At 63.0% G+C, this 113,491-nt stretch carries 105 protein-coding genes and 3 pseudogenes (1 of these 108 cut by a window edge); 69 read left to right on the forward strand and 39 right to left on the reverse strand.

Annotated elements, in window-relative coordinates; all coding sequences use genetic code 11:
* Positions 1-361 precede the first annotated feature (361 nt).
* From AC0L2C_RS20235 to AC0L2C_RS20250, 4 genes and pseudogenes are all read right to left on the reverse strand, one after another.
* Positions 362-1,138 (reverse strand): sulfite exporter TauE/SafE family protein, encoded by a 777-nt coding sequence (locus AC0L2C_RS20235; protein ID WP_065010507.1) that lies wholly within the window; start codon positions 1,136-1,138, stop codon positions 362-364.
* Positions 1,139-1,260: 122 nt separating this feature from the next.
* Positions 1,261-2,925 (reverse strand): chaperonin GroEL, encoded by a 1,665-nt coding sequence (groL, locus tag AC0L2C_RS20240; protein WP_473524248.1) that lies wholly within the window; start codon positions 2,923-2,925, stop codon positions 1,261-1,263.
* 62 nt (positions 2,926-2,987) lie between these two features.
* Positions 2,988-3,284, reverse strand: coding sequence for a co-chaperone GroES (gene groES, locus AC0L2C_RS20245; RefSeq protein ID WP_473524249.1), 297 nt, complete (start codon positions 3,282-3,284; stop codon positions 2,988-2,990).
* A gap of 1,201 nt (positions 3,285-4,485) precedes the next feature.
* A pseudogene (locus tag AC0L2C_RS20250) lies at positions 4,486-4,836 on the reverse strand (recombinase family protein); the annotation flags it as partial.
* On the opposite strand from AC0L2C_RS20250, the pseudogene AC0L2C_RS20255 reads away from it, so the two are divergent.
* The 16 genes and pseudogenes from AC0L2C_RS20255 to nuoG all read left to right on the forward strand — a co-directional run.
* Positions 4,832-4,978, forward strand: a pseudogene (locus AC0L2C_RS20255) (type I restriction enzyme subunit R domain-containing protein); the annotation flags it as partial. The pseudogenes AC0L2C_RS20250 and AC0L2C_RS20255 sit on opposite strands and share 5 nt — an antisense overlap.
* 2,321 nt (positions 4,979-7,299) lie before the next feature.
* On the forward strand, positions 7,300-7,731 hold the full coding sequence (locus tag AC0L2C_RS20260; RefSeq protein ID WP_027152445.1) for a CBS domain-containing protein: 432 nt from the start codon (positions 7,300-7,302) through the stop codon (positions 7,729-7,731).
* A 277-nt stretch (positions 7,732-8,008) separates the two neighbouring features.
* A complete protein-coding gene (locus AC0L2C_RS20265; RefSeq protein WP_023800377.1) occupies positions 8,009-8,509 on the forward strand; it encodes an NADH-quinone oxidoreductase subunit J in 501 nt (166 codons plus the stop codon).
* Positions 8,509-8,811, forward strand: a complete 303-nt coding sequence (nuoK, locus tag AC0L2C_RS20270) for an NADH-quinone oxidoreductase subunit NuoK (RefSeq protein ID WP_023800378.1) — start codon at positions 8,509-8,511, stop codon at positions 8,809-8,811. Before AC0L2C_RS20265 ends, nuoK begins: the two co-directional genes overlap by 1 nt.
* Before the next feature lie 4 nt (positions 8,812-8,815).
* The gene (locus AC0L2C_RS20275) at positions 8,816-10,279 is read left to right on the forward strand and encodes a monovalent cation/H+ antiporter subunit D family protein (protein WP_023800379.1); all 1,464 of its coding nucleotides are present in this window, start codon (positions 8,816-8,818) and stop codon (positions 10,277-10,279) included.
* Positions 10,276-10,530 (forward strand): hypothetical protein, encoded by a 255-nt coding sequence (locus AC0L2C_RS20280; RefSeq protein ID WP_023800380.1) that lies wholly within the window; start codon positions 10,276-10,278, stop codon positions 10,528-10,530. The genes AC0L2C_RS20275 and AC0L2C_RS20280 overlap by 4 nt, the downstream gene beginning before the upstream one ends.
* Entirely contained in the window at positions 10,523-12,283 is a 1,761-nt protein-coding gene (locus AC0L2C_RS20285; protein ID WP_473524250.1) for a Na(+)/H(+) antiporter subunit D, read from the forward strand. The genes AC0L2C_RS20280 and AC0L2C_RS20285 overlap by 8 nt, the downstream gene beginning before the upstream one ends.
* A 7-nt stretch (positions 12,284-12,290) precedes the next feature.
* A complete protein-coding gene (locus AC0L2C_RS20290) occupies positions 12,291-13,766 on the forward strand; it encodes an NADH-quinone oxidoreductase subunit M (RefSeq protein ID WP_027152447.1) in 1,476 nt (491 codons plus the stop codon).
* Positions 13,763-15,202, forward strand: a complete 1,440-nt coding sequence (locus AC0L2C_RS20295; RefSeq protein ID WP_473524251.1) for an NADH-quinone oxidoreductase subunit N — start codon at positions 13,763-13,765, stop codon at positions 15,200-15,202. Before AC0L2C_RS20290 ends, AC0L2C_RS20295 begins: the two co-directional genes overlap by 4 nt.
* Positions 15,203-15,354: 152 nt before the next feature.
* Positions 15,355-15,720, forward strand: coding sequence for an NADH-quinone oxidoreductase subunit A (locus AC0L2C_RS20300; protein ID WP_287226362.1), 366 nt, complete (start codon positions 15,355-15,357; stop codon positions 15,718-15,720).
* Positions 15,708-16,211 carry a NuoB/complex I 20 kDa subunit family protein gene (locus tag AC0L2C_RS20305; protein ID WP_127208038.1) on the forward strand — a complete coding sequence of 168 codons (504 nt, stop codon included), beginning with the start codon at positions 15,708-15,710 and terminating at the stop codon, positions 16,209-16,211. The genes AC0L2C_RS20300 and AC0L2C_RS20305 overlap by 13 nt, the downstream gene beginning before the upstream one ends.
* Positions 16,208-16,744 carry an NADH-quinone oxidoreductase subunit C gene (locus AC0L2C_RS20310; RefSeq protein ID WP_287226360.1) on the forward strand — a complete coding sequence of 179 codons (537 nt, stop codon included), beginning with the start codon at positions 16,208-16,210 and terminating at the stop codon, positions 16,742-16,744. Before AC0L2C_RS20305 ends, AC0L2C_RS20310 begins: the two co-directional genes overlap by 4 nt.
* Positions 16,745-16,772: 28 nt before the next feature.
* Positions 16,773-17,987 carry an NADH dehydrogenase (quinone) subunit D gene (gene nuoD / locus AC0L2C_RS20315; protein ID WP_473524252.1) on the forward strand — a complete coding sequence of 405 codons (1,215 nt, stop codon included), beginning with the start codon at positions 16,773-16,775 and terminating at the stop codon, positions 17,985-17,987.
* 18 nt (positions 17,988-18,005) lie between these two features.
* On the forward strand, positions 18,006-18,518 hold the full coding sequence (locus tag AC0L2C_RS20320; protein ID WP_023800388.1) for an NADH-quinone oxidoreductase subunit NuoE: 513 nt from the start codon (positions 18,006-18,008) through the stop codon (positions 18,516-18,518).
* A 5-nt stretch (positions 18,519-18,523) separates the two neighbouring features.
* Positions 18,524-19,789 (forward strand): NADH-quinone oxidoreductase subunit NuoF, encoded by a 1,266-nt coding sequence (nuoF, locus tag AC0L2C_RS20325; protein ID WP_473524253.1) that lies wholly within the window; start codon positions 18,524-18,526, stop codon positions 19,787-19,789.
* Positions 19,790-19,819: 30 nt separating this feature from the next.
* Positions 19,820-22,426, forward strand: coding sequence for an NADH-quinone oxidoreductase subunit NuoG (gene nuoG, locus AC0L2C_RS20330; RefSeq protein ID WP_473524254.1), 2,607 nt, complete (start codon positions 19,820-19,822; stop codon positions 22,424-22,426).
* 23 nt (positions 22,427-22,449) lie between these two features.
* Here nuoG and AC0L2C_RS20335 read toward each other — a convergent pair whose 3' ends face one another.
* The 5 genes from AC0L2C_RS20335 to AC0L2C_RS20355 form a co-directional block, all read right to left on the reverse strand.
* Positions 22,450-22,890 carry a CBS domain-containing protein gene (locus tag AC0L2C_RS20335; RefSeq protein WP_023800391.1) on the reverse strand — a complete coding sequence of 147 codons (441 nt, stop codon included), beginning with the start codon at positions 22,888-22,890 and terminating at the stop codon, positions 22,450-22,452.
* Positions 22,891-22,929: 39 nt separating this feature from the next.
* Positions 22,930-23,496, reverse strand: coding sequence for an NADH-quinone oxidoreductase subunit I (locus AC0L2C_RS20340; RefSeq protein WP_023800392.1), 567 nt, complete (start codon positions 23,494-23,496; stop codon positions 22,930-22,932).
* A 23-nt stretch (positions 23,497-23,519) separates the two neighbouring features.
* Positions 23,520-24,506 (reverse strand): NADH-quinone oxidoreductase subunit NuoH, encoded by a 987-nt coding sequence (gene nuoH, locus AC0L2C_RS20345; RefSeq protein WP_473524255.1) that lies wholly within the window; start codon positions 24,504-24,506, stop codon positions 23,520-23,522.
* Positions 24,507-25,590: 1,084 nt separating this feature from the next.
* Entirely contained in the window at positions 25,591-26,190 is a 600-nt protein-coding gene (locus AC0L2C_RS20350) for an NADPH-dependent F420 reductase (RefSeq protein WP_128245417.1), read from the reverse strand.
* 202 nt (positions 26,191-26,392) lie between these two features.
* Positions 26,393-27,127: an SDR family NAD(P)-dependent oxidoreductase gene (locus tag AC0L2C_RS20355; RefSeq protein ID WP_473524256.1), complete on the reverse strand. Its 735-nt coding sequence runs from the start codon at positions 27,125-27,127 to the stop codon at positions 26,393-26,395.
* 293 nt (positions 27,128-27,420) lie between these two features.
* On the opposite strand from AC0L2C_RS20355, the gene AC0L2C_RS20360 reads away from it, so the two are divergent.
* On the forward strand, positions 27,421-28,317 hold the full coding sequence (locus tag AC0L2C_RS20360; protein ID WP_128167592.1) for a LysR family transcriptional regulator: 897 nt from the start codon (positions 27,421-27,423) through the stop codon (positions 28,315-28,317).
* A gap of 147 nt (positions 28,318-28,464) precedes the next feature.
* Here the strand turns inward: AC0L2C_RS20360 and AC0L2C_RS20365 are convergent, their stop codons facing one another.
* A complete protein-coding gene (locus tag AC0L2C_RS20365; RefSeq protein ID WP_473524257.1) occupies positions 28,465-29,661 on the reverse strand; it encodes an ROK family transcriptional regulator in 1,197 nt (398 codons plus the stop codon).
* Between the two features lie 139 nt (positions 29,662-29,800).
* On the opposite strand from AC0L2C_RS20365, the gene AC0L2C_RS20370 reads away from it, so the two are divergent.
* The 12 genes from AC0L2C_RS20370 (at position 29,801) to AC0L2C_RS20425 (ending at position 42,743) form a co-directional block, all read left to right on the forward strand.
* Positions 29,801-31,066 (forward strand): ABC transporter substrate-binding protein, encoded by a 1,266-nt coding sequence (locus AC0L2C_RS20370; protein WP_128245420.1) that lies wholly within the window; start codon positions 29,801-29,803, stop codon positions 31,064-31,066.
* A gap of 60 nt (positions 31,067-31,126) precedes the next feature.
* Positions 31,127-32,062 (forward strand): carbohydrate ABC transporter permease, encoded by a 936-nt coding sequence (locus AC0L2C_RS20375; protein ID WP_473524258.1) that lies wholly within the window; start codon positions 31,127-31,129, stop codon positions 32,060-32,062.
* Positions 32,055-32,957: a carbohydrate ABC transporter permease gene (locus AC0L2C_RS20380; RefSeq protein ID WP_027152467.1), complete on the forward strand. Its 903-nt coding sequence runs from the start codon at positions 32,055-32,057 to the stop codon at positions 32,955-32,957. Before AC0L2C_RS20375 ends, AC0L2C_RS20380 begins: the two co-directional genes overlap by 8 nt.
* Positions 32,958-32,967: 10 nt before the next feature.
* Complete coding sequence (locus tag AC0L2C_RS20385; protein WP_236387779.1) at positions 32,968-34,065, forward strand: ABC transporter ATP-binding protein; 1,098 nt, start codon at positions 32,968-32,970, stop codon at positions 34,063-34,065.
* A 4-nt stretch (positions 34,066-34,069) separates the two neighbouring features.
* Complete coding sequence (locus AC0L2C_RS20390; RefSeq protein ID WP_473524259.1) at positions 34,070-34,843, forward strand: SDR family NAD(P)-dependent oxidoreductase; 774 nt, start codon at positions 34,070-34,072, stop codon at positions 34,841-34,843.
* Between the two features lie 40 nt (positions 34,844-34,883).
* Positions 34,884-35,885 (forward strand): sugar phosphate isomerase/epimerase family protein, encoded by a 1,002-nt coding sequence (locus tag AC0L2C_RS20395; protein WP_473524260.1) that lies wholly within the window; start codon positions 34,884-34,886, stop codon positions 35,883-35,885.
* Positions 35,882-36,694, forward strand: a complete 813-nt coding sequence (locus AC0L2C_RS20400) for an SDR family NAD(P)-dependent oxidoreductase (protein WP_473524261.1) — start codon at positions 35,882-35,884, stop codon at positions 36,692-36,694. Before AC0L2C_RS20395 ends, AC0L2C_RS20400 begins: the two co-directional genes overlap by 4 nt.
* Before the next feature lie 345 nt (positions 36,695-37,039).
* Entirely contained in the window at positions 37,040-38,227 is a 1,188-nt protein-coding gene (locus tag AC0L2C_RS20405) for a magnesium transporter (RefSeq protein ID WP_473524262.1), read from the forward strand.
* A 15-nt stretch (positions 38,228-38,242) separates the two neighbouring features.
* Positions 38,243-38,410, forward strand: coding sequence for a hypothetical protein (locus tag AC0L2C_RS20410; protein ID WP_288141952.1), 168 nt, complete (start codon positions 38,243-38,245; stop codon positions 38,408-38,410).
* Between the two features lie 329 nt (positions 38,411-38,739).
* Complete coding sequence (locus AC0L2C_RS20415) at positions 38,740-39,996, forward strand: tetratricopeptide repeat protein (RefSeq protein WP_473524263.1); 1,257 nt, start codon at positions 38,740-38,742, stop codon at positions 39,994-39,996.
* Positions 39,997-40,091: 95 nt separating this feature from the next.
* On the forward strand, positions 40,092-40,808 hold the full coding sequence (locus AC0L2C_RS20420; protein ID WP_288141953.1) for a FecR domain-containing protein: 717 nt from the start codon (positions 40,092-40,094) through the stop codon (positions 40,806-40,808).
* A 15-nt stretch (positions 40,809-40,823) separates the two neighbouring features.
* The gene (locus AC0L2C_RS20425) at positions 40,824-42,743 is read left to right on the forward strand and encodes a CHASE2 domain-containing protein (RefSeq protein WP_128245425.1); all 1,920 of its coding nucleotides are present in this window, start codon (positions 40,824-40,826) and stop codon (positions 42,741-42,743) included.
* A gap of 14 nt (positions 42,744-42,757) precedes the next feature.
* Here AC0L2C_RS20425 and AC0L2C_RS20430 read toward each other — a convergent pair whose 3' ends face one another.
* Positions 42,758-43,552, reverse strand: a complete 795-nt coding sequence (locus AC0L2C_RS20430; protein WP_473524264.1) for an IclR family transcriptional regulator — start codon at positions 43,550-43,552, stop codon at positions 42,758-42,760.
* 232 nt (positions 43,553-43,784) lie between these two features.
* Between AC0L2C_RS20430 and AC0L2C_RS20435 the strand changes: the two genes are divergently transcribed.
* The 16 genes from AC0L2C_RS20435 (at position 43,785) to AC0L2C_RS20510 (ending at position 63,634) form a co-directional block, all read left to right on the forward strand.
* A complete protein-coding gene (locus AC0L2C_RS20435) occupies positions 43,785-45,386 on the forward strand; it encodes an ABC transporter substrate-binding protein (RefSeq protein WP_473524265.1) in 1,602 nt (533 codons plus the stop codon).
* Between the two features lie 12 nt (positions 45,387-45,398).
* Positions 45,399-46,259, forward strand: coding sequence for an alpha/beta hydrolase (locus tag AC0L2C_RS20440; RefSeq protein ID WP_128167580.1), 861 nt, complete (start codon positions 45,399-45,401; stop codon positions 46,257-46,259).
* A complete protein-coding gene (gene ggt / locus AC0L2C_RS20445; protein WP_128167579.1) occupies positions 46,256-47,866 on the forward strand; it encodes a gamma-glutamyltransferase in 1,611 nt (536 codons plus the stop codon). Before AC0L2C_RS20440 ends, ggt begins: the two co-directional genes overlap by 4 nt.
* A 58-nt stretch (positions 47,867-47,924) precedes the next feature.
* On the forward strand, positions 47,925-48,902 hold the full coding sequence (locus tag AC0L2C_RS20450) for an ABC transporter permease (RefSeq protein WP_287226327.1): 978 nt from the start codon (positions 47,925-47,927) through the stop codon (positions 48,900-48,902).
* A 28-nt stretch (positions 48,903-48,930) separates the two neighbouring features.
* Positions 48,931-49,827: an ABC transporter permease gene (locus AC0L2C_RS20455; RefSeq protein ID WP_128245655.1), complete on the forward strand. Its 897-nt coding sequence runs from the start codon at positions 48,931-48,933 to the stop codon at positions 49,825-49,827.
* Positions 49,824-50,786, forward strand: coding sequence for an ABC transporter ATP-binding protein (locus AC0L2C_RS20460; RefSeq protein WP_091597382.1), 963 nt, complete (start codon positions 49,824-49,826; stop codon positions 50,784-50,786). The genes AC0L2C_RS20455 and AC0L2C_RS20460 overlap by 4 nt, the downstream gene beginning before the upstream one ends.
* Positions 50,787-50,842: 56 nt before the next feature.
* Positions 50,843-51,838 (forward strand): ABC transporter ATP-binding protein, encoded by a 996-nt coding sequence (locus AC0L2C_RS20465; RefSeq protein WP_128171838.1) that lies wholly within the window; start codon positions 50,843-50,845, stop codon positions 51,836-51,838.
* A gap of 20 nt (positions 51,839-51,858) precedes the next feature.
* Complete coding sequence (locus tag AC0L2C_RS20470; protein WP_473524266.1) at positions 51,859-53,769, forward strand: CocE/NonD family hydrolase; 1,911 nt, start codon at positions 51,859-51,861, stop codon at positions 53,767-53,769.
* A gap of 365 nt (positions 53,770-54,134) precedes the next feature.
* On the forward strand, positions 54,135-55,445 hold the full coding sequence (locus AC0L2C_RS20475; RefSeq protein WP_023800423.1) for an ABC transporter substrate-binding protein: 1,311 nt from the start codon (positions 54,135-54,137) through the stop codon (positions 55,443-55,445).
* A gap of 72 nt (positions 55,446-55,517) precedes the next feature.
* Positions 55,518-56,393: an ABC transporter permease gene (locus AC0L2C_RS20480; protein ID WP_473524267.1), complete on the forward strand. Its 876-nt coding sequence runs from the start codon at positions 55,518-55,520 to the stop codon at positions 56,391-56,393.
* Positions 56,394-56,395: 2 nt separating this feature from the next.
* Entirely contained in the window at positions 56,396-57,295 is a 900-nt protein-coding gene (locus tag AC0L2C_RS20485) for an ABC transporter permease (RefSeq protein ID WP_473524315.1), read from the forward strand.
* Positions 57,292-58,398, forward strand: a complete 1,107-nt coding sequence (locus AC0L2C_RS20490) for an ABC transporter ATP-binding protein (protein ID WP_473524268.1) — start codon at positions 57,292-57,294, stop codon at positions 58,396-58,398. Before AC0L2C_RS20485 ends, AC0L2C_RS20490 begins: the two co-directional genes overlap by 4 nt.
* A 13-nt stretch (positions 58,399-58,411) precedes the next feature.
* Positions 58,412-58,900 carry a (2Fe-2S)-binding protein gene (locus tag AC0L2C_RS20495; RefSeq protein ID WP_023800427.1) on the forward strand — a complete coding sequence of 163 codons (489 nt, stop codon included), beginning with the start codon at positions 58,412-58,414 and terminating at the stop codon, positions 58,898-58,900.
* Between the two features lie 2 nt (positions 58,901-58,902).
* Positions 58,903-61,290: a xanthine dehydrogenase family protein molybdopterin-binding subunit gene (locus AC0L2C_RS20500; protein WP_128167606.1), complete on the forward strand. Its 2,388-nt coding sequence runs from the start codon at positions 58,903-58,905 to the stop codon at positions 61,288-61,290.
* A gap of 10 nt (positions 61,291-61,300) precedes the next feature.
* Entirely contained in the window at positions 61,301-62,122 is an 822-nt protein-coding gene (locus tag AC0L2C_RS20505; protein ID WP_128171840.1) for an FAD binding domain-containing protein, read from the forward strand.
* Between the two features lie 48 nt (positions 62,123-62,170).
* A complete protein-coding gene (locus AC0L2C_RS20510) occupies positions 62,171-63,634 on the forward strand; it encodes an amidase (protein WP_023800430.1) in 1,464 nt (487 codons plus the stop codon).
* On the opposite strand, the gene AC0L2C_RS20515 is transcribed toward AC0L2C_RS20510, so the two are convergent.
* The 3 genes from AC0L2C_RS20515 to AC0L2C_RS20525 form a co-directional block, all read right to left on the reverse strand.
* The gene (locus tag AC0L2C_RS20515; RefSeq protein WP_023800431.1) at positions 63,621-64,550 is read right to left on the reverse strand and encodes a LysR substrate-binding domain-containing protein; all 930 of its coding nucleotides are present in this window, start codon (positions 64,548-64,550) and stop codon (positions 63,621-63,623) included. The two genes, AC0L2C_RS20510 and AC0L2C_RS20515, sit on opposite strands and share 14 nt — an antisense overlap.
* A 150-nt stretch (positions 64,551-64,700) precedes the next feature.
* Complete coding sequence (locus AC0L2C_RS20520) at positions 64,701-65,600, reverse strand: proline iminopeptidase-family hydrolase (protein ID WP_473524269.1); 900 nt, start codon at positions 65,598-65,600, stop codon at positions 64,701-64,703.
* Between the two features lie 153 nt (positions 65,601-65,753).
* Complete coding sequence (locus tag AC0L2C_RS20525; protein WP_473524270.1) at positions 65,754-66,479, reverse strand: LuxR family transcriptional regulator; 726 nt, start codon at positions 66,477-66,479, stop codon at positions 65,754-65,756.
* A gap of 299 nt (positions 66,480-66,778) precedes the next feature.
* Here AC0L2C_RS20525 and AC0L2C_RS20530 point away from each other — a divergent pair, with 299 nt between their 5' ends.
* From AC0L2C_RS20530 to AC0L2C_RS20550, 5 genes are all read left to right on the forward strand, one after another.
* Positions 66,779-68,452 carry an ABC transporter substrate-binding protein gene (locus AC0L2C_RS20530; protein ID WP_473524271.1) on the forward strand — a complete coding sequence of 558 codons (1,674 nt, stop codon included), beginning with the start codon at positions 66,779-66,781 and terminating at the stop codon, positions 68,450-68,452.
* Positions 68,453-68,573: 121 nt separating this feature from the next.
* Positions 68,574-69,602 (forward strand): ABC transporter permease, encoded by a 1,029-nt coding sequence (locus AC0L2C_RS20535; protein ID WP_287226308.1) that lies wholly within the window; start codon positions 68,574-68,576, stop codon positions 69,600-69,602.
* An 11-nt stretch (positions 69,603-69,613) separates the two neighbouring features.
* A complete protein-coding gene (locus AC0L2C_RS20540; protein ID WP_287171680.1) occupies positions 69,614-70,576 on the forward strand; it encodes an ABC transporter permease in 963 nt (320 codons plus the stop codon).
* Positions 70,566-71,588: an ABC transporter ATP-binding protein gene (locus AC0L2C_RS20545; RefSeq protein ID WP_128171846.1), complete on the forward strand. Its 1,023-nt coding sequence runs from the start codon at positions 70,566-70,568 to the stop codon at positions 71,586-71,588. The genes AC0L2C_RS20540 and AC0L2C_RS20545 overlap by 11 nt, the downstream gene beginning before the upstream one ends.
* Positions 71,585-72,577 (forward strand): ABC transporter ATP-binding protein, encoded by a 993-nt coding sequence (locus AC0L2C_RS20550; protein ID WP_473524272.1) that lies wholly within the window; start codon positions 71,585-71,587, stop codon positions 72,575-72,577. Before AC0L2C_RS20545 ends, AC0L2C_RS20550 begins: the two co-directional genes overlap by 4 nt.
* A gap of 59 nt (positions 72,578-72,636) precedes the next feature.
* Here the strand turns inward: AC0L2C_RS20550 and AC0L2C_RS20555 are convergent, their stop codons facing one another.
* The 3 genes from AC0L2C_RS20555 to AC0L2C_RS20565 form a co-directional block, all read right to left on the reverse strand.
* Positions 72,637-73,533 carry an arginase family protein gene (locus AC0L2C_RS20555; RefSeq protein WP_128171847.1) on the reverse strand — a complete coding sequence of 299 codons (897 nt, stop codon included), beginning with the start codon at positions 73,531-73,533 and terminating at the stop codon, positions 72,637-72,639.
* Positions 73,534-73,812: 279 nt separating this feature from the next.
* A complete protein-coding gene (locus AC0L2C_RS20560; RefSeq protein WP_287171682.1) occupies positions 73,813-74,088 on the reverse strand; it encodes a LysR substrate-binding domain-containing protein in 276 nt (91 codons plus the stop codon).
* 34 nt (positions 74,089-74,122) lie between these two features.
* Positions 74,123-74,752 (reverse strand): LysR family transcriptional regulator, encoded by a 630-nt coding sequence (locus AC0L2C_RS20565; protein ID WP_473524273.1) that lies wholly within the window; start codon positions 74,750-74,752, stop codon positions 74,123-74,125.
* Positions 74,753-74,832: 80 nt separating this feature from the next.
* On the opposite strand from AC0L2C_RS20565, the gene AC0L2C_RS20570 reads away from it, so the two are divergent.
* Positions 74,833-75,321, forward strand: coding sequence for a cupin domain-containing protein (locus AC0L2C_RS20570; RefSeq protein WP_473524274.1), 489 nt, complete (start codon positions 74,833-74,835; stop codon positions 75,319-75,321).
* A 17-nt stretch (positions 75,322-75,338) separates the two neighbouring features.
* Here AC0L2C_RS20570 and AC0L2C_RS20575 read toward each other — a convergent pair whose 3' ends face one another.
* The 8 genes from AC0L2C_RS20575 to AC0L2C_RS20610 form a co-directional block, all read right to left on the reverse strand.
* Positions 75,339-76,415 carry an ABC transporter ATP-binding protein gene (locus AC0L2C_RS20575; protein WP_023800441.1) on the reverse strand — a complete coding sequence of 359 codons (1,077 nt, stop codon included), beginning with the start codon at positions 76,413-76,415 and terminating at the stop codon, positions 75,339-75,341.
* Complete coding sequence (locus AC0L2C_RS20580) at positions 76,412-77,212, reverse strand: ABC transporter permease (RefSeq protein WP_091597346.1); 801 nt, start codon at positions 77,210-77,212, stop codon at positions 76,412-76,414. The genes AC0L2C_RS20575 and AC0L2C_RS20580 overlap by 4 nt, the downstream gene beginning before the upstream one ends.
* A 1-nt stretch (position 77,213) precedes the next feature.
* Positions 77,214-78,074, reverse strand: coding sequence for an ABC transporter permease (locus tag AC0L2C_RS20585; protein ID WP_473524275.1), 861 nt, complete (start codon positions 78,072-78,074; stop codon positions 77,214-77,216).
* A gap of 69 nt (positions 78,075-78,143) precedes the next feature.
* The gene (locus tag AC0L2C_RS20590) at positions 78,144-79,148 is read right to left on the reverse strand and encodes an ABC transporter substrate-binding protein (RefSeq protein WP_128245435.1); all 1,005 of its coding nucleotides are present in this window, start codon (positions 79,146-79,148) and stop codon (positions 78,144-78,146) included.
* A gap of 55 nt (positions 79,149-79,203) precedes the next feature.
* Positions 79,204-80,679, reverse strand: coding sequence for an aldehyde dehydrogenase (locus AC0L2C_RS20595; protein ID WP_473524276.1), 1,476 nt, complete (start codon positions 80,677-80,679; stop codon positions 79,204-79,206).
* The gene (locus tag AC0L2C_RS20600) at positions 80,676-81,728 is read right to left on the reverse strand and encodes an LLM class flavin-dependent oxidoreductase (protein WP_473524277.1); all 1,053 of its coding nucleotides are present in this window, start codon (positions 81,726-81,728) and stop codon (positions 80,676-80,678) included. The genes AC0L2C_RS20595 and AC0L2C_RS20600 overlap by 4 nt, the downstream gene beginning before the upstream one ends.
* Positions 81,725-83,533 carry an alpha/beta fold hydrolase gene (locus AC0L2C_RS20605; RefSeq protein ID WP_473524278.1) on the reverse strand — a complete coding sequence of 603 codons (1,809 nt, stop codon included), beginning with the start codon at positions 83,531-83,533 and terminating at the stop codon, positions 81,725-81,727. Before AC0L2C_RS20605 ends, AC0L2C_RS20600 begins: the two co-directional genes overlap by 4 nt.
* Positions 83,526-84,113, reverse strand: a complete 588-nt coding sequence (locus AC0L2C_RS20610; protein WP_023800447.1) for an amino acid synthesis family protein — start codon at positions 84,111-84,113, stop codon at positions 83,526-83,528. The genes AC0L2C_RS20605 and AC0L2C_RS20610 overlap by 8 nt, the downstream gene beginning before the upstream one ends.
* Before the next feature lie 146 nt (positions 84,114-84,259).
* On the opposite strand from AC0L2C_RS20610, the gene AC0L2C_RS20615 reads away from it, so the two are divergent.
* From AC0L2C_RS20615 to kce, 4 genes are all read left to right on the forward strand, one after another.
* The gene (locus AC0L2C_RS20615) at positions 84,260-84,931 is read left to right on the forward strand and encodes a GntR family transcriptional regulator (RefSeq protein WP_091597522.1); all 672 of its coding nucleotides are present in this window, start codon (positions 84,260-84,262) and stop codon (positions 84,929-84,931) included.
* A gap of 149 nt (positions 84,932-85,080) precedes the next feature.
* Positions 85,081-85,887 (forward strand): SDR family oxidoreductase, encoded by an 807-nt coding sequence (locus AC0L2C_RS20620; protein ID WP_473524279.1) that lies wholly within the window; start codon positions 85,081-85,083, stop codon positions 85,885-85,887.
* A gap of 11 nt (positions 85,888-85,898) precedes the next feature.
* Positions 85,899-86,846, forward strand: a complete 948-nt coding sequence (locus tag AC0L2C_RS20625) for a 3-hydroxyacyl-CoA dehydrogenase (protein WP_473524280.1) — start codon at positions 85,899-85,901, stop codon at positions 86,844-86,846.
* Positions 86,843-87,805, forward strand: coding sequence for a 3,5-dioxohexanoate:acetyl-CoA acetone transferase (gene kce / locus AC0L2C_RS20630; RefSeq protein WP_473524281.1), 963 nt, complete (start codon positions 86,843-86,845; stop codon positions 87,803-87,805). Before AC0L2C_RS20625 ends, kce begins: the two co-directional genes overlap by 4 nt.
* A 69-nt stretch (positions 87,806-87,874) precedes the next feature.
* On the opposite strand, the gene AC0L2C_RS20635 is transcribed toward kce, so the two are convergent.
* Positions 87,875-88,072, reverse strand: coding sequence for a hypothetical protein (locus AC0L2C_RS20635; protein ID WP_419696070.1), 198 nt, complete (start codon positions 88,070-88,072; stop codon positions 87,875-87,877).
* Here AC0L2C_RS20635 and AC0L2C_RS20640 point away from each other — a divergent pair.
* Together AC0L2C_RS20640 and AC0L2C_RS20645 are read left to right on the forward strand one after the other, a co-directional pair.
* A complete protein-coding gene (locus tag AC0L2C_RS20640; protein ID WP_287245514.1) occupies positions 88,071-89,282 on the forward strand; it encodes an acyl-CoA dehydrogenase family protein in 1,212 nt (403 codons plus the stop codon). The two genes, AC0L2C_RS20635 and AC0L2C_RS20640, sit on opposite strands and share 2 nt — an antisense overlap.
* Positions 89,283-89,313: 31 nt before the next feature.
* On the forward strand, positions 89,314-90,345 hold the full coding sequence (locus AC0L2C_RS20645; RefSeq protein WP_473524282.1) for a phosphotransferase family protein: 1,032 nt from the start codon (positions 89,314-89,316) through the stop codon (positions 90,343-90,345).
* Here AC0L2C_RS20645 and AC0L2C_RS20650 read toward each other — a convergent pair.
* The 6 genes from AC0L2C_RS20650 to AC0L2C_RS20675 form a co-directional block, all read right to left on the reverse strand.
* Positions 90,311-90,865, reverse strand: a complete 555-nt coding sequence (locus AC0L2C_RS20650; protein ID WP_473524283.1) for a sarcosine oxidase subunit gamma — start codon at positions 90,863-90,865, stop codon at positions 90,311-90,313. The two genes, AC0L2C_RS20645 and AC0L2C_RS20650, sit on opposite strands and share 35 nt — an antisense overlap.
* Complete coding sequence (locus AC0L2C_RS20655) at positions 90,858-93,812, reverse strand: sarcosine oxidase subunit alpha family protein (protein WP_473524284.1); 2,955 nt, start codon at positions 93,810-93,812, stop codon at positions 90,858-90,860. Before AC0L2C_RS20655 ends, AC0L2C_RS20650 begins: the two co-directional genes overlap by 8 nt.
* A complete protein-coding gene (locus AC0L2C_RS20660) occupies positions 93,809-94,105 on the reverse strand; it encodes a sarcosine oxidase subunit delta (protein ID WP_473524285.1) in 297 nt (98 codons plus the stop codon). The genes AC0L2C_RS20655 and AC0L2C_RS20660 overlap by 4 nt, the downstream gene beginning before the upstream one ends.
* Positions 94,106-94,118: 13 nt before the next feature.
* Positions 94,119-95,375, reverse strand: coding sequence for a sarcosine oxidase subunit beta family protein (locus AC0L2C_RS20665; RefSeq protein ID WP_473524286.1), 1,257 nt, complete (start codon positions 95,373-95,375; stop codon positions 94,119-94,121).
* Between the two features lie 10 nt (positions 95,376-95,385).
* On the reverse strand, positions 95,386-96,534 hold the full coding sequence (locus tag AC0L2C_RS20670) for a M24 family metallopeptidase (RefSeq protein WP_473524287.1): 1,149 nt from the start codon (positions 96,532-96,534) through the stop codon (positions 95,386-95,388).
* Positions 96,535-96,610: 76 nt separating this feature from the next.
* Positions 96,611-97,801 (reverse strand): M24 family metallopeptidase, encoded by a 1,191-nt coding sequence (locus tag AC0L2C_RS20675; protein WP_473524288.1) that lies wholly within the window; start codon positions 97,799-97,801, stop codon positions 96,611-96,613.
* Positions 97,802-98,017: 216 nt separating this feature from the next.
* Between AC0L2C_RS20675 and ehuB the strand changes: the two genes are divergently transcribed.
* Genes ehuB through AC0L2C_RS20700 form a run of 5 tightly spaced genes read left to right on the forward strand, consistent with a single transcriptional unit; the run spans position 98,018 to position 101,831 of the window.
* Entirely contained in the window at positions 98,018-98,887 is an 870-nt protein-coding gene (gene ehuB, locus AC0L2C_RS20680; RefSeq protein WP_023800462.1) for an ectoine/hydroxyectoine ABC transporter substrate-binding protein EhuB, read from the forward strand.
* 55 nt (positions 98,888-98,942) lie between these two features.
* The gene (gene ehuC, locus AC0L2C_RS20685) at positions 98,943-99,671 is read left to right on the forward strand and encodes an ectoine/hydroxyectoine ABC transporter permease subunit EhuC (RefSeq protein WP_128167546.1); all 729 of its coding nucleotides are present in this window, start codon (positions 98,943-98,945) and stop codon (positions 99,669-99,671) included.
* Positions 99,668-100,327, forward strand: coding sequence for an ectoine/hydroxyectoine ABC transporter permease subunit EhuD (ehuD, locus tag AC0L2C_RS20690; protein WP_023800464.1), 660 nt, complete (start codon positions 99,668-99,670; stop codon positions 100,325-100,327). Before ehuC ends, ehuD begins: the two co-directional genes overlap by 4 nt.
* Positions 100,324-101,103, forward strand: coding sequence for an ectoine/hydroxyectoine ABC transporter ATP-binding protein EhuA (gene ehuA, locus AC0L2C_RS20695; protein WP_128167545.1), 780 nt, complete (start codon positions 100,324-100,326; stop codon positions 101,101-101,103). Before ehuD ends, ehuA begins: the two co-directional genes overlap by 4 nt.
* Positions 101,100-101,831 (forward strand): GntR family transcriptional regulator, encoded by a 732-nt coding sequence (locus AC0L2C_RS20700; RefSeq protein WP_287258641.1) that lies wholly within the window; start codon positions 101,100-101,102, stop codon positions 101,829-101,831. The genes ehuA and AC0L2C_RS20700 overlap by 4 nt, the downstream gene beginning before the upstream one ends.
* A 28-nt stretch (positions 101,832-101,859) precedes the next feature.
* Here AC0L2C_RS20700 and AC0L2C_RS20705 read toward each other — a convergent pair whose 3' ends face one another.
* Positions 101,860-102,156 (reverse strand): hypothetical protein, encoded by a 297-nt coding sequence (locus tag AC0L2C_RS20705; protein WP_473524289.1) that lies wholly within the window; start codon positions 102,154-102,156, stop codon positions 101,860-101,862.
* Positions 102,157-102,258: 102 nt separating this feature from the next.
* Here AC0L2C_RS20705 and AC0L2C_RS20710 point away from each other — a divergent pair, with 102 nt between their 5' ends.
* On the forward strand, positions 102,259-103,479 hold the full coding sequence (locus tag AC0L2C_RS20710) for a helix-turn-helix domain-containing protein (RefSeq protein ID WP_287232370.1): 1,221 nt from the start codon (positions 102,259-102,261) through the stop codon (positions 103,477-103,479).
* 41 nt (positions 103,480-103,520) lie between these two features.
* Positions 103,521-104,189: a Vgb family protein gene (locus AC0L2C_RS20715; RefSeq protein WP_473524290.1), complete on the forward strand. Its 669-nt coding sequence runs from the start codon at positions 103,521-103,523 to the stop codon at positions 104,187-104,189.
* A 90-nt stretch (positions 104,190-104,279) separates the two neighbouring features.
* On the opposite strand, the gene AC0L2C_RS20720 is transcribed toward AC0L2C_RS20715, so the two are convergent.
* Genes AC0L2C_RS20720 through AC0L2C_RS20730 form a run of 3 tightly spaced genes read right to left on the reverse strand, consistent with a single transcriptional unit; the run spans position 104,280 to position 106,138 of the window.
* Positions 104,280-104,738, reverse strand: a complete 459-nt coding sequence (locus tag AC0L2C_RS20720; RefSeq protein ID WP_023800111.1) for a MaoC/PaaZ C-terminal domain-containing protein — start codon at positions 104,736-104,738, stop codon at positions 104,280-104,282.
* Between the two features lies 1 nt (position 104,739).
* Complete coding sequence (locus AC0L2C_RS20725) at positions 104,740-105,816, reverse strand: Gfo/Idh/MocA family protein (RefSeq protein ID WP_473524291.1); 1,077 nt, start codon at positions 105,814-105,816, stop codon at positions 104,740-104,742.
* Positions 105,809-106,138 carry an L-rhamnose mutarotase gene (locus AC0L2C_RS20730; protein WP_473524292.1) on the reverse strand — a complete coding sequence of 110 codons (330 nt, stop codon included), beginning with the start codon at positions 106,136-106,138 and terminating at the stop codon, positions 105,809-105,811. The genes AC0L2C_RS20725 and AC0L2C_RS20730 overlap by 8 nt, the downstream gene beginning before the upstream one ends.
* A gap of 149 nt (positions 106,139-106,287) precedes the next feature.
* Between AC0L2C_RS20730 and AC0L2C_RS20735 the strand changes: the two genes are divergently transcribed.
* Together AC0L2C_RS20735 and AC0L2C_RS20740 are read left to right on the forward strand one after the other, a co-directional pair.
* On the forward strand, positions 106,288-107,088 hold the full coding sequence (locus AC0L2C_RS20735; protein ID WP_473524293.1) for an IclR family transcriptional regulator: 801 nt from the start codon (positions 106,288-106,290) through the stop codon (positions 107,086-107,088).
* Between the two features lie 49 nt (positions 107,089-107,137).
* Positions 107,138-107,974, forward strand: coding sequence for an amidohydrolase family protein (locus AC0L2C_RS20740; protein WP_473524294.1), 837 nt, complete (start codon positions 107,138-107,140; stop codon positions 107,972-107,974).
* A 19-nt stretch (positions 107,975-107,993) separates the two neighbouring features.
* Here AC0L2C_RS20740 and AC0L2C_RS20745 read toward each other — a convergent pair whose 3' ends face one another.
* The 3 genes and pseudogenes from AC0L2C_RS20745 to AC0L2C_RS20755 all read right to left on the reverse strand — a co-directional run.
* The gene (locus AC0L2C_RS20745; RefSeq protein ID WP_473524295.1) at positions 107,994-109,142 is read right to left on the reverse strand and encodes an extracellular solute-binding protein; all 1,149 of its coding nucleotides are present in this window, start codon (positions 109,140-109,142) and stop codon (positions 107,994-107,996) included.
* Complete coding sequence (locus AC0L2C_RS20750) at positions 109,139-110,299, reverse strand: CaiB/BaiF CoA transferase family protein (RefSeq protein WP_473524296.1); 1,161 nt, start codon at positions 110,297-110,299, stop codon at positions 109,139-109,141. The genes AC0L2C_RS20745 and AC0L2C_RS20750 overlap by 4 nt, the downstream gene beginning before the upstream one ends.
* A 3-nt stretch (positions 110,300-110,302) precedes the next feature.
* A pseudogene (locus tag AC0L2C_RS20755) lies at positions 110,303-110,440 on the reverse strand (amine oxidase); the annotation flags it as partial.
* A 156-nt stretch (positions 110,441-110,596) separates the two neighbouring features.
* Here AC0L2C_RS20755 and AC0L2C_RS20760 point away from each other — a divergent pair.
* The 3 genes from AC0L2C_RS20760 to AC0L2C_RS20770 all read left to right on the forward strand — a co-directional run.
* On the forward strand, positions 110,597-111,694 hold the full coding sequence (locus tag AC0L2C_RS20760) for a lactonase family protein (protein WP_473524297.1): 1,098 nt from the start codon (positions 110,597-110,599) through the stop codon (positions 111,692-111,694).
* A gap of 99 nt (positions 111,695-111,793) precedes the next feature.
* Entirely contained in the window at positions 111,794-113,311 is a 1,518-nt protein-coding gene (locus AC0L2C_RS20765) for a S10 family peptidase (protein ID WP_473524298.1), read from the forward strand.
* 77 nt (positions 113,312-113,388) lie between these two features.
* On the forward strand, positions 113,389-113,491 hold the 5' end (the start) of the coding sequence (locus AC0L2C_RS20770) for a DUF1349 domain-containing protein (protein WP_473524299.1). Its footprint extends 479 nt past the window's final position; only the first 103 of its 582 coding nucleotides appear in the window; its start codon is at positions 113,389-113,391; its stop codon lies beyond the right edge, outside the window.

Below are 113,491 nucleotides of genomic sequence, written 5' to 3' on the forward strand. Positions count from 1 at the left end.
ATTCTGTACAAGCTCGGCTGCAGAACTGCTCAGGGCTTCCTATTCTCCAAGGCGGTGCCGCTAAGCCAGGCGCTTGAATTGGCACTAAAAGAGCACGCGAAGCAATGTTGATCGCCGCCGTCATCAGTCACTGCATCGAGCAGAGCAGTCACTGCATCGAGCAGAGCGTAAAAGGACCGATGGGCCGGGCGAGGCGGAAATGGGAAACGCGTTGATCACTGGCGTGCCATACGCTGTTTGTGGCGCAGGTTAGGTTTTCCAGGGTGGCAAGTCGCCTCCAGTCCGCGATTCACTTCGGTTACGCCGATCATGATGTCCGGAAGTAAAGCGAAGGCTTAGAAGGGTAGTCTGCTTGCTCAGGTCAGACGAATCCCAGTTGTTGGGCGGTCTGGAACAAAGCGAGCAGCATGATCAGGCAGCCGACGAGCCGCAAAAGCGTCCGCTCGGCAATCGCCTTGAGCACCCATCCGGCAAGCGGAGCGGCGACTATGCCGCCCACGATCAGCCCCAGCACCGAGCTTGCATGTGTCGACAGCGCCCCCGCTTCCTGCCAGTGCCCACTGACGAGCGCGACGATGAAGGTGACGGACACCGCTAGCGTGATCAGGAACTCGGCCGCATTGACAGTGCCGATCACGTAGCGTGGCGGCGCGCCGGCGCCGAGCAATCCGGTCACGACCATCGGGCCCCATCCGCCGCCACCTGCAGCGTCGAGGAAGCCGCCGACAGTGCCCAGCGGCGCCACAAGACGGGTAGGAACCGGATTGCTGGGGATCTTGCGGAACGAGCGGAGGAACAGCCAGAGCCCGATCACAGCGAGATAGGTCGTGACGTAGGGCTTCACCATGTCGCCGTCGAACGAGGTCAGCACGAAGGCGCCGAGGCAGCCGCCGAGAATGCCGAAAGGAGCAAGCCGCCAGAACAGCTTCCAGTCGATATTGCGGTGGTAGTGGTGCGCCGTGCCGGAAGCGGCCGTGGTGAACACTTCCGCCGCGTGTACCGCGGCCGAAGCCTGCGCCGGCGGAACACCGAAGGAGAGCAGCACGGTGGAGGAGATCGCGCCATAGGCCATGCCTAACGCGCCGTCAACCGCCTGGGCGAGGAAGCCGACTATGGCGAACAGAATGAAGTCAGTCATTGGTGTCCGCCGTGAACGTGCCACCGTATGTAGCCCTGTGGATGTGGCATCCGGCTTGGCTCCGCGTCAGAGAAAAGGGCGGCATCGCTGCCGCCCATGGAGATTGTTGAGGTGCGTGGACCTTAGAAATCCATACCGCCCATACCGCCCATGCCACCCATGCCGCCGCCGGGCATGCCGGCCGGCATGCCGCCGCCAGCCGACTCCTTCTTCGGAGCCTCAGCGATCATGGCTTCGGTGGTGACCAGCAGGCCGGCGACCGAGGCCGCGTCCTGGAGAGCCGTGCGCACGACCTTGACCGGATCGACGATACCCATGGCGATCATGTCGCCATATTCGCCGGTCTGGGCGTTGAAGCCGAAGGTCGGGCCCGTGTTCTCGAGGATCTTGCCGGCAACGATCGATGCTTCCGCACCGGCGTTGGCCGCGATCTGGCGAGCCGGAGCCTGCAGCGCGCGGCGCACGATGGCGATGCCGGCGGTCTGGTCGGAGTTGGCGCCGCTGACGGTGATGGCCATCGAAGCGCGCAGGAGTGCGACGCCGCCGCCGGGAACGATGCCTTCTTCGACGGCCGCGCGGGTCGCGTTGAGGGCGTCATCGACGCGGTCCTTCTTTTCCTTGACTTCGATCTCGGTCGCACCGCCGACGCGGATGACGGCAACGCCGCCCGCCAGCTTGGCGAGACGTTCCTGCAGCTTCTCCTTGTCGTAGTCCGAGGTGGTCTCCTCGATCTGCTGCTTGATCTGGGCGACGCGGCCCTGGATCTCGGCCTTCTTGCCGGCGCCGTCGACGATGGTAGTGTTCTCCTTGGAGATCGACACCTTCTTGGCGCGGCCGAGCATGTTGAGGCTGACATTCTCGAGCTTGATGCCGAGGTCTTCGGAAATGACCTGGCCGCCGGTGAGGATGGCGATGTCTTCCAGCATGGCCTTGCGGCGATCACCGAAGCCTGGCGCCTTGACGGCGGCGATCTTCAGGCCGCCGCGCAGCTTGTTGACGACCAGCGTGGCCAGAGCCTCGCCTTCGACGTCTTCCGAGATGATGACCAGCGGCTTCGAGGTCTGCACAACAGCCTCGAGGATCGGCAGCATGGCCTGCAGGTTGGAGAGCTTCTTCTCGTGGAGAAGGATGTAGGCGTCTTCCAGATCCGCAACCATCTTGTCGGCGTTGGTGACGAAGTAGGGCGAGAGATAGCCGCGGTCGAACTGCATGCCTTCGACGACTTCGAGTTCGGTCTCGGCGGTCTTGGCTTCCTCGACCGTGATGACGCCCTCGTTGCCGACCTTCTGCATCGCTTCGGCGATCATCGAGCCGACCGAAACATCGCCATTGCCGGCGATGGTGCCGACCTGGGCAACCTCTTCCGAGGTCTTGATCTTCTTGGCGTTCTTGATCAGCGTCGAGACGACGTCGCCAACCGCGAGGTCGATGCCGCGCTTCAGGTCCATCGGGTTCATGCCGGCGGCAACCGCCTTGTGGCCTTCCTGGACGATCGACTGCGCCAGAACGGTCGCGGTCGTGGTGCCGTCGCCGGCGATGTCGTTGGTCTTCGAAGCAACTTCGCGGACCATCTGCGCGCCCATGTTCTCGAACTTGTCGGAAAGTTCGATTTCCTTGGCGACGGTGACGCCGTCCTTGGTGATGCGCGGTGCGCCGAATGACTTGTCGAGGACGACGTTGCGGCCCTTGGGGCCGAGCGTCACCTTCACTGCGTCGGCGAGGATGTTGACGCCGCGCAGCATGCGCTCACGGGCATCGCGGGAAAATTTTACGTCTTTGGCAGCCATTTTTAGCTCCTGGCAGGGGCTTGAATTGAGCCCTGGGGTTTAAGTGGTGGTGAGGCCGATATTCAGCCGATGATGCCCATGATGTCGGATTCCTTCATGATCAGAAGGTCTTCGCCATTGAGCTTGACTTCGGTGCCCGACCACTTGCCGAACAGGATGCGATCGCCGGCCTTGACGTCCAGCGGGACGAGCTTGCCGGCCTCGTCGCGGGCGCCGGAACCAACGGCGATGATGCCGCCTTCCTGCGGCTTTTCCTTAGCCGTATCGGGGATGATGATGCCGCCTGAGGTCTTGGATTCGGATTCGACCCGACGAACGACCACGCGGTCATGCAGCGGCCGGAAATTCGACTTTGCCATTTTGGATATCCCTGGTGCGGAGGTTGAAAGGTTCTCCGTTGCCGGAGCGTGGTTAGCACTCGCCAGTGGAGAGTGCTAACGTGGCGCTGAAATAGGCTGTGGGCTCGTACTAGTCAAGACGGACGAGGGGACGGCCGAAGAGCAAAGGATTTGGAATCGGCGCGGAAGCCTCGCCCCCGTTACGGTGCATCCAACTGCCTAAGCTAGCGTTTCGGCCGTAAGCTCTGGGCCACTTTCGTCTCTGTTTGGAATGTGAAATTATGTGAAATTAATGGCCGAGGTAGGTTCCGAACAGCAGGTCGAGAGGAATGCTCGTTTTGAGGACGATGTTTGGGATTTTGTGATCGAGGTGGATTGTTTCCGTGGTGAGGTTTGCGTCGGCGATTAGATAGACAAGATGGCGCGCCCGTCCAGTGCGCCTGCCGCGCGAATCTCTCCCTTCACGAATTCCGCCGTGAACGCAGCGCGTTGAGCCGCAACGGCACCGGAAAGCCTTGACGATCATGCCGGGTACTGGCGTGTGCTGCGATGTTGTAGGTGGTCACGCGGGCCTTGACGTCATTGCGACGGTAGTCGGTAAATGAGCAGCGGGGACCGGGTGGGGGGCTTGGGGTTAGTCCCCGCTGCTTTGAGCTGCCTTCGCAGGGTGCAGTGGCAGCACAACTAAAATAGTGACTGAGCGATGACAGGACCAGACAGCGGAGCCTTGGGCACCCTGTCAGTCTTACACCGGCTAGTGCCGCCCCCAAGGCCACCCGGGCGGGTGTCTCAAGAGTGCGGCCGGGGACGGGCCTTCAAAGATTGCGACTTCCGTACCCCAGCCTACACTCCGGCCTGACGCGCGTGCCCACCCAATCTACCCCAGCGTCAAGCGACAGGTCATTAGTAGCCGATAAAGATCGCCCCCAAATCGGCCGCTTGGGCTAGCTCGGATAGACAATTCGGGTGAGCGGGTTCAACGGGGTCAAAAGGAGGGATCGGAATATCCGGGCCAAATTTTCTTACGACCCATCGGATAACAGGCTCATGCGTGGCATCCCCCGTGCCCCTTCGGTTTCACGACACAGGCCCGAGCGAGACGACCGCCAGACGCCGAGAGGCTGCCCGGTGGCGGTACCTCAGACCGACATGAGCACGCGCTGGCGGGGCTATCCTTGTCCAGCGGTTGGAGTGCGTAGGGCAGACGGTACGGACCACCTGTTTACGTATGACGTGGCGAGGGGAGCGCTAAATGGCTCCGCTTCGCCAGCCTAGGCAAGGTGCTCCTGGAGGCCCCGGTTGCGGCCACGATGTTGTTCCAGGACTGGCCCGCCTTGAGCATCTTCACTATGGCCGCATTGCGCTTCTGGTCCTCAGGCCGCTCCCGGTAGCGCCCTTCCTGCTTGGCCTTCTGGATACCCTGGGCCTGCCGCCGCCGCCTGTCGTCATAGTCCTTGCGGGCAATCGCGGCGATCATGTCCAGCATCATCCCGTTGATGGCCTCCTGCATCCGGGCGGTGAACTCGTCGGTTCCGCTTGAAGCCATGCTCCAGGAGGTGGGGAGGTCGAGACTGGTCTTCGTCTGCGCCATGTGGATCACCGGCTTCGACGTGCCAACCTGCTCGACGATCTATCTCGACAAGCCAATGAAGAACCACACTCTGATGCAGACGATCGCGCGCGCGAACCGAGTTGTGCCCCGCAAGCAAGCGGGTCAGCGCGGGATCGATCCGCTGCGCGACCAAACGCAGTCGTTGCGCGTGTGCAAGGTCGAGGAGGCGATCTTCAAGTTTACGGATCCCAACATTGCGGGGAAATCCAAGCTCACGCGGCGACTCGCGCCCGGTCGGCCGGATTTCGCAATAACCATCCGCAGGAAACATCGCGGAGCGAACCGACGCCGGCAGACGATCAATGACAAGCGTCTGAATTGTGACGACCTGCTCGCGCCGATAGGCCCCTTCGGCGACATCCCGCCAACGAACGCGTCCGCGCTGGCGAACCCAACGGACCTCGGCGACGGTGATATGCAATATAGTCGCCGGCAATGGCCAGGCCACGATCAGATCCATCGCAGCTTCGTTGCGCACCGGGACGACCGCGGCGACGGAGCACAGTAGCCTTCGGCCTGTTGGCCTTCGCGATACGTTGGTTTTCGCGCGCAAGCGTCCACACCGCGTCTGCCGCTCCCTTCGCGCTGCTGTATTCCTCTATGAGCCTTTTCGCGATCGCCTCCCGCATGGCGTCGTCCATTGACGCTGCATGCTCTCTGCGTAGCCGAAAGGCCACGAGGAATCGCTGGTGCAAGGAAGAGACTGCCATCCGGAACTCGTTCACAATGTCGTTGATCACTGCTTGTGCGACAGAGGGGTTGGCGGGCCTTCGTTCTGAATGGTCTTGAGTGAAACGGAGCCGGGTCGGCTGCTTACGTCGACCGCTTAGGAAGAGGCGACCGTCGCGCGTTGGGCCGAGCAGCACGGAAATGGCTGCAGAGAGATAGCACGCGGGTATAGATATTGGGACATGCGAACAGCGTGTCGGAGGAGCACCGTGTCGATGTCATCATCGGCATCGACGTAAATGCCGCGCATCAGCTTCACCAGTTTGCCCGTCTCTGCGTGTCTTCTCGATCGTTTCCCCGACCAGATGGAGAGGCATTCTAATTTTTCCGTACTTCAGTACGCGAAAGTACTGCCGAGAAAGCCTTTCTTGGGTCGTCTTCCGAAGCGGAAACGTTGAAGGACAGAGGAACATTGGGCCTATGTGTCCACGCTAGCACGGTGATCCATCCAAAAAAATGCACGACAAGCTCCATCGAACAGGAGATTTGTCGTCAACCTGCCAGCGTATTACATGATGTTGCTAGCACCGAAGAATTTCAAGCATCAAAGACTTGCCAATGAACGACCTCAAAAAGGTGTGCCCACACAATGTCACAGCAGATGAGAATGCGAAGCTTTGGTCGATCGAGGATCGACAGGATTCGACACGACACCCATCTCCTGCCAGCCCATTCCCGTCTACTCGACCTAGGGCTGTCGAGCATGAGCAAGACCGTCCTTGCCTTATGGTCTGTGAACTCCGGCTTTGACCTCGCCGAATGGCAGTCGTAAATAATGCAGTCAAAAGTGTGCATACCGCGACGGCGACCACATTGTTTGAGTCTTTTCAACAGCCTAGGAATCTGACGGTATTCTTGACGGCATTCCTTGGAAAGATGATAAGATTTTATCAATCAAAACAAGAAGTTATAGACCTAATTGATCATTGAGTGGGAGTAGGGGAAAGACCTAATAAATTCGGCGAAGCGGCTGTTTTGGAGTAGATTAGCGTAGGATCTTCGGCGGTCCGGGAGTTCATCTGCCGCACATGATCAATGAGGATCCTGATCGTCTTGTCACAGTAACGCCCGCCATAGTGATTCCACCGTTCACTCGATCGACCCGGATGTTTTACCACGAAGGATTCGCGTCCGACGCTGTGATGTCGCCCGGCATATTCTTCTGTTTCGAGGACCAGGCCTGGAGCAGGCGCTTGAACAAACGCAGGCGCGCCGGGTGTCATCTTCCAGTGCTCAACCGGCAGAAGCGAATGACGGGGCCTCATCTCGCTGAGTGATATCGCTCTGAAGGGCGAAAGTTCGATCCTCGCGCCGCTTGCCAAAATCGCTGCCGGACGCTGAACGGCACCTGCACGCCGCCTGAGGTTTCAGGGGCGCTTGCGAAAATAGACGAAAGCGGCATGCATCTAGAGGAACCAGGCATGCCGCCCATGAGCCCGACGGAATCGGCTTCCCTTGGAAATCCGTGGCGGCGCTCTCGGCTGATCGATGAGCATCGGCGCCGGCAAGGGCGACCCCTGTAGCAGGCGGCGATTTGTGTAAGCCAATCATGAAGGCCTACCGCCAGAAAGCACTGTGGCCTGAGATTTCAAGTCGGACTTGAAATATCAAGGCGCGCGGCGCACGATGGCGCAGAAATGCACCGAGAGGGAGACGGGGCGGAGGGCTGGAGCGTAGCAGCGCTTGGAGGAAGCCATGAACGTCAAAGCGATTCTCGAGGACAAGGGTCGAGCCGTCGAGACGATTGGCCCGAACGAGACGCTCGCCGTGGCGATCAACAGGCTCGCCGAACACAGGATCGGCGCACTGGTCGTTACCAATGGTGATCGCAAGGTGATCGGCATCGTGTCCGAGCGCGACATCGTCTGCGCCATGAACAAGTATGGGGCTGCGGCCCTGGAGCAGAGTGTCCGTCACGCAATGACCGCCAAGGTCAACCTCTGCACCGAGAACCACACGATCAACCAGGTCATGGAGATCATGACCACAGGCCGCTTCCGCCACCTGCCCGTGGTAAAGAACGGCCAACTCGACGGCATCGTCTCGATCGGCGACGTGGTGAAGAAGCGCATCGAGGAGGTCGAGCGCGAGGCCGAAGAGATTATTCACTACATCTGGGCGGGGTAAGCTCGCCAAAGGCCCGCCGTCTGGCCGCGACGTCCTTTTTTCAGGGTTTCTGATCTCGTGCCGAACCTCCTTAGGCAGCCTGAGTAACGGATAGGCAGCTGCGGGATCGCACACCGTATCAGATGCTGAGACTTGGGCATAACGTAGCGCCAAACCATGTAATCTTGAGAAAAATTCGATACTAGGGCACAATTTGTAGACGCATCTGAAGTGCGCAGCTATCTCAAACCCGGCCGCCTTGCGCCGAGTGACAGATCGCGGCGGAGGGTTGGCGTCGATGGATCAGGCGTTCTTTCTTCTGTTCGCTGCGGCGTCCGTGATCACGGCACTGACCGTGGTCCTGGCGCGGAATCCGGTTCACAGCGCATTGGCGCTGATGGCGTGTTTCCTGCAGATCTCGGCAATCTTCGTCTTGCTCGAGGCACCGTTGCTCGCTGTCATCCAGATCTTCGTCTATGTCGGCGCAATCATGGTCCTGTTCCTGTTCGTGATCATGATGATCGATGTGCGCGAAGCGGTATTGCAGCGGTTCTTGCCGGGCGGCAACCTGCCGGCTCTGGTGCTGCTCGTCCTGCTTGGGGTCGAGATGCTTGTACTGGTGCTCTGGAGCGACCGCTTTTCGGTCACGGAGCCCGTCGCGATGCGCGGCGGCGATCAGATCAGGCAGCTCAGCATGACACTTTTCGCCGACTATCTCCTACCGTTTGAAGCCGCCTCCGTGATCCTGCTGGCGGCCCTGGTCGGCGCCATCGTGCTGGCGCGGAAGGAGCAGGGGTGATGGTTCCGCTCTGGTGGTATATTTTGCTCGGAGTGGTCCTGTTCGTGATCGGAGCGGCGGGCGTGCTGCTCAGGCGCAATATCCTGGTCGTGCTGATGTCGCTGGAGTTGCTGCTCAACTCGGTCAACATCAATTTCATCGCTTTCGGGCGTTACTACGACGATTTCCGCGGGCAGATCTTCGCGATCTTCGTCATCGCAATCACCGCGGCGGAGGTTGCGGTCGCCCTCGGGATTCTGGTCGCCCTCGTGAGGAACAAGTCCACCCTCAAGGTCGACGACGTGACCATGATGAAAGGATAGCGGCTTGGACCCGGTGATATCGATCCGGCCGCTGCTTGCCGTCGCCGTCGCAGGCCTGGCGGCCCTTGCAGTTCTCGTTCTGAACAACCGCGAGAAACTCCGCGATCTCGTCTCGCCCTTGGCCGCGATCGCCATGTTCGCAATTGTCGCCTCGATGGCACCCACGGTGCTGGCCGGCGGGACGGTCGATTTGCGCCTGTTCGAGATTCTGCCGGGGATCGACTTCGCTTTCCGGGTCGATGCGCTCGGCATGGTGTTTGCCACCGTCTCGTCGCTCTTGTGGATCGTGGCGGCGATCTATTCCATCGGCTACATGCGCCACTTGAACGAGCACGCGCAGACCCGGTTCTTCGCCTGCTTCGCCGCCAGTCTCGCGGCGGCCGTCGGGGGCGCCTTCGCCGCCAATCTGTTCACGCTGGTGATCTTCTACGAGGTGCTCAGCCTCGTTACCTATCCGCTCGTCTATCACCACGAGGACGAAGAGGGATGGACGGGTAGCCGCAAGTACCTCGTCTATTTGATGGGGGCGTCGAAAAGCGTGCTTCTCGCCGCGCTGGCGCTGACCTACCATCTGGCGGGGTCGCTCGACTTCGTGCCAGGCGGGCTGCTGGCCGGGGTCGATGCCTCGCCGGCGCTGCTGACCGTGGTCTATTTCTGCTATCTGTTCGGCTTCGCCAAGGCCGCGGTGATGCCGATGCACGCCTGGCTGCCTGCCGCGATGGTCGCGCCGACACCGGTCAGCGCACTCTTGCATGCGGTGGCCGTGGTCAAGATGGGCGTGTTCTGCGTGCTGCGGGTGGTGTTCCATGTCTTCGGCACGGGGCTGGTGGACGGGCTGGGGCTCGGCATCGCAACGGCCTATCTGGTCTCGTTCACCATCCTGATGGCGTCCATCTACGCCCTGACGCGGGACGACCTGAAGGCGCGGCTCGCCTATTCGACGGTCAGCCAACTCTCCTACATCGTGCTGGGCGCGGTCCTGCTGTCGCCGGTCGCGATGGTTGGCGGGATCATCCACATTGCGGCGCATGCGTTCTCCAAGATCACGCTCTTTTTCTGCGCCGGGTCGATCTATTGCGCGTCCGGCAAGCGGAACATCAGCGACATGGCCGGCATCGGCCGCAGGCTGCCGTGGACGATGGGCGCGTTCTTCGTGGCCTCGCTCAGCATGATCGGGGTGCCGCCGACCGCGGGCTTCGTCAGCAAGTGGTATCTGGCGCTGGGCTCGGTGGAGGCGGGGGAGATTGCGTTCCTGGTCGTGCTCTTGGTGAGCTCGGTCCTGAACGCCGCCTACTTCCTGCCGGTCAGCTATGTCGCTTTTTTCGGGACGGAGACACAGGAAAGTCCGGCGACGGTCCGTGAAATTCCGTTGGTGACGATCCCACTGGTCGCGACCGCGATCCTGTCGGTGTCGATGGGTATTTTCCCCGGCTATTTTCTCACCCTGGCGGAAGGAGTGGTCAGATGATCAGGCGTGTCGTCGATTTCTTTGGTGAGGCGAGATACGCGGAGCAACGCCGCCGGCTGTTTTATCTGGCGCTCGTTCTGATCGTCATCGCCGATTTTCTGGTCCCCCGCGAACACGCTGAATTCCTGTGGGACCGCTTGCCGGGCTGGTCGGCCGTCTATGGCTTCTTGTCCTGCGTCCTGCTGATCTTCGTCTCCAAGTTCCTCGGCCATCAGGGCGGGTTGATGCGGCGCGAGGACTATTATGATTGACTTCGTCCATCCCGCCCTGCTGTTCATTCTTGGCGCCCTGCCGATCCCTTTCCTGAAAGGATCAATCCGCAAGGCCTATCTGATGTTGATTCCCGCGCTGGCGATCCTCGCCGTGCTCACCGTGCAGCCGGGCAGCTACGGCGCGGCGGAGTTCATCGGGCAGGAAATCCTGATTGCGAAGGTCGACAGGCTGAGCATCGTCTTCGCCACCGTTTTCACCATTATGGCGCTGATCGGCATGGTCTATGCGCTGCACCTGACGGGCGCCGGAGAGCATGTGGCGGCGTTCGTCTATGTTGGCAGCGCGCTCGGCGTGGTGTTTGCAGGCGACTACCTGACCCTGTTCCTGTTCTGGGAAGGTATGGCGTTTGCCTCTGCCTATCTGGTCTTTGCCCAGCGCGGCAAGCAGGCGATCCGTGCGGGGTTCCGGTATCTCATGGTCCATATCACCGGCGGCGTCGCCCTGCTGGGTGGCGTCATTCTCCACGGGCTCGCCACAGGTTCGCTGCTCTTCGGCCCGATCGAGGGGGGGATGGGCGTCGCCGCCTACCTGATCCTTGCCGGGTTCATGCTCAACGCCGCGGTGCCGCCTCTCAACGCCTGGCTGACAGACGCCTACCCGGAGGCGACCGTCACCGGAGCGGTGTTCATGAGCGCCTTCACCACCAAGACCGCCGTCTATGTGCTGGCCCGGGCGTTTCCGGGCACCGAGCTTCTCGTTTGGCTCGGCACGGCAATGGCGCTTTACGGCGTCATCTACGCGGTGCTGGAGAACGACTGCCGTCGGCTCCTGGCCTATCACATCGTCAGCCAGGTGGGCTACATGGTGGCGGGCGTCGGCATCGGTACCGAGATGGCGGTGAACGGGGCCTCCAGCCATGCCTTCGCGCATATCCTCTACAAGGCGCTCCTGTTCATGGGTGCGGGGGCGGTGATCCACGTCACCGGGCGGCGCAAGCTCACCGAGCTCGGTGGGCTCTACAGGACCATGCCGCTGACCGTGGCGCTCTACATGGTCGGCGCCTTCGCGATCTCGGCATTTCCGTTCTTCTCGGGCTTCGTGACCAAATCGATGGTGGTGGCCGCCGCCGGACAGGATCACCGCGCGCTGGTGGTGCTGACGCTGACGATGGCATCATCTGGGACCTTCCTGCACACTGGGCTCAAGCTCCCGTACTACATGTTCTTCGGCATGGACCGGAAGCTGGAGGCGCGGGAGCCGCCCCGCAATATGCTTGTTGCGATGGGAATGGCGGCGGTGCTGTGCATCGCGATCGGGGTGTTCCCCCAACCACTTTACGCGCTGCTGCCCCATCCAGTCGACTTCGAACCCTACACCGGGGTCCATATCACCGAGAGCCTCGGCATACTGATGTTCACCGCATTGGGCTTCGTGCTGTTCCTCAGGGCGCTCGACCCCGAGAACACGATCAGCATCGACACCGACTGGTTCTACCGCAAAGGCGCGCGGCATTTCATGTGGCTCGCCGAAAAACCGCTGGCGCGCTACGAGAGGGCGGTGAGCGACGTGTCCGAGACCGTGGTGCTGCCCTTCCTGCACGGAACCGCACGGGCCGGACTGCGGATCGATCTCAACGGTGTGGACGCCGTTGTGAACGGCGTCGCCCGCTCAATCCTGCGCGGTGGCGGTGCGCTGCGCAAGCTGCAGACCGGCGTCGTGACCCATTACGCGCTGGCGATGATCGTCGGTGTGATCGCAGCCATCGCCGTCTTCGCTGTGGTGTGGCGGTAGGGGTGCGATGGCGTTCCCGCTGCTTAGCCTCATCGTGTTCATGCCCGCCGCCGGGGCAGCGGTTCTGATGCTTCTCCGCAGCGACGATGCGGTGCGGTGGACGGCGCTAGGTGTCACCGTCCTCGACCTCGCTCTCTGCATCGCTATGCTGGCCGGCTTTGACACCACTACCCACGAGATGCAGTTCACCGAGACGCGCCCGTGGGTGCCCGCGCTCGGAATCACTTACGCGCTCGGCATCGACGGAATCAGCGCGCTCTTTGTATTCCTGACTGCGTTATTGGGCTGGATCTGCGTGCTCGCCTCGTGGGTCGCGATCGACCGCAAGGTGAAGGAGTTCATGGTCAGCCTGCTGGCCATGCAGGCGCTGATGCTGGGGGTGTTCTGCGCGCTCGACCTGTTCCTGTTCTACGTCTTCTGGGAGGCGATGCTGATCCCGATGTACGTGATCATCGGCGTCTGGGGTGGCGACGGCCGGGTCTATGCGGCGTTCAAATTCTTCCTCTACACGCTGGCGGGCAGCCTTCTGTTCCTGATCGGTGTCATCGTGCTCTATTTCCACGGCGGCGAGACTTTCGACATCCTCGCCCTGACGGCGCAGGATTTGCCGTTCCGGGTTCAGTCCTGGCTGTTCTTTGCCTTCCTGATCGCCTTCGCAGTCAAGGTGCCGATGGTCCCGGTCCATACCTGGCTGCCGGACGCCCATGTGCAGGCGCCGACGGCGGGTAGCATCATCCTCGCCGGCGTTCTCCTGAAGATGGGCGCCTACGGCTTCCTGCGGTTCTCGCTGCCGATGCTGCCGGAAGCCTCGCTGTATTATTCGACGCTAATGCTTACGCTTTCGGCGCTCGCAATCGTCTATGGCGGGTTACTCGCGCTGGCGCAGGACGACCTCAAGAAGCTGGTGGCCTATTCCAGCATCAGCCACATGGGTTTCGTGACGCTGGGTATTTTCACGTTGAACCTCCGCGGGCTCGAGGGCGGCATCCTGCAAATGTTCAATCATGGCGTAACGACGGGCGCGTTGTTCCTGTTCGTCGGCCTGATCTACGAGCGGACCCATACCCGCAGCATCGCGGATTATGGCGGGCTAATGAAGGCGGCGCCGGTCTATACCGCGTTTCTTGCGCTGTTCACCCTGTCGTCGATGGCGCTGCCGGGAACGAATTCGTTCGTGGGCGAGTTGCTGGTGCTGTCGGGCGCGTTTGCGGCCAATCTGGCCGTCGGCGCGGCCGCCGTTTTGGGGGCACTGCTGGGCGCGGCCTATCTGCTTGGCATGTACAGGAAAGTCGCGCTTGGTCCAGCCAGCATCGGCGTGCGGTTCAAGATTCGCGACGTAAACGCCCGCGAGCTGGTGACGATCCTGCCGCTGGCGGTCTTCGTGCTCTGGGTCGGGCTCTATCCGAGACCTTTTCTCAACATCATCGGGCCATCGGTGAGGCATCTGCTCACGCAGGTGCATTCTAACGGGGGCGGCCAATGACCGCTGCCACGCTTTTCCAGTCGATCCTAGCGAGCCTGCCCGAGATCGTGGTGGTCACTGGGGCCTGCATCTTGCTGATTCTGGGACAGCTTGTGCCAAAGGGACAGGGGTATTTCCTCGTCTGGGCTTCCGCTGCAACCGTGCTGGTTGCGACCCTGGCGACACTGTTACTGGCGGGCGAGGTGCGGCCGGCCTATTCGGGCATGTTTATCGCCGACCGCTTCGCGGTCTTCTTCAAGATGGTGTTCTACCTTTCGACCGTCCTGACGTTCCTCCTGTCGCGAAAATATGCCGAGATCGAGGAGATCGCGTTGAGCGAATACTATGTCCTGCTGCTCTTTGCGCTTTCCGGCATGATGATCATGGCCTCGGCAACCGATCTGCTGTCGATCTATGTCGGCCTCGAGCTGATGGCGCTCTCGACCTATGTGCTCACCGGCTTCCTCAGGAAGGAGCGGCGGTCGAACGAGGCGGCGCTGAAATACGTGGTTCTCGGCGGGGTCTCGACGGGAATCTTCCTCTACGGCGTCTCGCTGATCTACGGGATCACCGGCACGACGCAGCTGGACGGGATGGCTGCGGCGGTGACCGGCGACCCGCTCGATCCCGGATTGCTCCTGGCGGTGGTCTTCATCGTCGCGGGGCTGGTCTTCAAGGTCGGCGCGGTGCCGTTCCACATGTGGGTGCCGGACGTCTATGAAGGCGCGCCGACGACAATCACGGCCTTCATGTCGGTCGCCCCCAAGGCGGCGGGGTTCGCGGTGATCCTGCGCGTGTTCCTCAACCCGCTGGTCGCCGGTTCCGACGCCTGGATCATCGTCGCGGTGATCGCGGTGGTGACGATGGCGCTCGGCAGCTTCGTGGCGCTGGTGCAGGACAATTTCAAGCGCCTGCTCGCCTATTCCAGCATCGCCCATGCGGGCTTCGCGCTCTTCGGCGTGGTGGCGGGTGGCGCCGACGGGATTGCCGGCGTGATGCTCTACCTGCTGATCTACGCCTTCATGAATCTCGGTATCTTCGGCATCGTCATCATGATGCGGAATGGCGATTTCTCCGGCGAGGTCATCGAGGACTACGCCGGCTTCGCCAAGTCGCATCGCGGGTTGGCGCTTCTGATGCTGCTCTACCTGTTCTCGCTCGCCGGCATTCCGCCGACAGCCGGGTTCTTCGCCAAGTTCTACGTGCTGGTGGCGCTCGTCGAGCGGGGTTTCGTCACGCTGGCGGTGATCGCGGTGCTGCTGAGCGCCGTCGCCGCCTACTTCTACATCCGCATCGTCATGGTGATCTACATGCGCGAGCCGGAGCGCGCGTTCGAGCCTGCCCTGACGCCGTCCGTCCGCGCCACGCTCGCCTTGACCGCCGCCGGCACCATCGGCATCGGACTGTTTCCGGCGTGGTGTCTGAGGCTTGCCCAGAGTTCCGTGCTCGGCGGTTGACACGATTGGATTTGCAATGAACCGGCCAACCGAATACTCTTGAAGCTACGAAAGGATGCCCTAGTCGCTGCACGAGGGCCGCACCGCCGGCCAGAAGATTTGGTCGGTCGCAGCTTGAGCAAGCCCTCGGTGGGTAACCGGGGCAGCGCGACATGACTGGAATGGAATTCCTGCCGGTTCTCTTCATGGTCGCCGGAATTGTCCTGGTGGCCGTGGCGACGCTGTACGTCTCCTCGCTCCTGCGCCCGTCCAACCCCTATCCCGCGAAGAACATGCCCTACGAGTGCGGTATGGACCCGGCCGGCGAGGCCGCCGGGGGCCGCTTTAGGGTGCAGTTCTTCATCCTAGCAATCCTGCTGGTGGTGTTCGACGTCGAGGCGATGTTCCTGTTTCCCTGGGCGGTCGTGCTGAAGGAGATCGGGCTCGTCGGCTATGTCGAGATGTTTGTCTTCATGCTGCTGCTCATCGTGGGCTTCGCCTACGCCTGGCTGAAAGGAGCGCTGGAATGGGAGGAGTAGGCGAAACGATTCGGGACAGCGTGCTGTTCACCACCGCCGACAGCGTCATCAGCTGGAGCCGGCGGTCGGCGCTCTGGCCCGAGACCTTCGGGATTGCCTGCTGCGCCATCGAGATGATTTCGGCCGGCTGCGCCCGCTACGACCTCGACCGCTTCGGCGTGGTGTTTCGACCTTCGCCGCGCCAGTCCGACGTGATGATCATCGCCGGCACGGTGACGCGGAAGTTCGCTCCGGTCGTGCGCCGGCTCTTCGACCAGATGCCGGAGCCACGCTGGGTCATCGCCATGGGCACCTGCGCGATCTCGGGCGGGGTCTACAACACTTACGCCGTGGTGCAGGGGGCGGAGACTTTCGTGCCGGTGGACGTGCATGTGCCCGGCTGCCCGCCGCGGCCCGAGGCACTGATGCATGGCATCCTTCTGCTCCAAGAGAAGATCAAGAGGTCCCGCGCGCTGGCCGGGACGCCTCTGGATCGGGTTGTAGCCTCATGAGCATGGAGACGTCCCTCATCCGCACCCTGATCGCGGAACGTTTCGGGGGGGAAATCGAGGAGCTTGGCTTCTCGCATGGGGTTCACGCTTTCGCCTCACCGCCTGACATGATCGTCGAGCTCTGCCAATTCCTGAAGGGCCATCCGACGCTGCGGTTCGATTTCCTGTCCGACATCTGCGGGGTCGACCATTATCCCGAAACGCTGCGCTACGAGGCGGTGTACCACCTCTATTCGCTGCCGAACAAATGGCGCGTTCGGATCAAATGCCGCCTCGGCGATCCGCCGCGGGTCCCGTCGGTGACGGGGGTCTGGCGGACCGCCAACTGGCACGAGCGCGAGGCCTGGGACATGTATGGCATCCGGTTCGAGGGCCATCCCGACCTGCGCCGGATCTACATGTGGGAAGGCTTCGAGGGCTTTCCGCAGCGCAAGGACTTTCCGCTCCGGGGCTACAAGGACACGCTGAACCCGTTTGGCGCGGAAGGCCCGCCGCCGACGCAGCCCGATCTTGCCACCAAGGACATTCCATAAGGGAGGCCGTTCAACGCCGGGAAATGAGATGACCGAAGTCACGGAACTGAGCAGGCCGGCAGGTGAAGCGCTCGACACAAAGGAGGTGCTTCTCAACCTCGGCCCGCAGCATCCCAGCACGCATGGGGTGCTGCGGCTCGTCCTTGAGTTGGACGGCGAGTATGTCGCGCGCGTGGACCCACACATCGGCTATCTCCACCGCGGCACCGAAAAGCTGGCCGAGAGCTTCACTTACACCCAGATTTTTCCGCTAACCGACCGGCTCGACTACCTCTGCCCGCCCTCGAACAACCTCGCTTTCGCGCTAGCGGTGGAGAAGCTCCTGGGCATCGAAGCGCCGATCCGCGCGCAATATATCCGCGTGCTGATGGCCGAACTCGCGCGGATCTCCGGTCACCTCCTGATCACCGGCGCGTTGCCGATGGACCTGGGCGCCATGACCGCGTTGATTTACGCCATGCGCGAGCGTGAAATGATCATGGACCTGTTGGAGATGATCAGCGGGGCGCGGATGCACACCTCCTTCTGCCGGGTCGGCGGTGTGCGCGAGGACCTGCCCGACGGGTTCTTCCCCAAGATCAGGGAGTTCTGCGACATCTTCCCGAACCGGATCCGCGACTATGAACGGCTGGTCGAGAACAACCGGGTGTTCCTGAAGCGCACGCAGGGGATCGGCGTGATCTCAGCCGAGGACGGTATCGACCTTGGCCTGAGTGGCCCGAACCTGCGCGCCTCGGGCGTTGACTGGGACATCCGCCGCGACGAGCCTTACGAGATTTACGACCGGCTGGCTTTCAACGTCATTACCCGCGATGAGGGCGATTGCTACGCGCGCTGGCGATGCCGCGTCGAGGAGATGCGCGAGAGCGTCCGGATCATCGAACAGTGCCTCGACCAGATGCCCGAGGGGCCGTTCCAGATCGATATGCCGACAATCGCTTTCCCAGTGAACAAGGACAAAGTGCACTGCTCGATGGAGGCGCTGATCCAGCATTTCGACCTCTCGGCCTATGGCTTCAAGGTGCCGAAGGGCGAGGTCTATTCGGCGATCGAGGCGCCAAAGGGCGAGCTCGGGTTCTACATCATCAGCGACGGGTCGCAAAAACCGTTCCGGATGAAAGTGCGGGCGCCGTCATTCGTCAACCTTCAGGGACTGTTCGGGGTCAGCAATGCCCGCTACCTGGCGGACATGATCGCCGTGCTGGGCAGCCTCGACCCTGTGATGGCCGAGGTGGACAAGTAGCAGGAGATTTTGGACGCGATGAACATGCGTGAACAGATCGAGGCGGCGGCGGCGCGGTATCCCGACCAGCGCTCGGCGATCATGCCCGCGCTTCTGATCGCGCAAAAGGAACATGGCCATCTACCCGGCCCGGTGTTGGAAGAGGTCTCCGACATCCTCGGTGTCGAGCGGGTCTGGGTCTACGAATTGGCGACCTTCTACACCCTCTTCCATACCGAGCCGGTGGGGCTGTTCCACTTGCAACTCTGCGACAACCTATCCTGTATGCTGCGCCGATCCGAGGACCTGCTGAGGCATCTGGAGACTGTGCTGGGGATCGAAAAGGGCGGCACAACCCCGGACGGGCTGTTCACGCTTTCGACCGTCGAATGCCTCGGCGCTTGCGAGATGGCCCCGGTGATGCAGGTCGGCGACGACTATCACGGCGACCTCGACATTGCGCGGATCGACGCGCTCTTGGACAGGCTGCGCGCGGCGGCGGGGCAAACGACCGGCGCCGAACTCGCCGCCGCAGGACCGCCGGGTGAGTAGCCGCCATGTTCGAACCGGTCCTTCTCAGAAACATGGACGAGCCGGATGGCCATCTGCTTTCGAGCTATGAGGCCGGCGGCGGCTACCAGGCGCTGGCGAAGGCGCTGCGCGAGCACACGCCCGACGAGATCATCGACCTCGTCAAGCAAGCGAACCTGCGCGGTCGCGGCGGCGCCGGATTCCCGACCGGGTTGAAATGGAGCTTCGTGCCGAAACGGGCCGACAAGCCGAAATACCTGTGCTGCAACGCCGATGAGGGCGAGCCCGGCACGTTCAAGGACCGGATCATCATGGAGCGTGATCCGCACCAACTGATCGAGGGCATGGTGATCAGCGCCTACGCGATCGGGGCGGAAACCGCCTATGTCTACATCCGCGGGGAATACGTGCTGGCGATCCACCGGCTGAAGCAGGCGATCGCCGAGGCCCATGCAAAGGGTTATCTGGGAACACGGATTCTGGGCTCGGATTTTAATTTCGTCGTGCACATCCATTGCGGCGCCGGCGCATATATCTGCGGCGAGGAGACGGCGATGCTCGACTCGCTCGAAGGCAAGCGGGCGCAGCCCCGTCTGAAACCGCCATTTCCGGCGGTCGCGGGGCTCTACGCCAGCCCGACCGTGATCAACAATGTCGAGACGCTGGTCTGCGTGCCGCATATCGTGGCGCGGGGGCCGGACTGGTTTCGCAGCATCGGCCCGGACAAGAGCCCCGGTCCGAAGCTTTATTGCCTCAGCGGGCACGTGCGGAACCCGGGCCTTTACGAACTGCCGATGGGCATATCGCTGCGTGAACTGGTCGAGGACCGCGCCGGCGGGCCGCCGCCGGGGCGCAGGATCAAGGCGGTGATCCCCGGCGGGGTCTCGGCGCCGCTGATCCCGGAGCGCGGGCTGGATGTCGGGATGGACTTCGACTCGCTGGCTGCGGTCGGCTCGATGCTTGGCTCGGCCGGGGTGATCGTGATCGACGACTCGACCTGCATGGTCAAGGTCGCCACTCGGATCATCGAGTTCTTCCACCACGAGTCCTGCGGGAAATGCACGCCTTGCCGCGAAGGGCTGAACTGGGTGGTGAAAGTGCTGCGCCGGGTCGAGGCAGGGCAGGGCGCGCCGGACGATCTGGAACAGCTGGAAGCGCTCTGCAAGGGCATTTTCGGCAACACGTTCTGCGCTCTGGGCGACGGCGCGGCTATGGGGCTGCGGGCGGCACTGGCGCATTTCGAGCATGAATTCGTCGCCCATATCGAGGAGGGCAGGTGCTCGTTTCACTAAGGAGCGCGCAGGAGAAGGCCGCAAGAAGTCATGGTTAGCGTCACGATCGATGAACAAACGCTGGAAGTGGAGGCAGGCTCTACGGTGCTGCAGGCTGCCGAGCGTTTGGGCATCGAAATCCCGACCTTCTGCTATCTGAAGCGGCTGCCGGCTCTGGCCTCCTGCCGCATGTGCCTAGTGGAGATCGAAGGGCAGCGGCGGCTGCAGCCTTCCTGCGCCACCGCGGTCACCGACGGCATGGTGGTGCGGACTAACACGCCGCTGATCGACGAAACGCGCTCTTCCATGCTCGACATGCTGCTTGCCAACCACCCGCTCGACTGCCCGATCTGTGACAAGGGCGGCGAGTGCGAGCTTCAGGACATGGTGATGGCATACGGGCCCCGGGAAAGCCGATTCCGCGATGCCAAACGTGTGTTCCACTCCGAGGACATCCGTCTCAGCCCCGTCATCATCATGAACGTCAACCGCTGCATCCAGTGCCAGCGCTGCGTCCGGATGTGTGAGGACGTGGTCGGAGCGGTCGCCTTGGGCACCATCGAAAAAGGCATGGATACCGCCGTCACCGGCTTCGAGGGCAGTCTCGCGAGTTGCGACCAGTGCGGCAATTGCGTCGAGGTCTGCCCGGTCGGCGCACTGATGAGCTTCCCCTATCGCTACAAGGCTCGGCCCTGGGATCTGGTCGAGACCGACACGGTCTGCCCGCATTGCGGCACCGGCTGCCAGCTCACCGTCGGCGCGCGCAAGGGCGAGTTCATGCGGGTCCGCTCGAAGTGGGAGCATGGCGTCAATCGCGAAACGCTCTGCGTGCGGGGGCGCTTCGGCCTCGACTTCGTCGGGAGCCGGGACCGGATCAAGCGGCCGATGATCCGTCGTGACGGCGCACTGGTTCCGGTTTCCTGGGACGAAGCCGGGGACTACTTGCGCCGGCGCCTGTCGGCCGTCGAGAGCAAAGCTGCGGGCGGGCTGGCCTCGCCGCGCCTGCCCAACGAGGTGCTTTATCAATTCCAGAAGCTGATGCGGACGGTATTCCGGACCAACAACATCGACTGCTCGTCGCGCTGGTCCACGCCCTTCGAGACGCTCGGCCCGTTGGTGGCGGGCTTTTACAGCCGCGCGCCGCTGGAGGAGGTGATCGGCAACGACTGCGTGCTTGTCGTCGGTGGCAACGTGACCGACGAGAACCCGGTCACTGAATACCTGCTGCGAGACGCGGCGCGGCGGAGGCAGACCAGGTTGCTCATGCTCTCGGCGAGGCCATCCCGGCTGGACGCCGATGCCCGAGCGGTCGTTCGCGTTGCTCCGGGCGCTGAGGCTGCGGCCCTTGCCGCAGTGGTGGCCGGTCTCGTGGCGGCGGCCGGCCAAGCCTTGCCGAGCGAGGTTCTTGCGGGCGTCGGCGCGGCAACCGGCTGGGCACCACCGACCATCGGCAGCGACGGGCCGGACCGTCTAGCCGCTGCGCTGCTGGACGGCGGGAGCGTCGCTGTGCTTGTCAGCGCCGACCTCCTGAGGCTTTCCGAAGCGCGCGCAACGCTGCAGCTCACCAACCTGCTGCGGGTTCTCCGCGTGCTCGGCAAGGGCCCGGCGATGCAGTTCCTCTTCGACCGAGCCAACCAGCTGGGCGCCTGGGACATGGGGGTTCTGCCGGCGGCCCTGCCGGGACTGCGCCCGGTCGGCGATCACACCGCGCGCACAGCTCTCATACGGGCCTGGGGCGCCGAAATTCCGCCTGAGCCGGGCGCGGATCTCGACGCAATGCTGGCGCTTTGTGACAAGGGGCGGGTAGGCGCGCTTTATATCGTCGGAAGCGACCCTCTGATGACCTATCCCGACCGGGGATTCGTCAAGCGGGCGCTTGATGCCACCGATCTCCTGATCGTGCAGGACACCTTCCTCACCGATACCGTGGGTCTGGCCGATGTCGTCCTGCCTGCGGCGGGTTATGGAGAGGAATCCGGCACCTTCACCAACAACGAGGGCCGGATCCAGGCGGTCCGCAAGTTCCGCGAACCCGCCTTCGAGGCGCGGGCCAATCTGGCGATCTTGGACTTCGTCGCAGCGCTCCGCAACCAGGCAATGCAACCGTCGATGCAAGGCGAAATCTTCCGCGAGATTGCCCGGCTGGTTCCGGCCTACCAAGGGCTGACGGACGGGCTTGGAGCCGACGGAGCATTCACCACGGCGGACCCGACGCCGCCGGCTGGCGAGTTCTTCGCCCCTCCGCCTAACCCGAATGCGGCCGACCAACTCATGTTGGTCACCGGCAACTGCCTGTTCCACAATGGATATCTTTCCGAACGCTCGGAGATCCTGAATACGGTGGCGGATGACCCATATGTTGAGATGAGCGCGTGGGACGCCGCGCAGCTTTGCCTTGCGGATCGCGATCAGGTGGTCGTGCGATCCGCCCAGGGCGAACTGAGGGCGCAGCTCAAGGTCAACAGGCATTTTCCCGCGGGCCTCGTGTTCGTGCCTGAAAACTATAGAGACCTGCGTCTCAACAGCCTTATGCGGCGGGGCGAATACCCTTGTCCGGTGGAGGTTCAAAAGGCGCACGCTGCCTTCGCCACCGGAGTCGGGGCGCGCCCTGAAGATCGCGGCCAAGGCATTGCCGAGCTTCCGGGCAGTTCACCCTAATCGGCTCCCCCGGGTTTGCATCCTCAGTGATAAGGGGTGCCGGCAATGTAATCGCTCAACGCTTGCTCGGTACGGAGCAATTCGTCGAGCCGGTGCTTGACCACGTCGCCGATGCTCACCACGCCGACAGAAGCGTCGCCATCCATGACCAACACATGGCGCGTGCGTCGGTCGGTCATGAGCGACATCACAAAGGGCAGCAAATCCTGTGTCGAACAGGTCACCACACTGCGGTTCATGATGTCGGCGACCCGCATTGTGGGCGCCTCGATTCCGTATTCAGCCACCGCATAGCAGCAGTCCCGCTCCGACAGCGTGCCCAGGCATTCCCCGGGCGAACGGCTGACGACCACGAATCCGATGTTGTTGTCCCGAAACAGCCGCAGGACTTCTACGACCGTCTGATCTGGTGTGACCGAGATGAGCTCGGGAGATTTGGTCTTCAAGATTTGGCGGACAAGCATCTGAGCCTCCTGTGCTCCGGCTTGACGGCTGCCGCGCGTTCACGTTCGGCGGATATTCCGCCACCAGTTGTATCCCTGAGGCTCGCTCGTCTCGACCAGCACGTCCTGTTCGGTGTTCAGGCGCGCGGCGACCACGCCGCCGCCGGTCGTCGCCTTGCCCGGTTTGCCGAGCAGGTCGTCGCGCCCGACCACCAGGTCACGCGAGGAAAAACTCGAGAATTCGTACTGTTGGCCAAGCGCGATCGCGTCGGCCGGGCAGGCGTCCTCGCACAGCCCGCAGAACAGGCAGCGGGCCATGTCGATCTCGAATTTAGCTGGATGCCGGTTGCCCTTCTCGTCCTCGTAGGGAATGACTTCGATACAGTCGCAGGGACAAATCCGCGCGCAGAGTTCGCAGGCCACGCACTTGATCTCGCCCTCTTCGTCGCGCGTCAGGAAGTGATGCCCGCGGTAACGCGAATAGGGCAACCATTTTTCCTTGTCAGGATACTGCATGGTCACGGATCTGGAGAACATGTAGCCGAAGGTCAGCGCCAAGGCGCCCGCTAGATCGGCGAAGAATGCCCAGCCGATCCATGTTCCACTTATGTGCAGTGCGCGCGACATCGCCGCCTCGCTTGGGGTGGCCCTCAAAGGAAAGCAACACCTGTTACTATTATGTTCGCCAGTGACAGTGGAAGCAAGACTTTCCAGCCGATCGCCATCAGTTGGTCGTATCGATAGCGCGGGAAGGTGAAGCGGAACCACATAAACACATAGAGGAAGAACGCGACCTTGAGCGCGAACCAGAGGAGCGGCGGCAACGGGATCAGCACGCCGTTCCAGCCGCCGAAGAACAGGATGACCGACAGGACCGACACCAGCAGCATGACGGCGTATTCGCTGACCATGAAGAACGCAAAGCGGATGCCGCTGTATTCGGTATGGAACCCGGCCCCCAGATCGCCTTCCGCCTCCGCTAAGTCAAAAGGTATGCGCTGGGCTTCGGCCAGCCCGGCGACGAAGAATACGAAAAACCCGACCGGTTGGTAGACGATGTTCCAGACATCGGCCTGCGCCCGCACGATCTCGAGCAGGCTCATGGATTGCGCCAGCATTACCACGCCGATGACCGCGAACCCCATCGGGATCTCGTAGCTGATCATCTGCGCGCAAGTCCTGAGGCTGCCCAGGACCGCGTATTTGCTATTCGCGGCCCAGCCGCCGAAGATGACGCCATAGACCTCGATCCCGATCACCGCGAAGACGAAAAGGAGCGCCACGTTCATATTGGAGACGTAGAGCGTGATCTCGGCGCCGAGGACCGAGACGCTTTCGCCGAAGGGGATCGCGACGAACACCACGAAGGGCGGGGCGAGCGCCAGGATCGGCGCCAGTTTGAACAGGAAGCGGTCGGCTTCGGCCGGGATGTGGTCCTCTTTGGTCAAGAGCTTGATGCCGTCCGCCACCGGCTGCAGCAGCCCGTGCCACCCCACGCGCATCGGCCCCATCCGCTGCTGGATGTGCCCGGCGATCTTGCGTTCGAGCCACGTCAGCGGCAAAGGCAGCAGCAGCAGGATCGCAATCAGCAACGCGACCTTGAAGGCGATCAGGCCAAGGGCGACGACAAGTTCCATAATCCGCGGCTACTTGTTCATCGGGTTGAGACTTACGATACTGAGCACTGCGCTTGTCCGGCTTCGCGGAAACGACAGTCTGCCGGCGGCGACGCAACTTGTGCAATGGTATCACAGTCTTACCGTTGCTGGCCATGGTGTGTGTCGCTTGGCGCTCAAACGCGCCCGCATATCGAGCAATGGCACGCAATGACGGGACCAGATGGCCCCAGCGCCTAATACTGAACGCCTCCACAAACAGCCCCCTTCTTACCGTTCAACAACGGCATTCGGCACGAGACACATTCCTAAGGGCCAGAAGGCAGGGCACTGAACCGCTTAATCGGTGCGTTGACGCTCCCCCACTAAAGAGCAATCCGAACGAGTTGCCGCCCGCCCGGCCAGAAAAGAGACCGACAACGCAGACGAGAAATGGGGAAATCTCGGCAGCGCCATCGGTCCAACGGCGAGGAGGGTTTGGTGCATTGTCAATGCTATCGGTCATTTCCTGACTGACGACCCGCTTCCTCAGCCGCGATGGGACGCGCGACAGCCCATCGATCCGTCAGAGCACAAAAACCCGGTTGGCAAGCAGCACGATCCCGAGCTAACGATCTAACAGGCATCCCTACAGCAGAGGCCAACAGAAAGATGGTATCTCAGGACACTGCACGGCCGTGCGGCGATCGGCGGTGTTTCGGATACTGCAAGGTGCTCCGTCGCAGATTTGGATTTAAGCCATTTTGTGACGGTATTGTTGACGGTATTCGAAGGAACGCCAATTAGAATTCTATTGCATAATCAATAAGCTATGAGGGCAGTAGACAATCGAGTGGGAGTGAGGGGGAGTACCGTGGAGTAGTATCGGATGGCGGAGGACACTCGAGCGAATCCTAGGCCATCGATAGCAGTCGACAGATTCTAGGCGACCCGCAGATCTGCCGCTCTGTCGGGCGTCTCCCCGCTCTTCGAACGGCGCCCATACGCCGTCAGATCCACCCCAACCTTCGCGACTTTGTGGCCTTCAAATATTCGGTCGCGCGCTGCTCGAAGAAGTTAGCGCCCGCGACCAGTTCTCGGCGCCGATCACACGGTCGTAGATCGATTACTGCTCCTTCTTGAACAAATCCTGGAAGATCAGCTTGCCCCAAATGCGGCCGCGTGCGTGCACCAGCGCGCCGCCCTCGCTGAGCTTTCCCAGCTTGACGGGCGCGAACCCGAGTTGTTTGGCCAAGGCCGCCACGGGAGCGATCGCATCCTCGTCGTCGCTCGACAGAAAGACGACCCGGTGGCCGCCCTCGACGATCGGATCGGCAGCCAGGGTGGCCGCAATCAGGTGATTGAACCCTTTGACGAACTTGGCGCCGGTGAACGCCTTCGCAACGAAGGCCGAGGACGGGAGACCGTTCAGCTCTTCAGGGACTGGAAACACGTTCGTCGCGTCGATGACTGTCTTGCCTTCCCAACTCGGCAGGGCCTTCGCAACCTCGCGGTGCGCCCCGAACGGGACCGCCAGGATGATTATGTCGGTCTCGAGTGCTTCCCGCAGCGACTTGGCGACGACCGTGGGTCCGATCGCCCGAGCCTGCGGTGCCAACGCCTCGGGCGGACGGCGGCTCGCGACGGTCACGTCGATGTTTTTACGGGCAAAGGCGCGGGCGAGGGCCTGGCCTATCTTACCAAATCCTACAATCGCGTAGCTCATAATGCTTCTCCGATCCGTATTGGTATTGATTCCCAGACCTTCCACGGCGCTGGGTTATCCGTTCTGCTGTGTGGCGACCTTTGTGTAGAAGCCCCGTCGTGAACGACTTCCGCGCGGCCGGGCCGACCATCAGCACGGAAGTCGTTCCACCATGGACATGCTAGTCCCGCCGATCAGCCACCTCCGGAGATCCGGCGCGAAATCAGATGGCCGAGAAGCCGCCGTCGACAGACAACTCCAACCCATTCACGAAGCTCGAATCGTTTGAAGCAAGAAACAGCGCGACTGCCGCAATTTCCTCAGGACGCCCCATCTTTCCCCGCGGGATCAGGAATTCGAACATTTGCTTCGCCTCCTCGGTGAGAACTTGGTCCTGCATCGGTGTGGCGATCGGCCCCGGGTGCAGCACGTTCACCCGGATATTCCTGCCCTTGAGTTCGTTGAGCCACCCGCGTGCGAACGCGTGCAGCGCCGCCTTGCTCGCCGCATACACGCTGTAACCAGGAAAGCCTTTGATCGAAGCAACTGACCCGGTCATGAAGATCGACCCGCCATCGTTGAACAGCGGCAACGCCTTCTGGACCGTAAACAGCGTGCCGCGCGTATTCAGGCCGAAGGTCGCATCGAAATGCTGCTCGGTAATCTCGCCCAGTGGGACGGCTTCGCCCGTGCCGGCGCTCGCGTACAGGACGTCGATCTTGCCCTTTTCTCGCTTGACCGTGTCGAACAGACGGTCGAGATCGTCGAGATTGGACGCGTCGCTGCGCACGCCGGTCACGTTCCGGCCGATCAGCTTGACGGCCTCATCGAGCGCCTCGTGCCTCCGGCCCGTGATGAAAACGTAGGCGCCTTCTTCAACGAACCGCTTGGCGCTCGCCAGCGCCATGCCGCTCGATCCACCCGTGATGACTGCAACCTTACCCTCAAGCTTTCCCATGACTTCTCCTTTCAGGCTCCGCCTTTGATCGTTCGGGGAGGTCCCCGAGAGCCTCGAGATAGGTCTGCCGACGTCAGGCTTTGAGTGCGGAAGCGCGCAGATCGGTGGTGCGAAATCTATCCGGCTGGACGACTGACGCCAGGCGCGACGATCGGTGTCAGCCGTCCGGAAATGGGCCGCGCTTGTCGGCATAGGCAGTGATCACCCGCCCGTGCTATCCCACAATCGAGAGGATGTTCGATAGTGTTGGAATCGGGCTTTCGAAGGCAAACCCCGCGGTGCGGGATTGCACCATGATCGACTGGGATGACGTTCGCTACTTTCTTGCCGTCGCGCGCGGAGGCTCGGTGCGGGCTGCCGCCGAGCGCCTCGGAGTGAACCACTCGACCGTGCTGCGACGCATAGCCCAACTCGAGGAACGCCTCGGGGTGCACATGTTCGAAAAGCTGCCTTCGGGCTACCGCCTGACGGCAGCAGGCGAGGAGGTCCTCGAGTTCGCGGACCAGATGGAAGCGTCGTCGCACCTGCTGGAGACGCGCGTCTTCGGGCGCGACCAGAGCGCGCGCGGGCTTCTGCGGGTGACGCTGCCACCGTTCCTCGCAACACACCTGCTCATGCCGGACTTCGCCGATTTCGCGCGTCTGCATCCTGACATCGAGATGGAAATCTTGTCGTCCGGCGAGGTGGCAAATCTGACCAACCGAGAGGCGGACGTCGCGATCCGCATCGTCTCCGACCGCAAGACCCTGCCGCTCAATCTTCACGGCCTGATGGGACCGGAGCTGTTCGGCGGCGTCTACATGTCCTGCGATCGACTAGCCGAGTGGCGTGCGGGCGCGCCTGATCCCATCCGGTGGATCGTCGTAAACATTCATGGCATCCCAACCTGGGCCCACGAGGGTGAGGTTCGTACCACAGGGGTTCCGTTCAGGACCCCGGACGCCGAGGCGCAGATCGTTGCAGCACGGCAAGGGATCGGGATCACGAGACTGCCGTGTTTCGTCGGAGATGCCGACCCCCTGCTGGCGAGGGTGCCGGGCACCGACCCGCACATATACGGAACGCTCTGGCTTCTCACACAGGGGGAGACACGCAAGACGAAGCGCGTGCGGCTCTTCACCGAGTTCGTATCCCGCAGGCTCGCCGCGTACGCTCCGCTTCTCGCAGGGCTATCCATATCGCGAGACTGACGCTCGGCAGGTCGCCGGCGACGCTTGCCGTAATCCGGTCGGAAGCCGAGCTGCGATCCCTTGAAGCGGCGTCGTTCAATCCGCGAATGTTGCGCGCACATCGCGCCCGTCGTCCTGTTCCTCGCGAGCGCTCGGCGCAAAGTCAAATCATTGCAGCCGGCTGTTGTGGCGCAGCACCAGGCCGACCGCGCCGAGCAAGGCATCGTTCTGCGTGTGCTTGCCAACGATTATCCGCGTGCGCAGTGCGGGCGCGATATCGCGGGACTTGATGAGAGTGTGGCGTTCATATGACGCGATCAGCGGTGCCAGGAGAATATCGCCTGCCAAAGCCATGCGGCCACCGATGATGATGAGCGGCGGATTGATCACCGAGCCGATCAGACCAAGGCCACGACCGGCGAAGTCCGCGGTGTCCTCGATCATCCGCAGCGCCCCGACGTCGCCCTGTTCAGCCATCATGATCACCTCGTCCATCGTCACCGGCCGCCGCACGATGCGCGAAATCTGCTCGAGCGGCCGGGCAAAACTCGCATAAAGCTCCAGGCATCCGCGATTGCCGCACCGGCAAAGATCGCCGCCGGGATCGATGCTGATATGCCCGAATTCGCCGGCGCCGCCGGCGATGCCCGTGACCAGCCGGCCATGCTGGACTATGGCCCCGCCGACGCCGAGATCGATCTTGAACAGGACGAAATCGTCTTGGCCAACGGCCGCGCCCCACATCAGCTCGGCAATGGCCGAGCAGTTGCTCTCGTTGTCGGCGAAAATCGGCTGTTCGAGAACCGGCCCGAACACATCGCGGATGTTGACCCCAGCCCAGGTCGGAACAATACTCGCACGCTGCACCACGCCTTCGCGGCTGACAGGGCCCGAGACGGAAACCCCAACCCCCAGGAGCCCCGCCATCGGCAGACCGTTCTCTACGTAGCATTGGGCAATTGCTGACTTGGCGAGCTCGGCCGCCTGTTGTGGCTGGTAGTCCAGGCCCATGGCGATAGTTTGTTCGGCAATGACAGAATGCGAGACGTCGGCGATGAGGCAACGCATCTCATCGAGGCCTAGGTGGATGCCGACGCAGGTGCCCGCAGCGGGATTGAGCGTCAAGGTCGCGGCAGGCCTGCCAATGCCCCTGGCCCCGTCATGGTGGGCCGAGGATTCAATCACCATTCCGGACTTTTTCAAGCCATTGAGCGCGGTTGAAACTGTCGACCGCGCCAAACCGGTGATGTGCGCGATTTGCGAGGCAGAAAGCACGCCGCGCTCACGCAGGCATCGCACGATCAGGCTCTCCGGTGATGCGGAGGGCTTGTCGATCAGCCAATTTCTAAGCGAAGGTTTGTTCATGGTGAGCACAAAGGACGTTGACTGATAGCTCAAATATGTCATTTTGGAAAGAACGGAGATGCTGCATCTCCCTCTGCGACGAACTCGAATTGCGTCACAAGCGGTCGATACGAACCGTACATCACATGGGAGTGAAACGATGGAATACCTGAGGACGGCCGTTGCGGCCGCTACGGCGTACACCCTTGTTGCGGGAGCCGCGCTCGCAGAGCCCAAGACCAACCTGTTGCATCAATGGGCGACCGGATCGGACGCCCAGGCTATTGCCAAGCTCGGCGAGATGTTCACCGCCAAGGGTGGCACCTGGCAGCAGACCTCCATCGCAGGCCACACGGCCAACACGCTGGCGAAACTGCGCGCCGACGTGATCGCCGGCAATGCACCGCCAGCGGTGCAGCTCAAGGGACCCGAGATCGCCGAATGGAACGAGACCGGCATGACAGCCAATCTCGACGACCTGGCGACAGCGGAAAATTGGGAGAAGGTCGTCGCTCCCGAATTGCTGCCGGTGATGAAGCCGACCGGCAGCTGGGTAGCGGCGCCGATGAATATCCATCGCATCAACTGGCTGTGGGCATCGCCGAAGGTCATGCAGGAAGCAGGCGTCGCCGAGGTGCCGAAGACGTGGGCGGACTTCAACGCCGCCTGCGACAAGGTCGTGGCATCGGGCAAAATCTGCATCTCGCACTCGACTGCCGACTGGACCGATTCGACGGTCTTCGAGGTGGTGGTCTACGGAATGGATCTCGATCTCTTCAAGAAGGCCTTCGTCGAGGGTGATGTCGAGGCGATGCGCAGCGACGGCATGGTCAAGGCCTTCGAACAGTTCCGCACCATGACGACGAAATATATGGACCCCGGCATGAACGGCCGCGACTGGGATAGCATGTCGCATCTGGTCGGCCGCGGCGAGGCCGCCTTCCACATCATGGGCGACTGGACGCTCGGCCTGCTCACGGCCGGCGGCTTCAAGCAGGGCACCGACTATGTCTGCGCCCAGGCGCCGACTGACTGGGGCAAGCCGGGCTTCATCCTGAATTCCGACTCGGTGGTGTTCTTCCAGCAGAAGGATCCGGACTACGTCGAGGGCCAGAAACTGCTCGCCAGCACCATCCTGTCGCCCGAGTTCCAGACGATTTTCAATCAGACCAAGGGCTCGATCCCGGCCCGTCTCGACGTCGATCTTTCGAACGGCTTCAATCCCTGCCAGCAGCTTTCCCAGAAGGACCTGCAGGCGTCGATCGATGGCGGCACGCTTGTCCGTTCGATGGCGCATAACATGACGATCCCGCAGAAGGTGCGCGGCGCGATCATGGATACCGTCACCGAATTTGTGGCGACGCCGGACATGACCGCGCAGGACGCAGCCAGCGCGATGGCCGATGCGGCCGAAGCGCAGATGTGAAGACGCTGCCGATGATGGCTTGTCGCGCGTCGCCCGGCCCCGACTTCGCCGGAGCAGAAGATGTCAACGCGTGACCTGACCGTACCGGTTGCGGCTACCGCAACCCCGTGGCGGCAGCGCCTGGGCACGATGGTGCCCATTCTGGTGCTGGCGCCGTCGCTTGCGGCGAGTTTCATCTACGTCTTCGTCTTCACGCTCTGGACGCTCTATCTCTCGCTCTCCAGTTCGTCGCTGATGCCGACCTATGGGTTCGTCGGTCTGGACAATTACGCTTCGCTCTGGGCGAACCGGCGCTGGAACATCGCCTACACCAACCTCTTTCTGTTCAGCGGCTTCTATATCGTCGGCTCGATGGCCATCGGCCTGCTTCTGGCGATCCTGATCGACCAGCGCGTTCGCGGCGAGGCGGTCTGGCGCACGATCTTCCTCTATCCGCTGGCAGTCTCCTTCATCGTCACCGGCACGGTGTGGAGTTGGCTCTATAACCCCTTCGACGGCATCCAGGCCTTCGTGCGGGGGCTCGGCTGGACCGACTTCAGCTTCGCCCTGACGGCCAACCGCAACACCGCAATCTATGCGGTGATCATAACCGGTATCTGGCAGTCGTCCGGCTTCGCAATGGCGCTTTTCCTGGCTGGCCTGCGGTCGGTCGATCCGGATCTCATCAAAGCAGCGCAGATCGACGGTGCGTCGGTTTCCCGAACCTATCGGAAGGTCATCCTGCCGACGATCGCCCCGATTTTTCTGGCGGTGGCCGTCATCCAGATCCAGTTCGCCATCAAGACCTTCGACCTGGTGGCGGCGTTGACGCGGGGTGGGCCAGGTGTGTCGACTACCTTCCCGGCGATCTATGTCTACGACCTGATGTTCCAGCGCGGGCAGATCGGCGAGGGTGCCGCCGCGGCGATGATGATGCTCGCGGCCCTCGCGGTCGTGCTGGTGCCCTATTCCTTGTGGATCGTTTGGCGCAGGCGGGCGGAGGGCCGCAATGGCTGAAATTGCCGCCAACGCCCGGCATGATCCCGAAGCGGCCGCGGCTACGCGGCGATATTTCTGGGGTCGCTTCCTTGTCTATGCGGTGCTGATGCTTTTCGCCGTCATCTACCTTGCACCGCTGCTGGTCGTCGTCTTCAACTCGTTGCGGGAGCAGTCCGACATTGCCCGCAACGGCCTCATCTCGCTGCCGCGTAGCTTCCGCCTCGACGCGTGGGCACAGGCTTGGGGCACTTATTGCGTCAGCGGCACCTGCGAAGGCATGAAGCGCAATTTCTTCAATTCGCTCTGGATGACGATCCCCGCAACGCTCATTTCCACGCTCCTCGGCGCCATGAACGGCTATGTGCTGTCGAAATGGCGTTTCAAGGGCTCGGAAATTCTGTTCAATCTGATGCTGCTCGGCGTCTTCATGCCCGGCCAGATCTCGCTGATGCCGTGGGCGTTCCTGCTCGGCAAACTCGGCCTGACCAATTCGACCTACGGGCTGGTGTTGATTCATGTCGTCCAGGGCATCTCGTTCACCACCCTGTTCTGCCGCAACTTCTACGTCAGCATACCCGACGATCTTATCAAGGCGGCACGCATCGACGGCGCCGGCTTCTGGCGGATTTTTCGCAAGATCATCCTGCCGCTGTCGCCGCCGATTTTGATCGTCACCGTCATCTGGCAATTCACCGGTATCTGGAACGAGTATCTGTTCGGCGTCGTCTTCACTTCCGGCCAGCAGCAGCCGATTACGGCGGCATTGGTCGCGCTCACTGCCGGCGGCACGACCGCCCGTGCTTACGATGTGATGAGCGCAGCCGTGCTGATCGGCGCGCTGCCGCCGCTGCTGATCTACCTGTTCGGTGGAAAATACTTCGTCCGCGGCCTGACACAGGGCGCCATCAAATGAGGCATCGTCCATGTCCGCGCTGATGATCCGCGACCTTCACAAGAGCTATGGCGGGCTCGAGATTCTGGCCGGCATCAATCTCGAGGCGCGAACCGGTGAGTTCGTCGCCCTTGTCGGCCCCTCCGGATGCGGCAAATCAACCTTGCTCGCCATGATCGCCGGCCTGGAGACCGTCACCTCGGGCGAGATCTGGATCGGCGACCGACTGGTCAACTCCGTGCAGCCCAAGGACCGCGACATAGCGATGGTGTTCCAGTCATACGCCCTTTATCCGACCATGACGGTGCGCCAGAACATCACCTTCGGCATGGAAAGCCGGGGCGTGCCGAAAGCGGAGCAGGCGGAAGCCGTAAAGCGGGTTGCCGCACTGCTGCAGATCGAGCAGCTGCTCAACCGCAAGCCTGGGCAATTGTCGGGTGGGCAGCGGCAGCGCGTTGCGATGGGACGCGCCCTGGTACGCGATCCAAAACTGTTTTTGTTCGACGAGCCGCTGTCCAATCTCGACGCCAAGCTGCGCGTCGACATGCGCACCGAAATCAAGAAGCTTCACCATCGCGTCGGCAAGACGACGGTGTACGTCACTCACGATCAGGTCGAGGCGATGACGCTCGCGTCCCGCATTGCGGTGATGAACCAGGGCTCGGTGCAGCAGTTCGACACGCCGAAGCGGATCTATGACCGGCCGACCAACATGTTCGTGGCCGGTTTCATGGGATCGCCGGCGATGAATTTCATCCCCGCCCGGCTTGCGGGATCGACTAGCATCTCGGTACGCGCCGCTGACGGCAGCGACGCCACTCTTGCCCTTGCCATGCCGCTGTCCGCCGGTGCGCCAAAGGACGTGGTGCTCGGTGTTCGGCCCGAACACATCTACCGCTTCACGACGGACCTGAAGTCGCGCAAACCTGCTGTGCAGCCCTTGCAGGCGCCGGTGGAACTGGTCGAACCGACCGGCGCCGAGACGCTTGCCGTCCTCAGGCTAGGCGACCTGGAGATCACCGGCCGTTTCGAGCCGGATGACGCTCCCGTCATGGGCGAGACGATAACGCTCGGCATCGACATGTCGCGCGCCTGTCTGTTCGATCCAGCAACCAAGGCGCTTCTGTGATCTGATGTCCGTGCAATTCGCGACTTACCCGAGCTTGACCGATCGCGTCGTGCTGATCTCCGGCGGCGCCTCCGGGATCGGCGCCGATATGGTCCGCGCCTTTGCTTCGAATGGCGCCCGCGTATGCTTTCTTGATGTGCAGGATGGGTCCGCGGAAGCGCTGGTGCGCGAGCTTGGTTGCGTCGCCAGGCAGGCCCCGGTGTACCTCCATTGCGATGTCACTGACATCGCTGCGCTGCAGGCGTCGGTAGAAGACGTGCGCGCGCGTCTTGGTCCGGTCGCCGTCCTGGTGAACAACGCTGCCGATGATCAGCGCCAACCCGTTGACGCGGTGACGTCAGAATATTGGGACCGCAGCTTCGACGTCAATCTCCGGCATCACTTCTTCGCCGCGCAGGCGGTGCATCCGCATATGAAGGAACTCGGCTTCGGCTCGATCATAAACTTCTCTTCCATCGCCTGGCGTTTCGGCGCGGACCAGATGGTGGCCTATGCCACCGCCAAGGGGGCTGTGGTGGCGCTGACGCGCGCATTGGCGCGGTCGTTCGGATCCGACAACATCCGCGTCAATGCAGTCGAACCCGGCGCCGTCATAACCGAGCGGCAGCGCCAGCTGTGGTTCAGGACCCAGGACGCAATCGACCAGACGGTGCAACGGCAATTGATCCGCCGCGTCCTGCTGAGCGAAGAGATTGCGCGGACCGTGCTCTTCCTTGCCGCCGATGACAGCCGCATGATCACCAAGCAGTCCATCGCCGTCGATGCCGGTCTGCGCTGATGCGATCGCTTCTACATCTTTCAACGGGACTGCCAAGCTGATGCTTCGTTTCGGCCTCAACCCATACGGACTGACCTACACTCTCGGCCTGCAGGGGCGCGGTACGCCGCGGCACAATCCGGACGGGACGGGGCTGGAAGGCTTCATGGCGCTTGCGCAGGAACTGGGCGCACGCACGCTCGAGATCTACGAACCATGGTTGACCGACTTGCCGGACGCCGAAATCGTCGAGTTGCGCAGGCGTCTGGCGGCGCTCGACATCGTCCCGGTGGTCAGTGGCGGACTTCTGGTGGCCGGTCCGTTGGACAGCGCGTTTCGGGCGGCGCGCCTCCTCGAGGCGACAACGATCCGTATCGCACTGACCCCCGTCCTGTGCGGCGACCGCAACCTGTGGGGCCCGAAATGGAGCGAGTTCAATGCGACGATCCGCGCTGCCTTGACGGAATGGGGGCCGCGTGCGGCGGCTGAGGGCCGGATGCTCGGCATCGAGAACCATCAGGATTTCGGCAGCGACGAACTGGTCGCGTTCTGCGAGCTCGGCGGCCCCGGTGTCGGCATCACCTATGATACGGGCAACACGTTCCCTGTCGGCGAGGCACCGCTTGCCTTCACGAGGCGCATCGCACCGCACGTCCGCCACGTTCACCTCAAGGATTATCGCGTGCAGTTCACCGATGAGGGTTACCGTCTGGTCCGCTGCGCGATCGGAGACGGCGCCGTGCCTTTCGCCGAACTGGCAGCCATCCTCGCCGAGCACCACGACACGCTGACGGCGGTGCTCGAGCCAGGCGCACTGGAAGCCCGTCACGTTCGCTGTCTCACCGACGACTGGTGGAACGGATATGCGCCGAAGACCGGGCGCGAGTTCGCCGCCTGCCTGAGTGCTGCGCGCGTAAACCGCCTTGCTGACGACGCCGACTACTGGACGCCGTGGGAGCGCGACGATGACGGCGCGCTGGTTTCGTATGAGCTCGACATGATCCGGCGCAGCGCCGCCAACATGAAGAAGTTCGATTTCATTGCTATGGAGAAATCAGCATGACTGCCCGAGAATTCAGCGGCCTGACCGCCTTCGTGACCGGCTCGGGACGCGGCCTTGGTCGCGTCATGGCCGAACGCCTGGCCGAACTTGGCGCAAACGTCGCGATCCACGATCTCGATTGGAGCCGGCCATCGCAGTATGGGGAATTCGCGGACCTCGGCGAATCCGCCAGGGGTTTGGAAAAGCATGGGACACGGGTAACCGCGGTTACGGGCAACATCGGTGACAGGCAAGCCGTTGCCGAAATGAAGAGGAAGATCGAAGCGGAGCTCGGCGATGTGCACGTTCTGGTCAACTGCGCCGGCGGCGATATCGGCGCCAAGGGGGTAAAGCCCAGTCCCAACAACGCGCTCGACATCGACTATGAAGACATCAAGGTGCTGACCGAGAACAATCTCATCGGCACGATGCTGGTCTGCCAGGCGTTCATTCCGCCCATGGTCAAACGCGGCTCAGGCTCGGTGATCAACATTGCCTCAGCGGCAGCGCATATCGGATGCTCGCCGGAGGTGGTCTACTCCACGCTCAAGGCGGCCGTCGTGCATTATACGCGTTGCCTCGCCAAGGAACTGATCGACGATGGCGTGCGCATCAATGCGGTGAGCCCCGGCGCCACCAAGACGGCACGGTTCCAGGCGAGCCGCGTCGTCGATCCGGAGCGCATGGATTCGAGCAAGAAATCGCTGAACCGCTATGCCGAGCCTGAAGAGATTGCCGAAGCGGTGGCCTTCCTCGCCGGTCCGCGCGCGCGTTTCATCAACGGGCAGGTCATTCGCGTCGATGGCGGCTTCACCATCTTCCCAGGTTGAATCGCGGCCGGCACGCGAACTGTCGGGCTGAGCGCACCCCAATGAGCAGGGCCGCGACGGCCCATTTGCCGACCTTACTTCGTTGATGAGTTGCGACGTGCTCGCAGAGCTCGGGAATCGACGGTGAAGTTTCGGCAACACGTCAATTCTCTTGGCGACACGCTGACGTTACAGCCCGCCTATATGCACCCACGCAATGGCTCAGATTTGTCTGGGTCGGTCTACTCGGCGCCCCGAGAAGGCGAAGATTCCGGATCGAGGCGCTTGGGCCACCGTGCGCCTGGGCAGAGCGAACCGGTTCCGTCTATAAGCTCAGAGGCGCAACATTAGAGGTTGGGGGAACAGATGAGGGAAGAGAACGACATTGAGAAGTTGGTGCGCACGCTGCGTGCTCGAGCCCCTGACGACGCGGCTGAATTGCTAGCCCGAGAGTCTCCCGAGTTCATCCGCGACGCACTAAAGTTGTTACCGGATAGGCACGCCCGGAAGGTGGCGGAGCATTTTCCCTCGCAAAGGAGGCCCATCAAATCTCATACCGACGGCAAGGATCTCGCGATCCCCGAGGCCATCGTTGAGCTGATGGATCCGATCCCCGCCAGCGTTGCTGTCGGGACGACGGTAGCCGCCGCGGTCGAGGCCGTCAGGCGCGCGCAGGTGCCGAGCGAGTTGACTTACCTCTACATCACGGACGAGGGCGATAGACTGGTTGGCCTAGTGGTCTTGCGCGATCTGATGCTGAGCGAGGCCGACGCGACGGTGGATCAGATTATGCTGGCAAGTCCGTTCGCCCTTCACGTCGATATGCCTTTGAGCGAAGCCTGCAAGGCGGCGGTACGCCGTCACTACCCTGTCTATCCCGTGGTGGACGCGGAGAACCGGCTGCTCGGGCAGGTTCGCGGCTGGCGGCTGTTCGAGCAGCAAATCATCGAGATTTCTGCCCAGCCTGGCCAGATGGTGGGTGTCCAGAAGGAGGAGCGTTCTTTCACTCCGCTGTTTTCAGCCTTCTTGAAACGTCATCCGTGGCTGCAGCTCAACCTGCTGACGGCCTTCATAGCCGCTTTCGTGGTCGGCTCGTTCACAGGCACGATCGAGAAGATCGTCGCGTTGGCGGCGTTCCTCCCGGTGTTGGCCGGACAGAGCGGAAACACCGGCTGTCAGGCGCTGGCTATTACGCTGCGTGGCCTCGCCTTAGGGGATGTGGACAAACGACCGAAGCTGCACTTGGTGCTGAGGGAGGGAGCGCTCGGGATCGCCAACGGCTTGCTCGTCGGTCTGGTGGCGGCTGCGGCCATGTGGTTCTACGCTTCACGGCAGCCGGAGTCGGCATCCCAGGCGCCCATGCTGGCGCTTGTGATCCTGCTCGCCATGTCCGGATCGTGCCTCATGTCCGGGATCTCCGGCGTGCTGATCCCGTTGGGCCTGCGGCGGGTCGGCGCCGATCCGGCCGTGGCTTCCGCGATCTTCCTCACGACGGTGACCGATATTGTAGGCATGGGCCTGATGCTGGGACTGGCCACCATGCTCGTGCTGTAGGCACGCTCGACGGACGTGATCGCGGACGAGGACGTTGTTGCCTATGAAGTGACCTCGTCGGCGTTCAACAAGATAACAAAGGCTAAGCCGCACATCGCGCAGGCCGTCCTGAGAAGCATCGCCCGCCAGCTCTCCGAGCGCTTGCGCAACGCGGCGGAAGACCTTCGGATGAGCTCCATATGACCCTGATGCGTCGTGCGGCGACCAGATACGTGGAGAATCGCGCAAACAATATTGATCTTGTCGGCTGCGCAATCCACCGCTGATTATGATTTGAATTAGTTGCCGTTTGTAGAGAATACTTGCTGGAAGCCAAGCAACGCTGAGAAGATGTTTGACCAACCAGCGTAGGCGAAATGCGAATGAATGCGATAATTTGTTGCGCAGCTGCAACAGCTGCTGAAGACTCGGAGGTTTCCTGACAGTTCTGTCGCTTTTTTTCGTGCAGGCGTGCTAGATCCGCTGCACTAGTCGGGTTGGGGTGGGTTCTCGGCATGCATTCCTCGTTTTCAATGATCCTCGGCTTCGCCGCGGCGCTGCTTTGTACCGGCATATTGCCGGCCGGCGCACAAGGTCTCTATCCGGCCTATGACGATGCGTTTTCGGCCCGCATTGCCAATCCGACCGACAACGGAGCGCTAGCTCAATTCGTCACAGTTGCCGTCAACGCAGGGCAGTACGATCAGGCGATCTCGTCGATCGAGCAGTATCTCATCAAACATCCTCGCGATGCGCGCGCCCGGCTCTCGGCCAGCCGGTTGTATTATCATGTCGGCTCCTATGAATTGGCCCGGCGGCAGGCGCAGTACGGTCTCGAGGTCGGGGACCTGTCCGCGGATGAGCAGCAGGAAGCCGTTCGCCTGCTCGCCCGCATCGAGCGCGCGTTACGTGGTGTCACTTGGGAAATCGCTCTGACTGGCGGCATGTTCAGCGCATCCACCGATTTTGAGCCGGGCGGGGCCGAAGACGACCGCACCTTGGTCTCGCCCTATGGGCGGGCGGAAGGCTTTATCCGATGGGATCTCGGGACGCCAAGTGCTGATGCACTTGTCCTCTCGGGCTCGCTGGCAGCGACAGAGCGCTTTTTCACCAAAGACCTGTCGGTTCCCGATGCCGAGGAGACTTTTATCCACGGGAACGCCGCCATTACCTTGGACAAGGGACTGCCCAACAGCGGGATCGATTCGCTACGGCTGCTACTTTCCGCGTTCGCCGTCACAGATCGCTTCGACAGCGACGTTCACGAGACCGGCGTCGGTCTAAGTGGGCGCTTCCTCGTGCGCCCCACCGTCGAGATGACGCTTTTTGCAGGTGCCGGCTACATCGATCTAAGCAGCTCGAATGGCATCTTCGCCGATAGCAGGGTCTTCTATGAGGCAGGCGGCAGCTACCGCTTCCGCAATGGCCAGGCGCTCGGACTGCGCCTAGTCGGCTCGACTGACTTCGCCTCCGGAGCTGGCGAAATCGGCCGCAGCTACATGGGAGAGGTCCGCTACGGCGGCGTGGTGATGGAAGTACCGGACCTTTTCGCATGGTCTCACCAGGTCGCCGTCTCGGCCGGCCACAGCGACACTCCCGACTTGTCCGTCGGCATCGGCACGAACATCCAGAGCGACTTCTGGCGCATTGCCTCGGAAAGCGATTTTCAGCTCACTGAATGGCAGAAGGTCAGTGTCGATCTCGCCTATCGCGAAACCGACTTCGAGATCGCCAGCGGCGACCGAGATTCATTCGAATTGCTCGTGAGCTACACGTTGACACTCAACTGAAAGAGGCCGCGATGAGGACCCTGTATCGTCAGATAGCCACTTGTATCGCCTGCCTTGCCTTTGCGGCACCATCTGGCGCTGAAACGGTTGGGTCCATGACGGCCTACCAGACCAACATCATCCGCAATCACGGCGAGGCGATGAACGTCGGCGCTGGCGTCGAACTCGGCGACCAGCTGCGCAGCAATATCACCGGTCTCGGAATGCTCGTGTTCCGGGACGAGTCGAGCGCCAAGATTGGTCCGAACACCAGCCTGACGATCGATGAATTCGTCTACAATCCGGGGTCCCGATCAGGAAAGATCGACATCAGGATGAACAGCGGCCTGGCCCGTTTCTACGGCGGCCAGGTTTCGAAAGGCGGCGACATGCAAGTTGCGACGCCACACATGGTGCTCGGAGCCAGAGGTGGCATCATTGAGGTGCTTGTGATTGCTGGTCAGACCGTCGGCATACTGCGCGCCGGCCGCATGACCTGCATGATGAATGGTCGCAAGCTCGTGATCACAAACCCGGGCCACGCCTGCACGTCGGACAATGACAAACTGCTGACCGGCTACGGCGGTATCGACGCGTTCCCGATTTTGGACAGCATCGATCGAATAGCCGGCACCGGCCTGCCAGGCGAACCGGGTCCGGGGCTGAACGTAAGCGCGATTTGTGCGTCAGCACTCGGCAATTCGCTCAAAGCCTGCAAGTCCACCGACGGCGCATTGCCCGGCGTGGCCATGGAGTTCCCTGACAGCCCAACGCCCCCTGCAGGCAGCGGGGTGGATGATGAGGATGATGACTGCTTTCCCGACTGCCGGTAAGGCTGGCCGAGCGGCATGAGCCCCTCGCTTGATTGGCGGCGGGCTGCCAGGCGGAAAATACCTGGTCTTGCGGTCGTACTCTTGCTGCTCGCTTGCCATTTTGCTTTCGACGGGCCGCTGTCGCGCCTGCGCGAGCGCACGTACGACCTCTACCAGTCCCTCGCCCCGCGCCAGGCGACGAGCAATCCTGTTGTCATTGTCTCGATAGACGACTCGAGCCTTAAGGCATATGGGCGATGGCCTTGGAACCGTGGCCTTTTGGCCGATCTGGTCGATGGTGTCGCCGAGTCCGGTGCCGCGGTGATCGGGCTTGCGCTGGTGCTGCCCGAGGCAGATATCTCTCCTGATGGCATCGCTGGAGACAAGCGCCTCGCCAGCGCACTGGCGAAAAATCGAACGGCGCTCGCCGTCAGCCTGGGCAACGAGGTGACGGTTTCAGAAGCAGAGCCCAAAGCCGGCTGGTCGATCGTCGGGCAGGTACCCGAGACGCTTCCTGGCTTCACCGGTCTGACAGGCTCCCTTCCTGATTTCTCGAGCGCCGCTGCAGGCCTCGGCGTAATTCGCACTTTGCCCGATCCCGACGGCGTACTACGCCATGTGCCGCTGCTCTGGCTCCGAAATACGGCTCAAGGCGTGCAGCTCTGGCCGTCGTTCGCGCTCGAACTCCTGCGCCTCTACGCCGGAGAGAACGGCTACGTAGCTCGGATGAATGTCGCCGGGTTTGACGCGCTCAGGATGGCCGGGACCATTGTGCCACTTGAGCCGCAGGGCAGCATCCGCCTCTGGGAAACCGACGCCAATACGCCGCGCATATCTGCCAGTAATATCCTTTCGGGTCGCGGCGATCCGCTGCTGCGGAACGCGATCGCCATTGTTGATCTGTCAGCCGTGGGATTGACGCAGTATCTGTCCACCCCGGCGCGTCCGGCGCGACCAGGCGTGGACATCCACGCTGATGCAATCGGCCAGATGCTTGCCGCGAGCTATCTTGTAGAGCCAACGCAAGCGCGGACGCTGGAGCGGCTGTGGTTGGTCCTCAGTGGCATCGTTTTCATCGGGCTTTCTGGAGTGCTCGCCGAGCGGGTCGTGATTGGCGCATTCGCTCTGGCGCTCCTGGCTGCCACGCCCTTCGTGTTTGGCGCTCTCGAATACAGCCTGCAGGGTGCGCTCTATGACCCACTGCAGCCGGCGCTTGCGACGATCCTCGTAGCTGGCTTCGAAGGCTATGCCCTTTTCAGGCGCAGCGAGCAGCGCCGGTCCACCCTGGCGCGGCAGTTTTCCCAATATCTGTCGCCCTCTGTGGTGCAGCGCCTGGCAAATTCGGATACCGAAGCGATCCTGTCTGGAGAGAAGCGCGAGATCACAATCCTGCTGAGTGACATACGCGGCTTCACGGCGATGAGCGAACAACTCGATGCCCAAGAAATCGGAAAGGTGGTCAACCACTTCCTCGGCCTTGCGACCGATGAGATACTCAAGCGCGACGGGACCATCGATAAGTTCATGGGCGATGCCGTGCTAGCCTTCTGGAACGCGCCGCTTGACCAGCCAGATCATCGCGAGCGCGCCCTTGAAGCGGGGCTCGCCCTGATCGAACGGGTCAAGCGCGAAAACGCCGCGCTTACCGCGCGCGGGCATCCCCCTATCGAAATCGGCGTCGCCATCGAGACTGGCATCTGCTCCGTCGGGAATTTCGGCTCCGAACGGCGCTTCGATTACACCGCGATCGGCTCGCCGGTGAACCGCACGGCACGGCTCGAGTCAACGACCAAAAAGCTGAGCATCCCCCTGGTGCTTGGTCCCGGATTTGCGCAAGGAGCATCGATGCCGGTTGTCCAGGCGGGTGCCTTCGAACTCCAAGGCTTCAAGGATGAGGTGCCGGTTTTCACCGTTCCGGAGATACAGCCCTCGTCGCAATCTGCCGAGGCAGTGTGATGCTTGGCACCAGTTCAACTCGCTATGTCATTGGCAGCCGGCGAGCGGAAGCCAAGGGCGGCGGAAATACGATGGGCGGCCCGGGCCACCATGTCGCCCAGTTCGCTTATACGCTCTTCCGGCACCCGGTTTTCCGGGGCAGCGATGTTCAGCGCCGCGATTATCTTACCCGGCGCCACGAACACCGGTGCGGTGATCGAAATCAGATCGTCGTTGATCTCGCCGCGACTGACGAAAAACTTCGCCTTGCGGATTTGCTCGAGCCCGCCCCTAAGAAGCCGAGGATCGGTCACCGTTTTCTTGGTGAAGCGCTTCAACGGGCCGGAAAGAATGGCCTCGCGCTCCTCATCACCCATATGGGCCAGGAACGCCTTGCTCGAACCGGCATGTAGCGGACGCCGCCGGCCGACAATCGCATTGACGCGAAGGTCCCGCTTCGGCTCCCATTTGGCGACGCAAAGGCTTTCCTGGTCATCGCGGATCCGCAACTGGGTGGTTTCGCCGATCTTCTGACCGAGTTCTTCCAGAACAGGGTTTGCTATGCGGATCAGGTCCATCTGTTCGCTGGCGGCGTGGCCCAGCATCAATGCAGCGAGGCCGAGGCGATAGCCTTTTCCATTCGATGATCGCGCCAGCAAGCCGCGCCGCACCAGCGTCTGCAAAAGCCGGAAAGCGCGCGCCTTGCTGTCGCCGGAACGCCGCGCGATTTCGGAAACGCCAAGATCTGCCTCGCCGGCCACAGTCTGCAACAAACTGATCGCGCGATCGACGGAATCGACCGTGTACCGGGTATCTGCTTGATCGGTCATTTCTCACTTCCTCGCCAAAGCGTCTCGTGCAGAAGGTTAAACGAGAAAATTTGTATCGTCTAGTGAAACGGTGGTTTATCTGTGTTGACAAATAGTGAAGCTTTCGTTTCACTCGCTGTCAGGAAGGAGGCCGGCACCATCAGCGGATCCCAAGCTGGGCTCGATCATGGCAAGCGGCAGCGGAAAAGAACTCCTCCGATGGAACTATCCAGAGTGGACACGGAGAAAACCAATGATGAACCGGACAATATCGCGCCGTGCGCTGATGCAATGGGCGCTCGGCGGTGCCGCCGTCTTGCAAGGCATTAGCTGGACGGGGCTGGCCCAGGCAGCGGCAACCGGCCAATTGCGGATCGGCATGGCTGCTCCGCCGACGACGCTAGACCCGCATCTGAAGAGCAATGCGCCGAACAACGCGCTTGCCACCCATATCTACGACACGCTTGTCACCAACGACGAAAAGTCGATCTCCAGACCGGGGCTGGCGACGGCCTGGCGCGCGGTCGACAACACCCATTGGGAGTTCGACCTGCGCCCAGACGTGCGCTTCAGCGACGGTGAGCCGCTCACCGTAGACGACATCGTCGTCTCATTCGACCGGGCCAACACCATCGACAGCACGGCGTCGTTCCGGACCTACACGCGCAACATCAAGTCGATCACTTCGCCCCAAACCGGCAAGCTTCTCATCGAAACCAAGCAGCCGGAGCCGCTTCTGCCCAATTCGCTCAGTCGCATTCGCATCATCCGCGCCAAGTTCAAGGATACCCCGAGCGATCAGTTCAACAACGGCACCGCGGCGATCGGAACTGGCCCCTATGTGCTGAAGGAATATGTTTCCGGCAACCGTGTCGCGCTTTCCGCCAATCCCAACTACTGGGGACCGAGGCCTGCTTTGCCGGACGTCGAGCTCCGCATCGTCACCGATGCCGGCGCGCGGCTTGCCAACCTGCTCGCCGGCGATCTCGATCTCGTCGAACAGGTGCCCTACGAGGGTGTTGCCCGCGTCGAACAAGACGAGCGCTTTCACATCATCCGCGGCGTATCGAGCCGGGTGGTCTTCTTCTCGCTGGACACGTTCAGGGACGTGACGCCCTTCATCAGCGGCAAGAATGGCAAGCCGCTCGACCGCAACCCGCTGAAGGATCTGCGTGTGCGGCAGGCGCTGTCCATGGCGGTCGACCGCAGCGCCATTGTCGAGCGCTTGATGCAGGGCAATGCCATTGTCGCTTCACAGTTTCTGCCCGCCGGCGCCCCGGGCACCTCGGCTGCTATCAAACCCGTTCCATTCGACGCTGCAAAAGCCACGGCCCTGCTTGCCGAGGCCGGCTACCCCGATGGCTTCCGCCTGACGATCCACGGGCCAAATGATCGTATCGTCAACGATTCGAAGATCGTGCAGGCCGTGGCCCAGATGTTCTCTCGCATCGGCCTGGAAGTCAGCGTCGAGGTCATGCCCTGGTCGGTTTATGCCGACAAGGCGGATGCCTATGAGTTCAGCGTCAATCTGGACTCCTGGGGCGTCAACACAGGCGAAACCTCGAACCCGATGACAGCTCTGGTCGCGACGCAGAATCCGGACGCCGGTATGGGCATCGCCAATTCGGGCCGCTACTCCAATCCCGATCTCGATGCCAAACTGGCTGTGGCGAAGCGGACGCTGGACGACACCAAACGCGAAATTATGCTCTCGGAGCTCAGCGACATCGTCTTCAACGACGTCGCCCTGATTCCGCTGCACCATGAGGTTCTCGTCGTGGCTGCCCGAAAGGACCTTCAGTTCACGACGCGGGCCGACCAGTATACGCTGGCCATGAACGCCAAGATTGTCTGAGGAGATGTAGACTTGACGAGCATCGCCACGGGATCTGTTGCGGATCGCGGTCGCGCTACATACGATCTTGGCGCGACCGCCATCTTTGCTTCCAAATCGGACCCACGCTTCCACTATTGCCTGTATGTACCGCCCGCGGTTGGGGAAGGCGCCCAAGTCGACCTACTGGTGGCCGTCCATGGTACCGGCCGCACCTCGTTCCTGGGTTTCCGTGATGCGTTCGCCGAGTTCGGACGCTGGAACGACTGCGCCATTTTGTGCCCGGTGTTTCCAATGGGCGTTCTCGGCGACGATGCCCGCAGCGGATACAAATACATGATCGAGGGCGACATCCGCTACGATCAGGTGCTGCTCGCGATAGTCGAGGAAGTCGTCGCGAAATACCGTCAGGACTGGACCCGCTTCGCTATGTTCGGGTTTTCCGGCGGCGGGCATTTCACCCATCGCTTCGCCATCCTTCATCCCGACAGGCTATGGGCGGCGTCGATCGGCGCACCGGGATCGGTGACCCTGCTCGATCCCACGCGGGACTGGTGGGTGGGCATTCGCGATCTGCCGGAGAAGTTCGGCATCACCTTCGACGCCGCAGCGCTGGCAAAAGTGCCTGTCCAGATGATCGTCGGCGATGCCGACCTGGAGACCTGGGAAATCACGCATATCCAAGGCAGCGCGCATTGGATGCCGGGCGCCAACGATGCAGGACAAACGAGGCCGGAACGCCTCAGCACGTTGTGTCGATCGTTCGAGGAAGCGGGTGCGCGCGTACGCTTTGATTTGCTGCCCGGGGTAGCCCACGAACGCGACGCGGTTCTCGATCCGGTCAAGGATTTCCTGGCCCAGGCGCTCAAGGAACGACGGAACGCATCAAGATGAATGCAATGATCGTTGCGCCGCAGCCGGAGGCGGTCGAGGCGGGCGCGCTGGTGCTCAAACGCGGCGGCAACGCCGTCGATGCGGCGATCGCCTGCGCTTTCATGCAAGGCGTCGCAGACCCTCAAATGGCCGGCATCGGGGGCTTTGGCTCGATGCAGGTCTATATGCCGCGACGCGGCGTGCACGAGGTGCTAGAATTCTACGCCAGGGCGCCGCTCAAAGCGTCGCCTGAAATGTGGAGCGACCTTCTGGTCGGCCAGTCGCGCGACGGCTTCGCCTTTCTGCTGGAAGGCGGCATCAGCGAGATCGGCTATCTCGCCGTCTGCACGCCGGGCAGTGTCAAGGGCTATGCCGAGGCGCTGGCGAGATACGGCACTTTTGAATGGGCCGACGTCGTCGCACCCGCCGCCAAGCAGGCGAGGCGCGGCTTTATGGTCCGCCCGCATGTCCATTGGTACTGGGCCCAGGACGGCGTAGATACCGGCGAAGTGCGGACCCTTGACAAGCTGCGCTTCAGCAACACGGGGCGCGCCATCTATTTTCGCCCGGACGGCGCGGTCAAGCTGCCAGGCGACGTCGTCGTCAACACCGACCTCGCCCAAACGCTCGAGCGCATCGCGGCCGCCGGTCCGGACATTTTCTACAAGGGCGAGATCGCCGAAGAGATCGCCGCCGACATGGCCGCCAACGGCGGCCTTATCGGGAAGGATGATCTGGCGCGCTATGAGCTATCCACCGCGCAACCGCTCTGGGGCGAGTATCGTGGCTACGATATTGCGACCAGCCCGCCGCCCGCCAGCGGCATATCCATGCTGCAATTGCTCCACATCCTCGAGCATTTTGATGTCGGAGCCATGGAGCATGACGGTGCCGAGCACATCGTCCTGCTGGCGGAGGCGATGAAGCGCATGACCATCGACAAGGACCGCCATCTCGGCGATCCTGCCTATGTCGACGTGCCGGTCGCGCGGCTGCTGTCCCGCGACTATTGCAGCGGGCTCGCCGCCGAGATCAAGGCCGGGCTGCGCGCCAGGATCGAGCGCGTCGATGACCGGTCGCCGCGCGACACGACCCATATTTCGGTGGTCGACCATGAGGGCAATGCCGTCGCCTTGACCCACACGCTGGGCAGTCCCTCGGGGGCGATCACCGATGGCCTGGGATTCATGTACAACGGAACGATGAGCCGCTTCGACCCAAGGCCGGGCCGGGCCGGATCGCTGGCTCCCGGCAAGCGGCGGGCCAGCTCTGCGGCGCCCACAATCGTATTCAAGGACGACCGGCCGGTGATCGTCATGGGAGCGCCCGGCGGCAGCTATATCGCGCCGTCCATGGCGCAGGGGCTGATGAATCTCATCGATTTCGATATGAGCATGTCGGAAGCGGTGGCCGCCCCGAGGATCGTGGCGGTGTCGAACACAATCGACGTCTCCAATCGCATTCCGCGCTATGTCACTGAAGAAATCGAGGGCCGGGGCTACGAGGTGAAGCGCTCCTGGCAAAGTTACGCTTTTGCCGCCCTCCACGGCATCCAGATCGAAGACGGAATTTGCCGCGGCGGCGCCGATCCGCAGCGCGACGGCATGGCGATGGCGGTGCCGGCGTGATGTGCCGCGCACAGACGACCGGCGACCCTTTCCGGCAATCAGGCTGCGGAGCGATGCCATGACCGCAGCCGTCGCGCGCCGGCTGCTCCAGGCCGTGATGGTCATGTTCGCCATGACGGTTATCGTCTTCATCGCGATCAACGTCATCGGCGACCCCGTCGACATTTTGATCTCGCCCGACGCCGATCAGATCGAGCGCGCGCGCGTCGTCCAGGCACTCGGGCTCGACCTGCCGCTTTGGCAGCAGTACCTCCGCTTCCTCTGGGCAGCGCTGCATGGCGACCTTGGCGAGAGCTACGTCTACAACGAGCCGGCGATCAGGGTGATCCTGCAGCGACTGCCGGCAACACTCGAACTGGCCGTCTCTGCCATCCTCATTGCCATCGTCGTCGGCGTGCCGCTCGGGCTTTATGCCGGACTGCGGCCGGATAGCATCTTGAGCCGCGTCATCATGACCGTCAGCATCCTCGGCTTCTCGTTGCCGACCTTCTGGGTCGGGCTAGTGCTGATCATGTTTTTCGGCGTGCAGCTCGGCTGGTTGCCGAGCGGCGGGCGCGGCCAGACCGCCGAACTGTTCGGCGTCCAATGGGCGTTCCTGACCAAAGACGGCCTTGCCCACCTGATCCTGCCGGCGGTGAACCTCGCCTTGTTTGACGCCTGCCTCATTCTGCGCCTGACGCGCGCCGGCGTCGCCGAAGTCCTGCCGCTCGATTTCGTCAAGTTCGCGCGGGCCAAGGGCCTCAGGGAAACGCGCGTGATCGGCGTCCACGTCTCGAAGAACATCATGATCCCGGTGGTGACCATCATCGGCCTGGAATTCGGCTCTATCGTCGCCTTCTCGGTCGTCACCGAAAGCGTGTTCAGCTGGCCTGGCATGGGCAAGTTGATCATCGACAGCATCAACGTGCTCGACCGTCCGATCATCACCGCATACCTGATGGCGATCGTCGCCTTCTTCGTCATCATCAATCTCGTCGTCGACCTGACCTATACGGCACTCGACCCGCGGGTGCGGCTCCAGGGCGAGGGACCGTGACATGAGCGTCGACACCTTGCCGCCACCGATGCCTACCGAGGCCGAGAAGAGTGAAGAGGCGCCGTTTCGAGTGCTCGTGCGGGCATTCTTCCGCTCGCCTGCCGCCATTGCCGGTTTCGTGCTGCTGACCGCGATCATCGGGCTGGCGCTGCTCGCGCCGCTTATAGCGCCGCAAAATCCCTACGACCTCAACCAGCTCGACATCATGGACAGCCGCCTGCCGCCCGGCTCGCAATCGATGACGGGCATGATTTTCTGGCTCGGCACCGACGACCAGGGTCGTGACATGCTTTCCGGCATCATCTACGGCCTGCGCATATCGCTCGGCGTCGGCGTCAGCTCGGCGCTTTTCGCCGCGCTGTTCGGCGCCTCTTTAGGCCTGCTCGCCGCCTATGTCGGCGGTCGGACCGAGACGGCGATCATGCGCATCGTCGATCTGCAACTCTCCTTCCCCTCCATTCTCGTTGCACTGATGATCCTCGCCTTTCTCGGCAAGGGAATCCTCAACGTCGTACTCGCTCTGGTGATCGTCGAATGGGCAACTTATGCACGTGCCGCGCGCGGCACGGCGCTGGTGGAGCGGCGCAAGGAATACATGGAGGCGGCAGAGTCGCTCGCCATTCCGCGATGGCGCATCCTGTTCGTCCATCTTCTGCCCAACTGCCTGCCGCCGCTGATCGTGATCGCGACGGTGCAGGTGGCGCGCGCCATCTCGCTGGAGGCGACCTTGTCCTTCCTTGGCCTCGGTGTGCCGATCACCGAGCCCAGTCTCGGCCTGCTGGTCGCCAACGGCTATCAGTACATGCTCTCCGGCATGACGTGGATCAGTTTCTATCCCGGCGTGGCGCTGCTGATTACCGTGGTTGCGATCAACCTCGTAGGTGATCGGCTCCGCGACGTGCTCAACCCGCGGGGGCGCGAATGAATGCGACCGTGCTCGAAGTCCGCGATCTCAGGACCCATTTCGGACAAGCAAAAGCCGTCGACGGCGTCTCGTTCAGCGTCGCGCGCGGCGAGGTTCTGGGTCTCGTCGGTGAAAGCGGGTCCGGCAAATCGGTCACCGGCTTTTCCATCATCGGCCTTGTCGATCCGCCAGGCACGATCGTCGGCGGCCAGATCGTCTTCGACGGCCGCGACATCACCCGCTCCAGCCGCGAGGAGATGCGAGCGCTGCGCGGGCGCCGCATGGCGATGATCTTCCAGGATCCGATGATGACGCTGAACCCGGTCCTGCGCATCGACACGCAGATGATCGAGGCGGTGCAGGCGCATGAAAACGTCTCGCGCATGGACGCCAGGGCGCGGGCGCGCGACGCGCTCGGCATGGTCGGGATCCCGAGTCCGGATGAGCGGCTGCAGGCCTATCCGCATCAGTTTTCCGGCGGCATGCGCCAGCGCGTCGTTATCGCTATTGCGCTGCTGCACCGGCCGGACTTCATCATCGCCGACGAGCCGACCACCGCGCTCGATGTGACGATCCAGGCACAGATTCTCGCCGAGATGCAAAAGCTCGTGGCGCAGAACAACACGTCGCTGATCTGGATCACGCATGATCTCGCCGTCGTCTCGCGGCTCGCCGACCGGATCGCCGTGATGTATGCGGGCCGCATCGTCGAATCCGGCCCGGTGTCGGACGTTCTCGCCCGTCCGTTGCACCCTTATACCGCCGGTCTGATCGACTCCGTTCCCAGCCGCAACCGGCGTGGCGAGCGGCTTCGGCAGATCCCGGGAATGGCGCCCAGTGTTGCGCGGCTGCCGGCCGGATGCGCTTTCGCCCCGCGCTGCGCGCGCGCCGACGCGGCGTGTGCCCAGGCGGTGCCTCTGCTCACTGCTGGCCCGCGCGAGCACCGCTGCGTTCATCCCTTGCCGGAGTTCCGCGTATGATCCCCTCCACTCCGGTTGCGGCAGACATTCAAAGCTCCTCAGCGGGTTCTAGCAGGATGGCGCCGCTGATCGAGCTGAACGAGATTTCTCACAGCTTCGGCACGCGGCCGGATCTCGCGGCCCGTTTGGCGATCTCGTTCAAACTCGCCAAACCGACGGCAAGCGTGCAGGCGATCGACGGTGTCAGCCTCGCCGTTCGCAGGGGCGAGGTTCTGGGCCTCGTTGGCGAGTCGGGATGCGGCAAGTCCACACTGGGCCGGATCGTCGCCGGCATCGTGGCGCCCAGCAAGGGATCGGTATCATGGCGCGGCAAGGACTTGAAGGCGCTTCCGGCGCTCGAACGGCGTGAGGCCAAGCTGCGCGTGCAGATGATATTCCAGAATCCCTACGCCTCGCTCAATCCGCGCCGCAAAGCGGCCGATATCGTCAGCGAGGCGCCGCGCGTACACGGGCTGGTTGAGGGCGATCTCGGTACCTTTGTCGATCAACAGTTCCGGCGTGCCGGTCTCGATCCGGCGCTAAAACACCGCTTTCCGCATCAGTTCAGCGGCGGCCAGCGCCAGCGGATCGGCATTGCGCGCGCGCTCGCCGTGCAGCCGGAATTTCTCGTCTGCGATGAGGCCGTTGCCGCTTTGGACGTCTCGATCCAGGCGCAAATCCTCAATCTCTTCATGGACCTGCGCGAGAGGCTGAACCTCACTTACTTGTTCATCAGCCACGATCTCGGAGTGGTCGAGCACATCTCCGATCGGGTGGCGATCATGTATCTCGGCCGCATTGTCGAAGAGGCTCCGGCCGAGGAGATCTTTGCACGGGCCAACCATCCCTACACGCAGGCGCTTCTCGCCGAGGTGCCGCGGATCGAAACCACCAAACGCGGCTTTGCCGCGATCAAGGGTGAATTGCCGAGCCCGCTCTCGCCGCCGAGCGGATGTCATTTCCACCCGCGCTGCCCGCACGCGATGCCTCGTTGCCGCACCGAAGCGCCCCGACTGAAGGTGGTTGCTGCCGGACACAAGAGCGCATGCCACCTCAATGACGCCGCCGCCTGAACGCCTTGGAATTTTTTGAGATGACCGACCTCCAGGCGTTCCAGTCCGTGACCGATGACATGGTCCTCTGCCGCGATATTATGGTGACGATGCGCGATGGGGTAAGACTGGCGACCGACGTCTACCGACCGGCAAGGGGAGGCCGCGCGCTGGACCGGCCAGCTCCCGTCATCGTTGAGCGGACGCCTTATGGCAAGGCGATGGCATCGCGCGCCGAACTCGAGGTCAGCATGACCGAACCGATGGATCGCGCGACGGTCGCCGAGCATTTCGTGCGCCATGGCTACATCGTCGTCTACCAGGACTGCCGCGGCCGCTACGGCTCGGAAGGCGAGTTCGTCAAATATCGCTCCGAAGGTCCGGACGGCTACGACACGCTTGCATGGATCGCAGCCCAGCCCTGGTGCAGTGGCCGGATCGGCACCATGGGCCTTTCCTATGCTGCGCATACCCAAATGGCGGCGGCGTGCCTTGCGCCGCCGGCTCTTGCAACCATGATCCTCGATTCCGGCGGATTCTCTAACGCCTTCACCTGCGGCATCCGCCAAGGCGGCGCGTTCGAGCTGAAACAGGCGACCTGGGCCTACCGGGAAGCCCGCGAGAGCGCCGTCGCCGCCGGCGACGAGTTGGCCCGAAAGGCGCTCGAAGCGGAAAACCTGCATCGCTGGTTCGGCAAAATGCCCTGGTCTGAGGGCCGTTCCCCGCTCCGCTGGGCTCCGGACTACGAGGCTTACCTGCTGGAGCAGTGGCGGCACGAGACTTTCGACGGCTTCTGGAAGCAGGTCGGCATTCATGCAGCGGGCTTCTACGACGCCATTCCCCACATTCCGATCGCCCTGATCTCGAGCTGGTTCGACGTCTATGTCCCGACGACGTTCGAGAATTTCGCCGGCCTTGCACGCAATGGCAAACGGCCGCTCGCCTTGATCATGGGTCCGGGTCTGCACGGCGATCGCAATCTGACCTTTGCCGGCGACGTCGATTTCGGACCGAACGCTCCGCTCGGCGGCAATGTGGCGGCAAGCTGGCTGGAGTTTCGTCGCCGTTGGTTCGATCGCTGGCTGAAGAGCGGGTTGGAGGACGATCTCGACGAGGAGCCGATCCGTCTTTTTGTCATGGGCGGGGGAAAGGGCACGAAAAATGAAACGGGCCGTCTCGATCACGGCGGGCGCTGGATCAAAGGCAAGCGGTGGCCGCTGCCGAACGTGACGGAGCAAAGCTATTATCTGCACCCCAACGGCAGGCTCTCGGAGGTCTTTCCTGCGCCCGACGCCGTCGCGCTGAGCTATGATTTCGATCCCGCCGATCCGGTCCCGACCATCGGCGGCGCGCTGACCAGCGGTCAGCCGATCTTCGCCGGCGGCGGCTTCGACCAGAGAGAGGACAAGAGGTTCTTCGGCTGCCGCAATTTCGGCTTGCCGCTTTCCGCCCGTCTCGATGTCCTCTCCTTTGAGACCGAGCCGCTTGCCGACGATTTGACCGTGCTCGGACGGGTAGAGGTGGAGCTCTGGGCGGCGACCGATGCACCCGACACCGACTTCACGGCGAAACTGATCGACGTCTATCCACCGAGCGCCGACTATCCGACGGGCTTTGCCCTGAACCTGACCGACGGGATTTTCCGCTGCCGCTTCCGGCGTTCATTCGAAAGAGCCGAACTCGTGAAGCCTGGAGAGATCATGCGGCTTCGCATCGAGCTATTTGCGACTGCCAATCTGTTCCGTGCCGGCCATCGGCTGCGGCTGGATATCTCTTCGAGCAATTTTCCGAAGTTCGATGTCAATCCGAATACCGGCGCGCCGGCGGGCCTCGGCCGTAGCCGGCAAGTGGCGCGCAACACGGTTTTTCTCGATAGAGCGCGGCCATCGAGGCTAATCGCGGAGAGATTGGGGGCACAATCGGGCGGCTCCTTTTCGGCAGAGCTCGCTTGAGCGGACATCCTCTCTTTGATATTGCGGCTCCCTCACGGTCCCCTCCGTTCGTCCAGATCACGGTGAACGTGCCTTGAAATTATTTTTCGCCCGGTGGCTGCGAGTCTGCGCGCTACGGGAATTGCCAACTTGCTGAATATTCTGGCAGGAAAGAGTAGGGAATCTGCGCTTTTGCATATGTTTTGGGAGAACGGCGCTTGCCGGTGCGCATATCGGCGGCAGATTTGCCCTGCTTATAATTGGAATTTTCACTTCTAATTTGGCGGGCTGCGCAAAAAATATATCCTACCCTCCAGCATAAAGCCGGACATCGAAGAATGTGGATTGCCGACAACAGGCTCGGCATGCAGGGGAAGGGTTTGACCATGAAACAGGTGAAAGAGCCGACGAATACACTGACAAGAAGAAAGTTTCTCAAAGGCAGCGCGGCTGCTGCCGGGGCCGCCGTAGGGTCCGGAGCGATCGGCGGTTTTCCGACGATCTGGGCCCAGGAGATCAAGGACATCGAACTGCGCCACGTCGGCGTTTCGTACTCGGTCGTCAAGGCGATCGGCGACCAGGCGGCCAAGGATCTCGGCTTGAAAGTGACGATGCAGAATCTCGACACCTCCGCTGCCATCAACCGCTTCATCACCCAGCCGAATTCGGTCGATATCGCCGACCTCGAAGGCTGGCAGGCCAAGCTCGCCGCCAAACGCGGCGTGATCCAAGGCATCGAAATCAACAAGATCAAGGAGTTCGATAATATCCTGCCGATCTTCACCAAGGGTGAGATCGACGGCGCAGTGGTGTCGCGCCAGGGCATTTCGCCGTACGAAGCGATGTATATCGAGACGCCCGACGCGACCGATCTCCACGACGGCGTCACCGAATGGGCGACATTCCTGCCGCAAGTCTACAATGCGGATTCGATCGGCTACCGTCCTGATCTGATCGGCCATCCGGTTACCGAGTGGAAGGAACTGATCGACCCGAAGTTCAAGGGCAAGGCGGCGATCCTCGACGTGCCGGCGATCGGGATCATGGACGCCGCCCTGTGTTTCGAGAGTGCCGACCTGATCAAGTACGGCAACAAGGGAAACATGACCAAGGAAGAGATCGACTTCACTATCGACAAGCTGATCGAGCTGAAGAAGTCGGGGCATTTCCGCGCCACCTGGACCACATTCGACCAATCCGTGCAGCTCATGGCGGCCGGCGAGGTGATCATCCAGTCGATGTGGTCGCCAGCGGTTGCCGCGGTTCGCGTCAAGGAGATCCCTTGCGTCTACGCGCCGGTCAACAAAAAGGGCGACAAGGAAGGCTATCGCGGCTGGTGCAACGGGATGGGCTTGATGAAGCACCTCACCGGCAAGAAGCTTGAAGCGGCCTACGAGTATATGAATTGGTACTACACCGGCTGGCAGGGCGCTTTCGTCGCCCGCTACGGCTACTACAGCCCGGTGCCGTCCACCGCCAAGCCGTTCCTCACCGCCGCCGAATGGGACTACTGGTACGACGGCAAGCCGGCGCCGGATGAAGTCAAGGACCCCTACGGCACTCCGATGGAGAAGACGGGTACGGTGCGCGATGGCGGCTCCTTCCTCGAGCGGGTCAAGAACATCTCGTGCTGGAACACGCTGATGGACGAGGCGGCCTACATGAACAAGCGCTGGAACGACTTCAAGGTTGCGTGACCGGCGTCGCCGCAACCGGATCGGGCGCCTTGCCCGATCACACCTTCATCCGAAAATCCTCGGAGTCCGGCGATGACACAAAGCGTTGCGTTCAAGCGAAATCTGGCCGGGTGGGCCTATGTTGCCCCGCTGGTCGTCGTGCTGATCCCGTTCTTCGTGCTACCGCTGGTTGCAGTGGTGGCAGCGAGCTTCTTCGAAACCGATGGCTTCGGCGGATTGTTCCCGGCGTTCAATCTCGAAAACTACACGCAGATACTGACCTCGGAACTGACGTTCAATCTCTATTACGAGACCATCAAGTTCACCATGCTGACGTGGTTTTTCAGCCTGGTGATCGGCTTCCTCGTCACTTATTTCCTTGTCTTCCATGTCAGGAACCCGCTGCTTGCGCTCGGGCTGTTCCTGCTCTGCACAGTGCCGTTCTGGACCTCCAACATTATCCGGATGATTTCCTGGATCCCCTTGCTGGGCAAGGAGGGGCTGGTCAATGAGGCCTTGCTCAAGATCGGTCTGATAGACCAACCGCTCGAATTCCTGCTGTTTTCCAGCTTCGCGGTGGTCGTCGCCTATGTCCACCAGCTCACCATCTTCATGATCGTGCCGATTTTCAACGCCATGGGCCGGATCGACAAGCGCGTCGTCGAGGCGGCGCTCGACGCTGGCGCCAGCCGCTTTGATATCATGCGGCTGATCATCGTGCCGCTGTCCAAGAACGGTATCGCGCTCGGTTCGATCTTCGTGATTTCGATCGTCATGGGCGACTTCTTCGTGGTCAAGGTAATGTCGGGCGGCGGCTCTGCCTCTGTCGCCGGCGCCTTTTATGAGGACATCTCGGTGCTGCAATATCCGACCGCCGCGGCCAGTGCAGTGCTGCTCACCGTCGTTCTCGTGCTGACTGTCGGCTTGATCCTGCGCTTCGTCGACATCCGCAAGGAGATCACGCGATGAGCATGGCCCCGACCATCGCCGCAAGCGTGCCGGCGCACAGGAGCCGGGCGATTGCCCCGGCCAGTGGACGCCGGCCGTGGACCTTCTATGTGCTTGCCACCCTGTTCACGCTCTACCTGGTGGCGCTCTACGGTCCGATGGCCTGCATCTATATTCTTTCCTTCCAGGATCTGCGCGGCGGGCTGGTCTTCCCGATCAAGGGTCTCTCGCTGCACTGGTTCGTCGACCTGTTCACGCAGGTCCGCACCGGCGACGTCAAGGGCTCCTTCGAGCGCTCGTTCGAGCTTGCGATCGTGGTCACGGTGCTGACCGTGGTCGTATCCTTCCTGGCCGGACTTGGCTTTCGCAAACGCTTCGCCGGTGACACGACCGTCTTCTATTTGATGATCGGCAGCCTGGTCGCTCCCGGCCTGGTGCTCGGCATCGGCGTCGGACTCATCTTCAACTCGGTCGGTATCGAGGCAAGCCTGTTCACCTCGGCGCTTGGTGCGCAGCTTTCATGGACGTTGCCTTTTGGCGTGCTCGTCATGTTCGCCGTCATGTCGCGCTTCGACCATGCCTGGGAAGAAGCGGCGCGCGACCTTGGCGCCTCGCCCTGGCAGGCGATCCGGCTCGTCGTGATCCCGGTGCTGGCGCCCGGCCTTGTCGCCGTCGCGCTGTTCGGCTTCACGCTCTCCTATGACGAATTTGCCCGGACGCTGCAGACCGCCGGCTCGCTCAATACACTGCCCCTGGAGATCTGGAGCATGACGCTGAACATCACTTCGCCGGCACTCTATGCGCTTGGCACCGTCACCACGATCGTCTCTTTTCTCGTCATCGGGGCAAGTCTGGGCACGATCGCCTTCATCCAGAAGCGGCGCAGGAGCCGCCCGCCCGTTCTCGTGGGAGCCGGCGCATGACGGTCGGCATGGGTCATATTGAGATCGCCGGCGTCGCCAAGAGCTATGACGGCTTCAGCTATGCGGTCGACGGCGTCAATCTGAAAATTCCGGACGGCGCCTATTGCTGCATTCTCGGCCCTTCGGGCTGCGGCAAGACCACGATCCTGCGTATGATCGCCGGCCACGAGGATCCGACCGTTGGCGAGATCCTGATTGGCGGCGAAAGTGTCGTCGGCCTGCCACCGGTCGAGCGCCGTACGGCGATGATGTTCCAGTCCTACGCGCTGTTTCCGCATCTGACGGTTCGCGACAACATAGCCTTCGCGCCCAGGGTCCGTGGGCTCTCGAAGACCGAGCGCTACGCCAGGACTGACGCCATGATCGAGAAGGTACGGCTGGCCGAGTTTGCCAACCGTCTCCCGGCGCAGCTTTCCGGCGGTCAGCAGCAGCGCGTGGCGCTCGCCCGCGCTGCCATTACCGAACCACGGGTGTTGCTGCTCGATGAGCCGCTTTCGGCGCTCGACGAGCATCTCCGCATCAGGATGCGCGCCGAGCTGAGACGCATACAGCGCGAACTCGGCATCACCTTCGTCCATGTCACGCATACGCAGCTCGAGGCCATCGCGCTCGCCGACATGGTCGTCGTCATGGAAAACGGCAAGATCAAGCAGTCTGGTCCGGCGCGTGAAATCTATGCTGCGCCGAAGGATCGCTACGTCGCGGAATTCCTTGGTGGGCAGAATGTGCTCAGTGGCAAGGTCGGCAGGATTAATGGCACGCGCGCTATGATCGCGAGCCCTGAAATCAACGGCATTACGATTCCGATGCGCGCCGGCGTCCGGCTGGAGGCCGGCCAGGCGATCGACATCGCGGTGCGGCGCGACGACGTCGAACTGTTCCGCACGGGCACAACGCTCTCCGAGCAGGACATGGCTTCGGTGCCGGCGACGATCCTCGGCATCGAATACCAGGGCAATTTCGTCAAGGTGATGCTGGACGCTGCGGGCGAGGAGGAATTCGTCGCCTATGTGCCGGAACGCCGCTTTTTCGAGAATCCATTCGACGTCGGCGATAGCGTCCTTGCCGCATGGCTGATCGACCGCGCGCATTTGCTTGCCTAGCCCGGAGCACACCATGGAAATCAATCTCACGCTCAATGCACGCCCGGTCAGCGTATCGATCGATCCGGCGATGCTGCTGGTCGATCTCCTGCGCGAGCAGCTCTCGCTCACCGGAACTCACATTGGCTGCGACACCAGCCAATGCGGTGCCTGCGTGGTGCATCTCAACGGCGAGTCGGTGAAAAGCTGTACCATGCTGGCAGTCTCGGCAGATGGCGGTTCAGTAGCGACGGTTGAAGGCCTGGCGGGCGCCGGACAGGCGAAGCTGCATCCGATGCAGCAGGCCTTCCATGAAAACCACGGGCTGCAATGCGGCTTCTGCACGCCGGGGATGTTGATGAGCGCGGTCGACCTTGTCGGACGCAATCCCGACCCAACCGAAACGGAGGTGCGCGATTGGCTGGAGGGCAATCTCTGCCGCTGCACGGGCTACCACAACATCGTCAAATCGGTGATCGCCGGCGCCGCCGCCATGCGCGCGGGCAAAGTGAGGGGCTCATGAACATGTCAAAAGTGGTTGGCATCGGCGCGGCGCCGAAGCGCAAGGAGGATCTGCGCTTCGTCACCGGGCGCGGAAACTATGTCGCCGATATCAAGCGGCCGGGCATGCTTTTTGGCGCGTTCCTGCGCTCGCCGCATGCGCACGCCCGGCTTGGAGAGATCGATGCAACTGCCGCCCGCGCCATGCCGGGCGTGGCGGCGATCTATACCGGCGAAGACCTGAAAGCCGACAATGTCGGCGGGTTGCCGGTCGGCTGGGGCATCCACGGCAAGGACGGCATGCCGATGAAGGAGCCGCCGCACCCGCCGATCGCTCATGGCAAGGTGCGGCACGTCGGCGATGCCGTCGCCTTCGTCGTGGCGCAATCACTGGAGCAGGCGCGCGCCGCGGTCGAGGCGATCGAGGTCGAGTACGAGATCCTGCCTGCCGTGGTCGGCGTGGTCGACGCGTTGCAGCCGGGTGCGCCCGCCGTCTACGACGACATTCCCGACAATCTGTGCTGCGACTGGGAGCTGGGCGATGCCGCTGCCGTGGAGGTCGCGTTCGCCGACGCGGCACATGTCGCCAGCATCGAACTCGTCAACAACCGCCTAATCGGCAATCCAATGGAGCCGCGTGCGGCGATCGGGGAATATGATTTCGCGACCGGCCAGCACACGCTGTGGACGACGAGCCAATTTCCGCACGTGGTCCGCTTCCTGATGGGTGAATTGGTGCTCCACATTCCTCAGCACAAATTGCGTGTCGTGGCGCCCGATGTCGGCGGCGGCTTCGGTGTCAAGCAGTTCCACTATGCCGAGGAAGCCGTCGTCACCTGGGCCGCCGCAAAGCTCGGGCAACCCGTCAAGTGGGTTTGCGAGAGATCGGAAGGCTTCGTCTCAGACGCCCAAGGCCGCGATCATTTCACCGAGGCCGAGCTGGCACTCGACGAGAGTGGCAAGTTTCTCGGACTCAGGGTGCGCACACTCGCCAACATGGGTGGCTATCTCTCGACCTTCGGACCAAACATCCCGACCAACCTTTACGCACCGCTGCTATCGGGCGTCTATCGTATGCCGGCTATACATTGCTCGGTGAAGGTGGTCTTCACCAACACCGTTCCTGTGGATGCCTATCGCGGCGCCGGACGGCCAGAGGCGACCTTCGTGCTGGAACGACTGGTCGACGTCGCGGCGATCGAGATGGGCATCGACAAGCGCGCGATCCGCCGCCGCAACATGATCCCGACCGAGGCCTATCCCTACCAGACGCCGGTCATCGTCGAATATGACAGCGGCGATCCGCTGGGCTGCCTCGACAGGGCCGAGAAGCTCGCCGATGCGGATGGCTTCGAGCAGAGGCGGCTGGAATCGGCGGGCCGCGGCAAATATCGCGGCCTCGGCCTGTCCACCTATGTCGAGGCTTGCGGATTGGCGCCATCGCGATTGGCCGGTAGCCTCGGCGCACGTGGCGGGCTTTACGAAAGCGCGACGGTGCGCGTGCACCCGACCGGCGCGGTCACTGTGCTGATCGGCACCCACAATCATGGCCAGGGCCACGAAACGACGTTCGCGCAGATCGTCTCGGATCGTCTTGGCGTGCCGTTCGAAGACATCGACATCGTCTGCGGCGACACCGCCAAGGTGCAGTTCGGGATGGGCACCTACGGCTCGCGCTCGCTTGTGGTCGGCGGAGCGGCGCTCTCGAAAGCCGCCGACAAGGTGGTCCTGAAGGGGCGCAAGATCGCCGCGCACCAACTCGAGGCCGATCTTGAGGATATCATGTTCGACGCGGGAGAGTTTTCGGTCGCCGGAACCGATCGCAAGAAAACGTTCACGGAGATCGCCGGCGCGGCCTATGTGCCCTTCGACTATCCGCTGGAAACCCTTGAGCCCGGCCTCGAGGAGCAGTCCTACTACGACCCGGTCAACTTCACCTATCCTGGTGGCGCGCATTTCGCCGAGGTCGAAATCGATCCCGATACCGGCATGGTGACGCTGGAGCGCTACACCGCCGTCGATGATGTCGGCACGATCATCAATCCGATGATCGTCGAGGGCCAGTTGCAGGGCGGTATCGTACAGGGTGTCGGCCAGGCGCTGTTCGAGCACGGTGTCTACGATGAAAGCTCCGGACAACTGCTCTCCGGGTCCTTCATGGACTACTGTATGCCGCGTGCCGACAATTTTCCGGCGATAGTCGTTGCCCCGCATTCAACGACATGCACCCACACGCCGATGGGCGTGAAGGGATGTGGCGAATGCGGCACTATCGGTTCGCCGGCTGCCGTTATCAACGCCGTGGTCGACGCCCTGCAGCCCCTGGGCGTCACCCATGTCGACATGCCTGCGACGCCAAACAAGATTTGGAACATCATCCGCAATTCGCGCGCCGCGCTCGCAGCCGAATAAGGGGGCTTCGATGAAATCCTTCGACTATCTGAAGCCTGCAACGACCGTGGCAGCGGCTGCCCTGCTTGCCGAGCATGACGACGCCAAGATCCTAGCTGGCGGCATGACCTTGCTGCCCACCATGAAGCAAAGCCTAGCCGCGCCCGTCGCGATCATCGATCTTTCGGCGGTCGCAGCACTTCGCGAGATAGCGTTCGATGAAGGCGTTCTGGTCATCGGCGCGATGGCTCGCCATTGCGACGTCGCCTCCTCAGCGCTGGTGCGGACACATATACCTGGACTGGCTTCGCTCGCCGCGCACATCGGCGATCCGCAAGTCCGCCATCGTGGCACGATCGGCGGCTCGGCCGCCAACAACGATCCAGCCGCCGACTATCCTGCGGCGATCCTCGCTCTTGATGCAACCGTGATCACGATCGAACGGACGATCCCCGCCGACGCGTTCTTCGTCGATATGTTCGAGACTGCGCTCGAAGCTGGCGAAATCGTCACCGGTTTCCGCGTCCCGGTTCCCGACATGGCGGCGTATGCGAAATTCCGCAGTCCTGCATCGCGCTATGCGATTGTCGGCGTGTTCGTCGCACGAACGGCCGGAAAGGTGCGCGTCGCGGTCACCGGTGCAGCCTCGTCGGTGTTCAGGGCAACCGACATCGAAACGGCGCTGCAGGAGCGGTTCGATCCGGATGCGCTGAGCCGCGTGTCATTGGATCCGTCGGGATTGAATTCGGACATCCATGCGGATCGGGAATATCGCGCCAATCTCGTAATGGTCATGGCGCGACGCGCGGTCGCCGCAGCGCTCCGGAATGCCGACGAAAGTGCAACAAAATAGCGGTCGGCCGGCGTGGTTCGGCCGCGCGAGTCCGGCCCGGGAGGGCTCATGACCATGATTCCAGTCAATGTCGGCGTAGCCAGTGCGCCGGGCGATCTTGCGCGTCTCTCTGCCGTCGACATGGTCGCCGGCTACAGGGCGGGCCGTTTCGACCCCGTTGATGTGATCGAAGACACGGTGTGTGCGCTCCGCCGCACGGATGCGGTCTGCAATATCGTTGTGACTGATCTCTACGAAGAGGCTGTTTCCGCAGCCAAGGTGATCGCGCAGCGTTACCGAAAAAGCGCCGAAACCCGCCCGCTGGCAGGGGTTCCCGTCACCGTCAAGGATCTCATCTTCGTCGCCGGCAAGCCGGCGAAGGCGGGCGCGCCCTCATTTGCCGGCTTCGTGCCGCCAGTCGATGCCCATGTCGTGCGCCGTCTACGCGACGCCGGCGCCATCGTAACCTGCAAAACGACCACCTGCGAATCCGGTTACAAGCTCACTGCCGACAGTCCCGTCAGCGGCATAACCCGCAATCCCTGGTCGCTGGAGCGAACCAGCGGCGGCTCCAGCGGAGGTGCTGCTGCGGGCGTCGCCGCCGGCTGCGGTCCGCTGGCAATTGGAACCGATGGCGTCGGCTCGATCCGCGTACCTGCTTCCTTCTGCGGGGTCTTCGGCCTTAAACCGACTTACGGCCTCGTTTCGCGCGCGCCCGGCTTCTTTCCGCCATCATGGGGATCGCTCGCGCACACCGGTCCAATAGCGCGCACGGTTGCGGACGCTGCTCTGCTGCTCGAGACAATAGCGGGCTATGATGTGCGCGACGCCGCCTCGCTCGCCCTGAAGCCGCAGGAGTACTCCAGGATTCCGCCATCGGTCATGGGTCTGCGCGTCGCTTTTTCGGTCGATTTCGGGTATGCGCCGGTCGATCCGCAAGTGCGTGCGGCGTTCGCCACCGCACTCGACATTCTGGCCTCCGCCGGCGCCAACCTCGTCGAGGTTCCCTTCGCCCTCGACCCGGATATTCTCGACAGGGTGCTCAATCCGATCGCCTTCACTGAACAAGCGGCATCGGTTGGTGATCGCGGCGCGGAAGCATTTCTCGACTCGGACGAGGAGTTCCGCGCCGTTCTTGACAAAGGCCTCACCTACAGCGGCGCTGATTACATGGAGGCGACGCATCTGCGCTCCCGGCTCCGGAACCAATTCGTCGAACTGTTCCGCACCGTCGACGTGATGCTTACGCCGACAGTTGCGGTTACCGCCTTCGCGGCCGGCACGCTCGGCACGTCCTGCATCGACGGGCATCCGGTCGACGCGCATCTGGGCTGGTCGCCTTTCACGTGGCCGGTCAATCTGTGCGGCCTGCCGGCCGCGACGGTCCCGTGCGGACGTGATTCTTCGGGCCTGCCGATCGGCGTTCAGATGATCGCACCATGGATGCGCGAGACTTCCATCATCGCTCTCGCGGGAGCCTTTGAGGAAGTGCGACCCTGGACGGAGGAATGGCCGCCGCTCAACCTTCGTTGAGCGGCCTTTCGGATTCGGGTTCGCGCATGTCCGGCATCACCACAGCGCCGATCTCCCGGTTAATATCGAGGTAGTGCGACAGGTAGTCATAGAGCGCCTTGGCCGCCGGCTTGGTCGTGCCCTGCGCCTTGTAAAGCAGCAGGTCAACTTTGGGCAGCGTGGGAAAGTCGCCGCTAGCCACGATCTCGCGCATGCCCGAAACGAGTGCGCTGCGGCCGAGCACGGTTACGGCCATGCCTGAAAACACCGCCGCCTGGAGCCCGCTGACACTCTCGCTCACGCAGGCGATCCGCCATGAGCGGCCCGCCACTTCGAGGTGCTCTATCGCATGATCGCGATAGATGTTGCCCGGCGGAAGCAGCGCCAGAGGCAGAGGTGTCTCGGTATGCGCCGTCGAGTGTTCTCCGGTGATCCAGACGAGCTGTTCCTGACGCACCACTCGCCCGCCGATGAAGTCGTTCATCCGCGTGACCAGCGCGATGTCGATTTCGCCGCGATGGACCTGTCCGACCAGCGGCGTCGACAGCGAGCAGTGAAGCTGGACCTGGACGCGCGGGAAGGCACGCTGGAATACCGCAAGGATCGACGGCAACAAATAGGCCGCGTAGAGGTCGGGGGTGCCGAGGATCACCTGACCTTCGATATCGGGCGATGAGAGGCGCGAGAGCAGTTCGTCGTGCAGACGCAGGATCGAATTTGCATAAGAAAGCACCAGTCTGCCATCGGAAGTGAGCACCATTTTGCGCCCATCGTGACGGAACAGATTGCAGCCGCAGATCACGTCGAGCCGCTGTAGCTGCAGGGTAATGGCGGGCTGCGAGCGGCTGAGGCGCCGCGCCGTCTCAGTAATGCTGCCGGTTTCCGCGACGCACTGCAGCGATCGGAGCATTCTTATGTCGACGCTGATGAGGTTCATATGTTCGAGCCAGATCCGATGCGGCCGGTCTAACTACGCAAGATTCATTCCAGCCGACCTTCGGCGCAGTTTTGTGCTCCGTCGCGCAACTCGATTGGCTAAGCCCGGCACGATAAGCTTGTGCAAAGACAGGCTGCTGTGGGGCAGGCCTCAATCGTATTTGGCCACAAAGCGTCCAACGGCGGCGAGGCAATCGTCCTTCTCCTCGACATGCGGCATGTGGCTGGAATTTGGGAAGACCATGCCTTCGACGTCGGGAATATGATCGAGAAAGGGCTGGACGCAGGCTTCGGTCGCTTCGTCGTAAAATCCGCGGAACGCCAGCGTCGGCGCCTCGATCAGATGCAGGCGCTCGACGATGGTCCAGTTCCGCATCGTGCCGATGACGTGGAATTCATTGGGTCCGTTCATGGTGTGATAAACCGTCGGATCCGCGTCGATTGCCGCGAATGTCCGGGCGACCTCCCGCGGCGTTGGAAGGACACGGCAGACGTGGCGGTCATAGAAGGCTTTGGTTGCCGCAACATAATCCGGGTGATCGGTGGTCCCGGCTGCCTCGTGCCGGTCAAGCGCGAGTTGCACATCGGCCGGCAGCCCGGCCCGCAATTGCAGCGCGCCTTCCATCCATAGCGCCATTGAGGCCAGCGAATTGGCCAGGATCAACGCCTTGAGCCCGGCAGGGCGTCGCACGGCATGTTCGGCCGAAAGTATGCCGCCCCAGGACTGGCCGAGCAGGGCGTAACGCTCGGCAATGCCAATGTGAGCGAGCAGCGCATCGAGTTCGCCCAAAAAGAAATCGACGGTCCAGAAGTCGCCGCCCTTGTCGGGCAGATGGGTCGACTTGCCGTTGCCGATCTGATCGTAGTGGATGACGGCCCGCCCGGTATCGGCAAGCTCCCTGAATGAATCGACGTAGTCGTGGGTGCAGCCCGGCCCGCCGTGAGCGACGACCAATGGCAGCTTGCCCGAGTTGAGATCTCCGATCACGCGATACCAGGTGCGGTAGTCCCTGTAGTCGCTGAATCCTTCGGTGGTCGCATGTGCCGTCACAGTTCCAAGCTCCGGGTCCTGGCTGGCAGGAACCAAAGTGACGGACCCTCCCAAGCCTTGTTTGCGGCCGACGGTACTAAGCGGCCCGGCGCATTTACAGCTAGCACTATTTATAGGTTTGCCCTGGCGGGAGGAGCCCTCAGGCGGAGAGCCTCAATGCTCCGGCTCGAGCAGCCGGTAGTGGGCAGCCAGCGCGATGGCGTGGAAGCGGTTGCGCGCGCCAAGCTTGCGTGTCGCCGCGTTGAGATGCAGCGTTGCTGTCGGCACCGCGCGGCCAATCTCGCGCGCGACCTGCTTGGCCGTCAGTCCGGCGGCGGCGAGGCGCAGGCACTGGCGCTCGCGCGACGTCAGGTGGACGTATGGGCAGGTGCGGATGCCGGCATCGAAACCGGCGTAGACGGAGTCGTGCAAGAGATGGCCCAGATCGCCGATTTCGGCGATTAACTGCCTTGCTTCGGCCTCGAACCCTGGCTCTGGGTCGGCGCGGATCGCGGTGAAGGTGGCCAGATCCCCACCGGCAAGACGGATGGGCACGGTGACGCCGCAGGTCATCCTGGTATCGAGCAGATAGCTGATCACCGGATCATGCCTGGACCGAAGCACATGCTGCATGACGGTGCTCTGAACGCCCTTGTGCGACCAGAGGAACGGCCTCGATACGGCGAGCGCGGCTTCCTGCACCGGGTCAAGCTGATAATAGCCGCCTTTGCACCAGAGATCCTGCATGTCGCGCGGCATGTTGTGCAGAGCCATCAGCGACGGGGTGATCAGGTCGCCCTCATGGCTGACCGGCACGGGCGTATAGTCATAGATGAATGAGGTGAAACCGACGGGCTCCAGCACATCGGTCGCCACCGCCATGGCGGCGTCGATGCTCATTCCCGTTCGGAACCGGCTCTCTAGATCGCCTGAAAAGCCCTGCATGCGACAAGCTTACCCGCTGGCCATTGCTTGTCAAATAGCCATGTCACCCGCGTGCCCAATAAATAGGCTTAAGGCTGGCCTCTCCGACCTATCTATCTTAATAGCTATCCTGCTCGGCTTCGCTGGTCGTAGTCTTTTGCGATTGGGCGAAGGTGCGGAGACCACCCGCGACCCAGATCATTTCCAGCCACGCCGCGGTCGTCGATTGCGTATAGCGTGGCCAGTCGACACGCTTTCCACGAGGAAACACAGCCATGCGACCCCAAAAGGCACTTGCAGCGTTGATACCCGGCCTGGCTCTGCTCGGCATGACGATCGTGTCGCCGCCGAGCAGTGCCTTGGCCGCGGAAGGCAAGCTTGGCGGCACGCTCCGCTTGCTGGCCAACGCCGCTGCCGGCACCGCCGATCCGCATATCAATTACACGCTGCAGTTTTTCCAGATGAACTATATTCTCTACGATGGTCTGGTGACCTACAAAAAGGCCGGGGACAAGACCGGCTTCGAGGTGGTCGCGGACCTTGCCGAAACCCTGCCGAAGGTCGAAAACGGCGGCAAGACCTACGTCTTCAAGCTGCGCAAAGGCATCAAGTTCGCCGACGGCTCGGACGTCACCAGCAAGGATGTGGTGGCTTCGTTCCAGCGCATCTTCAAGATCAGCGGGCCGACGGCCGGGACCTTCTACAACGGCATCGTCGGCGCCGATGCGTGTTTGAAAACCCCGGCGACATGCACCCTCGATGGCGGCCTGTCGGTTGACGACGCAGCCGGAACGATCACCTTCAACCTGGTCCAGCCGGATGCCGAGTTCCTGCAGAAGATCGCCATTCCGCACGCGGCGATCCTGCCGGCGGGCGCGCCGCTCAAGGATGCCGGCACTGATCCGATCCCGGGCACTGGGCCCTACATGATCGCGAGCTATGATCCGAACAAGCTGATGAAAATGGTGCGCAATCCTCACTTCAAGGAATGGAGCAAGGAAGCCCAGCCGGCAGGGTATCCCGACGAGATCGACTATGAATTCGGCCTCACCGACGAAGCGGCGGTGACGGCGGTCGAGAACGGGCAGGCGGACTGGATGTTCGATCCGCCGCCGGCGGACCGTCTTGGCGAACTCGGCACCAAATATGCCAAGCAGGTCACGGTGCATCCGCTGATGGCGATGTGGTATGCGCCGATGAACAACAATCTGGCGCCGTTCAACGACATCCGTGTTCGCCAGGCGGTGAACTTCGCCATCGACCGCGCCGCGATCATCAAGCTCTTTGGCGGCAGCAATCTAGCACAGCCGGCTTGCCAGATCCTGCCGCCGGGCTTCCCGTCATTCGCGCCTTATTGCCCATTCACCGCCAATCCGGGCGAAAAGTGGTCGGCGCCGGATATGGACAAGGCCAAACAACTGGTTGCTGAATCGGGAACTGCTGGTCAGGAGGTGACGATCATCACCGAGGACAGCAGCGTCTCGAAGTCGATCGGGGTCTATCTGCAGGACGTGCTCAACCAGCTCGGCTACAAGACATCGGTCAAGCCGATCTCGCAGAACATCCAGTTCACCTATATCCAGAACACCAACAACAAGGTGCAGATCTCGGTCTCGCAATGGTTCCAGGATTACCCGGCGCCATCCAATTTTCTGGAAGTGCTGTTCAGCTGTGCCTCATTCACGCCGGGCTCGGACGCCTCGGTCAACATTTCCGGGTTCTGCGACAAATCGATCGACGCGTCGATGGCCGAAGCAGAGACAGCCACCATCGCCGACCCAGCCAAGGGCGCAACACTCTGGACGGCCATCGACAAGGCGGTGACGGACAAGGCCCCGGTCGCTGTTTTGTTCACACCCAAGCGGGTCGATGTCGTCTCTTCCAGGCTGAAGAACTTCACCTTCAGCCCGCAATTCTACTGGATCGTCAGCCAGTCCTGGGTCGAATGATCCCCTCGAGCCAATGCGACGGAGTGCCACCGGCGCTCCGTCGCATTTCCTTTTCCGCCGGATCAGCGCATCTTCCAGGTCGAGATTTTTGCCAGGCAATCCCGTTTATGGTCCCCCGTTCATGGTCAATGTCATTGCGGACCAGCCTGCCGCCCCGGTCCGCCAGGCCGCCGCTGGCCCATGGCGCACGGCATGGCGCAAGCTTAAAGCCGATCGTTCGGCAATAGCGGCGTTCGGTGTGCTCGTCGTCATCGTCATCGCTTCGCTGGCGGCGCCGCTTTATGCGCAATACATCGCCCACACGGATCCTTTCGTAACCAATCTCAACGGCGAGATCGTCATCGATGGGGTGACCCAGCCGGTACTGCAGGCTTCCACCGAAGGCCTTGGCCTCGGCATGACGCCGATTGGGCCGACCTGGCGGATCGGGCCGTATCTGCTCGGCGCCGACAATCAGGGCCGTGACGTCGCGGCGCGACTGCTTTATGGCGGGCGGGATTCGCTGCTGATCTCGGGCGCTGCAGCTGTGCTGTGCCTCGTCCTGGCGACCTTTCTGGGGGTTGTTTCCGGGTTCTTCGGCGGCATTGTCGATGTCGGCCTGTCGCGCATTCTCGACGTGCTCTGGGCGTTCCCGGTTTTCCTGCTGGCGATTTCCCTGTCGATCGTGCTGATCGCGCAGAGCATCCAGATCGGTCCGTTCGAAATCCGCTCCGGCAGCCTGTGGCTGCCGATCTTCATCATCGGCATCGTCTATGTGCCCTATGTGGCACGGCCGATCCGTGGCCATGTCCTGACCTTGATGCAGGCCGAATTCGTCACCGCGGCGATCGGGCTTGGCGCGTCGCCCTGGCGCATCCTGCTGCGCGACATCATGCCAAATGTGGTGACGCGCATCATCGTTTTCGTGCCGTTGATCCTGGCACTCAACATGATGACCGAATCCTCACTGTCGTTTCTGTCGATCGGCGTGCAACCGCCGGACGCCAGTTGGGGCACGATCATCCAGGACGGTCAGGGCCTGCTCTATTCCAGGCCGATCGTGGCGCTGGCGCCCGGGCTTGCCATTGTCATCACCGTGCTGGCTCTCAACATTCTCGGCGACGGCGTGCGCGATGCGCTCGATCCGAAATCCTCGCCGAGGGGCATCTAGTGCTTGCCGCCATGAGTTTTCGGCTCGGCCAGATGGTGCTGGTCATGTTCGGCATCAGCGTCGTCGCTTTCCTGATCTTCTTCGCAACGCCCGGTGCCGATCCCTCGGCGCGCATTGCCGGCCGCAACGCGTCCCAGGAGACATTGGTCCAGGTCCGCCACGATTTCGGTCTCGATCGGCCATTGCCGGTGCAATACGGGCTGATGATGAACCGGCTTTTCGTCAGCCGCGACCTCACCTCCTTCGTCAATCGTGGGCAGCGCGTAATTCCCGCGGTGACAGCCGCCATTCCGGTTACGCTGTCGCTGGTCGGCGGCGCGGCGGTGCTGTGGGTGTTGGGCGGACTGATCGTCGGGGTGATCGCCGGGGCGACGCGCGGCACGTTTATCGACCGGGCGCTGATGATCCTGAGCCTGATTGGAGTGTCCGTTCCGGTCTTCTGGCTCGGCGAGGTCGCCAATCTGCTGACACAGAGCCGCTGGCATGACACCTGGCTGTTTTCTTGGGTTCCTCCGCTCGGCTACATCCCCCTGACACAGGACCCCTGGGGCTGGTTCAAGGCGCTCGTCATTCCGTGGTTCACGCTGGCGACGCTTTATGTCGGCCTTTACGGACGGGTGCTGAGGGCAAGTCTGATCGAGATGATGCAGGAGGATTTTATCCGCACCGCGCGGGCCAAGGGGATCGGCGAGCGGCGGGTTTTGCTGCATCACGGCCTCAGGACGTCACTGGTGGCATTCGTCACCATGTTCGGTCTCGATTTCGGTGCCTTGGTCGGCGGCGGCGCGCTGTTGACCGAAGTGGTCTTCGGGCTGCAGGGCGTCGGGAAATTGACCTATGAGGCACTGCAGACCCTCGACCTGCCGATGATCCTTGCCACGGTGATCTACGCCTCGTTTTTCGTGGTGATGGCAAACTTCGTCGTCGACGTCGTCTTCGTCTTTATCGACCCGAGGGCTCGCGATGTCCGTTAACGCTCCCCTTCTCGTCGTCGAGGGTCTCACCGTATCCTTCCGCAGCGACGCGGGGCTGGTGCGGGCTGTGGCAGGCGTCTCGTTTGCCGTCGAGCAGCGGGAGATCGTCGGTGTCGTCGGTGAGTCCGGTTCCGGCAAAAGCCAGACCTTGCTGGCCATCATGGGGCTGATCGACAGCCCCAATGCCGTCGTCTCCGGTTCAATCCGCTTCATGGGGCAGGAGCTCGTCGGGCTCAACCGGCGTGCGCTCGATGCCATTCGCGGCCGCCAGGTCGCGATGATCTTCCAGGATCCGATGTCGGCGCTCACCCCGGTGCATACGATCGGCAACCAGATCGGCGAGCAGGTGCGTGCGCATGAGAAAGTGTCGGCGCGGGCGGCGCGGGCGAGGGCGGTGCAGTTGCTGGATGCGGTCGGCATTGCCAATCCTGATCGGGTCGTCGACGGCTATCCGCACCAGCTCTCCGGCGGCATGCGCCAGCGTGCGGTGATTGCGATGGCGCTCTCGTGCAACCCGGCGCTGCTTGTCGCGGATGAACCGACCACGGCCCTGGACGTGACCGTGCAGGCGCAGATCCTCGAACTGATCGGACGGCTGCGCGATCAGTTCGGCTCGGCGGTGATCCTGGTCACACACGATCTTGGCGTCGTCGCCCAGGTCGCGGATCGGGTCTTGGTCATGTATGGCGGACGCTTCGTCGAGGAGGGCCGCAAGAGCAGCGTGTTCCGAACGCCGCTGCATCCCTACACATGGGGACTGTTCGGCTCGATCCCGCCGATGGATGGTGAGCGTCCGGTACGCCTCGCCGCGATTCCGGGAGCTCCGCCTTCCCTCTCCGACCTGCCGAAAGGCTGCGCCTTCGGTCCGCGCTGTGCCTTTCGCCACGATGCCTGCCTGGTCCAGCTCCCGACAATGCGTGGCGACGGCCATCGCGCCGCCTGCGTATTACCGGAAGCCAGACGCAAGCAATTCAACATCCACAAGGCTGTCGGCGTGGAAATGCAACGATGAGTGCTGCGCCACGCGAGCGCCCGCTACTTCGCGCCGGAGATCTTTCGAAGCATTATCACGTCGGCCGCTCGATTTTCCCGGCGCAGCGCCGGTCGGTCCAGGCGGTCGACACGGTATCGCTCGACATCTGGCCCGGGGAAACGCTTGGCATCGTCGGGGAGTCAGGTTGCGGTAAATCCACTCTTGGCCGATGCCTGGTGCGTCTGACCGATATCACCTCCGGTTCTCTGGAGTTCGAGGGCCGCGACATTACCGACGCGTCCCAGCGTCAGCTCCGTCCGTTGCGGCGACAGATGCAGATGGTCTTTCAGGATCCGAGCGCCTCGCTCAATCCACGTCGGCGGGTGGGCGATCTGCTGGCCGATCCGTTCCGCATCCATGAGCGCATCTCGGCATCGGAAATGACGGACCGCGTCGCCGAGCTTCTGCGCCGGGTCGAATTGTCCCCCGAGCACGCGTCGCGCTATCCCCACGAATTCTCGGGCGGCCAGCGGCAGCGGATCGGCATTGCTCGCGCGCTGGCGCTCAGGCCAAGGCTGATCGTGGCCGACGAGCCGGTCTCGGCGCTCGACGTTTCGATCCAGGCCCAGATCGTCAATCTGCTGGCCGATCTGCGCGAGGAGTTCAACCTGACCTATGTATTCATCGCCCATGATCTATCCGTGGTGCGCCAGATTTCGACGCGCGTGGCCGTCATGTATCTGGGATCGGTCGTGGAGAGCGGGCCGACCGATCTGGTCTTTGCGGCGCCCAGGCACCACTACACCACGGCACTCCGTTCCGCGGTGCCGATACCCAGTATCGATCGGGCACGACGCGAGCGGCTTGTCCTGAAGGGTGACTTGCCGAGCCCGATGAACCCACCCTCCGGCTGCCGGTTTCACACCCGCTGCCCGGCTGCCACTTCCATGTGCCGCAACGAACGTCCGCTGCTGCAGAGCACGGGCGACGGTCGCCTGGTTGCTTGCCATCATCCGGGCGGCGGGTAAGGCGCGGTTGCGTGTGGCGGCGAAGTCGAAGCACAACGGTCTAGATTGCTCCCGTCCGCTCAAGCGGGCGCGGCTGTGCCGAGAGCTGCGGCCAGGACATCAGCGAGGCCACGGCCGGCGCTGCCGTCCTCGTCGAGGCGCGGATTGTAGATGGTGACCTCGATCCCGACCGCCTTGCCGCTCGCCAGGATGATGCGGAGCGCCGCCGACAGTTCGTCCCAAGACAGCCCGCCCGGTATGCGGAAATCGACCGCCGGCATGATCGCATCGTCGAGACAATCGGCGTCGAGATGGATGAAGAAGCCGTCGAGTTCCGCCCGCGTCAGGTGGCCAACGGCGGCCCGGGCGGCGGCTTCGACGCCCAGGCGGCGGATGGCGTGCAGATCGTAGGCCATGAACTCGGCTGGCAAAGGCTGGCTGCCGAATTCGGCCTGGTCCTCGTGGTCGCGAAATGCGAAGGCGACGACGTCCCCGGAGCGCACCAACGGGCGGCGGCCCTCCAGGTCGGTCAGCAGCGCCGGCCCGTAGCCGGTGACGAAGGCCAGCTCCATCGACGCGCCTTCGCTGTTGGGCTCCGCTTCCGGCTGGAAGAAATCGGCGTGGCCGTCGATGAAGAACAGGCCGTAGCGGCCGCGCCGGCGCAGCGCGAGCATCGGACCCAGCAGGATCGTACAGTCGCCGCCCAGCACCACCGGGAATTCGCGGGCGTGCAGCACCTCCTCCACGGCGTCGGCGAGCTTGGGTGACCACGCCGCGATCGCCTTGGCATTCAGCGTCAGGGTGGCAGGGTCGGGCTTCGGGTCTTTCGGCGGGACGGCCAGCCGCCCGGCGCGGCGCGCATGGATGCGTTCGGCGAGGCCCAGTTCCAGCAGCCGACCGGGCAAGGCTTCAACGCCGTCGGTCGCCAGACCCAGCGAGGACGGCGCTTCAAGGATGGCATAGGGGCGGGTCGGCATCAGGTGCTCCCAGGTATCGCGAGTGAGAACCGGCGCAACGCCAGCGGTTTCCGCTACTGAGCGCTGCTGCCGGTTTGACGGCCCCATAAGCGACGCTTTTGCAGCCAAAAAACTCGCCTCACAGCCGGCGTAACCCAGTACGTGGGCGAAAGCGAGGAGATTTCAAGCCGCCGCCCAACTTCCCTGTTGAAGGCAGGATCGCAAGTTTTCCGACCGGTGGGAGACCGTTTTTGAGCGCATTCAGAGAGGACGATGCGCGGCCAAAACGGGGCGCTCTTCTCAAAGGCCCTCATCCCAATACGGTGCGCGTCCTATGCATCGAGCAAGGTGGTCGACGAAGGCACGGACCTTCATCGACATGAGCCTGTTGCTGGGATAGACGGCATAAATCGTGCTGGCTGGATGCTCCCAGGCATCCAGCACGCGGCGCAGCGCGCCGGTACGCAGCGGCTCCGCCACCGCCCATGTGGGCAATAGGGCGATGCCGATGCCGTCGAGTGCGGCAACGCGCAGCATCTCCGCATTGTTGCTGCGAAAGCTGCCGCCCACGGTCACCCGCACCTCGCCAATTTTGCCGGTAAGGCGCCATTCATCGCCCCAAGGCAAAAAGGCTGGTGCAGAGGCAGTTGTGCTTGGCGAGGTCGCCCGGCTCGCGCGGCGCTTCATGCTTGGTGAGATAGGCGGGCGCAGCACAGGCGACGAGCCGGGATGGCGCGAGCTTGCGCACGACAAGCGGCGAATCCTCGAGCGCACCGATACGGATCGCCAGATCCAGCCCCTCATCGACCAGGCTCACATGCGTTGGGCTCAAGGCAATGTCGACGGAAAGGTCCGGATAGCGCCTCAGGAATTCCGGGACGGCCGGCGCCACATGCATCCAGCCGAAGCTGTCGGGCGCCGATATGCGAAGCGTGCCGCGCGGTTCGCGCTGCAACGCGCTCGCCTCTTGTTCCGCCGCTTCAGCTTCGGCGAGAATCCGGGCGCAGTGGCGGTAGTAGGCTGCGCCCGCTTCGGTCATCGTGAGCCGACGCGTGGTGCGGTTGAGGAGGCGAATGCCCAGGCGCTGTTCGAGCCGCTGGACATGGGCGCTGACTGCCGATTTGGAGAGTCCGAGCCGGTGAGCCGCAGCCGAGAAACTGCCGCTGTCCACGACGCGAGCGAACGCCGCGATGCCATTGAGCGGGTCCATCATCGGATTGTCCTGAAATCCGGACAGCATGTCCATACAATTCCGGCTAATCGACGGACGAGAACGGCCTATCTCCTGGTGAACGACCTGAACCACGAAGGAGATCGACGATGGATGCCAAAGCTACAGCGGCTGAAGCGTTCGTGCGCGAGCCGGCGGCCGGCTCGACGCTCAACGTTTTGGGCATCACCCATATCTACAAGGCCACCGGCGCCGAGACCGCCGGGTCCTTCTCGCTCTGGGAGTCCGTGGTTCCGCCGGGCGCGGGAGTGCCACCGCACATCCATGCCCGAGAGGATGAAGGCTTTTATGTGCTGAGCGGCGAACTCGTCATCGAATTCGAGGGCCAATCCGCGCCCCATCGCGTTGCGCCCGGCGGCTTCTTCTTCGGCGCACGCGGCCGGCGCCATGCCATCCGCAATGTCGGCGACAAGCCAGCTCGCGTGCTCGTCTTCTGCGCACCGAGTTGCGGCCTTGATCAGATGTTCGCGGAATTGGACGCCGCGACTGCCGCCGGCACGCCGGAGATGGCAAAGGTCGTGGCCATCACCGCCAAATACGGCGTCACCATCGAGGCGCGGGCTGATCCGCCGCACTGAGGTCGAACGATCGTCTGTCAGGCCGGAAACAGAAATGCGGCGGCGGGATCGAAATAAATCTGTCTGCTCGAGGCGATGCCCTCCTGTGCTCGCGCCATGTCGGATGTCGGCCTGACGTCGATCTCCTGGCCGGCGGCGGTGCGTGCGATGACGCGCCGCCGCTCGCCGAAGAAGGCGGTGTCGATGAATTCGACCGCAAGCCCGGCCGTGGCCGCGCCGGGTCTCAGCCGAAACGCTTCCGGCCGCACCATCAGCCGGGTCTTCTGGCCTTGGCTGAACTCCCGATCGTTCCTGACGCCGGAGACGACCGAGCCATCGGCGAGGCGGATCGTGGCGGCGCCGTCGACGGTTTCAAGATGCTCGGCCGGCAGGAAATTGGAATTTCCGATGAAGCTGGCGACGAATTCGCTCGCAGGTCTCAGATAGAGGTCCTCACCGCTGCCGATCTGCTCGATGCGCCCGTCACGAAACAGGGCGATGCGATCCGAAAGATGCAGCGCCTCGTCCTGATCGTGGGTGACGTAAAGGATCGTTACGCCGGTTTCGCGATGGATGCGCCGTATCTCGGCCTGGATTTCCTCGCGCAGCTTCTTGTCGAGCGCCGAAAGCGGCTCGTCCATCAAAAGGATCGGCGGATCGTAGGCCAGCGCCCTGGCAAGCGCCACGCGCTGCTGCTGTCCGCCGGAAAGCGCGCCAGGATATCGGCCGCCGAAACTCTCGAGCCGTACCAGCGACAGCATCTCGGCGACTTTTCGGTTCACCTCTGCGTCCGGACGGCGGCGCACGCGCAACGGAAAGGCAACGTTCTCGGCGACGGTGAGATGCTGGAACAGCGTGTAGCGCTGGAACACCATGCCGATATTGCGCTTGTGCGACGGCACCGACAGCAGCGACCTGCCTTCGAGAAGAACGTCGCCGGATGTCGGGTGCTGAAAGCCGGCGATCGCATAAAGCGTCGTCGATTTGCCAGAACCGGAAGGGCCGAGAAAGGTCAGGAACTCGCCCTTGGGTATGTCGATGGTGACATCGTGTACGGCGACGAAGCTGCCGAACGCCTTGCGCAGGTCGCGAATGGAGAGGAACGGTTCGGTCATTTCGACAATTTCCGCCGAATGAGTGCGGTTACGATCATCAGGCTCAGCGTCAGAAGAACGAGAAGGCTGGAGGCCGCAGCGATGACCGGGCTGAGATCCTGGCGCAGGCTGCCCCAGATCTTGACCGGCAAGGTCTGCAAGGTGGGGCTGGCCATGAAGATCGCGACCACCACCTCGTCCCATGAGGCGAGAAAGGCGAAGATCGCCGCCGAGAAGATCCCGATCTTGATCGCCGGCAAGGTGACCCGGAGTTTTGCCTCGAAGGGGCTCGCGCCGCAGACGATCGCCGCATCCTCGATGGATTTGTCGAAACCTTCGAGTGCCGCAGTGATCGGAATGATGGCGAAGGGCAGTGCCAGGACCGTATGGGCGATGACGAAGCCTGCCGTGGTGCCGCCGAGCCCGATCCGCAGGAAGAATGCATAGATGGCGATGGCGAAGACGACAACCGGCAGCACCATTGGCGTCAGCAGCAGGCCGCGAAGCGTATTGCGCCCGCGAAACTGTCCCCTGACCAGCGCGAAAGAAGCCAGCAGCCCGATGACGACGGCAAGAATCGCGGCCATGGTGGCAATGCGCGCGCTGGTCAGCGCCGCTTCGAGCCAGGCCGGATCGGCGAAGAGCTCCTCATACCATTTCAACGTCCAGCTTGGTGGCGGAAAAGCCAGCCACCGCGACGACCCGAACGACAAAAGCACGATGAAAACCACCGGCAGCAGCAGAAACGCGGCAACCAGGCCGGTGAAACCCAGAAGTGCTGCGCGCAGCCAGCCCAGCCGGTCGTAATCGAGCAGCATCTCAGATGCCTCCTGTCATGCGCTTGGCGCCGACGAGGCGCAGCTGCAGCGCGTAGAGCGCCATGGTCACCAAAAGTAGGATGAAAGCCGCCGCGCTTCCGAGCCCCCAGTTGAGCAAGGACTGGATCATCTGGGCAATCATTGCGGCGAGCATCATGTTGGAGGTGCCGCCGAGCAGCGTCGGTGTCACGAAATAGCCGAGCGACATGACGAAAACCATCAGGCCGCCTGCAGCGATTCCGGGAAGCGACAAGGGCAGCAGAATGCGGCGGAAGGCGTCGAAGGGGCTCGCACCGCACAGAGCGGCGGCGCGCAGCGTCATCGGATCGATGGCGCGCAGCGTTCCGACCAGTGGCAGTATCATGAAGGGCAGCATGATGTAGACCATGCCGATGGTGACGCCGGTCAGGTTGTTGATCAGCGGCAGCGGCTCGCTGATCAGGCCGATATCCATCAGCGTCCGATTGATGACGCCGGTGCGTTGGAGCAGCACCATCCAGGCATAGGTGCGGGTGAGCAGATTGGTCCACATCGACAGGATGATGATGCCGAAGACGATCGAGCCGAGGGCAGGCGGCATGATCGCCAGCATCCAGGCGACTGGAAACGCCACGATCACGGTTACGGCGGTGACGACGGTGGCGACCAGAAAGGTGTTGAAGAAGACCCGCGCATAGGTGCCGTCGCCAAACAGGATGGCGTAGTTCTGCAGGCCCGGCACGGGTTCGGTCAAGCTGCGCAACAGCAGCGCAACAACCGGCACCACGAAGAACAGGGTGATGAGGGTCAGCGCCGGCAAGGCGCCGCCGATACCGTCGGGCCTTCGGAGGATTGGCTGTCGATGAAGCAAATTGCCCGACATGGCGATGATCCCGGCAGCTCAGGCGGGACGCCTAGCGACGCCCCGCCGGTTCATGGGTGAGGTCGGCGGCTATTTGGCCTGCCAGGCGTACCAGCGCTCGGCGATCTTATCGCGGTTTTCAGCCCAGTAGTTCATGTCGAGGTTGATCTGCCCGTCGACATAGGCGTCCGGCAGCGACTTGACGACATCGGCCGGCATTTCGGCCTTGGCTGCCGTGTTGATGGGTGCGTAGCCGCTTGCTTCAGCAAACATGGCCTGGCTTTTCGGGCTTGTCGCAGCGGCCAGGAATTTCATGGCGCTCGCCTTGTTCTTCGAACCCTTGGGAATGACGAGCACGTCGGCGGCGGTCATGTTCTGGTTCCAGGATACGCCGACATCGGCGCCGTCCTGCTCGAGGGCGAAGACACGTCCGTTCCAGAGCTGCCCGAAGGCTGCCTCACCGGAGGCGATCAGCTGCTGCGACTGCGCGCCGCTGTCCCACCAGACGATTTCCGATTTGATCGTGTCGAGTTTCTTGAACGCCCGGTCGAGGTCGAGCGGATAGAGCTTGTCTGCCGGCACGCCGTCGGCCAACAGCGCAATCTCGATGACGCCCGGCGCCGACCATTTGTAGAAAGTGCGTTTGCCGGGAAATTTCGTCAGGTCGAACATGTCGGCCCAGCCCGCCGGTTCGGCCGACACCGCCCCTTTGTTCCAGGCAAGAACGAAGGAGTAGTAGAAGCTGCCGACCGCATGCTCGGTGGTGAAGCGAGGATCGAGATCGGCTTTCGGCACGACGTTGAAATCGATCGGCTCGAGCAGGCCGTCCTTGGCCGCCTTGATGGCGAAATCCATTTCGACATCGACGACATCCCAGGCGACGCTGCCGCCTTCCACCATGGCTTTCAGCTTGCCGTAGTCGGTCGGGCCGTCCTGCAGGACCTTGATGCCGGAACTGGCTTCGAACGGAGCGGCCCAGGATTTGGTCTGCGCCTCCTGGGTGGTTCCGCCCCAGCTGGTGAACACCATTTCATCGGCCCGTGCGGCGGTGGCTGCCAGGAGTCCGGCCAAAATGCCGGTCAAAATCAGTTTCATGTCGTTCTCCTCTGTTGGTTGTCTGGTTCTTGTTTTTATGAATTGCGCGATTGCCTCATCGCATGACGAACGGGTCCGGGATCGGCTCGTCGGATATCCGTATCCAGACGGATTTCGGGCGCGTGTAGTCGCGGATGGCGTCGAGCCCGCCCTCGCGGCCGAGCCCCGACTGACCGTAGCCGCCGAACGGCACGAGCGGCGAAACCGCGCGGTATGTGTTGACCCAGACGACGCCGGCATGGATGTCGCGCGCCATGCGGTGCGCCTTGGCGAGATTGGTGGTGAACACGCCCGAGGCGAGGCCGAACGGCGTGTCGTTGGCAAGCGCCAGGGCTTCGGCCTCCGTGTCGAAGGTGAGAACGCTGAGCACCGGACCGAACAATTCCTCGCGCACGCAGGGCAGCGCTGAATCCTCGGCATCGATGATGGTCGGTGCGTAGTAGAAGCCGTCCGGATGATTGTCGGGCCTTTTTCCGCCGGTGACCAGCGTCCCGCCATTGGCAAGGCTTTCGGCAACGATCGTCTCGATCCATTCCCGTTGGCGTGGCGTTGCCAATGGCCCCATTTCTGTGGCCGGATCCTGCGGATCACCAATTTTGATGGCCTCGGCCTTGTGCTTCAGCCTGTCCAGGAACTCGGCCTTTATCGAACGCTCGACAAGCAGCCGGGAGCCGGCGACGCAGCTTTGTCCAGACGCTGCGAAAATCCCGGCCACCACCGCGTTGGCCGCGCTGTCCAAGTCGGCGTCGGCGAAAACGACAACTGGACTTTTCCCGCCCAGCTCCAGCGTCGTATAGGCGAGATTTTCCGCCGTGTTGCGGACGATAGCGCGAGCGGTCGAAGGTCCGCCGGTGAAGGCGACGCGTGAAACCAGCGGATGACTTGTCAGGCGCTGGCCGCAATCGTGTCCGAACCCGGTCAGTATGTTGACGCTTCCGGCGGGAAATCCGGCCTCATGAACGAGTTCGGCGAAGGCCAGCAGCGGCGCTGGACCGTCCTCCGAGGCTTTCAGGACGACCGTGCAGCCGGCGGCCAGCGCCGGGCCGAGCTTGACGGCCGAAAGGAAGAGCTGCGAATTCCACGGCACGACGGCAGCGACGACGCCGATCGGCTCGCGTCGGATGGTGACGTCCATATCGGCCTTGTCGATCGGCACATGCGAGCCTTCATGCTTGTCGGCAAGCCCGCCATAGTAGCGATAATAGTCGCCGACATAGGCGATCTGGGCGCGGGTCTCGCGGATGATCTTGCCGGTGTCGCGCGTTTCCAGTTCGGCCAGGCGGCCGGCATTGGCGACGACCAGGTCGCCGAGGCGCACCAGCAGCTTGCCGCGCGCCGTCGCCGTCAGCGAGGCCCACGCGGCCGAGTGCAGCGTCCGGTGCGCCGCCTCGACGGCGCGGTCGACATCGGCCTCGGTTGCGGCGGGCATCGTCGCCCAGGGCGCTCCGGTTGATGGATCGATGCTTTCGAAGGTGGCTGTCGGCGTATCGAACGCCCCATCTATGAAGTTGCTGAAGGCCACAAGGGTCATTGCGGCCTCCAATGCCCGAAGGCCGGCATCACCTTGTCGACGAACAGCTGCAGCGACTTCTTCTTGCGCTCGTGCGGCAGACCGCTGTCGATCCAGATCGAGTACTGGTCATAGCCGAGCGCCTCATACGCCTTAAGCCGGGTGATCACCTCTTCGGCTTCGCCGATGATCAGGTTCTGTCGGATTTTGTCCGGCGCATATTGCGGCATGGCTGCGATCTCGTCGTCGGAGAGCGCTTCCAATATGCCTTGGCGAACCGGCTTCTTGTTCTGGAACCACGCGCCGAACTGGCAGTAGAACAGCGATAGGTCCCTCGTCAGTTGCTCCGCATCGGCGGCGTCTTCGGCAACGAATGTGTGCATCAGCAGCATGATCTCGGGGCGGGCCATGTCGGGATGCGCCGCGCACGCCGCGTTGAAGCGCTCCATCAGACTGGTTACTTCGTCGTCGCCGGAGGCGAGCGGCGTCACCTGGACGTTGCAGCCGTTGGAGACGGCGAAGTCGTGCGAGTTCGGATCGCGCGCCGCCACCCAGATCGGCGGGTGCGGCTTTTGCACCGGCTTGGGCGACGAGGTGGTCGAGGGAAACGACCAGAATTCGCCGGACATCTCGAAATCGCCTTCCCAGAGGCCCTTGATGGCCGGGATGATCTCGCGCATGCGCTGGCCCGCGCCCCAGGCGTCGAGCCCAGGGAACAGGCGTTGGTACTCGTAGCTGTAGGCGCCGCGGGCGATGCCGATGTCGAGCCGGCCGCCGGTGACGACATCGGTCATGGCTGCCTCGCCGGCGAGCTTGATCGGATGCCAGAACGGCGCGATGACGGTTCCTGTGCCGAGCCGGATGCGCTTCGTCCTGGCGCCGAGATAGGCGATGTTGATGAACGGGTTTGGCGAGATGGTGAACTCCATGCCGTGGTGTTCGCCGATCCAGGCCGTCTCGAAGCCTGCCGCCTCGGCCATCACGACCAGTTCCTCAAGCTCATCGATGAGGTCGGCATGCGGCTTTGCCGGGTCCGAGCGTTCCATATGAACGAAGAGCGAGAACTTCATATCTGTTGACCCGGACTGGAAGTGTTGATTGCTACCGGCTTGGCGAGCGGACGGACTTCACCTTCGACCTCGTTGCCGACATAGACTCCAAACGCATCCTCCCGACATTCGCGAACATAGCGGGCGAGCATCGAGCGCACGGCAGCGTCGGCGATGTTCAGTCCGGCAATCCTGTCGATGTCGACGAGCCGGACCTGGCGATCGCTGGAGTGGGGCGCGGCTACCGTGCCGCGGTAGTAGACGTGCGTTCGCGATGGGCTTGCGGCGTCGGCCCAGACCGCAAACAGGAATCCGAGATGAGCCTCGATGGCTTTCGCAGCGAGGCGTCCCCTAAGGCTTCGCGTGTCGCCGGGTGCCCCGAGCCCTCGGCCCGCCGGCAGTTCGAAAAAGCCGTCGGCGGTTTCGAGGAACAGCACGCGGCCTTCATCTTCGAGGATGGCGCCGACCTCCATGTCGGGCGGCGCGGCCGCCAGTGCTTCCTGGCTGAGGCCGGGCGAGACGTAGGCGCCACGGCAATAGCCGAGGGGCTGCGATGAATTGTGGGAGAATTCGCGAACGCGGCCGATGAGGATCGAATGGTCGCCGGCGTCGACCAATTGCTCCATGTCACAGTCGAACGTCGCCACCGATCCAGCGAGCAGCGGGCTGCCGGTCGGGCCGAAGCGCCACTCGACAGCCGAGAACTTGTCCTGCGATTTCGAAGCGAAGACGCCGGACGCGGCTCGCTGTTCCTCCGAGAGCACGTTGACGGCAAAGCATTTCGAGGTCGAAAACACCGGATGACCCAGCGCTTTCTTGGCGATGCAGACCAGCACAAGCGGCGGATCGAGCGAAACGGATGTAAACGAATTGGCGGTGAAGCCTCGAGGCTCTCCTTCCGGCCCGATCGCGGTGACGATTGTAACGCCGGTCAGGAAGGAACCGAGCGCCCGCCTGAATTCGCCCGCGTCGAAGGCTGTGTCCATTGCCGGTCGCGCCGATGTGCTTGCGCCGTCGTTGCTCTCGAGAAAATCGACAATGCGCCGTGTAACCACGTCAGGCGAGGCTACGGCCATCATATGTCGTTCGCCCTCCAGAACGACGCAGCGACCGCGCGGCGCGAGGCGTGCCATCGCCGCCGACATCGCAGGCGAGGAATTCCTGTCCTGCGAGCCGGTCATGAACAGGGCCGGCATTGCGAGACCGGAAAGACGATCGCCATGCGCCGCATCGGCATGGGCGAAAAGTCGATAGGTGCGCGCATAGCCCTCGGAGTTGACGCTTTGCAGTGCCACGCGCGTCATCCTTGCCGCCTCGGCCAGGCTGTCGGGGACCGGGTTGCCGAACCAGCGCGCGATCGTTGCGTCCGTCCCCGACGGGTTTTCCGCGCCATTCAGTTCGGCGGCGCGCTCGCGCACTGCCTGCGCAAGCTCCGCCGGGCGGCGAAAAACCGCATTGAGCGAGACGAGGCTACGAACCCGTTCGGGTGCATTGAGAGCGATTTCCTGCCCGACCAGCGCCCCCATTGAATGGCCAACGATCGAGACGGCATCCAGGCCAAGGTGATCGAGAAGCCTAATTGCCTGTCCGGCATAATCGGCAAGGCTGGCGTCCTCGGGCGGCAACGGCGACCGGCCGTGTCCCAGGATGTCGATGGCGATCACATCCCATCTGTTTTTCATCAGCTCGATCTGGGGTGCCCAGATCGCCGCGTTCATGCCGACACCGTGGATGAGAAGGACCGGCGCGCCGGATCCGGCACGGATGAAACCGGTGCCGTCAGGCGCCGTTCCGCGATGCCAGCCACGGTCCGTCAGCTCAGCCATGCAGGTCGCCGACCTCCTTGAGATCCTGGTAGCGGTCGCCGATGCGATGATGCGGTCGTCCGCCGATCGAGGCGCCAAGCGCCACCACCAACTCGTCCGGCGCCGGCGCGTCGCCGATCTGGAAGTGCACCGTCAGGTAGTGCGAACGTCGGCCTTCATCGTTCTTGTCCATGAGCGGGATCATGATCGGCGTGTTCGGCCCGCCGCGCAGGTTGGTGAAGGCAAGATAGGTCTTGGCGCCGACGGCACGCCGATAGTGGTTGCCGAAATGCAGCGTGTGGATGAGCGCCGAGGCATGCTCGATCTCGCCTGATGTGCCGCAGATTGCGGCCTTGCCGTAGCCTTCGATCGCTTCGCCGGATCCGGCAACTGCGAGGATTTCATGGGTCAGCATCTCCCCCAGAACCGGCGCATAGGCGCGGATCTCGGGCGAAAGGTCCTCGGTGAAACCGCGCCCGGCCCAGGGGTTGTCGAGCACCGCCGCCACGCCGATCAGGCGCAGCGGCCGGGGGGCCGCCTTGCCGCCTTCGATTAGCGTGTTCTCGACATGGGTGACGATCTTTCGAATGGCCGGCTTCATCGAATCCTCGGTGTCGGGTCGGCTGAGGCATCCGGAAAAGTTCCGCTTTTGCCTGGCTGTCTTATGGTATACCATACTATTGAAGACCAAATCCCTTGTCAACGGATCGTCGAATCTGTTTCTTGCGGATGCTGGGAGTATATGAATTGGCCGACGACACACTGAGGATCGAACGATCCGCCAAGACGCTGAGAACGCTGGCGCTGGAGCGCATGCGCGACGCGATCATGGGGTTTCACTTCCAGCCTGGCGAACGGTTGGTCGAGCGGCCGCTTTGCGACCAGCTCGGCGTCAGTCGCTCGGTGGTGCGCGAGGTCCTGCGGCAGTTGGAGACCGAGGGCCTCGTCCAGATGATACCTGGCCATGGACCCGCGGTGGCCAGGCCGGATCTCAGCCGCACCGACGAGATTTACGAACTGCGCGCTCTGATGGAGGGCATCGCGGCGCGCGCCTGCGCGCTGACGGCGACTGAGGGCCAGATCGCCGCGCTTGAGCGCGCGTTCGATGTGCTGCTCAAGGCGTGGGCATCAGCCAATCCGATCGAGGTGATGCGGGCGACCACAAAATTCTACGAGGTGCTTTTCGATGCCGCCGACAAGCGCATCGCCTGGGAGATCGTCCAGGGTCTGAACGTCCGCATCAACCAGCTGCGTTCCATGACCATCGCTTCGGAGAATCGCCGCGATGCCGCAATTGCCGAAATGACCGACATTATGAACGCGATCAAGTCGCGCAACGGCGATGCCGCCGAAGCCGCGGCCCGGCGGCATGTGGAGCAGGCCTGGCGAATTGCGCAACAGACCCTTCGCAACAGCTGAAGCAGAAATTTCACATTACGGTATCGCCCGTCGCCTCGCAGAGGGCAGTGCTTTCGTCACAATTTCAGGGGCAATATTGTACGGCTTGGTCGTTCTGGGCGCTGTCATGGCGCTGCGCGAACGGCGGCTGCAATGAGAAGGGATACACGATGAGCAAAGGGGCGCCGACATCGGCGGATGATTTTCTGACCGGGCTGAAGGGGCAGCGCGTGCTGGTGACGGCAGGCGCCGGCGGCATCGGCCTGGCCATTGCAGAAACGCTGTCGCGGCTCGGCGCGCGCATCGTCGTTTGCGACGTCTCCGACGAGGCGCTGGCCGCCGCTCCGGACAGGATCGCCCTGGTCGCCGCGGTCAAGGCCGATGTCTCGCGCGACGACGACGTCGACCGGCTGTTCGAGACGGTGAAGGAAAAGCTCGGCGGCCTCGACGCGCTGATCAACAATGCCGGCATCGCCGGGCCGACCGGCGGCGTCGACGAAATCGATCCGGCGGAGTGGCGGCGCTGCATCGACATCTGCCTGACCGGCCAGTTCCTCTGCGCCAGGCGTGCCGTGCCGCTGATCAAGGCGGCGGGCGGCGGCTCGATCGTCTCGATGTCGTCCGCCGCCGGCCGCCATGGCTACGCTTTCCGCACCCCCTATTCGGCGGCCAAGTTCGGCGTCATCGGTTTCACGCAAAGCCTTGCCAAGGAACTCGGGCCGCACGGCGTAAGGGTCAACGCCATCCTGCCCGGCATCATCGAGGGACCACGCATCGACAAGGTTATCGCCGACCGGGCCAGACAGCTCGGTGTGTCGAACGAGGAGATGACGGAGCGCTATCTCCACAACATCTCGCTGCGCCGCATGACCAGCCCCTATGACGTCGCCGCGATGGTCGCTTTCCTGTTGTCCGATGCGGCGATCAACATCTCCGGCCAGTCGCTCGGCGTCGACGGTAATGTCGAAACCCTTTGAGGAGCCCGACCATGATGAAAGTAGCGATTGTCGGCAGCGGGTTCATCGGGCGGGCCTGGGCGATCAGTTTTGCCCGCGCCGGCCACGATGTGCGGATGTGGGACCAGTCGCCGGCCGCGACCGAAGATGCGCACGATTACATCGCCGGCGTGCTCGGCGACCTCGCTGCGAATGATCTGCTGCGGGGGCAGGCAATCGACGTCGTGCTTGGTCGCATTGCCGTCGTTGCGGAGCTCGAAGAAGCGCTGGCCGATGCGGTCCATATCCAGGAGAACACGCCGGAAAACCTCGACGTGAAGCGCGAGGTGTTCTCGCAGATCGATGCAATGGCCGGTCCGCAAGCGGTGATCGCCAGTTCCACCTCAGCGTTGCTGCCGTCGAAATTCACCGACCATCTGCAAGGGCGGCACCGCTGCCTGGTCGTGCATCCGATCAATCCGCCCTACCTCATCCCGGCCGCGGAAGTCGTGCCGGCGCCATGGACGTCTTCCGAAACAATCGAAAGGACCCGCGCCTTCCTCGTCGATGCGGGCCACGCGCCGCTGGTGATGAAGCACGAGCTCGACGGCTTCATCATGAACCGCCTGCAGGGCGCGCTGCTGGAGGAGGCTTTTCGACTTGTCGCCGACGGCTATGCCAGCGTCGAGGATGTCGATATCGGCATTCGCGACGGGCTGGCGCTGCGCTGGTCGTTCATGGGTCCGTTCGAAACGATCGACCTTAATGCGCCGGGCGGTGTACGCGACTATATCGAGCGCTATCAATCGATCTATGCCAACATTTTTCCGCAGATGCTGCGCCGCGTCGACTGGGCCGGCGAAGTCATCGAGACGGTGGAGGCCGACCGCCGCAAGCGGCTGCCGCGGGAAGAACTCGGCGAACGGCAGGTTTGGCGCGACCGCCGGCTGATGGCGCTGGCCGCGCACAAGAAAAAATCGGATCAGGAGTTTGGAAGATGACGGAAACAAGCCGCAAGCCCGGTGCTACGCAGACCAGGGGCAAAGTTATCATCACCTGTGCGGTGACCGGGGCGATCCACACACCGACCATGTCGCCCTATCTGCCGATCACGCCGGACCAGATCGCCGCCGAGGCGATCGCGGCAGCGGAGGCAGGTGCGGCGATCCTGCACCTGCATGCCCGCGACCCCGAGACCGGCAAGCCTGACCAGACGCCGGCGGCGTTCGCCCGCTTTCTGCCGCGCATCAAGCAGGCCACCAATGCCGCCATCAACATCACCACTGGCGGCAGTCCCTACATGAAGGTCGAAGAACGCGTGCGCCCCGCCGCCGAGTTCAAGCCTGAGGTCGCCTCGCTCAACATGGGCTCGATCAATTTCGGGCTCTATCACCTCGTCGACAAATACGACACTTTCAAGTTCGACTGGGAAAAGCCGCATCTGGAAGCGACGCGCGACCTTGTCTTCCGCAACTCGTTCAAAGACATCGAATACATTCTTGCGACCTGCTACGACAACGGCACGCGCTTCGAGTTCGAGTGCTACGACATTGCCCATCTCTACAATCTCTCGCACTTCGCCGATCGCGGGCTGGTCAAGCCGCCGTTCTTCGTGCAGTCGGTGTTCGGTCTGCTTGGCGGCATAGGCACGCACCCCGAAGACGTCGCCCATATGAAGCGCACCGCCGACCGGCTGTTCGGCGACCAGTTCCGCTGGTCGGTGCTTGGTGCCGGCGCCAGCCAATTGCGGATCGCGGCCCAATCGGCAGCGCTTGGCGGCAACATCCGCGTCGGGCTCGAAGACAGTCTGTGGGCCGGCAAGGGCAAGCTTGCCAAATCGAACGCCGAGCAGGTGGTGCTTGCCCGCAAGATCATCGAGGGGCTTGGCATGGAGGTGGCGACGCCCGACGAGGCGCGCGAGATCCTGTCACTGAAGGGCGGCGACAAGGTCGCGTTCTGAGGCGGCTCGCCTATCGCCGCACGGTGCCAACAGAGGAGGACGGCATGAAGATCGGAGTCGTGGTGGTCGTTACCGCGCCTCCCCGGCGATGGCGTCCTGCGCGGCAGCCTGTTCGCAATAACCGGCCTTGGCATCAAGGGCGTTGCGGAACCACGCTTCGCCGGATGACGGCGGCTGCAAAAGGGGATAGAGGCGAATAAAGAAAACGAGCGCTCGCTCGATTTCTAGACGATGGCGGCCACCTCGCTTCGCTGAAAGTTTGTCCATGAACTTCGACATTCCAGCCCGCACCGAAGATTACCGCGTCCGCATTGCCGACTTCGTCGAGCGTGACATCCTGCCGCTCGAGGCCGACAAGACGTCCTATGACGCACATGGAAATATCGCCTTGCCGCTGCTGGAGACGCTTCGCGCCAAGGCGCGGATGGCGGGCCTGTGGTGCCTGCAGCTCAAGCCCGCATCCGGCGGCGCCGGTCTCGGCAAGATCGACATGGCGGTCTGCTACGAGGAGATGAACCGGTCGATCTTCGGACCCGTGGTGTTCAATTCGGCAGCGCCCGATGATGGCAACATGATGGTGCTCGAGGCGCTCGGCACGCCGGCGCAGCAGGAAAAATGGCTAAAGCCGATTGTCGAGGGCAAGGTGCGCTCGGCCTTTGCCATGACCGAACCGCACCCCGGCGGCGGCTCGGACCCTTCGATGATCATGACGCGTGCTGAACGGCGCGGCGACAAATACGTGGTGACCGGCCGCAAATGGTTCATCACCGGCGCCGAGGAGGCCAGCCATTTCATTCTGATCGCGCGAACCTCGGACGATCCGCGCCATGGTCTGTCGGCTCTGATGTTCCACAAGGACCAGCCGGGCTGGCGCATCATGCGCCGCATAGAGATCATGGGCCCGGAGGAGCATGGCGGGCATTGCGAGCTCGAATTCGATGGGCTCGAAATCCCTGTCGAAGACATGTTGGTTGGCGAGGGCAGGGGCATGAAGGTGACGCAGGTGCGGCTCGGCCCGGCGCGGCTTACCCACTGCATGCGCTGGCTTGGATTGTCCAAGCGTTGCGTCGAGATCGCGCGCGCCTACGCTGCCGAGCGCTATGGTTTCGGCCAGCGCCTCGCCGACCGCGAAAGCGTCCAGCTGAAGCTCGGCGACCTCGCCATGCGCATCGAGATCGGCCGCATCCTGGTGATGAAGGCTGCGTGGGAGCTGGACCGCGGCGGCTTTGCCCGCAAAGAAGTATCGATGGCCAAGGTCCAGGTCGCCAATGTGCTGCATGACGCGGCCGATGTGGCGATCCAGATCAATGGCGCGCGAGGCTATTCGAAGGACACGGTGCTCGAATGGATCTACCGCTATGCGCGCCAGGCGCGGTTGGTCGATGGCGCCGATGAGGTCCACAAGATGGTGCTGAACCGTTTCCTCAACGAGGAGGAGAAGGGCTTCTGGCGCTGGACCGTCGAAGGCGAGGCATAGCGGACGCGGGGCGGCATCTCAGGAGGAGAAGATGCCGTTGAATGCTGATTTCGATCCTGCGGCATTGAAGGGCTTTCTCGCGAACCGCTTCGGCGATGCCGCAATGGCGCTCGGGCGGATCGGCGGCGGGCAGTCCAACCCGACCTATTTCGTCGACTATGGTGCGCATCGCATGGTGCTGCGCAAGAAGCCGGCCGGGCCGATCCTGCGTGGGGCGCATGCCATCGATCGAGAATTCCGCGTGCTTGAAGCACTCGCACCGACCAACGTTCCGGTGCCAGGGCCGGTGCTCTTTCACGACGGTGTCGAGCCGCTCGGTACGCCCTTCTACCTGATGGAGCGGCTGGATGGTCGTGTCTTTCACGACTGTTCGCTGCCTGGCCTCGTCCCCGCGGAGCGATGCGCCATCTATTTCGGCATGGCCGAAGCGATGGCCAAACTGCATGCTGTCCGTCCCGACGAGGTCGGTCTCGGCGATTACGGCCGGCCCGGCGACTATTTCGAGCGCCAGATTGGCCGCTGGACCCGGCAGCTCAGGGAATCGCCGAGTGACAGAATTCCGGCACTCGAAGCCGTCGCCGACTGGTTGCCGCAGCATATGCCCGCTGATGATGGACGCGTGTCGATCGCCCATGGCGACTTCCGCCTCGGAAATCTGCTGTTCCATCCCGGCAGGCCGGAGGTGATCGGCATTCTCGATTGGGAGCTGTCGACGATCGGCCATCCGCTCGCCGATGTCGGCTTTTGCTCGATGACCTGGCATTCGACGCCAGACGAATATGGCGGCATCCTCGGCCTCGATCATGCCGCCCTCGGCATCCCCAGCCAGCGCGAATTCCTCGACCATTATTTCGCCCATGCCGTGCCCACTGCGCCCCTGCAACGGTTCCACCTGGTTTTTTCGCTGTTCCGTTTCGCGGTGATCTTCGTCGGCATCGCCGACCGGGCGCGGGCAGGCAGCGCGGCGTCGGCCGATGCTGCCAGCAAGTCGCCGCTCGCCGGTCGCTTTGCCGCACGTGCTCAAGAGATCATCCAAGGGACAAGACCGTGGAGCGGCTCCTGACGGGAGCATTCGCGCCTGGCCCTTTCCCCGCGGCGTCAGCAATCCAGTCTGAGAGGCTTTGCGAAAAACTTCGCGGCACGATGAGTTCGCACGCGGTATCGCCGGTGCGCAGGAACAGCACGGGCACATGGTGCAAGGATGTCAGCACGGCGCGGCCCGGGGCGGCCGCCGGCGCGCACCAGTCGACCGCGATGCATCTGGAGAGCACTCCTGCGATGTCCGCCCCGGTCATTCTGAAACGCACGCGACCCTCGCCGAGAGAAACCGAACAGCCGAGATCCGGGTCGACTGCAAGCGAAGATGCTTGCGCGCCGTCGTCGAGAGCCAGCCACAAGCGGCGAGGCGCGACGCGGATGACGAGAAAACCTTTGTGACGGACCGTCTCTCCGACCGAGGCGGGAAGTTTCGTGCCGAGTGATGCCGAAAGGTTCGATTCGAATTGCGCCAGCGTGCCGTCCCAGCCCTCGATCTGGATGAGTGGGCAATCGACCACGGACAGGCTGAAATCCGGGCTAGCCATGCAGTCGCTCCCCCTGCGGATCGAGGAATACCGGCGAGACGATGCGGGCACGGACCGTTTCGGCTTTCATCGGATAGACTGCCACGACCTCGCTTCCTTCGCTGGCGACATCGCCGGCAAGCAGGGCCAGCCCGACATAGTGGCCGCGTTCGGGGCTGAAGGTGACGGAGGTGACGCGCCCGCGCCCGTGGCCATAAGGTTTCTCGCCCGGCAGAAACAGGATGGCGCCACCGCGAAGGCGTTTTCCCTCCTCGATGCATTCCAGTCCGACCAGGCGTTGGCGGTCGGGCGACTGGAAGGCGGGGCGCCGTCGCAGCACGTCGCCGACGAAGCCGGTACGCTTGCCCGCCATGCGGCCGAGGCCAAGATCGTCGAGCGTCGTGCGCCCATCGATTTCAGGTCCGGCGACATGGCCCTTTTCGACGCGCAGCGCGCCGAGCGCCTCGACGCCGTAAGGTTTCAGGTCGAGCGGCCTGCCTGCTTCGAGCAGGCGGCTCCAAAGCTGTTCACCGGCAGTTGCGCCGACATAGATTTCGTAGGCGCGCTCGCCGGAATAACTGAGGCGCAGGATGCGGAGCGCACGACCCTGCCATTCGCTTTCGAGCAATCCCATATGGGCAAGCGCTGCATCGGAAACGTCGAGAGCGGGAAACGCGGCACTCAGAATTGCGCGGCTTTTCGGTCCGGCAACCGACATCGCCGCCCATTCATCGCTCACCGAGGTCACGGCGACGCGCAAATCCGGCCAGGCCGTATCGAGCAGGAATTCAAGACGCGACAGCACGTCGGCGGCCTTGGCGGTCGAGGTGGTCATGAAGAACCGGTTCTCGGCCAGCCGCGTCGTGGTGCCGTCGTCGAAGACGATGCCGTCGTCGCGCAGCATGACGCCGTAGCGCGCACGGCCAACCGGCAGTTTGGCAAAGCCGTTGGCGTAGATGCGATCGAGGAAAATCGCGGCATCCGGGCCCTGGACGTCGATCTTGCCGAGAGTGGAGATGTCCATCAGGCCAGCGGCCTGGCGCACACTCCGCATTTCGGCGACATAGGCTTCGTTCACGTCGCGCCCGGATTGCCTGTAGAAATAGGGCCGCATCCAGAGCCCGACCTCCAGCATCTCGGCGCCGTTCGCCATATGCCAGTCGTGCATCGGCGTGCGGCGGATCGGCTTGAAATGATGGCCGATGGCGCGTCCGGCAAGCGCACCGATGGCAACCGGCGTATAGGGCGGTCGAAAGGTCGTGGCGCCGGTCTCGGGGATGGTTGCGTTGCGCAGCGCCGCCATCGCGGCAAGCGCCGCAAAATTGCTGGTCTTGCCCTGGTCGGTGCCCATGCCAAGCGTGGTGTAGCGCTTCAGGTGCTCGACCGATTGATAGCCCTCGCGATGGGCGAGTTCGATATCCCCGGTCGTCACGTCCATCTGGAAATCGACGAAGGCCTTTCCACGGCCGAGAGAAGGGATTTCGCGAAACGAGGCCGTGGCGGTCTCGCTGAGATCGAGTTTCGACGGAGCGGGCACCGGCGCCGACTTGCCGCAGAACGATGCTGCCGCGGTGCCGGCGCGATGACCGTTCTCGATGACATCGGCGGTCGAAAAAATTCCCATCATCGAGCCGGCGCCGAACCGGTCCGCCGGAAACGCGGCCGGCACGAAGCCGCCAATGTCGTCGCGATATCCAGGTTTGACGCCCAGGTGCGAGGTGAGATGCACGGTTGGCGACCAGCCGCCGGACACGCAGACCAGGTCGCATGCGGCCTCGGACTGGCCGTCCGCTCCGCTCAGCGTTGCACGCCTGACGGCATGGCCGCCGCGCACGTCGACGATGCGCGTTGCGGCTCGCACCGCTACGCCGAGCCGTTTTGCTTCTGCGGCAAGCGCCGTGGACGGCGCTGCACGCAGATCGGCAACCGTCACCTCTGCGCCGCCTGCGGCATAGTCGAAGGCGGTGCGCCAGGCGCCGTCATTGCTGGTGGCGACGACTATTTTCTTGCCGGGCAGGACGGCGAAACGGTTGAGGTAGGTCCGGGCGGCCGACGCAAGCATCACGCCGGGTCGGTCGTTGTTCGAGAATACCATTGGTCGCTCGATGGCGCCGGTGGCGAAAACGATCGAGCGGGCGCGAAGCATGGTCAATGTCTGCAGCACTTCGCCGGCCGGCCGCGGACTGGCTGGGTCGCGTTGCCCGACCAGTCCGATGACATTGCCGTCATAGATGCCGAAGACGGTCGTCCGCTTCATCAGGGCGACGGTTTTGAAGCCGTCCAGTTTGGCCTCGGCCTGTCTCAGCCATGCGGCCGCAGCGCTGTCGGAAGCTTCCGCCAGAAGCTGGCCGCCGAGCAGGAAATCCTGCTCGATCAGCGCCACCTGCGCGCCGGCCGCTGCGGCAGCACGCGCCGCCGACAATCCCGCTGGGCCGCCGCCGATGATTGCGACATCGGCAAAGGCATGCCTGATGTCGTAGCGGTCGGGGTCGGAGTCGGTGCCGGCTCTGCCGAGCCCGGCCCTCTTGCGGATGAAGTGCTCGTAGAACATCCAGGCGCGGCGCGTCGGGCCCATGAAGGTCTTGTAGTAGAAGCCGGCCGAAAGGAACGGCGCCAGCAGGCCGTTGGTGCTTTGCACATCAAAGGCAAGCGACGGCCAGCGGTTCTGGCTTTCAGCGATTAGGCCGTCTCCGAGTTCCAGCGTCGTTGCCGGCAGGTTCGGCTGGCGCCTGCCTGCGGTTGCGAGCGTGACCAGCGCGTTCGGTTCCTCGGGTCCGGCGGAAAAAATGCCGCGCGGACGATGATATTTGAAGCTGCGCCCGACCAGGGTGACGCCGTTGGCGAGCAGCGCGGAGGCAAGCGTGTCGCCGCGATATCCAGCCAGTTCGCGGCCGTCGAAGGTAAACTCGACCGGCTGCTCGCGGTCGATACGGCCACCCATCGACAACCGCTTGTGGTTCGAACTCATGCCGGCGATTTCCTGGCGGGTGATTTCCTGGCCGACAATTTCCTGGCCAGCTCGACCGATGCAATGGCGTGGTTGCGCGTGTCGCGTTCGACCACCAGCCATTGGCGGCAGCCGGTCACGTGCTGCCAGAACTCGCGGTGCAGGCCCGCCGGATTTTTCCTGACATAGACGTAACGGTACCAGGCCTCGGGATCGGGATCGTCGTGCGCCGGACGCGTGACGGAAGCGTCGCCGCTGTAGCGGAACTCGTCATGGTCGCGCGGACCGCAGCAGGGGCATTCGATGCGCAGCATTGTCTTGCGCCTCCTATTGCAGCCAGGCTGAGGGGCCGGCGCCGGCCTCGTCGAGCGTGTAGCCGGTGCGGAAACGATCGAGCCCATAGGCTGCGATCAACGGATGCGGCTTGCCGGTGGCGATCGTGTGGGCGAAGCACCAGCCGGAAGCCGGCGTCGCCTTGAAGCCGCCATAGCACCAGCCGCCGTTGAGATAGAGGCCTTCGATCGGTGTCGGGCAGATGATCGGGCTGGCATCGGGCGTCATGTCCATGACGCCGCCCCAATGGCGCAGCAGTCGGATGCGCGAAATGCACGGCATCAGAGCGATCGCCGCCTCCGCCACTTCGCGCACGACGCCCAGATTGCCGCGCTGGGCGTAGGAATTGTAGCCGTCGAGATTGCCGCCGAAGACCAGCCCGCCCTTGTCCGACTGGCTGACGTAGAAATGATCGGCGCCATAGGCGACAACATGGTCCACCAACGGCTTCAGCGGTTCGGTGACAAAGGCCTGCAGGACGTGGCTTTCGATCGGCAGTTCCAGGCCGGCCTTGGCGCCGAGCACGGATGTATGACCGGCAACAGCGAGGCCGACCTTGCCGGCGCCGATCCGGCCTTTCGTCGTTTCGACGCCGACGATCCTGTCGCCGTCGCGGAGGAAGCCTGTCACCTCGCAGTTCTGGATAATGTCGACGCCATGGCCGTCGGCGGCGCGCGCATAGCCCCAGGCGACCGCATCGTGGCGCGCCGTGCCCGCCCGGCCCTGGAAGATGGCGCCATGGATCGGGAAGCGGGCGGTGTCGGAAAAATCGAGATAGGGCACGAGACGGCGCACCGCGTCGCGGTTGAGGATATCGGCATCGATGCCGTTCAGCCGCATGATGTTGGCGCGGTGGCTGAAGCCGTCGAGCTGGTCGGCGGAATGCACGGTGACGAACTGGCCGCGCTGCGAGAACATGACGTTGAAATTCAGCGCCCGCGACATGTTCTCCCAGAGTTTCATCGAGAATTCGTAGAACTGGGTGTTGCCGTCGAGCAGGTAGTTGGAGCGGATGACGGTGGTGTTGCGGCCGATATTGCCGCCGCCGACATAGCCCTTTTCGAGCACCGCGACGTTGCGGATGCCGTGGTTCTCGGCGAGGTAGAAGGCGGTAGCGAGGCCGTGTCCACCGCCGCCGATGACGATCACGTCGTAGGACGGTTTTGGCTCCGCTGCCCGCCAGGCGCGCTGCCAGTTCTTCTGGCCAGACAGCGCGTTGCGGAAAATCGAAAATGCCGAGTAGCGCACCATTCCTGCGGGCCTAGCGAACGATCGGGCCGGCCGGCGTGCGGGTAAGCACTTCGGCGCCCGCATCGGTCAGAAGTACGGTGTTGGAGACGAAGTCATTGCCGCGACCGGTGCCCATCAGCCACGACAGGATGTGGAAGCTCATCCCGGTCTCGATTTCGAGATCGGAATCGTGCCTCAAGCCGGTCACCGAATTGCCGCCGGTCCATGATGGCGGCTGTCCGGCGCCGACCATATAGCCGCAGTGATGGCGGCGATAATAGGAAAGACCGGCCTCGTCGGCGACGGTCTGCCAGGCGGCGTAGACGTCGCGCGCCCTTGCGCCGGGCTTGAGTGCCTCGACGACGGCATCGAACGCCCTGGCGGTCACCTCCGCCATCGCGGCGTCTTCGTCGCTGATATGGCCGATGCGAACGAGCCGGCCGAGCGGCGCGTGATAACGCGAGATGCAGCCGGACAGTTCGATGAAGACCGGCTCGCCCTTGCGGTAGATCCCGTCGCCCCAGGTCGTATGCTCTTCGCCCAGGCGCGCGGCCGGGCGGATGAACGGGCCGAAGCCCGGAGCATGACCGCCGGCGCGGATCATCGCCGCAACGCACTGGGCTGCGACCTCCTGTTCGGAGACACCGTCCGAGATCGCGGCGATCGCGGCGCCGGCGGCGGCGTCGGTCACTTGTGCCGCCTGACGCATCAGTGCCTGTTCCTCGGCGCTCTTCACTCGCCGCATCCTGTCGACCAGCCCGGAAACATCGCTCCATCTGGCATCGGCCTGCGTCTGGAGTGCGACGGCAAGCCCATGGCTGAGGCCAGCCGTCCAGTATTCGAGGCCGATCCGCTTGCCGGACAGGCTGAGCTCGGCAAGCACCCGCGCGGCAAGGTCGGCCGCCGTTTCGCTGTCGGAATGGCCGCGGAATTCCGCTGCCGTCACCTGTTTCTCGATCGTCACCCTTTCCATCGAGCGGGTGACCAGGACAGGTTTCCCTTCGAGCGGGACGATCAGCAGGTGAGGGGCAAAATATCCCCAGTGATCGAGCCCGGTGAGGTAGAAGACGTTCTCCGGCGAAGCAAAGACCGTCGCGTCGAGCTCGCGCTCGGCCAGCGCCGTGCGGACCCTGACAAGGCGGCCGGCGATTTCGGCTTCGGAAAACGGATTACGGTCCATCAGGCGTCCTCGTGCTGGTTACCGGTTTCGTTGCCGGCATGATCTTTCGTCAGTGACCGGCTTCCAGTCCCCATGCTCAGTCGATGACGATGAGTTCGCGCGCCACGTCGCAGAGGCGTTCGCCGCCGCGATCCGTGACGACGAAGGATTCCGAGATGGCGATGCCGAAATCGTCGAGCCAAACGCCGGCCATGAAATGGAAGCACATACCGGACTGCATCTTGGTGGTGTCGCCGGGACGAAGACTTGCGGTGCGTTCGCCCCAATCGGGCGGGTAGGCGAGCCCGACCGGATAGCCGACGCGGCTCTCCTTCTTCAGCCCGTTCTTCCTCAACACTGCCTGCCAGGCGGCTTCCACCTCTTCGGCGGTGTAGCCGGGGCGGGCCATCTCAAGGCCGGCGTCGACGCCCTCGACGATCGCCTTGGCCATGTCGACGAGGACTTGCGGCGGCTTGCCGAAATGCACGGTCCGCGTCAGCGCCGCATGATAGCGCCGCCGCACCCCGGCGATCTCCAGAATGGCGAGGCCGCTGTCCGGCAGCGGCGCGTCGGACCAGGTCAGATGCGGCGTGCTGGTGCCCTCGCCGACGGGCATCAGCGGACAGATCGCGGCATAGTCGCCGCCCGCTCCGGGCACGCCCGTGATCTGTGCGTGATAGATTTCCGCAATGACATGGTTCTGCGGCACGCCGGGCCGCATTTTTTCTATGGCGCGTTTCATGGCGTGTGTGCAGATCGCACCGGCCTCGCGGATCAGCACCAGCTCGGCTTCGGATTTGATCAGCCGCGCCCAGTTGACGAGATCGTGGTTGTTGGCGAAGTGCGCGTCAGGCAGCCCGCTGACGAGATGGGCATGGCAGCGCGCGGTGTAATAATGCGCGTCCATCTCGACGCCGATGCGGGCGTTTCCCCAGCCACGCGACCGGATCAGCTGGGCGAGTTCGTCATAGGGGTGTTCGACGGGCTGCTGCACCAGCCGTTCCGAGAACGGCACGATGTTCTTCTCCGGCAGGCCGGTGGTCAGGCGTGCGCTCCTGGCGTCCTGCGCCCTGCCGAACCAGATCGGCCGGTCTTCCCTGAGATGGACGAGCACGCATTGCGGAACATAGAACGACCATCCGTCATAGCCGGTCAGCCAGCACATATTAGCTGGGTCCTGACAGATGATGAGGTCGAAGCCGGCCTTCTCCATGCGTGACTTCACGCCGGCCAGGCGCTGCGCACACTCCGCTTGCGTTAAAGTCCCGAAACCGCTCGCGCTCGCCACCGAAATCCCGCCTGCCAGTACGCTGGTTTTTTCTTAGATTGTGCACAACTGGCAATAATGTGTGGTCTGATTACGAATTATTACCAGATTTCTGTAGTTTTTATATCTTAGCTTGCACAATGTCTAGGGCAGTTGTATACGTCTTGACAGGCAGGTGTCGACCTCGAAGAAGGCCGCGCCCGGGAATATCAGTCAGTTGTTCAATGGGAGAAAAGCATGTTCAAATCATCGATATCGCGCCGGATGGTCGTGAAAGCCGCCGCCTGCCTCGCGCTTGCCGCGACATCATTCACGGCGCTGCCCGCTTATGCGGAAACCACCCTCGAACAGGCCAAGAAGGACGGCTATATCCGCGTCGGCTTTGCCAACGAGGCGCCGTTCGGTTACGCCACGCCTGACGGCAAGCTGACCGGCGAAGCGCCGGAAGTTGCCAAGGCGGTACTCGCCAAGATGGGTATCGCGCAGGTTGACGGCGTGCTGACCGAGTTCGGCTCGCTTATCCCAGGTCTCAAGGCCGGCCGCTTCGATATCATCGCCGCCGGCATGTTCATCAATCCGAAGCGCTGCGCCGAGATCAATTTCTCCGAGCCGTCCTACGGCATCGGTCAGGCCATGCTGGTGGCAAAAGGCAATCCGAAGGGCGTGAAGGACTTTTCCAGCATCAAGGAAAACCCGGATCTCAAGCTCGCCGTGATGGCCGGCGCCGTCGAGGGCGGCTATGCCAAGGACGCTGGTGTCGCCGCCGGGCAGATCGTTGCCTTGCCCGACCAGTCCAGTCTGGTCGCCGCCGTCCAGTCGGGCCGTGCCGACGCTGCCGCGCTAACCGCTCTTTCGATCGCCGACATGGCCAAGAAGGCCGACGGCGTCGAATCGACCAAGCCGTTCGGCGAGGTTGCCGGCAAGTCGGTGAAAGGCCATGGCGGCTTCGGCTTCCGCAAGGAAGATACCGACCTGCAGGAGGCGTTCAACGCCGAGCTGAAGACGTTCCTCGGTTCGCCGGAGCACATCGCGCTGGTCGAGCCGCTCGGCTTCGGCAAGGACTACCTGCCCAACAAGACCACCGCGGAGCTTTGCGCGGGCAAATAGGTTCCCAACTGCTGGCGGCGCGAAAGCGCTGCCCCTTTTTCCTGGGGGAATCCGCATGGGAATCCGTACGCTCGTTGCCATGCTGGTCGTCGCGCTTGTCGTGATCGGTGCCTTGGCAACGCAGGAATCTTACAAAGTGTTTATGCCGGGGCTGCTGCAAGGCGCGGTCCTGACGATCGAGATCGCTGTCCTCGGCAGCCTGCTGGCAATCGTCATGGGCGTGCTGGCGGCGCTGGCAAGGATGTATGGCCCGGCGCCGCTCAAATGGCTGGCCACGGTCTATGTCGAGATCTTCCGCGGCACCTCGGCGCTGGTGCAATTGTTTTGGCTGTTTTTCGTGCTGCCGCAATTCGGTGTCACGCTCAACGCATTTCTGGTTGCTGTCCTGGCGCTCGGCCTGAACGTTGGTGCTTACGGATCGGAAGTCGTGCGCGGCGCGATCCAGTCCGTCGCCCGCGGACAGTGGGAGGCGTCTACCGCATTGAACATGAGCCGCCCCCAGATGCTGCGCCGGATCATCCTGCCGCAGGCTTTCGTCGCCATGATCCCGCCTTGGGGCAATCTGTTCATCGAGCTTTTGAAATCGACAGCGCTGGTCTCGCTGATCACGCTCTCGGACCTCGCCTTCAAGGCGCAGCAAATGAACCAGAACACGTTCAAGACCATTCCGATCTTCACCCTCGTCCTGCTGATGTACCTGGCAATGTCGCTGGTCGTGACCATCGGCATGCGGCTTCTCGAAAGGCGGGCTTCGCTCGGATTGGCGCGGGGGAAGGCAGCATGATCTGGGACTGGGCATTTGCTTTTGAAATCCTGCCAGTGCTCGCCAGCGCTGCCATCGTTTCCATCGAGGCGACGCTGATCGGGTTTGCGCTTGCCGCCTCGCTTGGCCTGGTGCTGGCGGTGGTCCGCATCGCCGTGCCGTGGACCGGCTGGACGATTTCGGTGCTGGTCGAACTGATCCGGTCGACCCCGTTGCTGATCCAGATATTCTTTCTCTATTTCGTCTTTCCGAAATTCGGTGTCGTGCTCGACGCCTTCACCGCCGGGGTGCTTGCCATCGGTATCCACTACGCTGCCTATTGTTCCGAGGTCTATCGCGCCGGTTTCGACAACATCCATCGCGGCCAGTGGGAAGCCTCGGTCGCCCTCAATCTGTCAGCCTGGACGACGTTCCGCGACATCATCATTCCGCAGGCGATTCCGCCGATCGTTCCGGCGCTCGGCAACTATCTGGTTGCCTTGTTCAAGGAGACGCCATTGCTTTCCGCAATCGCCGTGCTGGAGCTGATGCAGACCGCCAAGATCATCGGCTCCGAAACCTTCCGCTACACTGAGCCGATGACGCTGGTCGGCCTGTTCTTCCTTGCCATGAGCCTGGTTTCTGCCGCGCTCATTCGCTCCCTCGAAGGCTTGCTCAACCGGAGGACCATGCGATGACGGAACAACCGATGGTCCGCTTCGACAATGTTTCGAAACGCTACGGCGCGCTGACCGTTCTCGACGGGCTCAATCTGGACATAGCACGCGGCGAGAAGGTTTCTATCATCGGGCCGTCCGGCTCCGGCAAGACCACGGTGCTGCGCATGCTGATGACGCTGGAGACGATCAATGACGGCGTCATCTGGGTCGAAGGCGAGCCGCTCACCCACATGAAGAGGAACGGCAAGCTTGTTCCCGCCGATCTCGCGCACATCCGCAAGATCCGCGCCAAGATCGGCATGGTGTTCCAGTCGTTCAACCTGTTCCCGCACATGACGGCGATGCAGAACTGCATCGAGGCGCCGATAACCGTGCTCGGCATGAAGCGGGCCGATGCCGAGGCGCGTGCGGCCGAGCTGCTCGACATGGTCGGCCTGTCGGAGAAGAAGGACCACTATCCCTCGCAGCTTTCCGGCGGCCAGCAGCAGCGTGTCGCCATCGCCCGCGCTTGCGCCATGCGGCCCAAGATCATGCTGTTCGACGAGGTGACCTCGGCACTCGACCCCGAACTCGTCGGCGAGGTGCTTGAAGTCATCCGAAAACTCGGCAGGGAACATGACCTCACCATGCTGATGGTCACCCACCAGATGGGATTTGCCAAGGAATTCTCCGATCGCGTCTGCTTTTTCCATGCCGGCAAGATCTGCGAGCAGGGGCCGCCAAACGAGTTGTTCGGCGCCCCCAAGAACGAGCGGACGCGGCAGTTCCTGCACGCTGTCCTGGAGGCTGGATGACGCTTGAGACGGATGCCGCGCCCCTGGCCGCGACCGCCGCGCCGCCGCGCCCGCTCTCGGCGCGGGAGCGGTTCGAGCGTATCTACCGGATATTGCGCGACCGCATCTGCCTGCTCGACTATGCGCCCGGCAGCCATCTCTCCGAGGAAGAGCTTGCCCAGGAATTCCAGATCAGCCGCACGCCGGTTCGCCGTGTCCTGGCGCGCCTCGAATCCGAGGGTCTGGTTCAATCCGTCCATGGCGTCGGCACGATCGTCACCGACGTCGACATCGAGGAATTGCAGCAGGTCTATCACTTGCGCCTGGAGCTGGCGCTCCTCGTCGGCAAGCTTTCGCCGATCCCGCGCACGGCGGACGACCTCGACCGGATAAGGGCACTCATCGCGCGCTGCGATTCCGATGTGCTCAATCCCGACCAGCGCGCTTTCCTGCGCCTCAACATGGATTTTTTCTACGAGCTCACCGCGATGACCGGCAACCAGCCGCTGCGCGAGATCAGCGAGCGCCTGTATTTTCAGGTCGCGCGCGTCGTCCTGAAGATGATGCCGCAGTTGGGCCTGGTCGAGGAGTTCACTGCGTTCCGCCGCGAAATGGAAGAGGTGCTTGCCGCCGCCGAGATCGGCGACTGGGAGTCGATCGGGCACATCAGGCGAGCCCATATCTCGATGAGTTTTCGCCGCATGATGCGTCATGCAGGCGAGGCCAGCATGTCGGGTGGAACTCTGTAATTCACGTTTGACCTGGCGCACGCCCGGGTCACGACCGGTGGGCACCGCTTCGTCGGCCGGCGACCAGCTTCAGCCAGGGCGCAAAATGGAAGGCGCTCATCAGCAGGTACATCATTGCCATTTCGTTCAGCGGCCACGCATCTTGCGCAGCGCAGATCATGTCGGCATCACCGGTAACGGCCGTCAGCAGCGCCATGATTGCGAAGGTGGGCGCGGCCGCCAGCGATAGCCAGTCGGCCGCGCCACGGGCGGCGACTTCGTCGCTTGGGAAATCGGCAGATCCGCTGCCTTCGGGCGGCATCTTCTGGTCGGGGTGGAGTGTCATCGAGACGTCATCCCTTTTCGACACGGCGCGCTGGTTGTTGGTGCTGAGATAGATTAGGACCGGACATCGAAAGGTGAGAGTGACAAGTGTGACGGGATTCCGATGGACTCGCTGATCACCGCTGCGGCGCGCGCCCTTGCGACGGGTGATCCTCTTGGCGCTTTGAAGCGGGTCGCCCTGCGTGAGGATGCGCCTGCGCTTGCGCTGCGCGGCATCGCGATGGCGCAGCTCGGCGATCTCGTCCGAGCAAAGGCTCTTCTCAAAAGTGCTGCGCGCGCCTTCGGTCCGAGAGAGGCGGTGGCACGCGCGAGGTGCGTCGTCGCCGAAGCCGAGATCGCGCTCGTCTCGCGCGACCTCGGCTGGCCGGCGAAGGCACTCGACGCCGCGCGGTCGACGCTTGAAAAACACGGCGACCACGTCAATGCCGCGCATGCGCGCAATCTCGAAGCGCGGCGCCTGCTCCTGATCGGACGCCTCGATGAGGCGGAGGGCAGGCTGGCTGGCTTCGACCCGACAACGCTCCCACCCGCGTCGAGGGCCGCCCACGAGCTGGTGATTGCGGGGATCGCGATACGCCGCCTCCGCACCAAGGCGGCGCGCGCTGCGCTCGGGCGGGCCGCGCACGCGGCGGGCCAGGCGGACATTCCAGCGCTGACGGCCGAGGTTGAAGGCGCATCCCTGGTGATGAACACGCCCGCGGCGCGGCTGATCGCGCGCGGTGTGGAGCGCCCGCTCCTGCTCGAGGAGGTCGAAGCGCTGCTGGCGTCGGGGGCGCTCGTCGTCGACGCCTGCCGCAATGTCATGCGGGACGCCGGCATGATCGTCTCGCTCGCGACGCGCCCGGTCCTGTTCGCGCTTGCGCGCACGCTGGGCGAAGCCTGGCCCGCAGACGTGCCGCGGAGCACGCTCGTCGCACGCGCCTTCGGCGGCAAGCACGCCGATGAATCGCATCGCGCCCGGTTGCGGGTCGAAGTCGGTCGGCTTCGGGTGGAGTTGCGGTCACTGGCGGATGTGAGCGCGACCAAGCGAGGCTTTGCGCTTAAGCCGCGCCGCCCACGCGATGTCGTGGTGCTGGCGCCGCCCGCCGACGAGCCGCATGCAGCGGTGCTCGCCTTCCTCGCCGACGGCGAGTCGTGGTCGAGCTCGGCGCTCGCAATTGCGCTCGGAGCCAGCTCGCGCACCGTGCAGCGCTCGCTCGAGCAGCTTGCGGCAGCAGGCAAGGTGCAGTCGTTCGGCCGCGGGCGAGCGCGCCGCTGGATGACCCCGCCGGTGCCGGGATTCCCGACAATCTTGTTACTCCCCGGCTCACTGTCGGGTTACTAGTGTCGTGGACAAGTCAACAGATCTGAGCCTGGAGGAGAAGCATGAAACGATCTGCAGCCGAAGTCCTCCGCGAATATGGACCCTTTCCGGGTGTCGACCAGGTGGCTGGGGTTACATTCGACGGTCAGCACGTCTGGTTTGCGTCAGGAGACAGACTGAACGCCCTGGATCCTGCGAGCGGCAAGGTGGTGCGCGCGATCGATGTCGCCGCGCACGCAGGAACGGCCTTCGACGGCCAGCACCTGTTCCAGATCGCCGAAGATCGCATTCAGAAGATCGATCCCAACACTGGCCGCGTACTCGCCACGATTCCGGCGCCAGGTGGCGGCGGCGACTCCGGACTCGCCTGGGCCGAAGGCTCACTTTGGGTGGGGCAGAATCGCGGTCGCAAAATCCATCAGATCGACCCCCATACAGGGGCAGTTCTTCGCACAATCGATTCCAACCGTATCGTCACAGGGGTCACCTGGATCGACGGCGAACTCTGGCACGGCACCTGGGAAGGTGACGAGAGCGACGTCAGGCGGATAGATCCTGAAACCGGAAAGGTCCTGGAGAAGCTTGATATGCCGCCTGGAACAGGCGTGTCGGGGCTCGAGTCCGATGGTGGCGATCAGTTCTTCTGCGGCGGTGGAAACAGCCGCAAGGTGAGAGCCATCCGCCGACCCAGGCGAGGCTCCAAAACCCCGGTCGACCCGACGAGCAAGTAACCGAAGCGGCCCTCGCGGGCGCGCTTTCCGCTTTGACGAACCGTCCGCCGGGAGCGGTCATCAATGCGGCGGACCGGATCGCTGGAGCCCTTAAGCGCTGTTGGGCTTGTCGCGGCGCTCGACGATGTAGATGTGGTCGGCAACCAGGACCACATCGCCATGCTGGTTGATCACCTCGCAGCGCTCGATGACGCGACCCGACTCCGGCCGCTTTGGGTCGTCTTGCTTGGCCGAGATGGTGGTGCGGGTCTTGATCGTATCGCCGATGAACACCGGCTTGATGAAGCGCAACCTGTCATAGCCATAGGAGAACGCGACAGGGTTGATGACGCTTGCCGTCAGTCCGACGCCGACCGAGAAGACCAGCGTGCCATGGGCGATGCGCTGGCCGAACGGCGTCGTCTTCATGAACTCGGCGTCCATGTGGTGAGGGAAGAAATCGCCGGTATGGCCGGCATGCACGACGAAGTCGGTCTCGGTGATGGTGCGCCCGCTGGTCATACGCGACGAGCCGATCTGGTAATCCTCGAAATAGACAGTCTGCTCCATGTCAGGGCCTCGCCGCGATCGGTGTTGCCGGCGCCGCGCTCGATTGGTAGGCAGCTTCGACCAGCGCCATTGTGCTCCAGGCGTCCTCGACGGAACTGACAAGCTCGGCGTCTTCGCCTGATGCGTGGCGTTGGACATTGGCCATGCGGCCGACAAAGGCGTCCGGAAACCATTCGCCGACGAGCGGCACCGTGACCCAGTCTGAGCCGCCCTTCGGATAGATTTCAAGGATATCGGGCTCGCCGCGCGGATAGTCGAGGTTGAGCCCGAGCTTGAGATAGGCGGCGCCCTCGGTTCCGCAGATGCGGAACTCGCAGGCCTGGTGTTTTCGGCCAAATTTATGATCATGATTGATCGACAGCGCACAGCGCACTGTGTCGCCATAGTCGAGGATCGCGCTGGTGCGGGTTTGCGCGACCTTATGGTCGGGATGACCGAGCGTCTTGGCGTGAATCCCCCTGGGATCGCCGAGCAATTGCCGGATCAGGTCGAGATAATGGATCGAGTGCATGGCGATCTCGACGCGCGGCGCCTTCAGCAGGAATTCCCACAGCTGCCAGGGTGTCGCCAGCGCCAGCCAGGCGTCGAAGTCGACGACGTCGCCCAGCCAGCCCCTGGCGATCGCATCCCTGAGAGCCAGCATCATCGGTGCGAAGCGAAGCTGGAAATTCACAGCCGCTTTCAGGTTTTTGGCGCGGCAGGTTTCGAGGATCTCGCTCGCCTCGCTGAGGTCGCTGCCCATCGGCTTCTGGATCAGCGCTACGGCGCCGTCGGGCAACGCCCTGAGCACGCCGGCATGATGAGCCGGCGGCGTCGCCAGGTCGAAGATGACGCCGTCGATTGAAGTAGCCTCCTCGATCGACCGGTAAGCGGTGACGCCCCAGTTGGCCGCGAGTTTTTCCGCCTTGGCGTGGTCTGGATCGAAAAGCCCGGCGACCGGAAAGCCGGCTTTCCCATAGGCCGGGAAATGCGCGTCGCCGACGATCGAGCCGGCGCCGAAAATCACGATCGGCCGCGGCTTCGATGGCTTCGCCCAGGACTGGGAGAGCGAGGCTGGGTCGAAAACGCCATCAGTCATGATGGAAGACTTCGTCCATCGATGCCCACCATTCGCCCTCCTTGCGGGTCGGCAGCGGCTCCTGGCAAGGCATGCACAGCGCCCACCATTCCTGCGTCTTGGGATCGGCGGCCATCTTCGCCATGTCGGCGGCATAGTCGGTGCCGTGGTACTCGAAAGTGCTGAACAAGAGGTGCTCCGGCTCCTTGAGGTAGATCGAATAGTTCCTGATGTTGCAGGCGGAAATCATCGCCAGCACGTCGGACCAGACGGCTGCGTGAAGCCGCACATATTCGGCGATCTTTTCCGGCTTGAGGCCGAGCACCATTGCCATCCGCTGCATGTCCGGCTCCTGTTCACTATGGTCGTTATGAATGCCGCGATGTGTTGCGTTGCACCGGCGGTGATCTGCCCACTATTTACATACAAACAAATAATTTACACAATCACCAAGCCGATGGTCCTTTCGGATGCTGACCACGGGGAGTGACTATGGCGGAGGACGAGGACGATGACCGCTATCGCGCGCCGGCGCTCGACAAGGGTCTCGACATCCTTGAGCTTCTGGCCGGCGTCGATGGCGGCCTGACCCAGGCGGAAATCGCCAAAAAGCTCGACCGCAGCCCCAACGAGTTCTACCGCATGCTGGACCGGCTGGTGCGGCGCGGCTACGTCACGCGGCCGGATGGCGACCGTTACTCGCTGACGCTCAAGCTGTTTGGCCTGGCGCATCTGCACGCGCCGGTGCGGCGGCTGGTTTCCTATGCGACGCCGCTGATGCGCGAGCTTGCGGAGGCCTCGCAGCAGTCAAACCAGCTTGTCGTCTTCGACCGCGGTTCTGCGGTGGTGATCGCCCAGCAGGAGGCGCCGGACTATTGGGGCATCTCGATACGCGTCGGCGCGCATGTCAGCCTGTTCGACACCGGCTCCGGACATGTGCTGCTAGCGTTCCGCTCGTCGGAAGAGCGGCGGATGATGATCTCCGAACATCTGCGCAGCACCCACAAGCCGCCTCAATCGCCGGACTTCTTTGCCCGTCTCGACCAGATCCGACAACGCGGCTATGAAATGATGGCATCGATGCAGACCGCCGGTGTATTCAACCTGTCGGCGCCTGTGCTTGGCTCGGACAGCAGGGCGATCGCCGCGCTGTCGATCCCCTACGTAACTCTGGTCAACGCACCCAAGGCGCCCGATATCACCAGGACGATAGAACTGTTGCTGGCCGCGACTGAAAAGCTATCGCAACTGGCGGGTGCCGCGGCCAGGCAGACGAAACAGAGTCTTGTTTGAACGAAGAATTTCCCCCTGAGATGATCGGGAAATGCAGAGGAGCGCCGTTATGATCTTCGATACCCATCTGCACCTGATCGACCAGTCAGCGCTGCGCTATCCCTGGCTCTCCGGCGTGCCGGCGCTAAACCGCGATTTCTCCTACGACGAATATGCAGCCCAGGCTCGCCGCGCCGGCATAGAGGGCGCGTTGCACATGGAGGTCGATGTCGATCCAGCGGATATCGAGGCTGAGACCAGTCACGTAAAGGCGCTGTCACACCAGAACGACAGCTTGCTGAGGGGAGTGATCGCCTCCTGCCGTCCGGAAGAGCCGGGCTTTGCCGCCTATCTCGAGCGCCAGCGCGCCGATCCTTTCATCAAGGGTTTTCGCCGTGTGCTCCACGTCGTGCCGGACGAACTTTCGGAAGGCGCGCTGTTTCGCGAAAACATCAAGCGGCTTGCCGGCACCAAACTGACCTTCGACCTCGTCGTCCTGCCGCATCAGATCCGCAAGGCGATTGCGCTTGCCGATCTCGCGCCGAACGTGCAGTTCGTGCTCGACCATTGCGGCGTGCCCGACATCAAGGGCAGCAGTGAGCATCCCTGGCGCGAGCATATGGCGGAGATCGCGCGGCGGCCGAACGTCGTCGGCAAAATTTCCGGTGTGGTCGCCTATGCGGACGCTGGATCCTGGACTGTCGAAACGCTGCGTTCCTATGTCGAGCACACCATCCAATGCTTTGGCTGGGACCGGGTCGTGTGGGGCAGCGACTGGCCGGTCTGCACGCTTGGCGGCGGACTAGCCACCTGGATTGCGGCGACGCATGCGCTGCTTGGCGGAGCAAGCATCGATGAACGGCAAAAGCTGCTCTCCGCCAATGCGAAGCGGCTGTGGAATTTGTGAGAAGTTAGCGAACACCGCCTCAGCTCAGCGCCGAGTGCCGGAGACTCTCCACAAACAGGCGGTTGAGATCGGCGACGACGCGGCCGGCATCGTACCTTTCGGTCAGGCCGAGATTGATGCGATCGGAGGCCGCCTGCTGGAAGGCCATGTAGCCATCGTGGCGTGGCCTGACCCAGCCGCTCTCGAGCGTGGCGCGGGTGTCCTTGTAGAAATTGCCGGCGGCTGCGTTGACGGCGGCATCGTCCCAGGCTGCGGCATGGCCGGGCTGGCCGCCGGCCGACGCATAGGGGCCGCGCTGCACCTCGCCGCTGGCGATCCAGTAGGCAAAGTCGACGGCCTCTTGCGTGGCCTTCGAAAAGGCCGACACGGCAATGCCGGTTCCGCCGAGCGCCGACCCGACTACACCGGCGTCGCCGGCAGGCGGAATGTCGGCGAAGGCAAGGCGGCTGCTGCGGAATCCGGCGATGGCATAGGAAACGTAGCCGTAGATCAGCGGCGCGCAGGCGATCCGCGTGCCGGAGCTGGCCATCTCCTCCAGGACGCCGATCGGGTCCATGCCAAGGCAGGTCGGATCGACGAGAGCCGCGATCTCGCGCATCATCTCGAAAACGCGGCCGCCGATGTCAGGGTTTATGTGGTCGCCAGGCTCTTCGACGGCGGGCCTGCCGAGATTGCCGGCAAGCGTGTAGAACACCATCAGCGAATGCGGCGGCCTGAGCGGCAGCAACACGCGGCCTTGCCGCGCCAGGTCGAGCACCTCGGACCAGTTCGCCGGCGCGGCGGAAAGCATGTCCGGCCGCCACGCCTGCACCTGGCTGGCCGTGTCGATCGGAAACGCCCACTGCCGGCCTTGCCAGTTGTAGCTAGGATAGGACTGGCCGACGCTGCCTGCCGCCAGTGCCGCGCGTTCCTCTTCACGCCCCACAACGTCGAGCGGCGCCAGACAAGTCTCGGCGGTGATCTGGCCGACATGCGGATGATCGATGACGATCAAATCGTAGGCACGGGCCAGGTCCTCGACCGGAAACGATTCGAAATCCTGCAGCGAGCGCTTGTCCCATTCGATGGTGACGCCGGTCTGCTGCTTCCACAGTCCCGAACAGGCGACCATCGGGTCGTAACCGCGCGGATGGCTCCAGGTCATGCCTTTGAGCGTCACGTCGCTCACAGCCCGAATTCTTCGCGGATCTTTGCGCTGTGCTCGCCGATGCGCGGCGCCGCCCGCTCGACCTTGGCGCGGACGCCATCGACCCGCAGCGGCGAACGCGTAGTGAGGATCGAGACGTCGTCCTCGCGCGTCACGGTCTGCAGCATGTCGAGCACCTGAAAACCTTCGCTGGCCATCATTTCCGGCCAGCTCAGCACCTTGGCGCACCAGATGTCGGCGGGCTCGAGGATGGCAAGCCATTCGTCGACGGCTTTCGTCGCGATTTTTTGCGCAATGATCGCCTTGATCTCGTCGCGGGCGGTGAACCAGGTCGACGGCTGATCGCGAAAGGGCGCAAGCTGTTCGAGTTCCAAAAGGTCGGCCAGCTCCGGGATCGGCGTCATCGCGATCGCCAGATAGCCGTCCTTGGCCGGATAGACCCCGTAAGGCGCCGACAGATAGGCATGGGCGCTGCGGAAGGCCGATCGTCGCGGCACGCGGCGTCCGTCGTTGAGATGCGTGGTCAGCACCTCGAACTGGAAGTCGACCAGCGCTTCGAGCAGGCTGGTCTCGACATGGCTGCCGGTGCCGGTCACGCCGCGCCGCACCAGTGCGGCAAGGATGCCTTGCGCGGCGGCGGCGCCCGCCAGCATGTCGGCGATCGCCAGGCCGAACGGCACCGGACCCTGGTCCTCGTCGCCGTTCAGCCACATCACGCCGGAACGCGCCTGCGCCAGCAGATCCTGCCCGGGGCGCTTGACCCAGGGGCCTTCTTCGCCATAGCCGCTGATCGAGGCATAGACCAGGCGTGGATTGATCTTGCGCACCGCCTCGTAGTCAAGGCCAAGGCGCTCGATGACGCCGGGCCGGAAATTCTGGATCAGCACGTCGGCCTTGGCCAGCAGGCTGCGCAGCGCCGCCAGATCGGCCTCTTCCTTGAGGTCGATGGCAAAGCTTTCCTTGGCCCGGTTGATGGCGTGGAAGATGGTGGAATCGCCGCCGATCTCGGTGTCACTGAGATAGAGCCGGCGCGACAGGTCACCGCCATCCGGTCGCTCGATCTTGATGACGCGGGCTCCGAGGTCGAGCAGCCGCAGCGAGCAGTAGGGCCCTGACAGGAACTGGCTCATGTCGACGACGACGAGCCCGGTCAGCGGCAATTCGGCAATGGCAGCCATCGCCTATGTCTCCGTCTTGCCGGCGAAATCGGCCGGAATCCGGCACTTCACCGTCTGCAGGGGCTCGCAATAAAGCACGAGTTCTCCTTCACCCTTGAAGACTTCATAGTTGGCGCGGATCAGCCCCATCTCCTTGTATTGGGTTTCGTGTCGAGATTGGATCGCACGATCGGTTCCCTGCGTCGATCTTCTCTAGTGAATAGCATTTTCACATATGGGATTGTGTTTCAAGCGTGAACAAGCGAAATTTGCCGCGATCCGCTGCGGCTGGATGCCGGCGGAACAGGGGAGGATTTGATGAACGACGCCTGTCTGGTCTTCGTCGGCAGCCTCAACCGCGAGGCACCTTATTTTCAGGGCGCGCGCGGCGTTGGACTCAGTGTCTACAGTTTCGACGAGGAGACGCTGGAGACGAGGAAACTGGCCGAGACGGGTGACGTCGACAATCCGACCTTCCTGTCGGTGACGCCGGACGGGTCACATGTCTATGCCAACTCCGAAGTGTTCACCTGGCGCGAAGGCGTGGTCTCGGCCTACCATTTCGACAGGCAAACCGCCGCGCTCTCCTACATCAATAAGCAGCCGACGCTTGGCAGCATCACGGCGCACAACACCGTCACGCGCGACGGGACGAAGCTCCTGGTCGCCAATTACGGCATGGGCGAAGGCGGCCCCGATCGCTCGCTCGTCGTCTACGGATTGCGCCACGATGGCGGCCTGACCGCGCCGTTGTCGAGCGTCGCCCATAGCGGAACTGGTCCCGACGCAGTTCGTCAGGAACGTCCCCATGCCCACAGCGTCACCGAGACGATTGCCGGTGGCGTGACGATGGTCGCCGATCTCGGCATCGATCGGCTTGTCTCGTACCGCATCGGGCCCGACGGCGGCCTGACCAGACTGGCGGAGTCGGCGCTTGCGCCCGGCGCTGGGCCACGTCACGTGGCGCTGCATCCGGGCGGGCGCTTCGTATTCGTCATGAACGAACTGGATTCGACGGTCGTCTCGCTTGCGCTGGACGAAGCGTCGGGCAGGCTCACCGAGATCGACACGAAGCCGGCCGTGCCGGCCGCGGCGCGCGACGGCAATCATTGCGCCGACATCCAGATATCGCCCGACGGCCGCTTCCTCTATGGCTCCAACCGCGGCCATGACAGTGTCGTGGTGTTTTCCGTCGACCAGCAGACGGGCACGCTTGCGCTGGTCGACCATGCGCCGTGCGGGGGCGCTACGCCGCGCAATCTGGCACTGACGCCCTCAGGTCGCCATCTCTTCTCGGCCAACCAGAACGCCGACCGCATCTCGATTCTTGCACGCGATGCGGCCACGGGTCGGCTGGCCGACACCGGGCGGTTTATCGATATCGGCACGCCGATGTGCCTGAAGATCGTGCGTTGAAAGCCTTGGTCTCCTTCCAGCAGCGAGGGCGTGCACAGTCCTGTGATTTCGGCTGAGCCATCAGCGTGGTAGCTTGCAGCGTTCCGCTGCGGAGTCGCCATGCGTACCAAGCTCCTAGAAATCACCCTTGCTATGCTGCTGCTGGTTGGCGGCCTTCCAAACGGCCATGCGCAAGTGGCCGAGCGGCCGTCGCCTTCGGGCGGCGTTCTGTCGCTGCTCCCGCCGCCCCAGGTCTCAGATCATTCGATCGTGATCGCGGGACGCACGCTCAACTATCAGGCAAGGGCCGGCACGCTGTCGTTGCTATCCGGCAAGGGCGACGTCACCGCGGAAATCTTTCATGTCGCCTACACGCTGCGTCCCGAGCCAAGCCGGGAACCTGATCCCCGCCGCCCGATCACTTTCGTATTCAACGGTGGTCCCGGAGCGGCTTCCGCCTATCTGCATCTTGGCGCGCTTGGTCCACGCGTGATGGCGACAGCGGCCGATGGAAGTTTTCTCCCACCGCCGCAGCGGCTTTTGGACAACTCGAACACCTGGCTCGACATGACCGACCTGGTCTTTGTCGATCCCGTCGGAACCGGTTACAGCCGCGAAGCATCCGGCACCGAGGCACGCAGCTTCTGGGGCGTCAACCAGGACGCCGCCGCGATGGGCGCATTCATCCGGCTCTATCTGGCACAGGCGGGCCGCACGGCGTCGCCGGTGTTTCTTGCCGGCGAAAGCTATGGCGGGTTTCGGGCGGCACTGCTCGCCAAGACGCTTCAGGAAGATATCGGCGTCAGTCCTCGCGGCATCGTGCTCATCTCGCCGGCGCTCGAATTCACACTGGTGCGGCCCGACGAGTTCCAGCCGCTTCACTGGGCGCTTGAGCTGCCGTCGCTGGCGGCGGTGCGCCTGCGCAGCGAAAGCGTCACCGGTTCCGAGTTGCAGGAGCGGTTGGCCGATGTCGAACGCTATGCGCTTGGCGACTATCTCGTCGCGCTTGCCAGCGGGCTCGAACAGGGCGGGCGTCTGGCGAGCCCGCGCGTTGCCGAAATCACCGGCCTGCCTCTCGAACTCGTGAAACGAAACTTTGCGCGCATTCCCACCTCGCTCTTCGCCAAGGAGTTTGCGCGGGCAAGGGGCAATGTTCTCAGCGTCTATGACGGCTCGATCGAAACGGCAGACGTTGCCCCGGAAAGTCCAAGGCCCAGCGGTCCTGATCCGGTGCTCGACCGAAGCGTGCCGGCGCTGACTTCCGCCTTTGTCAGCTATATCAGGGAGGAATTGAAATTCCGCACCGATCTAAGCTATCGGCTTCTCAACCGTGAAATCAGCGGCAATTGGGATTACGGGACGAGCGCGACGCGTCAGGGCTATACCGGCGTGATGGATGACCTTCGGCAGGCGCGCGCGCTAAATCCCAGCCTCGGCGTTTTGATCGTCAACGGCTACACCGACCTGGTGACGCCCTATCTGGCGTCACGCTACCTTGTCGGCCAGATTCCTTCGCTTCCCGGCGCAAAGCCTATCCGCCTCGAGCTGCTGGAAGGCGGCCACATGATGTATTTCAGGCCGGAGAGCCGGCGCGCGCTGAGAGAGGCCGCGTCCGAGCTTTACCAAGCGCCGAAATGAGCGCGTAAAAGAGACATATCCGCCTCGTCGCATGAGAGGCGGATGACGCAACACGAACCGGCGAGGCGAACAAGTCGATGACATCTCAGCCTGCGGAACTGACCTGGCTCAACCCGCCACCGCATCATGCCTTCGGCGACAGCACCGTGCATGTGCGAACCGGCAAGGAGACCGATTTCT

The sequence above is a fragment of the Mesorhizobium sp. WSM4845 genome (genome assembly GCF_055811455.1).

Coding starts and splice junctions, on each gene's coding strand:
- AC0L2C_RS20235 (WP_065010507.1), bottom strand. CDS start 1,138: ATGACTGACTTCATTCTGTTCGCCATAGTCGGCTTCCTCGCCCAGGCG.
- groL (WP_473524248.1), bottom strand. CDS start 2,925: ATGGCTGCCAAAGACGTAAAATTTTCCCGCGATGCCCGTGAGCGCATG.
- groES (WP_473524249.1), bottom strand. CDS start 3,284: ATGGCAAAGTCGAATTTCCGGCCGCTGCATGACCGCGTGGTCGTTCGT.
- AC0L2C_RS20260 (WP_027152445.1), top strand. CDS start 7,300: ATGAACGTCAAAGCGATTCTCGAGGACAAGGGTCGAGCCGTCGAGACG.
- AC0L2C_RS20265 (WP_023800377.1), top strand. CDS start 8,009: ATGGATCAGGCGTTCTTTCTTCTGTTCGCTGCGGCGTCCGTGATCACG.
- nuoK (WP_023800378.1), top strand. CDS start 8,509: ATGGTTCCGCTCTGGTGGTATATTTTGCTCGGAGTGGTCCTGTTCGTG.
- AC0L2C_RS20280 (WP_023800380.1), top strand. CDS start 10,276: ATGATCAGGCGTGTCGTCGATTTCTTTGGTGAGGCGAGATACGCGGAG.
- AC0L2C_RS20285 (WP_473524250.1), top strand. CDS start 10,523: ATGATTGACTTCGTCCATCCCGCCCTGCTGTTCATTCTTGGCGCCCTG.
- AC0L2C_RS20290 (WP_027152447.1), top strand. CDS start 12,291: ATGGCGTTCCCGCTGCTTAGCCTCATCGTGTTCATGCCCGCCGCCGGG.
- AC0L2C_RS20295 (WP_473524251.1), top strand. CDS start 13,763: ATGACCGCTGCCACGCTTTTCCAGTCGATCCTAGCGAGCCTGCCCGAG.
- AC0L2C_RS20300 (WP_287226362.1), top strand. CDS start 15,355: ATGACTGGAATGGAATTCCTGCCGGTTCTCTTCATGGTCGCCGGAATT.
- AC0L2C_RS20305 (WP_127208038.1), top strand. CDS start 15,708: ATGGGAGGAGTAGGCGAAACGATTCGGGACAGCGTGCTGTTCACCACC.
- AC0L2C_RS20310 (WP_287226360.1), top strand. CDS start 16,208: ATGAGCATGGAGACGTCCCTCATCCGCACCCTGATCGCGGAACGTTTC.
- nuoD (WP_473524252.1), top strand. CDS start 16,773: ATGACCGAAGTCACGGAACTGAGCAGGCCGGCAGGTGAAGCGCTCGAC.
- AC0L2C_RS20320 (WP_023800388.1), top strand. CDS start 18,006: ATGAACATGCGTGAACAGATCGAGGCGGCGGCGGCGCGGTATCCCGAC.
- nuoF (WP_473524253.1), top strand. CDS start 18,524: ATGTTCGAACCGGTCCTTCTCAGAAACATGGACGAGCCGGATGGCCAT.
- nuoG (WP_473524254.1), top strand. CDS start 19,820: ATGGTTAGCGTCACGATCGATGAACAAACGCTGGAAGTGGAGGCAGGC.
- AC0L2C_RS20335 (WP_023800391.1), bottom strand. CDS start 22,890: ATGCTTGTCCGCCAAATCTTGAAGACCAAATCTCCCGAGCTCATCTCG.
- AC0L2C_RS20340 (WP_023800392.1), bottom strand. CDS start 23,496: ATGTCGCGCGCACTGCACATAAGTGGAACATGGATCGGCTGGGCATTC.
- nuoH (WP_473524255.1), bottom strand. CDS start 24,506: ATGGAACTTGTCGTCGCCCTTGGCCTGATCGCCTTCAAGGTCGCGTTG.
- AC0L2C_RS20350 (WP_128245417.1), bottom strand. CDS start 26,190: ATGAGCTACGCGATTGTAGGATTTGGTAAGATAGGCCAGGCCCTCGCC.
- AC0L2C_RS20355 (WP_473524256.1), bottom strand. CDS start 27,127: ATGGGAAAGCTTGAGGGTAAGGTTGCAGTCATCACGGGTGGATCGAGC.
- AC0L2C_RS20360 (WP_128167592.1), top strand. CDS start 27,421: ATGATCGACTGGGATGACGTTCGCTACTTTCTTGCCGTCGCGCGCGGA.
- AC0L2C_RS20365 (WP_473524257.1), bottom strand. CDS start 29,661: ATGAACAAACCTTCGCTTAGAAATTGGCTGATCGACAAGCCCTCCGCA.
- AC0L2C_RS20370 (WP_128245420.1), top strand. CDS start 29,801: ATGGAATACCTGAGGACGGCCGTTGCGGCCGCTACGGCGTACACCCTT.
- AC0L2C_RS20375 (WP_473524258.1), top strand. CDS start 31,127: ATGTCAACGCGTGACCTGACCGTACCGGTTGCGGCTACCGCAACCCCG.
- AC0L2C_RS20380 (WP_027152467.1), top strand. CDS start 32,055: ATGGCTGAAATTGCCGCCAACGCCCGGCATGATCCCGAAGCGGCCGCG.
- AC0L2C_RS20385 (WP_236387779.1), top strand. CDS start 32,968: ATGTCCGCGCTGATGATCCGCGACCTTCACAAGAGCTATGGCGGGCTC.
- AC0L2C_RS20390 (WP_473524259.1), top strand. CDS start 34,070: ATGTCCGTGCAATTCGCGACTTACCCGAGCTTGACCGATCGCGTCGTG.
- AC0L2C_RS20395 (WP_473524260.1), top strand. CDS start 34,884: ATGCTTCGTTTCGGCCTCAACCCATACGGACTGACCTACACTCTCGGC.
- AC0L2C_RS20400 (WP_473524261.1), top strand. CDS start 35,882: ATGACTGCCCGAGAATTCAGCGGCCTGACCGCCTTCGTGACCGGCTCG.
- AC0L2C_RS20405 (WP_473524262.1), top strand. CDS start 37,040: ATGAGGGAAGAGAACGACATTGAGAAGTTGGTGCGCACGCTGCGTGCT.
- AC0L2C_RS20415 (WP_473524263.1), top strand. CDS start 38,740: ATGATCCTCGGCTTCGCCGCGGCGCTGCTTTGTACCGGCATATTGCCG.
- AC0L2C_RS20420 (WP_288141953.1), top strand. CDS start 40,092: ATGACGGCCTACCAGACCAACATCATCCGCAATCACGGCGAGGCGATG.
- AC0L2C_RS20425 (WP_128245425.1), top strand. CDS start 40,824: ATGAGCCCCTCGCTTGATTGGCGGCGGGCTGCCAGGCGGAAAATACCT.
- AC0L2C_RS20430 (WP_473524264.1), bottom strand. CDS start 43,552: ATGACCGATCAAGCAGATACCCGGTACACGGTCGATTCCGTCGATCGC.
- AC0L2C_RS20435 (WP_473524265.1), top strand. CDS start 43,785: ATGATGAACCGGACAATATCGCGCCGTGCGCTGATGCAATGGGCGCTC.
- ggt (WP_128167579.1), top strand. CDS start 46,256: ATGAATGCAATGATCGTTGCGCCGCAGCCGGAGGCGGTCGAGGCGGGC.
- AC0L2C_RS20450 (WP_287226327.1), top strand. CDS start 47,925: ATGACCGCAGCCGTCGCGCGCCGGCTGCTCCAGGCCGTGATGGTCATG.
- AC0L2C_RS20455 (WP_128245655.1), top strand. CDS start 48,931: ATGCCTACCGAGGCCGAGAAGAGTGAAGAGGCGCCGTTTCGAGTGCTC.
- AC0L2C_RS20460 (WP_091597382.1), top strand. CDS start 49,824: ATGAATGCGACCGTGCTCGAAGTCCGCGATCTCAGGACCCATTTCGGA.
- AC0L2C_RS20465 (WP_128171838.1), top strand. CDS start 50,843: ATGGCGCCGCTGATCGAGCTGAACGAGATTTCTCACAGCTTCGGCACG.
- AC0L2C_RS20470 (WP_473524266.1), top strand. CDS start 51,859: ATGACCGACCTCCAGGCGTTCCAGTCCGTGACCGATGACATGGTCCTC.
- AC0L2C_RS20475 (WP_023800423.1), top strand. CDS start 54,135: ATGAAACAGGTGAAAGAGCCGACGAATACACTGACAAGAAGAAAGTTT.
- AC0L2C_RS20480 (WP_473524267.1), top strand. CDS start 55,518: ATGACACAAAGCGTTGCGTTCAAGCGAAATCTGGCCGGGTGGGCCTAT.
- AC0L2C_RS20485 (WP_473524315.1), top strand. CDS start 56,396: ATGGCCCCGACCATCGCCGCAAGCGTGCCGGCGCACAGGAGCCGGGCG.
- AC0L2C_RS20490 (WP_473524268.1), top strand. CDS start 57,292: ATGACGGTCGGCATGGGTCATATTGAGATCGCCGGCGTCGCCAAGAGC.
- AC0L2C_RS20495 (WP_023800427.1), top strand. CDS start 58,412: ATGGAAATCAATCTCACGCTCAATGCACGCCCGGTCAGCGTATCGATC.
- AC0L2C_RS20500 (WP_128167606.1), top strand. CDS start 58,903: ATGTCAAAAGTGGTTGGCATCGGCGCGGCGCCGAAGCGCAAGGAGGAT.
- AC0L2C_RS20505 (WP_128171840.1), top strand. CDS start 61,301: ATGAAATCCTTCGACTATCTGAAGCCTGCAACGACCGTGGCAGCGGCT.
- AC0L2C_RS20510 (WP_023800430.1), top strand. CDS start 62,171: ATGACCATGATTCCAGTCAATGTCGGCGTAGCCAGTGCGCCGGGCGAT.
- AC0L2C_RS20515 (WP_023800431.1), bottom strand. CDS start 64,550: ATGAACCTCATCAGCGTCGACATAAGAATGCTCCGATCGCTGCAGTGC.
- AC0L2C_RS20525 (WP_473524270.1), bottom strand. CDS start 66,479: ATGAGCATCGACGCCGCCATGGCGGTGGCGACCGATGTGCTGGAGCCC.
- AC0L2C_RS20530 (WP_473524271.1), top strand. CDS start 66,779: ATGCGACCCCAAAAGGCACTTGCAGCGTTGATACCCGGCCTGGCTCTG.
- AC0L2C_RS20535 (WP_287226308.1), top strand. CDS start 68,574: ATGGTCAATGTCATTGCGGACCAGCCTGCCGCCCCGGTCCGCCAGGCC.
- AC0L2C_RS20540 (WP_287171680.1), top strand. CDS start 69,614: ATGAGTTTTCGGCTCGGCCAGATGGTGCTGGTCATGTTCGGCATCAGC.
- AC0L2C_RS20545 (WP_128171846.1), top strand. CDS start 70,566: ATGTCCGTTAACGCTCCCCTTCTCGTCGTCGAGGGTCTCACCGTATCC.
- AC0L2C_RS20550 (WP_473524272.1), top strand. CDS start 71,585: ATGAGTGCTGCGCCACGCGAGCGCCCGCTACTTCGCGCCGGAGATCTT.
- AC0L2C_RS20555 (WP_128171847.1), bottom strand. CDS start 73,533: ATGCCGACCCGCCCCTATGCCATCCTTGAAGCGCCGTCCTCGCTGGGT.
- AC0L2C_RS20565 (WP_473524273.1), bottom strand. CDS start 74,752: ATGCTGTCCGGATTTCAGGACAATCCGATGATGGACCCGCTCAATGGC.
- AC0L2C_RS20570 (WP_473524274.1), top strand. CDS start 74,833: ATGGATGCCAAAGCTACAGCGGCTGAAGCGTTCGTGCGCGAGCCGGCG.
- AC0L2C_RS20575 (WP_023800441.1), bottom strand. CDS start 76,415: ATGACCGAACCGTTCCTCTCCATTCGCGACCTGCGCAAGGCGTTCGGC.
- AC0L2C_RS20580 (WP_091597346.1), bottom strand. CDS start 77,212: ATGCTGCTCGATTACGACCGGCTGGGCTGGCTGCGCGCAGCACTTCTG.
- AC0L2C_RS20585 (WP_473524275.1), bottom strand. CDS start 78,074: ATGTCGGGCAATTTGCTTCATCGACAGCCAATCCTCCGAAGGCCCGAC.
- AC0L2C_RS20590 (WP_128245435.1), bottom strand. CDS start 79,148: ATGAAACTGATTTTGACCGGCATTTTGGCCGGACTCCTGGCAGCCACC.
- AC0L2C_RS20595 (WP_473524276.1), bottom strand. CDS start 80,679: ATGACCCTTGTGGCCTTCAGCAACTTCATAGATGGGGCGTTCGATACG.
- AC0L2C_RS20600 (WP_473524277.1), bottom strand. CDS start 81,728: ATGAAGTTCTCGCTCTTCGTTCATATGGAACGCTCGGACCCGGCAAAG.
- AC0L2C_RS20605 (WP_473524278.1), bottom strand. CDS start 83,533: ATGGCTGAGCTGACGGACCGTGGCTGGCATCGCGGAACGGCGCCTGAC.
- AC0L2C_RS20610 (WP_023800447.1), bottom strand. CDS start 84,113: ATGAAGCCGGCCATTCGAAAGATCGTCACCCATGTCGAGAACACGCTA.
- AC0L2C_RS20620 (WP_473524279.1), top strand. CDS start 85,081: ATGAGCAAAGGGGCGCCGACATCGGCGGATGATTTTCTGACCGGGCTG.
- AC0L2C_RS20625 (WP_473524280.1), top strand. CDS start 85,899: ATGATGAAAGTAGCGATTGTCGGCAGCGGGTTCATCGGGCGGGCCTGG.
- kce (WP_473524281.1), top strand. CDS start 86,843: ATGACGGAAACAAGCCGCAAGCCCGGTGCTACGCAGACCAGGGGCAAA.
- AC0L2C_RS20640 (WP_287245514.1), top strand. CDS start 88,071: ATGAACTTCGACATTCCAGCCCGCACCGAAGATTACCGCGTCCGCATT.
- AC0L2C_RS20635 (WP_419696070.1), bottom strand. CDS start 88,072: ATGGACAAACTTTCAGCGAAGCGAGGTGGCCGCCATCGTCTAGAAATC.
- AC0L2C_RS20645 (WP_473524282.1), top strand. CDS start 89,314: ATGCCGTTGAATGCTGATTTCGATCCTGCGGCATTGAAGGGCTTTCTC.
- AC0L2C_RS20650 (WP_473524283.1), bottom strand. CDS start 90,865: ATGGCTAGCCCGGATTTCAGCCTGTCCGTGGTCGATTGCCCACTCATC.
- AC0L2C_RS20655 (WP_473524284.1), bottom strand. CDS start 93,812: ATGAGTTCGAACCACAAGCGGTTGTCGATGGGTGGCCGTATCGACCGC.
- AC0L2C_RS20660 (WP_473524285.1), bottom strand. CDS start 94,105: ATGCTGCGCATCGAATGCCCCTGCTGCGGTCCGCGCGACCATGACGAG.
- AC0L2C_RS20665 (WP_473524286.1), bottom strand. CDS start 95,375: ATGGTGCGCTACTCGGCATTTTCGATTTTCCGCAACGCGCTGTCTGGC.
- AC0L2C_RS20670 (WP_473524287.1), bottom strand. CDS start 96,534: ATGGACCGTAATCCGTTTTCCGAAGCCGAAATCGCCGGCCGCCTTGTC.
- ehuB (WP_023800462.1), top strand. CDS start 98,018: ATGTTCAAATCATCGATATCGCGCCGGATGGTCGTGAAAGCCGCCGCC.
- ehuC (WP_128167546.1), top strand. CDS start 98,943: ATGGGAATCCGTACGCTCGTTGCCATGCTGGTCGTCGCGCTTGTCGTG.
- ehuD (WP_023800464.1), top strand. CDS start 99,668: ATGATCTGGGACTGGGCATTTGCTTTTGAAATCCTGCCAGTGCTCGCC.
- ehuA (WP_128167545.1), top strand. CDS start 100,324: ATGACGGAACAACCGATGGTCCGCTTCGACAATGTTTCGAAACGCTAC.
- AC0L2C_RS20700 (WP_287258641.1), top strand. CDS start 101,100: ATGACGCTTGAGACGGATGCCGCGCCCCTGGCCGCGACCGCCGCGCCG.
- AC0L2C_RS20705 (WP_473524289.1), bottom strand. CDS start 102,156: ATGACACTCCACCCCGACCAGAAGATGCCGCCCGAAGGCAGCGGATCT.
- AC0L2C_RS20710 (WP_287232370.1), top strand. CDS start 102,259: ATGGACTCGCTGATCACCGCTGCGGCGCGCGCCCTTGCGACGGGTGAT.
- AC0L2C_RS20715 (WP_473524290.1), top strand. CDS start 103,521: ATGAAACGATCTGCAGCCGAAGTCCTCCGCGAATATGGACCCTTTCCG.
- AC0L2C_RS20720 (WP_023800111.1), bottom strand. CDS start 104,738: ATGGAGCAGACTGTCTATTTCGAGGATTACCAGATCGGCTCGTCGCGT.
- AC0L2C_RS20725 (WP_473524291.1), bottom strand. CDS start 105,816: ATGACTGATGGCGTTTTCGACCCAGCCTCGCTCTCCCAGTCCTGGGCG.
- AC0L2C_RS20730 (WP_473524292.1), bottom strand. CDS start 106,138: ATGCAGCGGATGGCAATGGTGCTCGGCCTCAAGCCGGAAAAGATCGCC.
- AC0L2C_RS20735 (WP_473524293.1), top strand. CDS start 106,288: ATGGCGGAGGACGAGGACGATGACCGCTATCGCGCGCCGGCGCTCGAC.
- AC0L2C_RS20740 (WP_473524294.1), top strand. CDS start 107,138: ATGATCTTCGATACCCATCTGCACCTGATCGACCAGTCAGCGCTGCGC.
- AC0L2C_RS20750 (WP_473524296.1), bottom strand. CDS start 110,299: ATGGCTGCCATTGCCGAATTGCCGCTGACCGGGCTCGTCGTCGTCGAC.
- AC0L2C_RS20760 (WP_473524297.1), top strand. CDS start 110,597: ATGAACGACGCCTGTCTGGTCTTCGTCGGCAGCCTCAACCGCGAGGCA.
- AC0L2C_RS20765 (WP_473524298.1), top strand. CDS start 111,794: ATGCGTACCAAGCTCCTAGAAATCACCCTTGCTATGCTGCTGCTGGTT.